The 82,565-nt window shown below is 33.6% G+C and carries 65 protein-coding genes; 30 read left to right on the forward strand and 35 right to left on the reverse strand.

Annotated elements, in window-relative coordinates:
- Positions 1-101 precede the first annotated feature (101 nt).
- The 6 genes from ABJF52_RS06320 to ABJF52_RS06345 all read right to left on the reverse strand — a co-directional run bounded on the left by ABJF52_RS06320 (position 102) and on the right by ABJF52_RS06345 (position 5,703).
- Positions 102-1,022 carry a geranylgeranylglycerol-phosphate geranylgeranyltransferase gene (locus ABJF52_RS06320; protein WP_348147933.1) on the reverse strand — a complete coding sequence of 307 codons (921 nt, stop codon included), beginning with the start codon at positions 1,020-1,022 and terminating at the stop codon, positions 102-104.
- Between the two features lie 9 nt (positions 1,023-1,031).
- Positions 1,032-1,970 (reverse strand): mevalonate kinase, encoded by a 939-nt coding sequence (locus ABJF52_RS06325; protein ID WP_348147936.1) that lies wholly within the window; start codon positions 1,968-1,970, stop codon positions 1,032-1,034.
- 90 nt (positions 1,971-2,060) lie between these two features.
- Positions 2,061-3,143 carry a diphosphomevalonate decarboxylase gene (locus ABJF52_RS06330; protein ID WP_348147938.1) on the reverse strand — a complete coding sequence of 361 codons (1,083 nt, stop codon included), beginning with the start codon at positions 3,141-3,143 and terminating at the stop codon, positions 2,061-2,063.
- A gap of 61 nt (positions 3,144-3,204) precedes the next feature.
- Complete coding sequence (locus ABJF52_RS06335; protein WP_348147941.1) at positions 3,205-3,744, reverse strand: DUF1697 domain-containing protein; 540 nt, start codon at positions 3,742-3,744, stop codon at positions 3,205-3,207.
- A 4-nt stretch (positions 3,745-3,748) separates the two neighbouring features.
- Positions 3,749-5,011 (reverse strand): NAD(P)/FAD-dependent oxidoreductase, encoded by a 1,263-nt coding sequence (locus tag ABJF52_RS06340; RefSeq protein WP_348147944.1) that lies wholly within the window; start codon positions 5,009-5,011, stop codon positions 3,749-3,751.
- On the reverse strand, positions 5,011-5,703 hold the full coding sequence (locus ABJF52_RS06345) for a glycerophosphodiester phosphodiesterase family protein (protein ID WP_348147947.1): 693 nt from the start codon (positions 5,701-5,703) through the stop codon (positions 5,011-5,013). Before ABJF52_RS06345 ends, ABJF52_RS06340 begins: the two co-directional genes overlap by 1 nt.
- A gap of 181 nt (positions 5,704-5,884) precedes the next feature.
- Here ABJF52_RS06345 and ABJF52_RS06350 point away from each other — a divergent pair, with 181 nt between their 5' ends.
- Complete coding sequence (locus ABJF52_RS06350) at positions 5,885-7,603, forward strand: IlvD/Edd family dehydratase (protein WP_348147950.1); 1,719 nt, start codon at positions 5,885-5,887, stop codon at positions 7,601-7,603.
- A gap of 80 nt (positions 7,604-7,683) precedes the next feature.
- Here ABJF52_RS06350 and ABJF52_RS06355 read toward each other — a convergent pair whose 3' ends face one another.
- Positions 7,684-8,709, reverse strand: coding sequence for a LacI family DNA-binding transcriptional regulator (locus ABJF52_RS06355; RefSeq protein WP_348147953.1), 1,026 nt, complete (start codon positions 8,707-8,709; stop codon positions 7,684-7,686).
- 327 nt (positions 8,710-9,036) lie between these two features.
- On the opposite strand from ABJF52_RS06355, the gene ABJF52_RS06360 reads away from it, so the two are divergent.
- From ABJF52_RS06360 to xylA, 8 genes are all read left to right on the forward strand, one after another.
- Positions 9,037-12,045, forward strand: a complete 3,009-nt coding sequence (locus tag ABJF52_RS06360; protein WP_348147956.1) for a SusC/RagA family TonB-linked outer membrane protein — start codon at positions 9,037-9,039, stop codon at positions 12,043-12,045.
- Between the two features lie 31 nt (positions 12,046-12,076).
- Positions 12,077-13,702 (forward strand): RagB/SusD family nutrient uptake outer membrane protein, encoded by a 1,626-nt coding sequence (locus ABJF52_RS06365; RefSeq protein ID WP_348147959.1) that lies wholly within the window; start codon positions 12,077-12,079, stop codon positions 13,700-13,702.
- A 74-nt stretch (positions 13,703-13,776) separates the two neighbouring features.
- On the forward strand, positions 13,777-17,046 hold the full coding sequence (locus ABJF52_RS06370) for a VCBS repeat-containing protein (RefSeq protein ID WP_348147962.1): 3,270 nt from the start codon (positions 13,777-13,779) through the stop codon (positions 17,044-17,046).
- Between the two features lie 70 nt (positions 17,047-17,116).
- Positions 17,117-17,620 (forward strand): hypothetical protein, encoded by a 504-nt coding sequence (locus ABJF52_RS06375; RefSeq protein WP_348147965.1) that lies wholly within the window; start codon positions 17,117-17,119, stop codon positions 17,618-17,620.
- Positions 17,607-20,906: a CRTAC1 family protein gene (locus tag ABJF52_RS06380; RefSeq protein ID WP_348147967.1), complete on the forward strand. Its 3,300-nt coding sequence runs from the start codon at positions 17,607-17,609 to the stop codon at positions 20,904-20,906. Before ABJF52_RS06375 ends, ABJF52_RS06380 begins: the two co-directional genes overlap by 14 nt.
- 76 nt (positions 20,907-20,982) lie before the next feature.
- Positions 20,983-24,174, forward strand: coding sequence for a VCBS repeat-containing protein (locus ABJF52_RS06385; protein WP_348147970.1), 3,192 nt, complete (start codon positions 20,983-20,985; stop codon positions 24,172-24,174).
- Positions 24,175-24,525: 351 nt separating this feature from the next.
- Positions 24,526-26,010, forward strand: coding sequence for an FGGY family carbohydrate kinase (locus tag ABJF52_RS06390; RefSeq protein ID WP_348147973.1), 1,485 nt, complete (start codon positions 24,526-24,528; stop codon positions 26,008-26,010).
- Between the two features lies 1 nt (position 26,011).
- A complete protein-coding gene (gene xylA, locus ABJF52_RS06395) occupies positions 26,012-27,337 on the forward strand; it encodes a xylose isomerase (protein WP_348147976.1) in 1,326 nt (441 codons plus the stop codon).
- A gap of 85 nt (positions 27,338-27,422) precedes the next feature.
- Here the strand turns inward: xylA and ABJF52_RS06400 are convergent, their stop codons facing one another.
- Positions 27,423-29,009 carry a solute:sodium symporter family transporter gene (locus ABJF52_RS06400; protein ID WP_348147979.1) on the reverse strand — a complete coding sequence of 529 codons (1,587 nt, stop codon included), beginning with the start codon at positions 29,007-29,009 and terminating at the stop codon, positions 27,423-27,425.
- A gap of 257 nt (positions 29,010-29,266) precedes the next feature.
- On the opposite strand from ABJF52_RS06400, the gene ABJF52_RS06405 reads away from it, so the two are divergent.
- Complete coding sequence (locus ABJF52_RS06405; RefSeq protein WP_348147982.1) at positions 29,267-30,619, forward strand: vanadium-dependent haloperoxidase; 1,353 nt, start codon at positions 29,267-29,269, stop codon at positions 30,617-30,619.
- Positions 30,620-30,621: 2 nt separating this feature from the next.
- Here the strand turns inward: ABJF52_RS06405 and ABJF52_RS06410 are convergent, their stop codons facing one another.
- Entirely contained in the window at positions 30,622-34,329 is a 3,708-nt protein-coding gene (locus tag ABJF52_RS06410) for a metallophosphoesterase (protein WP_348147985.1), read from the reverse strand.
- 213 nt (positions 34,330-34,542) lie between these two features.
- Between ABJF52_RS06410 and ABJF52_RS06415 the strand changes: the two genes are divergently transcribed.
- Positions 34,543-35,727, forward strand: coding sequence for a Pycsar system effector family protein (locus ABJF52_RS06415; RefSeq protein WP_348147988.1), 1,185 nt, complete (start codon positions 34,543-34,545; stop codon positions 35,725-35,727).
- A 24-nt stretch (positions 35,728-35,751) separates the two neighbouring features.
- On the opposite strand, the gene ABJF52_RS06420 is transcribed toward ABJF52_RS06415, so the two are convergent.
- Positions 35,752-38,124 carry a GAF domain-containing protein gene (locus tag ABJF52_RS06420; RefSeq protein WP_348147991.1) on the reverse strand — a complete coding sequence of 791 codons (2,373 nt, stop codon included), beginning with the start codon at positions 38,122-38,124 and terminating at the stop codon, positions 35,752-35,754.
- A gap of 203 nt (positions 38,125-38,327) precedes the next feature.
- On the opposite strand from ABJF52_RS06420, the gene ABJF52_RS06425 reads away from it, so the two are divergent.
- The gene (locus ABJF52_RS06425; RefSeq protein ID WP_348147994.1) at positions 38,328-39,224 is read left to right on the forward strand and encodes a metallophosphoesterase; all 897 of its coding nucleotides are present in this window, start codon (positions 38,328-38,330) and stop codon (positions 39,222-39,224) included.
- 89 nt (positions 39,225-39,313) lie between these two features.
- Here ABJF52_RS06425 and ABJF52_RS06430 read toward each other — a convergent pair whose 3' ends face one another.
- Positions 39,314-40,039, reverse strand: coding sequence for an energy transducer TonB (locus tag ABJF52_RS06430; protein ID WP_348147997.1), 726 nt, complete (start codon positions 40,037-40,039; stop codon positions 39,314-39,316).
- A 238-nt stretch (positions 40,040-40,277) separates the two neighbouring features.
- On the opposite strand from ABJF52_RS06430, the gene ABJF52_RS06435 reads away from it, so the two are divergent.
- Positions 40,278-40,928: a hypothetical protein gene (locus ABJF52_RS06435; protein WP_348148000.1), complete on the forward strand. Its 651-nt coding sequence runs from the start codon at positions 40,278-40,280 to the stop codon at positions 40,926-40,928.
- Between the two features lie 75 nt (positions 40,929-41,003).
- Here the strand turns inward: ABJF52_RS06435 and ABJF52_RS06440 are convergent, their stop codons facing one another.
- Positions 41,004-42,341, reverse strand: coding sequence for a Gfo/Idh/MocA family oxidoreductase (locus ABJF52_RS06440; protein ID WP_348148003.1), 1,338 nt, complete (start codon positions 42,339-42,341; stop codon positions 41,004-41,006).
- A 757-nt stretch (positions 42,342-43,098) separates the two neighbouring features.
- Here ABJF52_RS06440 and ABJF52_RS06445 point away from each other — a divergent pair.
- The 3 genes from ABJF52_RS06445 (at position 43,099) to ABJF52_RS06455 (ending at position 45,138) form a co-directional block, all read left to right on the forward strand.
- Positions 43,099-43,560: a RidA family protein gene (locus ABJF52_RS06445; protein WP_348148005.1), complete on the forward strand. Its 462-nt coding sequence runs from the start codon at positions 43,099-43,101 to the stop codon at positions 43,558-43,560.
- A 103-nt stretch (positions 43,561-43,663) separates the two neighbouring features.
- Positions 43,664-44,404 (forward strand): GDSL-type esterase/lipase family protein, encoded by a 741-nt coding sequence (locus ABJF52_RS06450; RefSeq protein ID WP_348148008.1) that lies wholly within the window; start codon positions 43,664-43,666, stop codon positions 44,402-44,404.
- A 62-nt stretch (positions 44,405-44,466) separates the two neighbouring features.
- A complete protein-coding gene (locus ABJF52_RS06455; RefSeq protein WP_348148011.1) occupies positions 44,467-45,138 on the forward strand; it encodes a hypothetical protein in 672 nt (223 codons plus the stop codon).
- Here ABJF52_RS06455 and ABJF52_RS06460 read toward each other — a convergent pair.
- Entirely contained in the window at positions 45,131-46,804 is a 1,674-nt protein-coding gene (locus tag ABJF52_RS06460) for an AAA family ATPase (RefSeq protein WP_348148014.1), read from the reverse strand. The genes ABJF52_RS06455 and ABJF52_RS06460 overlap by 8 nt on opposite strands.
- A 90-nt stretch (positions 46,805-46,894) precedes the next feature.
- Positions 46,895-48,256: a sulfatase-like hydrolase/transferase gene (locus ABJF52_RS06465; RefSeq protein ID WP_348148017.1), complete on the reverse strand. Its 1,362-nt coding sequence runs from the start codon at positions 48,254-48,256 to the stop codon at positions 46,895-46,897.
- 147 nt (positions 48,257-48,403) lie between these two features.
- Between ABJF52_RS06465 and ABJF52_RS06470 the strand changes: the two genes are divergently transcribed.
- Together ABJF52_RS06470 and ABJF52_RS06475 are read left to right on the forward strand one after the other, a co-directional pair.
- Positions 48,404-50,140, forward strand: coding sequence for an ABC transporter ATP-binding protein (locus tag ABJF52_RS06470; protein ID WP_348148020.1), 1,737 nt, complete (start codon positions 48,404-48,406; stop codon positions 50,138-50,140).
- Between the two features lie 188 nt (positions 50,141-50,328).
- The gene (locus ABJF52_RS06475) at positions 50,329-52,884 is read left to right on the forward strand and encodes a GDSL-type esterase/lipase family protein (RefSeq protein ID WP_348148023.1); all 2,556 of its coding nucleotides are present in this window, start codon (positions 50,329-50,331) and stop codon (positions 52,882-52,884) included.
- Between the two features lie 55 nt (positions 52,885-52,939).
- Here the strand turns inward: ABJF52_RS06475 and ABJF52_RS06480 are convergent, their stop codons facing one another.
- From ABJF52_RS06480 to ABJF52_RS06525, 10 genes are all read right to left on the reverse strand, one after another.
- Positions 52,940-53,269: a 2Fe-2S iron-sulfur cluster-binding protein gene (locus ABJF52_RS06480; RefSeq protein WP_348148026.1), complete on the reverse strand. Its 330-nt coding sequence runs from the start codon at positions 53,267-53,269 to the stop codon at positions 52,940-52,942.
- Between the two features lie 44 nt (positions 53,270-53,313).
- Positions 53,314-54,375 (reverse strand): NAD(P)/FAD-dependent oxidoreductase, encoded by a 1,062-nt coding sequence (locus ABJF52_RS06485; RefSeq protein WP_348148029.1) that lies wholly within the window; start codon positions 54,373-54,375, stop codon positions 53,314-53,316.
- A 71-nt stretch (positions 54,376-54,446) separates the two neighbouring features.
- Entirely contained in the window at positions 54,447-54,686 is a 240-nt protein-coding gene (locus tag ABJF52_RS06490; protein WP_153756959.1) for a NifU family protein, read from the reverse strand.
- A gap of 1 nt (position 54,687) precedes the next feature.
- Positions 54,688-55,830 (reverse strand): Mrp/NBP35 family ATP-binding protein, encoded by a 1,143-nt coding sequence (locus tag ABJF52_RS06495; RefSeq protein WP_348148032.1) that lies wholly within the window; start codon positions 55,828-55,830, stop codon positions 54,688-54,690.
- 125 nt (positions 55,831-55,955) lie between these two features.
- On the reverse strand, positions 55,956-56,342 hold the full coding sequence (locus tag ABJF52_RS06500) for a hypothetical protein (RefSeq protein WP_348148035.1): 387 nt from the start codon (positions 56,340-56,342) through the stop codon (positions 55,956-55,958).
- A gap of 128 nt (positions 56,343-56,470) precedes the next feature.
- Positions 56,471-56,824, reverse strand: coding sequence for an MGMT family protein (locus tag ABJF52_RS06505; RefSeq protein WP_348148038.1), 354 nt, complete (start codon positions 56,822-56,824; stop codon positions 56,471-56,473).
- Between the two features lie 3 nt (positions 56,825-56,827).
- The gene (locus ABJF52_RS06510) at positions 56,828-57,454 is read right to left on the reverse strand and encodes a LysE family transporter (protein ID WP_348148041.1); all 627 of its coding nucleotides are present in this window, start codon (positions 57,452-57,454) and stop codon (positions 56,828-56,830) included.
- Entirely contained in the window at positions 57,454-58,131 is a 678-nt protein-coding gene (trmB, locus tag ABJF52_RS06515; protein ID WP_348148043.1) for a tRNA (guanosine(46)-N7)-methyltransferase TrmB, read from the reverse strand. The genes ABJF52_RS06510 and trmB overlap by 1 nt, the downstream gene beginning before the upstream one ends.
- 82 nt (positions 58,132-58,213) lie before the next feature.
- A complete protein-coding gene (locus tag ABJF52_RS06520) occupies positions 58,214-59,278 on the reverse strand; it encodes an ATP-binding protein (RefSeq protein WP_348148046.1) in 1,065 nt (354 codons plus the stop codon).
- Between the two features lie 203 nt (positions 59,279-59,481).
- Positions 59,482-60,168, reverse strand: coding sequence for a response regulator transcription factor (locus ABJF52_RS06525; RefSeq protein WP_348148049.1), 687 nt, complete (start codon positions 60,166-60,168; stop codon positions 59,482-59,484).
- A 330-nt stretch (positions 60,169-60,498) separates the two neighbouring features.
- On the opposite strand from ABJF52_RS06525, the gene ABJF52_RS06530 reads away from it, so the two are divergent.
- The 3 genes from ABJF52_RS06530 to ABJF52_RS06540 all read left to right on the forward strand — a co-directional run bounded on the left by ABJF52_RS06530 (position 60,499) and on the right by ABJF52_RS06540 (position 62,383).
- Entirely contained in the window at positions 60,499-60,807 is a 309-nt protein-coding gene (locus ABJF52_RS06530; RefSeq protein WP_348148052.1) for a T9SS type A sorting domain-containing protein, read from the forward strand.
- A 172-nt stretch (positions 60,808-60,979) separates the two neighbouring features.
- A complete protein-coding gene (locus ABJF52_RS06535; RefSeq protein WP_348148055.1) occupies positions 60,980-61,303 on the forward strand; it encodes a T9SS type A sorting domain-containing protein in 324 nt (107 codons plus the stop codon).
- Between the two features lie 96 nt (positions 61,304-61,399).
- The gene (locus ABJF52_RS06540) at positions 61,400-62,383 is read left to right on the forward strand and encodes an acyl transferase (protein ID WP_348148058.1); all 984 of its coding nucleotides are present in this window, start codon (positions 61,400-61,402) and stop codon (positions 62,381-62,383) included.
- Between the two features lie 5 nt (positions 62,384-62,388).
- Here ABJF52_RS06540 and ABJF52_RS06545 read toward each other — a convergent pair whose 3' ends face one another.
- Together ABJF52_RS06545 and tyrS are read right to left on the reverse strand one after the other, a co-directional pair.
- Positions 62,389-62,916, reverse strand: coding sequence for a hypothetical protein (locus ABJF52_RS06545; RefSeq protein ID WP_348148061.1), 528 nt, complete (start codon positions 62,914-62,916; stop codon positions 62,389-62,391).
- 124 nt (positions 62,917-63,040) lie between these two features.
- Positions 63,041-64,336, reverse strand: a complete 1,296-nt coding sequence (gene tyrS, locus ABJF52_RS06550) for a tyrosine--tRNA ligase (RefSeq protein ID WP_348148064.1) — start codon at positions 64,334-64,336, stop codon at positions 63,041-63,043.
- Positions 64,337-64,434: 98 nt separating this feature from the next.
- Here tyrS and ABJF52_RS06555 point away from each other — a divergent pair, with 98 nt between their 5' ends.
- Entirely contained in the window at positions 64,435-65,439 is a 1,005-nt protein-coding gene (locus tag ABJF52_RS06555; RefSeq protein ID WP_348148067.1) for an NAD-dependent epimerase/dehydratase family protein, read from the forward strand.
- Between the two features lie 2 nt (positions 65,440-65,441).
- Here ABJF52_RS06555 and ABJF52_RS06560 read toward each other — a convergent pair whose 3' ends face one another.
- From ABJF52_RS06560 to ABJF52_RS06570, 3 genes are read right to left on the reverse strand one after another with little or no spacing between them, the layout of a single operon-like run.
- Positions 65,442-65,846, reverse strand: coding sequence for a DUF4296 domain-containing protein (locus tag ABJF52_RS06560; RefSeq protein ID WP_348148069.1), 405 nt, complete (start codon positions 65,844-65,846; stop codon positions 65,442-65,444).
- 1 nt (position 65,847) lies between these two features.
- The gene (locus ABJF52_RS06565; protein ID WP_348148072.1) at positions 65,848-67,182 is read right to left on the reverse strand and encodes a dihydroorotase; all 1,335 of its coding nucleotides are present in this window, start codon (positions 67,180-67,182) and stop codon (positions 65,848-65,850) included.
- A 9-nt stretch (positions 67,183-67,191) separates the two neighbouring features.
- A complete protein-coding gene (locus ABJF52_RS06570; protein ID WP_348148075.1) occupies positions 67,192-67,920 on the reverse strand; it encodes a polyprenol monophosphomannose synthase in 729 nt (242 codons plus the stop codon).
- A gap of 140 nt (positions 67,921-68,060) precedes the next feature.
- Between ABJF52_RS06570 and ABJF52_RS06575 the strand changes: the two genes are divergently transcribed.
- From ABJF52_RS06575 to ABJF52_RS06585, 3 genes are read left to right on the forward strand one after another with little or no spacing between them, the layout of a single operon-like run.
- A complete protein-coding gene (locus ABJF52_RS06575) occupies positions 68,061-69,725 on the forward strand; it encodes a glycosyltransferase family 39 protein (RefSeq protein WP_348148078.1) in 1,665 nt (554 codons plus the stop codon).
- A complete protein-coding gene (locus ABJF52_RS06580; RefSeq protein ID WP_348148080.1) occupies positions 69,725-70,381 on the forward strand; it encodes a DUF4271 domain-containing protein in 657 nt (218 codons plus the stop codon). Before ABJF52_RS06575 ends, ABJF52_RS06580 begins: the two co-directional genes overlap by 1 nt.
- A gap of 3 nt (positions 70,382-70,384) precedes the next feature.
- On the forward strand, positions 70,385-71,131 hold the full coding sequence (locus tag ABJF52_RS06585) for a uroporphyrinogen-III synthase (RefSeq protein WP_348148081.1): 747 nt from the start codon (positions 70,385-70,387) through the stop codon (positions 71,129-71,131).
- A gap of 98 nt (positions 71,132-71,229) precedes the next feature.
- Here ABJF52_RS06585 and pckA read toward each other — a convergent pair whose 3' ends face one another.
- Positions 71,230-72,834: a phosphoenolpyruvate carboxykinase (ATP) gene (pckA, locus tag ABJF52_RS06590; protein ID WP_348148083.1), complete on the reverse strand. Its 1,605-nt coding sequence runs from the start codon at positions 72,832-72,834 to the stop codon at positions 71,230-71,232.
- A gap of 85 nt (positions 72,835-72,919) precedes the next feature.
- Entirely contained in the window at positions 72,920-73,306 is a 387-nt protein-coding gene (locus ABJF52_RS06595; RefSeq protein ID WP_348148085.1) for a DUF423 domain-containing protein, read from the reverse strand.
- Positions 73,307-73,384: 78 nt separating this feature from the next.
- On the opposite strand from ABJF52_RS06595, the gene ABJF52_RS06600 reads away from it, so the two are divergent.
- Both ABJF52_RS06600 and ABJF52_RS06605 read left to right on the forward strand, forming a co-directional pair.
- The gene (locus ABJF52_RS06600) at positions 73,385-74,758 is read left to right on the forward strand and encodes a saccharopine dehydrogenase family protein (RefSeq protein ID WP_348148109.1); all 1,374 of its coding nucleotides are present in this window, start codon (positions 73,385-73,387) and stop codon (positions 74,756-74,758) included.
- A 146-nt stretch (positions 74,759-74,904) separates the two neighbouring features.
- Positions 74,905-75,375 carry an Lrp/AsnC ligand binding domain-containing protein gene (locus ABJF52_RS06605; RefSeq protein ID WP_348148087.1) on the forward strand — a complete coding sequence of 157 codons (471 nt, stop codon included), beginning with the start codon at positions 74,905-74,907 and terminating at the stop codon, positions 75,373-75,375.
- Positions 75,376-75,453: 78 nt separating this feature from the next.
- Here ABJF52_RS06605 and ABJF52_RS06610 read toward each other — a convergent pair whose 3' ends face one another.
- The 4 genes from ABJF52_RS06610 to ABJF52_RS06625 all read right to left on the reverse strand — a co-directional run bounded on the left by ABJF52_RS06610 (position 75,454) and on the right by ABJF52_RS06625 (position 80,268).
- Positions 75,454-76,158, reverse strand: coding sequence for a zinc metallopeptidase (locus tag ABJF52_RS06610; RefSeq protein WP_348148088.1), 705 nt, complete (start codon positions 76,156-76,158; stop codon positions 75,454-75,456).
- Between the two features lie 87 nt (positions 76,159-76,245).
- Entirely contained in the window at positions 76,246-76,500 is a 255-nt protein-coding gene (locus tag ABJF52_RS06615; RefSeq protein ID WP_348148091.1) for a SemiSWEET transporter, read from the reverse strand.
- 10 nt (positions 76,501-76,510) lie between these two features.
- Positions 76,511-79,333, reverse strand: coding sequence for a leucine--tRNA ligase (leuS, locus tag ABJF52_RS06620; protein WP_348148094.1), 2,823 nt, complete (start codon positions 79,331-79,333; stop codon positions 76,511-76,513).
- Positions 79,334-79,407: 74 nt separating this feature from the next.
- Entirely contained in the window at positions 79,408-80,268 is an 861-nt protein-coding gene (locus ABJF52_RS06625) for a UbiA family prenyltransferase (RefSeq protein ID WP_348148111.1), read from the reverse strand.
- A gap of 120 nt (positions 80,269-80,388) precedes the next feature.
- On the opposite strand from ABJF52_RS06625, the gene ABJF52_RS06630 reads away from it, so the two are divergent.
- From ABJF52_RS06630 to ABJF52_RS06640, 3 genes are all read left to right on the forward strand, one after another.
- A complete protein-coding gene (locus tag ABJF52_RS06630) occupies positions 80,389-81,267 on the forward strand; it encodes a permease-like cell division protein FtsX (protein ID WP_348148097.1) in 879 nt (292 codons plus the stop codon).
- Between the two features lie 108 nt (positions 81,268-81,375).
- Positions 81,376-81,642: a DUF3098 domain-containing protein gene (locus ABJF52_RS06635; protein ID WP_348148100.1), complete on the forward strand. Its 267-nt coding sequence runs from the start codon at positions 81,376-81,378 to the stop codon at positions 81,640-81,642.
- Positions 81,643-81,644: 2 nt separating this feature from the next.
- On the forward strand, positions 81,645-82,439 hold the full coding sequence (locus tag ABJF52_RS06640) for an undecaprenyl-diphosphate phosphatase (protein WP_348148103.1): 795 nt from the start codon (positions 81,645-81,647) through the stop codon (positions 82,437-82,439).
- Positions 82,440-82,565: the final 126 nt, after the last annotated feature.

Genomic DNA, 82,565 nt, shown 5'->3' on the forward strand with positions numbered 1-82,565 from the left:
CACAAGTATAATAAGGTGCTTATTGATTAATAAAAATTTGTAAAATTAAAAGGTACTAAAAATGACAACTATCTGGTCAAAAAAGATCTAACCAACACAAATTATATAATATTCCACTGTTGAAAGCGATTGAGAATCATATTAACATCTATTAGAAGAATACTGAACACACCTACTATGATAATCAGCTTTAGTATATTATGTAGACCTACATAGTGAAGTTTAGTATGAGCCTTCCAAAGCATTATTAGAAAAATAATTAACAATACAACACACCCCAAAAAATAAATATACATATAACCAACATCAAAATATTCGATAAGTAGTAAAGCAGGAATTATTGTCAATGCAACTAATAGGCTAATACAATATTTTGAAAAACGATGACCATAAATAATTGGAATCGTTTTATAATTCTGTGCTAAGTCACCCGCTATATTCTCTAAATCCTTAACCATTTCTCGAATAAGTATCAATAGAAAAAGGAACATTGCATGTACAAATATTACGTTTTCAAAATTCTTATAGTATACAAATACAGCGAAAAACGGTGCAATAGATAATGTAGCGGAAACAAAATTGCCTATAAATGGAATTCGCTTAAGCTTATGCGAATAAAACCAAATTCCGAAAATATAAGCTGAAAAGAAAAGCACAGCTCTAAACGAAACATAACTCGCTGCAAAAACTGCTAAGAAGTTGAGAATAAAATAGGTAGTTAGCTTAAACCTTTGACTTACCAAGCGATCCAACATACTTTTTCTTGGCTTATTTATAAGATCCTTCTCAGCATCGTAGAAGTTATTAATAATATAACCACTAGCTATTACTAAGGCTGAAGCCACAACAATTAGAAATAGATTTAAATCGAAAATTACTTTGCGTACTGGCAAGTGGTGTGCAAGTATATATACCGCAGCCAAATATTGAGCAAGGGCAATCATTAGAATATTGTAGCCTCTAACCACAGAAAACAGACTCAATAACTTTAGCAGTAAGAGTTTGTTTTTTCTCGTAAGCATTTAATGAGTTTAGAAGTTATAAACCACTTCTAGGTTGTAGTCTTTCAATGTTTTTTTGGCCTGATCAAAATCTTGGGTAAATCCTAAAATATAACCTCCACCACCAGAACCACAAAGTTTTAAGTAATATTCATTAGTTTCAATACCACGTTGCCATAGCTCATGAAACTTAGTTGGTATCATTGGTTTAAAATTATTTAAAACAACATGAGAAAGCTGTTTTAAATTTCCAAAAAGTGATTTCACATTACCATTTACAAAATCATCTACACAAGCATCGGTATGTTTAATAAACTGGTCTTTCAACATATTACGAAAACCTTCTTGCTTCATCTTTTCCATAAAAAGTTGCACCATAGGGGCTGTTTCTCCAGTAGAACCACTATCTAATAAAAACACTGCTCCTTTTCCCTCCGTATTCTGTGAAGGCAAGCTAGTTGACTCAATATTATCTTTTGAATTTATTAAAATAGGAAGACTTAAATAACTATTTAATGGATCTAAACCTGAAGATTTTCCATGAAAGAAAGACTCCATTTTACCGAAAATTGTTTTTAAGACTAAAAGTTTTTCTCTAGTAAGGTTTTCAAGTACCGTAATTTTATTCTGAGCATATTTATCATAAATAGCCGCCACCAAAGCTCCGCTACTACCAACTCCGTAACCTTGTGGTATTGAACTATCAAAATACATTCCCGCTTCTACATCTGCTTTTAATGATTTAAAATCAAAAGAAACCAAGTCTGGACTATTCTTTTGTATCATTTCAAGATAACCAACAAATTCCCTTAAACTACTATTAGAATTTTTAGCTATTTCAGAGGTGTTGTCATCCGCTTTTAAGGCACCTTTAAAAAAATTATATGGAATTGATAATCCTTTGGAATCTTTAATAATTCCGTATTCTCCGAAGAGTAATATTTTAGAATAAAAGAGGGGACCTTTCATTTGTGGGATGTTATATTATTAATGGTCAGCATGAAATCTTACAGTTCATTTTATTACCTAACGTAAATTAGACGAGAATCTGACAAAAAGTTACGCTTTTTTTGCTCCTAATCCAATTTGATCACAAATATACTGCCCGTTTTCGCAATATGCAACCAACTCATTTTTAATAAATTGGTCTATTTCTGTCTTTTCAGACTCAGGATATAACACATGAACGTTGGCTCCGGCATCTAATGTAAAACAGACATGAGTTTTAGATTGCTCGCGAAAAGCCCATATTCTATTAATAATTTCAAGTGTATTAGGCTTCATAAGAATGAAATAAGGATGACTAGTCATCATCATCGCATGTAACGTTAATGCCTCACTTTCTACTATTTTAATAAATTCTCTTAGGTCTCCTTCAGCAAAAATTACTTTCAATTTTGACAGATTTTCATGAGCCTGCTCAAAACGTTGCTCTGCAAACGGGTGATTATGCATTAAATCGTGCCCAACAGTACTACTTACTTGTTTTTGCCCTTTATCAACCAATAAAATTGAATCACAGTACGTACGAAACACCTCGTGTACTTGGTATGGATATTTTATTCCTACTAAATCTGAACTCCCTTGGATGGAAGCATGTTCACCCCATTGAACTAGTGGCCCTTCAATACTTCTTGAAGCACTTCCAGAACCTAATCTGGACAAAAACGACGCTTTCCGAGCAAAAAACTCATCACCCATTTCTGGATTCAACTGTTTTTCCACCTCTATTAGGCATAAGGCTAATGCACTCATACCTGACGCAGAAGATGCAATACCACTACTATGTGGAAAAGAGTTGGAAGTTTCAATTGTAAAATGATACTCTGAAAGGAAGGGCAAGTACTTATAAATACGTTCAAAAAAAGTAGCAATTTTTGGCTTAAAATGATCCTTTTTATTCCCTTCAAGGAAAATATCGAATGAGAAATTGGAATTTGGTTCCGTTAATTTAGAAAAAGTTAGACTGGTCGTTGTTTTACAATTATCAAGTGTAAAGCTTATAGAAGGATTGGCAGGAATTTGCCCCTTTCTTTTACCCCAATATTTCACCAATGCAATATTACTAGGGGATTTCCAAGAAGTTTTCCCATTAGAGATAAGTTCTGTATACGCTTTAGGAATAAAATCTTGTTCGGTCATTCTTAATTTATTTTGACAAAGATAAGTTTTTGACAGCTCTATTTTTGAAGTAAGCATCGAGCTACTTAGCCATTTCCAGCAATTTAATCATGGTTCTATAATTACGAGAAGTAGCTGATACTTTTAATTTCCGTTCAATTAAATTATTGGTTAGTTTAGCCTTTCCTGCTCCGTTCAAATAATTTAAATAAACACAATCATTTTTAACTAAAAACTGATCATTTACAAATTTTAAAGCTCTGAATTCATCAATTATTTCAAGCTTAGGTTCCTTTTCTAGTAGCGCAAAATATACTTTCTTATTTTCAATATCAATAGGACTAGTAAACGGATTATTATCAAAAATTAGTTTTAGTTCATCATACTTTTTCACCAAAACATAAACATCAAAACCAAAAGAAGCGAATATTTCATTCCTTACTTTTGATGCGACTTCTTTAGGATCTTTAATAGTACTTTTTAAGATAATATTTCCACTTTGAATATAAGTTTTAACATCTTCGAAGCCGATATTTTCAATTATTTTACGCAGTTCGGCCATTATAATTTTCTTTTGACCGCTAACATTGACACCTCTTAATAGAACAATATAAGTCTGCATTAACCTAATTTTTAATGATACCTTGAGCGGCAATATAACCAGTTGTCCATGCATTTTGAAAATTAAATCCGCCTGTAATAGCATCAACATTTATAACTTCACCAGCAAAGTATAAATTCGGGACCAATTTGCTTTCCATCGTTTTAAAATTAATTTCACTTAGTTCTACTCCACCTGCTGTTACAAATTCTTCTTTAAAAGTACTTTTACCATCAACGTTAAAGCGGCAATCGGTTAGTTGCTCCGACAAATTTTGCAACTTTTCTTTAGTAATGTCTGCCCATTTTTCGTCTTCAGCAATGCCAGACGCACGTACTAAGTTTGTCCATAATCGTCTTGGCACATCAACTGCTTTTGTTCGCAATATCGTTTTTTTACTTTCAACTTCTTTTATCTCATTAAGTAATTGAATCACAGAGTCATTATAATGATCAGGAAGCCAATTAACATGAACTTCAAATTTATATTTTAGGTCACTTAAAATACGTGCTCCCCATGCAGAAAGTTTTAAAACTGCTGGTCCGCTCATGCCCCAATGTGTTATAAGCAAAGGACCTTCATCTGTTAAAAGAGGTTTTCTTTTCTTTTGACTACTTAATTTAATTGTAACCTTAGCATCAACATGGTTTTTATCATATACGGCTACGCGAGCATTAGTGCTTACACCTGAGATTCCTTGAATTCTAGTGTCTTTAATATTAAAAGTAAAAAGTGAAGGTACGGGCTCAACTATTGAGTGTCCAATTTTTTGAAGATTTTTCCAAATTTTAGAACTACTACCAGTTGCTATTACTATTTTTTTAGCCCGATACGTTTTTTTAATGGTAACAACCTCCCAAACTTTTTTCAATTCAAAATTAGTTACACCACTATGTTTCAGAATTTGAATGCCTAATCTATTCGCTTCCGACAAAAAGCAATCTATAATTGTCTGTGAAGAATTACTTGTTGGAAACATTCTGCCATCATCTTCAATTTTTAAGGCTATTCCTTTTTCGTCGAAAAACGACATAACATCACCACTACAATACTTATGAAAAGGGCCTAAAAGTTCTTTTTCACCTCTCGGATAATTTTTAACCAACTCAGTAGGATTGAATTGTGCATGCGTTACATTACATCGACCACCACCCGATACTTTAACTTTTCCTAAAACTTCTTTACCTTTTTCTAGAATAGCTATTTTAAGCTTAGGGTTATTCTCAGCAACTTGTATAGCCGAATAAAAGCCTGCGGCACCACCACCAATAATAATAAGGTCTAACATTAATGCGCCCGTTCTGGAAAATTTGTAATAATCCCATCAACACCAAATTGTTTCATTAGCGCAATATCTTCAGGTTCGTTAATTGTAAAAGGATAAAGTTTAAATCCTGCTTTGTGTACTTCATTTACATTTTCTTGTGTAAGTGCTTTAAAATGTGGATTGATAGCCTCAGCACTCAACTCCTTTGCGGCTTCTGTTGCTTCAGGAATTTCCTTTCCTACAAGCACTGCTATTCTAATTTCATCATTCAAATTACGCATTGAACGTAATTCATCCCATTTAAAACTTGAAATGATAAAACTATCTAAGGTCCAATTGGTATCCTTTATATTAGTTTCTAACATTTTGTTTAATAGATCTGTTGTATTGGAACCTTTTAGTTCAATATTTAGTTCAACTTTATTATCGATTATATCTAGAACTTCTTGCAGGGTAGGTATTCTTAGGTCTCCTTCTAGTTTTAACTGCTGTAATTCATCCAATGTAAAGCTTTCAACAGCTCCTTTTGTATTCGTTAAACGATCCACTGTATCATCATGAAAAACGATTAACTCCCCACTTTTAATTTTAAAAATATCAATCTCAATCATGTCAACACCAATATCCATAGCTTTTTGAATTGATTCTAACGTATTCTCAGTTACATGACCCATTGCCCCTCTATGACCTATTACTTTTGGTTTTTGTGCCATACCACATGATTGAATTAAAAAAATTATTGAGAAAAGGTAAATAATTTTATGCATGATTATTTTTTTTATAAAAGTAATCATACCATCCGAAAAATTATCAATTAAATATTTTATTGAAAAAGGAAAATCCATCTGCAGTTCTTATATTTAAGTCAGATTAAAAACTAAGAGCAATTTTCATATGAGTGACAAAAAAGAACTTCGCAGTCAAGGTTGGTTTGGTAAAACTGGAAAAGACGGATTTATATATCGGGCCTGGATGAAAAATCAAGGTCACCCAGATGATGAGTTCTCCGGCAAACCTGTTATTGGAATTTGCAATACTTGGTCAGAATTAACACCCTGTAATGGGCACCTTAGGGAATTGGCAGATCATGTGAAACGTGGTGTTTGGGAGGCTGGAGGTTTTCCATTAGAATTTCCAGTAATGTCTTTGGGTGAAACTTTAATGAAACCGACAGCCATGCTCTTTAGAAATTTAGCCAGTATGGATGCGGAAGAAAGTATACGAGGCAATCCTTTAGATGGTGTTGTACTTTTGGGAGGGTGTGATAAAACTACACCGTCGATATTGATGGGTGCTTGTAGTGTAGATATACCCAGCATATTTGTTTCTGGCGGATCTATGTTAACAGGGAAATATAGAGGTAAAGATATTGCAACATCTGATATTTGGCGATTTAGTGAAGCCAACCGCAATGGTAAAATGGATAATGATGAATTTCGTCTTGCAGAGGCCATGATGTGCAGAAGTGATGGGCATTGCGCTGTAATGGGCACTGCAAGTACCATGGCATGTATGGTTGAGGCTCTAGGCGTTACTTTGCCACATAATGCTGCAATACCAGCATCAGATTCAAGACGAAAAGTCTTGGCACATTTATCGGGAAGACGTATTGTGGATATGGTGAAAGAAGATTTGACACTTTCCAAAATAATGACGCGTGAAGCTTTTGAAAATGCCATTATGGTAAATGCTGCGGTTGGGGGTTCAACCAACTTTGTGGTGCATTTATTAGCGCTCGCTGGGCGCGTTGGTGTTGATTTAACGCTTGAAGACTTTGATAAATTTTCAGCAAACATTCCATTATTAGCTAATTTACAACCATCAGGTAAATTTATGATGGAAGATTTTTATTACGCCGGGGGTTTACCTGTTGTAATAAAAGAGCTAAGAGAACATTTAAACAACAATGCAATAACAGCGAACGGGAAATCAATTGGTGAAAATACTGAAGATGTAACATGTTACGATCGAGAAACTATTGGCACGACAAAAGACCCTATAAAAGATGACTCAGGCATTGCAGTTTTAAGAGGTAATTTATGTCCCAATGGTGCCATAATAAAACCTTCAGCAGCCACTCCTGAATTAATGCAACATAAAGGAAAGGCCGTTGTATTTACAAATATTGAAGATTATAAAGCCCGTATTGATGACCCAAATTTAGATATTGATGAAACTTCTATAATGGTACTACAAAATGTAGGTCCAAAAGGCTATCCAGGCATGCCTGAAGTCGGCAATATGGGGCTACCAAAAAAACTATTAGCTAAAGGTGTTACGGATATGGTTCGTATTTCGGATGGAAGAATGAGTGGTACAGCGTTTGGTACTGTTGTATTGCATGTGGCACCAGAGGCTGCCGCAGGCGGAGCATTTGGATTAATTGAATCTGGTGATGAAATTGAATTGGATGTCGCCAATCGAAAATTAACTTTACACGTTTCCGATGAGGTTTTAGCACAACGAAAAATTAAATGGAAACCTCAAGATTTAGGCATTCATAGGGGATTTGTAAAAATGTTTATCGATCATACCGAACAAGCTGATAAAGGTGTTGATTTGGACTTTCTTAAAGGAAAGTCTGGCAGCGAAGTTACCCGCGATTCGCATTAAAACAACTATAAACTACTGGCACCTTTATTACGATTGAGGATATAAATTTGTACTTAATTTAGCCCAATAAAAAATCCTAATTAATTAGTAGTAGATCCACGTTGTAAAATAGAAGCTTTTATAACTTCTGTTTTGTAGCTAGCGTCTTCAACTGCAGCTTCTTGTTCTACACGATCAATCAAAAGACGAGCAGCTGTTTCGCCCATTTGATCACCATGTTGCGCCACAGTTGTTAATCTAGGCTTACTATACCTTGAAAGTATACCATCTGTGAATCCGACAAAAGCTATATCATCTGGAATTTTAAACCCATGATCTTGTACGATTCCCATACAAATTGTAGCAAACAATTCATTAACACACAACACAGCATCAATTTTATTTGATCTAAAAAAATTCGTTATTTCTTGCTCGTCTTGATCTTTGTAATGTAATTTCAATATCAAATTTTGATCTAAAGGAATATTGTTTTCAGCCAAAGCCATTTTATATCCTTTAGCTCTTTCTTCACTAACATTAAAATAACTCTCAGTAGTCACTAAAGCAATATTCTTACGCCCATCTTTAATAAAATAAGATACTGCATCATATGAAATCTCACAATCATTTAAGACTACTTTATCACATTCAATATTATCAGTCACACGATCAAAGAGAACAATAGGAAAACCCTGATTTATGATTTCCTTTAAATGCTTAAAATCATCTTTTTCCTGTGTTTCAGCAGATAAAGACATTATAAAACCATCTACACTACCATTTGACAACATCTCCAGATTAAAAACTTCTTTTTCATAAGATTCATTGGAAATACAAATAATAACACTGTAACCATGCTTATTCGCATAACTTTCAATTCCTCTTATAACCGTTGTGAAAAAATGATGAATGATGTCAGGAATAACCACCCCTATATTTTTGGTACGTTTATTCTTTAAACTAATAGCCATGTTATTAGGCTTATAATTATAGAGTTTAGCAAAAGCCTGTACCTTCTCCTTCGTTTCTTTGCCAATTTCAGGACTATCTTTTAATGCTTTGGATACAGTAGATATAGAAACATCTAGCTCACGAGCAATACTTTTTAATGTTACTTTTTGTCTCAAAATATAAGTTTCAACATAAGAAACTAAATATAAGCAAAGAACTTTAAAATTGGTTAACCATTTTAATATTGTTTATTTGTTTAGTGCAACCTTTTATATTTTACGCCAGTTTACAATTCATCTCACATTGTGAAATTACGAAATTTACAAGGTGAAAATTTGAATATTTATTATAACACCCTTAGTTAAATATTAATATGGTATTGAAAAGTTATCAACACGAAACCGTTTGCGTAACTTCTTAGACACGACATTTTACGAATTTAACATAAATTTTACATAATTTTAACCTTATTAATAATTTAACTCAACTTAAAATAGCTCTTTATGAAAATCATTTTATTAAGAAGTTTACTATTACTTGGAGCATTCTTGTGCTTTGGATACGTGCAGGCTCAACAAGAAATAACAGGTACTGTGTCAGACAACAGTGGGCCTTTACCGGGTGCTAGTGTTATTGAAATAGGCACAACCAATGGAACACAAACCGATTTTGACGGTAATTTTACTTTATCTGTGGCAGAAGGTGCACAATTGAAAATTAGTTATATTGGTTATCTAGATACAACTTTAGAAGCTAGTGATAGTCCGATAAGCATAACCTTACAAGAAGATGCGCAAGCTTTAGAAGAAGTTGTTGTAGTGGGCTACGGTTCGCAAAACAAAAAAGAGATTACCTCTGCAGTTGTTCAACTAGATGCTGAAGAATTTAACAAAGGTGTAGTTAACTCCCCGGCTCAATTACTACAAGGTAAGGTAGCAGGCTTAACCATTGCCAATAGAGGCGGTGACCCCAATGGGCAATCTCAAATACGTTTGAGAGGCTTGAGTACCACAGGTGCTAATGCGGAACCTTTAGTAGTAGTAGATGGTATTATTGGTGCTTCTTTAAACAACATTGACCCCAATGATATTGAAAACATCAACGTTTTAAAAGATGGTTCTGCAGCAGCAATTTATGGCTCACGTGCCTCAAGTGGTGTAATTTTAGTTACTACTAAAAAAGGTAGAGGAGATACTACTAGTTTTGAATATAACGGACAAGCATCAGTTTCTACAATCTCAAAATCTGTAGATGTCATGTCTACTCAAGAATTTATAGATGCAGGAGGTGTTAATTTAGGTGCTGATAACGACTGGTTAGATTTAGTAACTCAAACAGGCGCCAACTATGTAAATAATTTTTCAGTTTCAGGTTCTACAGGTAGCACAAATTATCGGGTTTCTGGTAACCTTAGAAGTACCGAAGGAATCTTAAGAAATAGCGGTTTTGATCAGTTTAATACTCGTGCGAATATCAATACAAAAATTTTAGATGATCGTTTATCAATTGGATTTAACGCATCATATACGAATCGAAAAAGTGAATTTGGCTTAACTGACGGTTTACGTTATGGGGTTCTGTATAACCCAACAGCACCTATTTATGGAGTTGATTCGCCCTTCGCTTTTAATTCTGCACAATTTGGAGGCTATTTTGAAGCTTTAGGTTTATTTGATTCTTTTAATCCAGTTTCAATTGTAGAACAAAATAAGAATTACGGAAAACGCATTGAATTTCTTGCTGGATTAAACGTGAAATTTGCAATTACTGATAATCTATCTGTAACAGGGCTGTACTCAAAACAGAACAACACCAAAAGAGAAAATCAATATTACCCAACTACTTCGCATTATCGTGGTAATGCAACCTCGACTACTAAAGGTCGAGCAGATTTTATCAATGAAGATTTTGAAAGTGATTTGTTTGAGATATATGGTACTTACAACCCTAGTATTAGTGATAAATTAACTATGGGCTTGACTGGAGGATATTCTTGGCAAGAACAAAATGAAAAGAGGTCTACTTTTGCCTTTGCTGATTTTCCTGACGCTTCTAGAGATTGGTCGGATAATATTTTTTCATCGGGTGCTTTTCAGCTAGGCGGTGTAGATCGAATTGGCGGTGGTTCTTATACCAGACCAGATGATCGTATTATTGCCTTCTTTAGTCGTGTTAATATGACTTGGGATAATGCTATATTCTTTAACGCTTCTATACGACATGAAGGATCAACACGTTTTGGACCAGATAATAAATGGGGTACATTTCCTGCTATTGGTCTAGGTGCCGATTTAAACAAATATTTAGAACTAAAGAATGTTAATCTATTAAAGGTACGTTTTGGTTATGGAGTAACTGGTGCATTACCATTTGAAAACGGGTATTCGCAAGAGATCTTTAGCTTTGCAAATGTTCCCCCAGGTAGTTCTGAAACAGGTTGGCAAACACTAGGTTCTGGTAATAGAGCCCCTAACCCAGATTTAAAATGGGAAGAAAAACATGAGATTAACTTTGGTATTGAATTTGGTACTGATCGTTTAAGTGCTGTATTAGATATCTACAATAGAGATATTGAAGATTTCATTACTGATATCGCAGTTGAAACATCAGTTCACCCATCAGGCTTAATGATAGGAAATGCTGGAAGGTTAAACACCAAAGGTATTGAGCTAACCTTAAACTATGATCTTATTAAAAATGAAAAACTAACATACAACACAGGCATTGTGTTTTCAACCTATAAATCAGTTTTAGAAGAAAATGCACTTGGTAGTGCCACATTTAGAGGAAACCTAGGTGCACCAGGGCAAAACGACACTAACGTAGTATTAGTTCAGGAAGGTGAGGAGATAGGGCAAATTATTGGCGCTGAATGGACTGGTGAAGTTGATGCTAATGGAAGTCAAACTTTTGTTGATATTGATGGTGACGGCACCATTGAAACAGAGCAAACAGTAGAAGCATATAATGAAGGCGATTTAACTGTTTTAGGGAAAGGTATTCCTGATTTTGAATTGGGCTGGACCAATAGAGTATCAATTGGTAATTGGGATATTAATGCTTTTTTTAGAGGGCAATTTGGTCATAGTTTGGTAAACAACTATCGGGTATTCTTTGAGCCACAAGTAGGGTCTCAAACGGGTTACAATTTTGTAAATACTGAATTGGCTGATTCTAGAATTAAAACAGCTAAGTTTAGTTCGCATTACGTGGAAAAGGCTGATTTCTTTAGATTAGATAACCTTAGTGTTTCATACTCTTTTAATCTAGGTGAGAAAACTGCCAAGTATATAAAAGGACTTAGCATGAATATCGCAGGTCAAAACTTGTTTACGTTAACTAGTTATACTGGTAATGATCCTGAAGCTTCTTTAGCAGATATAGGCAGTACTGATAACGGTGGGAGACCCGCAAGAATAGATAATCCAGACCCTTTAGTTCCGGGTATTGATCGTAGAAGTAATTACTTTGCCTCGAGAACCTTTAGTGTAGGTTTGGTTGCAAAATTTTAAAAAAGCTATGAAAATTAAAAAAATAAAAGACATGAAATTTATACAAAAAAGTAAATTGTTCGTAGGTCTTATTTCTGGCTTCTTAGTCTTAGGCATTTCTTGTACTGACTTAGAAGAAGATTTACAGACAGAGCTAACAGAACAAATTAATACCGAAGGTACATCACCTAGTTCAGAATCTGGTGGTAATGGTGGTAATGGTGCTGGTGGCGCAATTCTTGCTGGCCCGTACTCGCAACTTAGAGAAGGTAGTGCTAACCACGGTGGGTATTGGTCTGTTCAATCTGTTTCAACAGATGAAATGGCGATTACTCAAAAAGGAGGTGACTGGTATGATGGTGGTATTTGGATAGATGTACACAAACATACCCAAGGCCCAACAAACGGTCCTGTAAATGACGCATGGGGTCAACTATATGGTGGAGTAAACGAGTGTAACGATAAATTATCAGGAACTTTATCTGCTAATGAAGAGGCTCAAATACGAACTTTACGTGCATTTTTCTTTATGCGTTTGGTAGATATGTATGGTAGAGTTAAAATTATAACAACACCAGGAGGTAATGCTCCACAGTCTACAAGATTAGAAGTATACCAATTTGTAGAAAGCGAGTTATTAGACGTTTTAGGTATTGCAGCAGTAAGCCCAACTATGGATTTATCTGGAAGCGATTTAACTACCGGTGATGATAAATACCGTATTAATCAGTTTGCTGCCTTAGGGGTTCTTGCTAAATTATATTTAAATGCAGAAGTGTATAGTGGTACGGCTATGTATCAAGAAGCTCATGATGCTGCAGATTACATCATCAATAATGGCGGGTATACATTGGTAGATGCTAGTTATGAAAAGAACAATTTAGGGGCACGACCCGGTGTTGATTCTGACCCTGAAATGCTAACGGGTTATGCAACCATTTTTGCACCTAACAATCAAAACAATCCAGAAATTATTTGGTCTATAGAATTTGATGCGGTTACTGCTGGCAACATGAATTACTCGCAAATGACCTTGCACTATTCAAGCCAATTTTCTTGGAACTTACAAAGTCAACCTTGGAATGGGTATGTAGCGTTAGAAGAATTTTACAATTCTTATGAAGATGGTGATGCACGTAAAGAAATCAATTTTATTGTTGGTGAGCAATTTGATTCAGGCGGCAACACCATTGTTGATTATTCAGATTCAGCTGACCCAGTTTTAAACTACACGCCTGCAGTTAATGAATTAGAGCCAAACGCACAAAGAGATGGTGGTACTCGTTTAGGTAAATTTAGCTTTGAACAATTTGGTAAAGACAACATGAATAATGACTTTCCACTTGTACGTTTAGGTGAAATGTATTTAATAAGAGCTGAAGGTCTTGCACGTGTATCTGGCGATTGGTCAATGGCTATGGCAGATGTAAACATGCTTAGAACTCGTGCTGGTGTAAGCGCTATTACTTCAGTTACCGCGGACACTTTCTTAGCGGAAAGAGGACGCGAAATGTTTATGGAAACCACTCGTAGAAGTGATTTAATCCGTTTTGGAAAATGGGATGATGCATGGTGGGAAAAAGCTGGTGGTGTTGGTGCCCACGCCGAACTAATGCCTATTCCACAAGAACAAATAGATGCATCTAGTGGTTCTTTATCACAGAACCCTGGATACTAATATAAAATAGTTAAATATATTCTAAAGGGTTACTAAATGTGGTAACCCTTTTTTAGTTTTAATTATTTTCTATTATGCATTTTAGAATTATTTTTTCACTATTTTTTTTCATTTCACTTTTGTCCTGTCGAGAGAGCATTGAAACTGAAACTCCATTATTTAATTTAACTTCTGCTAAAGAAACTGGGGTAACTTTTCAAAACACCTTATCCTATACTGAAGATTTTAATCCCTATTTATACAGAAATTTTTACAATGGCGGTGGTGTAGCTTTAGGAGATATAAATAACGACGGTCTACTAGATATTTATTTTTCGGGCAATATTGTAGACAATAAATTATACTTAAATAAAGGTAATTTCCAATTTGAAGACATTACTACTAAAGCTGGGGTTTCTTGCCCAAATGTTTGGTCCTCAGGTGTGACCTTTGTTGATATAAATTCCGATGGCTTTTTAGATATTTATGTATGTAAGTCTGGAAAACCAGAAGGCCAGAACCGAAACAACGAATTATTTATAAATAACGGTGACCTTACTTTTACTGAAAAAAGTAAAGAATACGGATTAAACGTGAAAGGGCTTTCTGTCCATGCCGCCTTTTTAGACTTTGATAAAGATGGAGATTTAGATTGTTATTTACTAAACAATTCCATTAAATCAATTGGCGGGTATGATTTAATTATAGACCAAAGAAAAACACCTTCTACAAATGGTAACAAATTATTACTAAATAATAACGGAGTATTTATTGATGTATCGCAAACTTATGGTATTTACTCTAGTGCAATAGGTTTTGGGTTGGGCGTCACTCTATCAGATTTCAATAATGATAATTGGCCTGATATGTTTATTAGCAACGATTTTTTTGAGAAAGACTACTTATATCTTAATGATAAGGGAACACGATTTATAGAAACTAGCGACTCACTACTTACAAGTCTTTCTATGGGAAGCATGGGAGCAGATGCAGGAGATTTAAATAATGACTTTTTATCAGAAATTATGGTTGCAGAAATGTTACCCGCTACTCTTGAACGAAAAAAAACGAAAGCCATTTTTGAATCTTGGGAGAAATATACTTTAGCCGAAAAAAAAGGGTACGCTAATCAATTACCTAGAAATGTTTTACAAGAAAATAAAGGAGCTGATGGTTTTTTTGAAATTTCTAGAAAGACCGGACTAGATGCGACAGAATGGAGTTGGAGCACACTCTTTTTTGACATGAACAATGATGGCTTTAAAGATATTTTTATAAGTAACGGAATTTACAAAGACCTGTTAGATCGTGATTACCTTAATTACATGTCAGAGCCTGGCACCATGAAACAATTGATGCAGAATAATGCCGAAACCATTACAAAAATGATAGATGTAATGCCATCAAAAGCCATATCAAATGCCGCTTTCATAAATTATGGAGATTTAAATTTTATTAAAAAAACAGATTCTCTAGGCTTGGCAGAACCAAGTTTTAGTAATGGCAGTGCATATGGTGATTTAGACAATGATGGCGATTTAGATTTGGTCATAAATAATGTGAACATGCCTTCTTTTCTCTATGAAAATAAAAGTAACGTAGATAACTCACATTATTTAAAAATAAGATTTGAAGGAAACAATAAAAACACTAATGGTATTGGCGCAAAAATCTATGCTTTTTATGATAACAATAAAAAAAGTTATTTTGAAAATTTTAGCTCTAGAGGCTACCAAAGTACTGTTGCACCAGAAATTATTGTTGGGCTTGGAAATACTATAACTATTGATAGCTTACGCGTTATTTGGCCAACAGATGAAGTTTCGCTTTACACAAACCTAATATCAGATACTACTTTGGTTATTAAACAAAGTACCGCTAAAAATCTACCTATAAGCTATCATACCAAACCAGCACCAATTCTTACTGAAACACCTCCACTTTATTCATATCGTCATACAGAAAACAACACAGTAGATTTTAATAAGGAACAATTATTAGACAGAATGACTAGTAATGAAGGTCCAGCCTTTGCCAATGCAGATATAAATAAAGACGGAATTCCAGATTATTATTTGGGTGGCGCAAAGAATGAAACAAGCCAATTGTTTATTAGTTCAAAAACTGGTTATACAATAATTTCCGACCCATTCATCCTAGACAAAGCAAGCGAAGATATCGATGCACTTTTTTTTGATAGCGATAATGATGGTGATCTAGATTTATATGTCTGTAGTGGGGGAAAATCTTTTTCTAAGTTTGATAAAAATTTAAATGACCGCTTATATATAAATCAGGGTAACGGAGAATATAAAAAAAGTTCAACACCCCTTCCTTTTACACATCCCATTTGCACCGCTACAGTGGCTGTAAATGATTATGACAAAGATGGAGATATTGATATTTTTATTGGTGAACGCTACAATCCTGGTGGATATGGTTCGCCAGCAAATGGTTATTTATTAGAAAATATGGGTTATAATACATTTTCAATAAATAAACAAGATGCCTTATTAAATCTAGGAATGATTACTTCATCAGCCTGGGTAGATTTAAACAATGATTCTTTTCCAGATTTGGTTGTTGCAGGTGAATGGATGCCACTTTCTATCTTTATTAATAAAAACGGCATTCTTTTAAACCGTACGAATGATTATAAATTAAATCAAACAACAGGAATTTGGTCTTCATTAAAAGTAGTTGACATTGACCAAGACGGTGATCAAGATTTTATTGTCGGTAATATAGGAAGCAACTATGCTTATTCTTCTAATACTACTCTGTTTTTTAACGACTTTGATAAAAATGGAAAAACCGAGTCCATATTATGTCAAAAAATAAATAACAAGTATTACCCAATGTTAGATAAAGATGAGTTAATTTCTCAATTACCACATCTTAAAAAGAAATTGCTATACTATAAAGACTATGCCAAATATGACTTAGCAGAATTATTAGGTGAAGACATTTTTAATCAATCTATTAAGTATGAGTTAAAAACCACCCAATCAACATTATTTATTAATGAGAATAATGGTTTCAAACACATTCCTTTATCGCAGGAAGCGCAATACTCAATTGTATATGCTATTGAAACAGATGATGTAAACGATGATGGAAATTTAGATATTATTTTAGGAGGAAATCAAGAACTAATCAAACCTCAATATGGCAAATTAGACGCCTCTAGAGGCTGGATTATATATGGCAATGGCAACGCTTATGATTTTTCAAAAACAAAAGGAATATCTTTGCGAATACAAGGCCAAATCAGACATTTAAGCAGCAAATCACATAACTCCAAAAAAATATTAACGGCTATAATTAACAATTCTGATGTTAAATTTTATGAGTATAAAAAATAATTTAAATTACATAAGCGCCCTTCTCATCGTTGGGTTACTTTTTTCTTGTCAATCAGATTACACCAAATTGGTGAAAACCGAACTATCAAAAGGCATTAGAAAGGACACTCTCCTTTTTGACATCAAACTAGGTGATCACAAAAAAACATTTTTTGATCGCTGTATGGAGCTAAATAAAAAAGGATTAGTTACTCAAGGACCAAGTAATAAGTATGCAAAATACATGTTATATGATAAAAATACAACATCAAAAACAAACGATATAGTTTTACTATTTTACCCAACAAATACGAACAGTTCAATAATTGATGGAATGGATTTGAAATTCTATTATTCTGCTTGGTCGCCTTGGAACAAAAAATTATATAATAACAGATTACTAACAAGTGTGAAAGACACCTTATTAAAGTGGTTTCCTGGAAATGATTTTATTCAAGTAAAATTAAAAAACGACGAAAAATTCAATATTAAAATTGATGGGAATAGACAAATAAAGGTTTCATTAGATAAAAACACCAAAGATGTTAATGTCCTTATTGAAGATTTAAAGAAAAAGTATAATGTTGAAGATTAGTAAAATATTAATTATAGCGACATTCTATGCTATGATATTTTCGTGTAATGAAAAAAACACAGCGATTACAATTCCTGCTACCGCCAACTTCACCTTACTAGATTCTTCCGAAACTAATATTCATTTCAACAATGATTTACCTTTCAATCAAGAATTTAACGTCTACACCTATCGCAATTATTACAATGGTGGCGGTGTTGCCATAGGTGATGTTAATAATGATGGGTTAGCGGATGTTTATTTAACTGCAAATGCAAAAAAAAATAAATTATTTTTAAATAAAGGTGATTTTAAATTTGAAGAAATTTCAACAAAATCAGCAACTATTGGGAACAAGGCTTGGTCTACTGGGGTGACTATGGTTGATATTAATGCCGATGGGTTTTTAGATATTTACGTATGTAATTCTGGAGATGTTCATGGTGATAACAAGCAAAATGAATTGTTTATTAATAATGGTGACTTAACATTTACAGAAAAAGCAGAAGAATATGGATTAGCAGACCAAGGGTTTTCAACGCATGCCTCTTTTTTTGACTTTGATAAAGATGGAGATTTAGATGTATATATTTTAAACAACTCTTACCAAGCCATTGGCAGTTTTAACCTTAAAAAAAATGAACGGCCTAAACGCGATGAAAAAGGAGGTGACAAACTCATGGAGAATATTGATGGAAAGTTTGTTGATGTTAGTAAAAAAGCAGGCATTTATGGAAGCATTATCGGCTTTGGATTAGGAGTAACTGTTGGCGACACCAATAATGATGGCTGGGAAGACATCTACGTTTCTAATGATTTTTTTGAAAGAGACTATCTGTATATCAATCAAAAAAATGGAACATTTTCTGAAGTGCTTACCCAACAAATGAAATCAATAAGTGGGGCATCAATGGGAGCCGACATGGCCGACATTAATAATGACGGCAATAATGACATTTTTGTTACTGAAATGCTGCCAAAAGATTATCAACGCTTAAAAACCGTAACCACTTTTGAGAATTGGGACAAATACCAGTACAGCGTAAAAAATGGTTACTACCATCAGTTCACTAGAAATATGTTACAATTAAATAATGGCAACAATACCTATAGTGAAGTAGGTAGATTTAGTGGCATTGAAGCTTCTGATTGGAGTTGGGGAGCTTTATTTTTTGATATGGACAATGATGGTTTAAAGGATTTATTTATAGCCAACGGAGTATATCAAGATCTTACAGATCAAGACTATTTGCAATACATTTCAAATGAAGAGATTGTAAAAAGCATCGTTAACAAAGATGGAATCGATTACAAAAAACTCATTAAAGTAATTCCATCTAACAAAGTAGTAAACCAAGCGTACAAAAACTTAGGTCATCTAGATTTTCAATTATACAAAGAATCCGGCTTATTAACTCCTAGTTTTTCAAATGGTTCTGCCTATGGAGATTTAGATAATGATGGGGATTTAGACCTAATTATTAATAATGTTAATTCAGCATTATTTGTTTACAAAAACAACACAAGTGAAAGTACCCAAAATAACTATATTAAATTAAAACTTAATGGTGATAAAAAAAACACCCATGCTATAGGTGCAAAGGTACAAGTGTATTTAGACAATGACACCTTGTATTACGAAATGCAACCTACTCGAGGTTTTCAGTCTAGTATGGATTATAATTTAACCATAGGAATTGGAGCATCAAAGAAAGCATCTTTGCGTATTATTTGGCCAAATAATAAAACTTCTTTCTTGCCAAATATTACCCTAAATTCAGCATTAACACTTAATCAAACTAAAGCTAATGAAACGTTTAAGTATCCAAGAACAAATGGTCAAAACATCTTTAGTAAAGAAGATTTAAACCTGACATATAGGCATAAAGAAAACAACTATGTAGATTTTAACAGAGACCGTCTTCTGAATACAATGCTCAGCAGTGAAGGTCCAAAAATGACTATTGGTGACGTTGATAATGATGGCCGGTCTGATATTTTTATTGGTAGTTCTAAAGGGTTTTCTCCAACATTATTATTTAATAAAAAAAATGGGTGGAAAGAGAGTAAGCAAAAAGTTTTTGACATAAACGCCATTTCAGAAGATTCTGAAAGTTTATTTTTTGACGCTGATAATGACAATGACTTAGATCTTTATGTTTGTAGTGGAAGTGTAGAATTTTCCAATTTCTCTAGCAATTATCATGACCGTTTGTATATAAATGATGGCAAAGGAAATTTTTCAGTTTCTTCGCAAAAACTACCGCTAGCAACTTCAACCAATAGTACGAGTACAGTTACCGCAGCAGATATTGATGATGATGGCGATTTGGATTTATTTGTAGGTGAACGTGTTATACCTAGTAAATATGGTGTAAAAGGTTCAGGATTTCTATTACTTAATAATGGTAATGGCAACTTTATTGCTGCAACCGAAAAACAATCTCAAGTATTTAAAAACTTAGGTATGGTTACGGATGCCCAATTTATAGATTTAGACAAAGATAAAGACCCTGATTTAGTGGTTGTGGGAGAGTTTATGAATATAACTTTTTTCAAAAATGAAAATGGTGTATTCTCAAAAGTGAAAGAAACACCAAAGGTGAACGGTTGGTGGAATACTCTACATAGTGTAGATATTGATGGTGATGGAGATTTAGATTTGGTAGTTGGCAATCACGGTTTAAATAGTCGATTTAGAGCCACAGATGAACAACCTATAAAACTGTTTCTTAATGATTTTGACACAAATGGAAGAGTAGACCCAATAATGACTTTCACAGCTAAAAATGGTAAAGACTATCCTTTTGCACTACGGCACGATTTAATTGATCAAATTAAAGAACTAAAAAAGAAGTTTCCAGATTACAAATCCTTTGAAAATGCATCAATCACCGAAATTTTTGATGATAATCAATTACAAAATACCACTATATCTATTGCAAATACTTTAGAAACAACTTTATTGATAAATGAAGGTAATTTCAAATTCGTAAAAAGCGAACTTCCTTCGACAGTCCAATATTCCCCAATTTACGCAATTGAATCCGGGGATTTCGACAACGATGGTGATGTAGACCTAATACTTGGAGGTAACTTATATAAAGCAAAACCAGAAGTTGGCAGGTATGATGCTTCTTACGGTTTGTTTATTGAAAATAAGGGTAACTTAAATTTCGTATCAACATCAAACAACAAAGGTTTTAAGGTGGATGGCGAAATTAGAAGCATTAAAAAAATACCAAATACAAATACCTTAATAGTAACACGAAATAATGACTCACTGGTTCAATTTTCTTTTAAATAAAGCAATTAATTTAGTTGTTTTAGTATTAATTTTTCTTGTAGTTGCATGTTCTGAAAATGAACAAAACAAAGCAATCATGTCAATGTTTTCTGAAGTTAATCCTGAAAAAAGTGGGCTGCAATTTTCAAACGATTTAAGTTACAAGGAGAATCTAAACATTATAGATTATTTATATTATTACAATGGTGGTGGTGTGGCAGTTGGCGATTTAAATAACGATGGCTTAGATGATATATACTTTACCGCTAATCAATTACCTGATAAATTATACCTAAATAAGGGTAACTTAACTTTTGAAGATATTACAAAAACTTCGGGTATTGAAATTGATTCCACTTGGTCTACAGGCGTTAGTTTTGAAGATTTAAACAATGATGGTTTTTTAGATATTTATGTATCTAAAGTGGGCGTTTTTCGCGAAGACGCACACAATAAAGTCTATATCAATCAAGGAAAGTTAGACGACAACAAAAACGTATCTTTTATAGAAGTGAGTCAAGAAATTGGACTTAATTTCAATGGATTTAGTACGCAAACTGCTTTCTTAGATTATGATAATGACGGCGATATGGATATTTACCTCTTAAACCATGCCGTACATACTACAAGAAGTTATGGAGGAATTGAAAAACGTTATGAAAAAGACAGTTTATCTGGTGATGTCTTTTATGAAAACAAATTAAATGAAGGTCAATTTTATTTTGAGGATGTTACCGAAAAAGTAGGCATTTATTCAAGTTCTTTAGGGTATGGCTTAGGAATTAATGCGTCTGATATAAACGGCGATGGGCTAACTGACATCTATATTAGTAACGATTTTCATGAAAATGACTATCTCTATATTAACAATGGTCCTAAAGGTGAAAACAAACAAGTAACTTTTACCGAAAGTTCAGAAAAATACTTTACACATACCAGTCGTTTTTCTATGGGAATGGATATTGGCGACTTAAACGACGACAACCTCCCCGATATTTTCACCTTAGATATGATGCCTTATGATAATGAAATATTCTTAAAATCGGGTGGTGAAGACACCGACAAGGTTACTCAAATTAAAAATGATTTTGGATACCAAACACAGTATGCTCGTAATGCGATGCAAATAAATACTGGTAATGGAGAATTTTCGGATAGAGCTTTAATGGCTAAGGCTCATGCTACTGATTGGAGTTGGAGTGCACTTATTCAAGATTTTGATAATGACGGATTAAACGATGTTTATATTACAAATGGAATATACAAGCGCCCTAATGATTTGGATTATATAAACTATTTAAGCTCTACAGACTTTGCTAAATATACTAATGAAAATCAAAAAAAGTTAGAGCAAAAATTAATTGCACAAATGCCCACTATAAAACTCCCCAACGTGCTGCTAAAAAACAATGGAGATCATAGTTTTGAGAACATATCAAAAGAAATTGGATTAACTACTTCGTATTCTAACGGAGCTGCTTATTCTGATTTTGATAACGATGGCGATATTGACATAATCATTAACAACATCAACTCCAACGCTACTCTTTTAGAAAATAAAACACAACAGAATCAAACTGAAAACTACATTCAATTTTCATTGGATAAAAACAATACAGAATCTGTTACAACCGGAAGTAAAGTTAGAGTATTTTCAAATGGAACTTATCGCGAAAAACAACTATCACCTTCAAGAGGTTTTCAATCAGCATCTACAAGAACATTGCATTTTGGATTGGGTTCACAAAAAATTATTGATTCAGCACAAATAATATGGCCTAATGGGAAAATTCAAACTGAGAAGAAAGTAGTCCTAAACACCAAAAATAGTGTATCTCAAAAGACTGACTTGTCTACTTTTAAAACAAGCATAATCAGCACTGATATTAGTGTTACAGAATTCCCGTATATTCATTTTGAAAACGATTACCTTGATTATGGTCGTGAACCCTTAATGCCTGAAAAACTATCTACTGAAGGCCCAGCTTTAGTTTATGAAGACCTTACAGGCGACGGAATTAAAGATTTATTCATAGGAGGTTCCCGTTACCATAAGTCATCATTTTATAAAGGTTTAGCTTCAAATGATTTTGAAAAAATTGCGGTTTCAACTTTTGAAATGGACGAAAAATATGAAGATGTTAATGCAGTTGCTTTTGATCTTGAAAATGATGGAGATTTAGATTTATATGTACAAAGTGGTGGAAATGATAAGCAAGAAGGCGATCCATTATTAGAAGACAGAATGTACATAAATCAGGGAAATGGGAAATTTGAACGAGTTACAGCACAACTACCTGCCACTAACGGCGGTAGTTTAGCTGCCGGCGACTACAATAATGATGGTTTTAAAGATTTGTTTGTAGGGAGCCGTTCTGTGCCAGGAGCTTATGGTATGTCTCCAGTAAGTTTAATTTTGAAAAACAACACAAAAGGTGGTTTTACTGCTGTTGCCCAAGATAAAATGGGTATGGTAACTGACAGTAAATGGGCCGATTTAAATAATGATGGTTTTAAAGATTTAATAGTGATTGGAGATTGGATGCCAATTACGATACTAATGAATCAAAAAAATGGAAAATTTAAATATGCCACACCAGCCTTAGGCCTATCTAAAACTTCAGGTCTATGGAATACTATTGAAGTTACGGACATTGATGGTAATGGCAGCTTAGATATTTTGGCAGGCAATGTAGGCGAGAACTTTAAGTGGCAGGCGACAACAGAAAAACCTGTAAAATTATATATTGATGATTTTGATGAGAATGGGCAATTAGATCCAATCATATTTTACCCTCTTTTTGGCAATGACGTTCCTTTCGCAAATAGAACAACTTTAAATGCCCAACTCCCCTATTTAGCCAAAAAATATAAAAATTACAACGAATTTTCAAAGATTAAAGGTATAGAAGATATCACTGATAAAGCGGTTAAAGATATTAATGTAAAAAAAGAACTACATGAACTTCGTTCCATGGTATACTTAAATTCAGGAGATAGTTTAGTTGGTCATCCACTACCAAAATCTGCTCAGGCGAGTACTATTCAAGATTTTGTTGTTTCGGGCAAAAGCGTTGCCTACGTAGGTAATTATAAAGGGTTTGTAACCGAATTAGGTAATAACGATGGTAATGCTGGCGGAATACTGGCCAACTTTGATAAAAACACTTATAAAAAGAGCACAAACTTGCCTTTACCTATTGGGCTAGAAGCTAAGCATATTATAAACCTTTCATCCGCTACCTACTTGGTAATTTCAAACAATAATCGAGCTTATGTACTAAAGTAAGATTCAAGCACCTAATCCTACTTTCGAAAAGTAGTAAATGGGTTTAGACATTTAACCTATTTAAGGCTAGGTAATAAATAAAGCAAAAAGACTAATAGAAACATCATCTTTTAACATTAAAGCGTAATAGGCAAATAAGCAACATATACCTTTCTTATAGATCATTAATAATCTACTATCCCACTAACAAAATATTTCCTAGCTGTATATTCCACTATCGCCTATTAGCAAGTATCTAATTACCCTGACACTATGTTCTAAATAAATGTTATGCTTCTATCAAAACCTAAATTCATTTGCTACAATGCATCTAAAACAATATCTTGAACCTTCTAATAATAATTAATTTTTATGTACTCAATTGGTTATGACATTGGCAGTTCTTCAATAAAAGCAGCACTTGTAGAAACTGCTACCGGAAAGTCTATTTCCGTAGTAAGTGAACCTAGTATTGAGATGGAAATGATTGCAATAAAAAATGGTTGGGCTGAGCAAGATCCTAATGATTGGTGGCTACATATTTGTAATGCAACAAAAAGACTAATTTCTGAAAACAAAATCGATGTTTCAACAATTAAAGGCGTTGGTATTTCTTATCAAATGCATGGTTTAGTTGTAGTCGACAAAAAGGGTAATCCATTACGAAATTCAATTATCTGGTGTGATAGCAGGGCCGTTGAAATCGGTCAGAAAGCATTTGATGCCTTAGGCAATAAAAAGTGTTCGGAAGAACTATTAAATTCTCCTTCTAATTTTACCGCCTCAAAGCTAAAATGGGTAAAAGACAATGAACCAGATATTTATGACCAGATTTATAAATTTATGCTTCCTGGTGACTATATAGCATATAAATTAAGTGATTCCATTTGCACAACAATTTCAGGGCTTTCTGAAGGTGTATTTTGGGATTTCAAAAAAAATAATATTGCCGATTGGCTTTTAGAGCATTACGGTATAGATAAAGCGCTAGTACCTGAGATAAAAGATACCTTTTCAATTCAAGGCAAAGTATCAAAACAAGGTGCTTTAGAATCTGGTTTAGCAGAAGGAACATCAATTTTATATAGAGCTGGTGACCAACCCAACAATGCACTCTCTTTAAATGTATTTAATCCAGGAGAGGTTGCTGCTACCGGTGGCACCTCGGGGGTAGTTTATGCAATAACGGAAAGTCTATCTAGTAAAGAAAGTACGCGTGTTAATAATTTTGCACATGTTAATTACAGCAAACAAACAACACGTATAGGTAAATTGCTTTGTATTAACGGTTCTGGAATTCAATACAGATGGTTACTAAATAATTTAGACGTTAGCTCTTATGAAGAAATGAATGATTTAGCTGCTACTGTTGCTATTGGTTCAGATGGAGTAACCATTCATCCTTTTGGCAATGGTGCAGAGCGAATGCTAAATAATAAAACCCTAGGCACAAAGATGTCTAATATCAATTTAAACAATCATAACAAAGCACATTTATGTAGAGCGGCATTAGAAGGTATTGCCTTTTCTTTTGTCTATGGCATGGAAATTATGTCATCAGACGGAATTAGCCCCAACGTAATAAGAGCGGGTAATGACAATCTTTTTAGATCAGAAATATTCTCCAATACTATAGCTACTCTTATTGGACAAGAAATTGAAATTTACAAAACCACTGGTGCAATTGGTGCAGCAAGAGCTTGCACACTTCACAAAGGAGATTTTGACACCTTTGGTAAACAAATAATGAATAATGATTATGTGATGGGTTTTAAACCATCCGAAACTAAAAGTGCGTATGAAAATGCGTATGAAAAATGGAAAAACGAACTACAACAACTACTTAAAAACAACTAATATGGCACTCATTGGAGACAAAGAATATTTTAAAGGAATAGGTGAAATTAAATATGAAGGTAAAGATTCTGATAATCCTTTCGCATATAAGTATTACAACCCAGACCAAGTTGTAGCGGGCAAAACAATGCGCGAGCATTTCAAATTTGCAGTTGCTTATTGGCATACCTTCTGCGGACAAGGTGCTGACCCTTTTGGACCGGGTACCCAAAGCTTCCCATGGGATCAACCTTCTGATGCTATAGATGCTGCCAAAGCAAAAGCCGATGCAGCATTTGAATTTATTACAAAATTAGGAGTAGACTATTACTGTTTTCACGATTTTGATCTAATTCAAGAAGGTGCAACCTTTGCGGAATCGGAAAAAAGAATTTCAACAATTGTTGATATTTTAAAAGGTAAACAAGCTGAATCGGGAGTAAAATTATTATGGGGTACAGCAAACTGCTTCTCAAATCCAAGATATATGAATGGGGCATCTACAAATCCCGATTTTAATGTTTTGGCTCGTGCTGGCGGGCAGATAAAATTAGCATTAGATGCAACAATTGCACTGAATGGTGAAAATTATGTGTTCTGGGGTGGTCGTGAAGGATATATGTCTCTTTTAAATACAGATTTAAAAAGAGAATTAGATCATATGGGTCGCTTTTTAGGTATGGCCCGTGATTATGCCAGAAGCCAAGGTTTTAAAGGTAATTTCTTTATTGAACCTAAACCTATGGAACCAATGAAACATCAATATGATTTTGATTCAGCCACGGTTGTCGGCTTCCTAAACGAACATGGTTTACAAGATGATTTTAAATTAAACTTAGAGTTTAACCATGCTACTTTAGCTAGCCACACCATGCAACATGAAATGGAAGTTGCTGCTGCTCACGGAATGTTAGGAAGTTTAGATGCTAACCGTGGAGATTATCAAAATGGATGGGATACAGACCAATTTCCAAATAACATTACTGAAATCACCGAGGCAATGATTACCTTTTTACAAGCCGGTGGACTACAAGGTGGTGGTGTTAATTTTGATGCTAAAATTAGAAGAAATTCTACCGACATGGATGATGTATTCCATGCACATATTGGTGGTATTGATATTTTTGCTCGCGGTTTACTTACAGCTGATAAAATCCTAAGATCTTCTTCTTATGAGTCGCTTCGCAAAAAAAGATACAGTTCTTTTGATACTGGCAAAGGAAACGATTTTGAAAATGGAAAATTAGATTTCAATGATCTTTACGAAATAGCTAAGGAAAATGGGGAGTTAGATTTACAAAGTGGTAAACAAGAGCTTTTCGAAAACATCATCAACCAGTATATATAAGCAGCACATTTTTATTTTATATAAAAAACCCAACATAAAATATGTTGGGTTTTTCATTGCTACTACTATTTTAGATATAACTTTCTTATCTAAAAATAATATAAGTACTTATCACTACTAGAGTTATTAATAAACCAGCCGGTTTAACATATTTCCAATTCGTAATATTAACTTCATTGGTATACTCTTGTATATAATCTGTATCTCTAGGTTTCATTTTGCCGATAACTAACATCAAAATTATTGTCAACACAAAAGTGATAGCCTGCATATGCAACATATGAGGTAACCATGCAACACCAAATCCTCTTGACAATATAATGTATGCTACATACACGACAAAGGCAAAAATAATTCCAACTTTAGCTGCAGACGCTGGAACCCTTTTGGTTAGAAAACCAATAACAATAGCGGAGAGTATCGGTATACTATAAGCACCATTTACTTGCTGCAAATAACCAAACAATCCGCTTGATGCGTAATATAGAAACGGTGCCAACACCATTGCAAATATGGCCAGTCCTATTCCAAATTGTTTTCCTTTAGATACAACTAAAGATTCATTGGCATCTTTATTTATATACTGTTTATAAATATCAATACCATATAAAGTAACACAACTGTTTAATGCACTATTAAATGAACTTAAAATAGCACCAAAGAGTACTGCAGCAAAAAAACCAACAAAAGCCGGTGGTAATACTTGCGCTACTAATTTCGGATATGCTTGATCGGCTCTTTCTAATTGTCCATCAAACATATGGAAGGCTATAATACCTGGCAAAACAACTATTATCGGACCCAAAATTTTAAAAAAGGCAGCTAACAGTAACCCTTTTTGTCCTTCTGCCAAATTTTTCGCACCCAATGCACGTTGAATAATTTGTTGATTACTGCCCCAGTAAAATAATTGCACCAGTACCATTCCGGTGAATATTGTAGCAAACGGAATACTTGACGATTCCGAACCTATTGCATTAAATTTCTCAGGGTGTTCCGCTGTCAATTTTGATAATCCACCAAGAATGCTATTGTCATCACTAATGGCCAGAAGACCAAATACAGGAATTAACAACCCACCTATTAATAAACCAATAGCATTTATACTGTCTGATACGGCAACAGCTTTCAACCCACCAAAAATGGCATAAATACTACCAATTAAACCAATACTCCATACGCACACCCAAATAGAAGCCCATTCCGATATTCCTAATTTTCCAGGTAAATCAAACATTCCGCTAATCGCAAGTGATCCAGAATAAAGGACTATAGGCAAAAGTACAATGGCGTAACCACTAAGAAACAATCCTGAAGTCATTGCTTTTGTGGTAGTATCAAATCTACGTTCTAAATATGTTGGAATTGTACTAATTCCTCCTTTTAAATAGCGTGGCAAAAGATAAATTGCACAGATTACCATTGCTATAGCAGCCAGAGTCTCCCAAGCCATAACCAAAATGCCATCACGGTATGCATCACCATTAAGACCAACAATTTGTTCGGTAGATAAGTTTGTTAAAAGCAAAGATCCTGCTATAACTCCTGCTGTTAAACTTCTACCCCCAAGGAAATACCCATCGGAAGATTTTTCGTTTGTTGATCGTGTTGCTAAATAAGCTACTACAGCTACTAATACTGTGAAGCCCACAAAAGAGAGTATTCCGAACATAAAAATTTTGGTTTGATTGCAAGGCTAAATATATCGGATTATTTATTAAAATCGAGGAATTCAAGGGTATTTCTAACCACATTTTTAGTTTTTCAACTTATTTTTAATCGAATTAATAGATTATCAATATAATACAACATTTCTTTTAACTATAAGGCGCCTTGACAACCGCTAATTTTAACGTAATATTGCAAAATTAACTTAAGACGATAAGTAGAAGAACATATCGTTTTAGACTAATAACTTTTTAAAGAATCATGAGAAATATCTTTTTATTAGCTGCCATTGTTTTGTTTTTGTCTTGCAATGAAGAAAAAAAAGAAGAAGCAATTATTATTTCACCTGAAGATCTTCATGCCTCTGTAGATAAGGTAATTGAAATAATGATTCATGATATTTTTTCTCCACCAGTTGCAAGCAGAATTTTTGCATATCCGAATATTGCGGCTTATGAAATTATAGCTCTTGAGAATCCAGATTATTTATCATTAGCAGGCCAAGTAACAGACTTAACTGCCATTCCAAAACCAAAAGAAAATACAACTATCAATTACCAAATGGCAGCATTGGTAGCACATATGGAATTAAGTAAAAGACTCATTTTTTCAGAAGATAGAATGGAAGCTTTACGTGATAGTCTTTATACTAATTGGAATTCTAAGAATTCAACCTTATTTAATTCATCAAAAACGTATGGTTTAGAAGTGGCAGAACATATTGGCAATTGGATGGGGAAGGATAATTATGCGCAAACACGTACCATGCCTAAGTTTACCGTCGATATTGAAGACCAAACAAGATGGCAACCCACACCGCCAGCTTACCATGAAGGCATAGAGCCGCATTGGAATAAAATAAGGCCTTTTGTAATAGATTCGGCTTCACAATTTAAACCAATTCCACCACCAAAATTTTCAATGGAAAAGGATTCCGATTTTTATAAAGAGCTTATAGAAGTATATAATATAAGCAATGAAATTACTAAAGAAGGTGATACTTCAGATGGTGTAGCTATTGCGCAATTCTGGGATTGTAATCCTTATGTTTCTGTAACAAGAGGGCATTTAATGTTTGCTACCAAAAAAATAACGCCTGGTGCTCATTGGATTGGAATAACTAAAATTGCCAGTAGAAAAATGAAAAGTGATTTCGACCAAACTTTATATGCCTATACAAAAACGTCAATGGCAATAGCGGATGCTTTTATTAGTTGTTGGGATGAAAAATACCGAAGCAATTTAATACGACCTGAGACTTTAATTAATCAACATATAGATGAGAGTTGGCAGCCTATTTTACAAACTCCTCCTTTTCCTGAATACACAAGTGGACATAGTGTAGTTTCTGGTGCAGCAGGTACAGCATTGACCGAAATTTATGGTGACAATTTTGCATTTGATGACGACACAGAACTACCTTATGGTCTGCCTGTACGTAGTTTCAAATCATTTAACGCTGCGGCAAACGAAGCGGCAATTAGTAGAATGTATGGTGGTATACATTATAGAGCTGCCGTAGAAGTTGGAGTTAAACAAGGTCGTGATTTAGGTCAGTTTGTTTTAAACAATCTTAAAATGACGACGGATTCAAATTTAGCTTCAGTTAAATAAAATTAAAAACCGAAACCTAGTCCAAACGAAAATCTTAGACCATCTTCGCTATTAAACAGGGCGAAATTTAACGAGAGTATATCGACTGCATTCAAGAAAAAACCTCCTCCATATGAGGTATGCCATTGATTAGAATCTTGATTAGTAATCCACACTCTACCATAATCAAAACCACCATATAGCCCAATTGACATAGGTAAAATTCCAGTTCGTATTTTACGCAAACTATATCTGAGGTCGGTGTTCTGATAATACGAAGTTTTACCGGTAAAACGTTGGTTTCTAAATCCACGAAGACCATCAACTCCGCCAATACTCGCCCCTTGATAAAACTCAAACCCCTCTCCCAAATTAAAATGTGCTTTCCATTTTGTCGCCAATACTAGCCTTCCATTAGGAATTAATTTATGATCAATCGAAAGACTAGGAACTATATAACCAAAACTTTCTCCTTCAGAAGAAACAGACGTCTTATACCCGAGCAGTAGTGATGTTGACATACCTATAGTTGGAAACGCAGCATTATCTGTATTCGAATAATCATATTCACTTTCTATGCCTACAAAATCTTTTTGATTGTCTTCACCGTTAGCCACATAAAAGGTATTTACAAAGCGATCCTCTGTTTCTTCAACTTCAATACTTTCATAAGAAATACCTGTACGAAATTTAGAACCCATATCTCCACGCCATACCAATGATGGGGAAAATCTAATTTTTTCGATTTTTACACGGTTATAATCAAGTTCTAAATCATCATCAAAATTTTCGGTTTCATTTCCAAGACCAAAAAAGTTAATACTAAAATTAGGACTGGTAAACTTTGCATCCAACTCAAAATTTGCCTTCCCAAAAACATTCGCAAACTCCCCTTTATAACCAATATTAAAACCTTGAGTTGCAAAGTAAAAAGCTCCATTAATAATATGTTGACTAGTAAATGGGTTCTGTTTAAATCCGTTTTTAGTATAAATATTGGAAAAACCAATTCTAAAACCGTCGTCCGGGTTTGCACCTATTGTTGGAACAAATTGGTTCGAACTACTTTTAAGTTTTATAGGTTGATAGGTGTTTGTTTCGTAGTCATTACTTAACCGAATTCTAGCACCTTCTTTATTCTCAAAGGTATTCTTCTTCAATTTTTGATCATAAATATTAACACCTTTACTATCTACAACATTATAAATATCATTATTATGACCGCCGACAATTCTAAGTTTAATATGGTTCGATTTAACATCATTAACATCAAAACGATCATCATCATCTAGTCCATATATCCATATTTCTTTCGTGATTTTAGGATCGAATGTTTTTTTAAAAAACTGTTTTCCTTTATCACCTTTCTTTATTCGATTACCTACAACAGTGGTTTCTCCATTTGGCAATCCTGTAATTGTAAATAAATCATCCTTATCAGTACCAACAACTATAGCGTACTTATTAAGAATGTTATAGTATTCTCTAGCCGTTTGTAATAAATCATTCTTACGACTCAAAAGTTTTTTCTTAATGACTGCTAAACGTTCATTTTGTATTTCCTTAGGAAATTGCTCAAAGGCCGAATCAACAATTTGAGAAGTAATTTTATTTTGAATTAAGGCTGTTTGTTCCTCCCACTGACTTAATTCGGTTTCGGGTAATAAAACCATGTCTAATGCAAAAGTTTTAGGTGAACCATTAAAACCCTTAACGCTTCGTATTTCTTCATTAAAACCTTCCATTAAAGTCAAACCAGGAATTGCTCTTGTTGCTAAATTCATAAAGAAACCATCTCCCATTTCTGAATACACCTGATCTCGATCGCGTGGTACAGGTTTATAGACAACTTCATCATTCTTCTTATCTTCAAACTCTGCCCATCGCCATTGATCCGTATGACGGTCCCAATCACCAATCATCATATCAAACAGACGTGCACGAATATATGCGGTTTTATCCACAGTGTATTTTTCATCCTTACGTAATTTTTTAAGCAAATCGTCAGTACTAATCATCTTATTTGCATGACCAAAACTAGCTTGATCTCCATGGCCATCATCAGTCCGCTCTTCTATCATATATAATTCATCTCCAAATTCATCATTATAAGCACCTATTGCATCCTGTTTCGGAATGTAATACAATATGGGGTTTGTGTGATATATACCAACAGCATCAGATAATGTACCTACAGTAAAAGGCGCGTACGGATGAGATCCTGTGTAAAAATCCAATAACAACTGCTCCGTGTACGTTCCATCAAATTCTCCTACAACATATTGATCTTTAAAGACCATAGCTTGTAAATAAACCTCCGCACTTTTTTTAAGTGCACGCATTACATATTCCTTCCCTTCGGGATTAACCAACCGTAATGATTTTGATTGATGCCCTCCACCTTTTCGCATTACTTTTAAACCACCAAACAAGGTATCTAAATCAATGGTTGGTGCTGTAACTTCAGTAGAATAGACATCGCGATAACGTTCACCCCAAAACCATTTAAACAAACCACTTTTATCGGTTTCTTCTTTAGTATAAATTGATGCTTTAACTGTTGGAGGGAAGTTTTTAGCATATTGTTGACCAATTCCTTTTTTGTCGGCCTTTAGAACATTTGTAGCAAATAAATTTTCTTCCTTATCATTATTATCTACTCCATAGAAATAAACATTAGAAGAACCATCTTCATAAACCTCTAATTTTGCGTAACCCATTTCACCTGTTGAGAACTGACTCCCATTCAACAACATAGTAGCCTCTTGTTTAGAGCCAGAACCACTAACAATTTGCGGAGTATTATTTTCTAAAATATATTGAAGTGAGTGTTCATGACCCGAAACAAATATTACTTTTTCTGAATACTGTGCCAACGTAATTAAGCGTCTTCGCATTTCGTTATATCGCTTGTTGGACATATCTTGATGTGAAGTCCCAGTCGTTCTCCTTAATACATTTATTACGGAACCAATAATAGGTAACGGTAAATTGGAGTTTGTTGGAAACATGTGCTGTTTAAATGAATATTGACCACCATGGTTTCCATAGGTAGACATCGGATGATGCGCCGCAATTAAGGTTGTTTTATTAGCATTTTTTTTAATTAAACCTTCTATTTCTTCAAAGAATTTTTCGCGATCCTTAATTTCACAATGATCATTCATGTCTGGGTGATTATCCCAGTTTGTTAAATACCACTCTGTATCAATCGCAATTACAACAATATCATCACTAATATCAATTTTCTCTATTGGACAACCATCTTCAGGAAAAAACACATCTTTACTATCCAGTTTCTCCTGAATATAATTCTGTTGTCGTTCGAGGCCTTCGAGACCATTTGAATACCAATCATGGTTTCCAGGTATAAAAAGTGGTTTACCCTTAAAATCTTCCAAAGATTTTAATTGAGCATCTAAACTATTTTTAGCCTTAAGGTAGTTTTTGTGATTTTCAGAAGGTAATCCAGCAGGGTAAATATTATCACCGAGAAAAATAGCAGTACTATTTTCATCAGCATTTTTCAAACGCTCCTTAAATAGCTTCAGGTTACTATTAAATCCGCCCATAGGAGATTTACCAGCATCACCTATAAGATAAAAAGTATGAACAGGCTTGGTTGTGACACTATCCAAAATACCCGATTTTTCAAGAGCATATTTTGCCTTTTGAGTAGCACAGCCACTTAAAAAAAGCATGCAAAAAATAATAAAATAGAAATTCTTCATATAAAATAATTAGTTGCCTTTTTTAATTTTTAGCAAACTACAAAATAACCGTATAGAACTGATTATTCAAAAATAATAGCAGTAATAAATTGTTATCGTTATAATTGATAGTCCATTATCACCAAACTAGCTAAAACGAAATACAATTAAATATGCAGTGTAACTGTTTATCAAATTTAAATTTTTGTAATTTGGATGTTTCAACTGCATATTATGTCTGAAATTATTGATAAAGCTGAACAATACGCTAGCAATTTATTATCAAAAGAGCTCGATTCAAAATACTTATATCACAATTTAAAACATACACAACGTATAGTAAAAAGTACTAAAAAATTAATAGCTGCTAATAATCTTAATGATATTGCAAACGAACATCTATTAATTGCTGCATGGTTTCATGACACAGGTTACACCTTGGGACCAAACGAACATGAAGAAAGTAGTTGTAAAATAGCGCATAAATTTCTTGTGGATAATGAATATAATCCCGACGGAATAAAAGAGGTTGAGCAAATTATTCGCGCTACAAAACGAAATTACAAACCTCAAACCCTTTCGGAACAAATTATCCGTGATGCCGATTGTTCTCATTTCGGACAAAGAAGTTATTTTGAAACAGCAGAATATTTAAGAGAAGAATTATCGCTATTAGGCTTGGCCGAATTTTCGAGTAAAAAATGGCGCGATGTTAATATAGAAATGTTAGAAAACGAACATTCATTTTACACCGATTATGCCAAAGAGAATTGGGAAGAGACAAAGAAGCAAAACTTAAAAACACTTTTAAAAGAAAGAAAGGACGAAAAAGCTATTGCCAAAAAAGAACAATTAAAGGCAAAATATAAAAATGAAAGTCCAGACCGTGGAATTCAAACGTTGTTTAGAGTTACACTAAAAAATCATATTACACTAAGTGATATTGCCGATACAAAAGCCAATATTTTACTCTCGGTAAATGCGATTATAATATCTGTATCATTAGCCAATTTAATTCCGAAGTTAGATAATCCTTCTAATGCGTATTTAATATATCCTGCGGCAATATTTGTAATATTTAGTGTTGTATCTATGGTAATGGCAGTTTTAGCAACAAGGCCAAATATTACAAGTGGAAAATTCACAAAAAAAGATGTTGAAGACAAAAAAGTAAATCTACTATTTTTTGGTAATTTTCATAAAATGAGCTTAGCGGAATATGAGTGGGCGATTCAAGAATTGGTCAAAGACAAAGAATATATCTACAGCTCTCTTACGAAAGACCTATATTTTCTAGGTTTAGTTTTAAACAGAAAGTACAAAATTCTACGTTGGACTTATACTGTTTTTATGTTGGGTATAATTATATCGGTACTTGCGTTTGGACTATCATTCTATTATAATGGGGTTCCCAGATAAAAATTTCCAATAAAGAGAATTTGCTTAAGCTTTCAACTCTTCCATTAAATCGTCGTAGGTATATGTTGTTTCTGATTTTTTGTCCTTTTTGTACAAAATTTCAGCTCGAATTGCTTTTAATCCAGACACTCCTTGTAAACCTTGTAATTCTACAATCTCAATTTTACCTGTAAAATAACCCTTAGATTTTAAAAACTTAATATATCTCAAATACTCAAGTTCATCACTTTTTTGAGAATAAACAATAACCATTTTACCTGTTTGTGTAAGTCTTTCATTAGTACCTTTTATGAAAGATTTATCGATACGTTTTTTTATTATTTCATATCTAGCATTATAGGTGCCATCAACATCAAATTGCTTTTCATCCATTCTAAATCGAATAGATAAAGAAGTATTATAAACTAAAATTAATGAAGCAACATCTAATGGCACAGGTAGGTCTGGCTTTAAACGATAATGCGTGTTTTCCATATCACACATTACTTGTAATTGCCAAAGTCGTAAATTGTTTAAGTACAAAGGTTCATAACTACGTTCACCTGTAATACTATCACCAATATACATATTATGCTCTACGCCATCAGTTTTATATCTCTCAAAAAAATGCGGATACATTTCTTGCGCATTACTTTGCTTCTTGTCAATTACAGAAGCTAACTTCTTATTAATAATCATCACACTTTCATCATAGTTTTTTCTATGATCATAATATGAATTAGTATCAGCATCAATTTTTTCCTCATAACTCTCTATAAGTTTGGCAATGCTCTTATTCTGAGTTTTAAGGTGATTGAAAACAGGAATAACTTCCTTGTTTACAAAATCAAATATTGACTGTTCACTATTCGTGTGCAGCGATACTTTAATTTCTTCGAGATGATTACCTACCCTAAAAATTAATTCTTCGTAAATAGGTAGTTTGGATTTTTGCCAGCCTTGAGTTAATACGTTACTTATGGTTGATAATTGAATCATCAAATCGCGTTGAATTGCTTCATTCCGAGCCTTTGAAGAGTCTTTAATATCTATTTGTCCATAAAGTGGGCTAACATCTTTAAAAACTATTTCATTAAATGAAGGTTGTAAACCTAAGTTACTGTCTTTAATAAACTTTTTAGCCTCTTCTTGAAATTTCCAATAAACAGAAGAATGAACAGAAGTACATTCATTTTGTATTATTGCATCTATCAAGTTTTCTTCTTCAGCTTTGGCACGAAGAACAGCTGAAATAATATAAGGCATTATTTGATCTAACCGTTGCGCATTTATACTATTAAGTTCTCCTTTATTTGGCGACGTTATTTCTAAAACTCCTAGAAGATTATTATCACTAGCAATAGGAGCAAAAATGGCACTCTTAAGTCCTTCCTCCTTCAAATTTTTATATAACGAGGGCCCATTAGATTCATCATATATTTTATCAACATCTGAAATTGCAAAATACTTATTATCATCTAATAAAGCTTCATAAGATCCATCACATAAAACAGAACGGCACGAAACAAAATCATGATTTTGTAATAAAACACTTTTAGTATTTTTACCAATTACTTGTTCAAATTGGTTTTCTGATGGGTTATATACCACAAAACTTGCGTTAACCCCTTTTAAATTAAAAAATGATCGAAATGTTTCTGTAAATTTTTCTAGAATGACATTATCATTCTCAGAACCTTTTGAAATAAGATTAGATTTAATTTCAGAAATCGAATGTTCGGTAGTAACATCGAACATATTCATAACAATAAATCCCCTTGAAATAAAGCTATTTGGAGGGATTTTCTCTTTCCATAATTCTATATCATTATAACTATCTAATAGTTGTTCAATATCGCTCTGAGATAATTTCTTAGCATTTTCAGTGGGTAATATTTCAATAAAATCTGCATTATAAAGAATTCTATAATGCTTCATTATACCATTCACATCAGGAATGTCGTAAAAAAAAGGTCTTTTAAAATCAACATTAACCCCATAGTAAAAATTAAGAATTACAGAACATGCCAAAACATACATTTCGTCATCAGGTAATTCTCGCATTTTTGGAATAAAGTCTAAACCAGCATCTTTAATTATTTGCTGAAAACGTTCAGAGGAATTAAAAACAATATCTTCATAAGGAAGTGATGCTGCTTTAATTTCATTTTTAGTTAATACCTCAGGAAAAGAATCGCGTAACATCAATTGTATTAATTTCTCATGCTTTTGCAATAAAGAAATATCTGTAAAGCCTTCTCGCAATTCAGGATAAGGTTCTTGTGCCTTCAAGATAAATCTAGCTCTCTCAGCTAAAAACTCATCATCACCTTTAGCCACAACTTCGTAATGCTTCAATAATTTATTGAAACTTACATATTGTTGCAATGGCAATTCTTTGGCATCAATATATCCCATGCTTTATTTGACGTTATTATTGCGATAAAATTACAAAAGATTTAACATAAATATGTTAAAGTACGCCTATCTGTAACTTATAACAGGTAATAAGCAATTAAAACACTGTTTATTATCCTTATATCAGTTACTTTAAAACATTTAAAAAGACCACAAACAATGCATTTAACCTGTTTTTTCGGATATTTATATAAAAATAATTGATGTCATCAAATTCGAGGTTAACCCGTGCTTATAATAATGCCAAAACGATACCTTTTGATGATAATTCAAAATTTATACTTTTTAGTGATTGCCACCGTGGTGACAATAGTTTTGCCGATGAATTCGCCAACAATAGAAACATTTACTACCATGCCCTCAAACATTACTATATAGAGGGATTTCAATATTTTGAATTAGGTGACGGCGACGAGTTATGGGAAAATTTAAGCTTTGAATCTATTTTTGAAGCCCATAAGAATGTGTACAAATTGCTAAAACAATTTCATTTAGAAAACAGATTGCATATGATTTGGGGCAACCATGATATGGTGTACAAAGACCCTAATTATGTTAAAAAAAATCTATCGAGCTATTTTGAACCAATAGATGAGAAAGACAAAGAGCTGTTTGAAGGTATAACATACAATGAGGCAATTTTACTAAAGCATTCCGAAAACAATCAGGAGATTTTTCTAACCCATGGTCATCAAGCAGATTGGTGGAATTATACATTTTGGCGATGGGGCAGATTTTTAGTACGTGTCTTATGGAAGCCTTTGCAAGTTTGGGGAATAGCAGATCCTACTAGTCCGGCCAAAAATTATACCGAACTTAGAAAAGTAGAACGTCGCCTAAAAAAATGGATTTTAGCAAATAATTTATTACTTACAGTTGTAGGTCACACCCATAGACCTAGATTTCCAGAACCGGGACAAATACCACTTTTTAACGATGGTAGTTGTGTACATCCTAGAAGCATTACTGGCATTGAAATTGAAAACGGACAAATCTCATTAATAAAATGGCAAATAGCCTCAACCGAAGATGGCACTCTTAAAATTATACGAATTTTACTAGAAGGTCCTCAGAAATTAAAAGATTATATAAACAGTTAAAATCATATCGCTACTTAGGAAATAAATTCCTAAGCTAATAACTAGTAGTCGCGTTGTAAACAAAAAATAATCTTCATCCCAAAACGGATTTATAACTCCAATTTAAAAGTGATTGGAATACTATAAGGTACATTCACCGCTTTACCACGTTGACCTCCAGGTGTCATCTTTGGTAAGGCAACTATAATTCTTCTTGCCTCGTTTTCCAAATTTTGATCTGGACCTCTTGTTTGTATTCTTGTTATATTTCCTTTGGAATCAATAACAAAATGCACATAAACACGACCCTGAATATTCAAATCCATTGCAACACTAGGATACTTAAACTCCTTTCTAACATGTTCTTGTATTTTTTCTTGAAAACATTTTCTACGTTCCGCATTACTCGTTAAATGATTGCATCCTGGATAAATTGGCACATTTTCAATAACTGAAAAGGGCACGGAAATTTCTTCCTCTACCTCCTCTACTGCTACCTCATCCACTTCTATAACCGCATGCACTTCAGTATCTTGATTTATTTCGGTACTTTCAATGATGGTTTCTTCAATTTCATCAGAATCCTCTACAATCTCAATTATCTCGGGTGCTGCCGGAGGAGCTGGGGGAGGAGGCATTTTTAAGGTTTCAGTTATTGGCACTTCTTCTTTTAATTCATCAACAACATTTAAATGTTCTTCAAATGTGTCAATTTTGTCATAAGTCTTGTACTCTAAAGCTTGCCATGTTGTAAAAAGTACAAGCGCTAGCCCAATTACAAAAAAAAGGTTACTATCTCGGTTTAAGTCTGCATTAGGATTCTTTTTTAGTTCCATGATAATTAAATTTAATCACCTGAAATTAAAATAGTTACACCAGAATAAATATGATAATTATCAGTTTAGAGCTAAATCTTCTCATGCTATCCATTTTTTATAGTAAAACTGATTTTTTGCAGTATTAGCTCCACTAATAACATCGATTGTATAACCTATTATAATACAATGTCTACAGTTTCATGAACTCAGAAATCATTATTTTTGAAGCACACTAACACATATAACTATTCACAAAATGCTAAAAAAGACGTTTGCCATTACACTAATTTCCTTGCTATTTGTTTCCTGTTGGAAGAATAAAAGTCCTGAAGATTTAATACGTTTAAAGGATAAATTTAAATCATCAGTATCATCTTTTGAAAAAAAGAAAGAAACTGCTAATAAAAATGTAAACAAAGGTTTAGAGACTCTTAATGCACTTAAAACTGCACTAGAAGACACCAAAAATGAAGATAAAGAATTTGCAAAAGTTTATGGCGATTGGGAAAAGGTTAATAAACGCGTAGAAAACCTTAATAAGGAATACGAGGACCTTAAGGAGCATGCATCAAACTTATTTTCAGCAATGGATACACAAACCAACAGCCTTAGTGATGAAAAAAGTAAAAAAACTTTATTAGCGGCAATTGAAAAAGCACGAACTAAATACAATGGTACACTTACAAATACATCTAAAGCAATTGACAAATTACGCTTATTACATGGTGATGCAGTCGAAGTAGTTAAAGCTCTTGAGGTTGCAGCTGCCTTAAATTCTTTTGATAATATAAATGATCAGATGAAAAGTATTGAAGGCCGTGTAGATGGCATCATGCAAGAATTAAATTTTGCAGTTGTAGAAAGTAAAAAATTATACGAAAAGAAAATTACCGAATTAGGAGAGTAAAATTTACATTCTACGTTATAAAAAAAGGGAAGAGATGTAAGTTTCTTCCCCTTTTAACTATAAAACACCAATTATTTATACATTTTCTGGCACCTCAAAACCTGGACGGTAATTACGTCTCAACATTTTGTCCGCTTCCGAATCACCAACAAAAGATTCTGATTTAGGGTTGAAAGTAAGTACACGATCTAAGCGATAAGCAATGTTACCTAAATGTGCTAAACCAGATGAGAGATGTGCTGTTTCAACAGGACCGTTCAAAATAGAAGAATCCCGTTTTCTAACGGCCTCAATAAAATTAGCAAAATGCCCATCTGTACCGCCATCTCCACGATCCATTCCTGTTCCTGAAGGACCTCCATCTTCACCAGATTTACCGGGAGTACGATCTTTACCTAAGTAAGTTTTATACTTATCGTAACCATCTACTACAAGAATACCCTTATCCCCGTAGAAAATGTTACCAACAGTAGCACCGTCTTCAGTATTAGTACACCAAGGACGGACTTCAAACTGTATAATTTTTCTTTCTTCTGGATAGTTATATACAGAAGTTAACACCTCAGGAACCTCTTTACAATCATCCCATAAGAATTTACCTCCCATAGAAGTAATTTTTGTTGGGAGTCCGACATCCAAGCCCCACATGCACAAATCTGTTTCATGTATACCCTGATTTCCAACATCACCATTTCCATAATCCCAATGCCAATGCCAATTATAGTGAACTAAATTTTTTGTAAAAGGACGTTTTTGAGCTGGACCAGTCCATAAGTCATAATCAACACCTTTAGGTACAGGGGAAAATCCTTGATCACCGATATCGCCTCTCCAACGAAAAACGAGACCACGAGCCATATAAACTCTTCCGATATATCCATCACGCATCAATTCTATTGCCTCATTAACAGCAGGTGAACTTCTAAGTTGCACCCCATGCTGAACAATACGATTGTATTTATGTGCGGCCTCGACCATTTTGCGACCTTCCCATATATTATGAGAACCTGGTTTTTCTACGTAAACATCTTTTCCTGCCTGACATGCCCATATTACAGATAGTGCATGCCAATGATTTGGCGTTGCCACACTAATAACATCAATGTCTTTGTTATCCATGATTTTACGAAGATCCTGTTCTAAAGACACGTCTTTATTGTAGGTTTCTTTGAATGATTTTTGACGTTCTCTTAGCAAATTCATATCTGGGTCACACAAATGTGTAATCCGAACATTATCTTGAGCCATAAAACTTTTAATATGACTTTTACCACGACCATTAACACCCAAAACTGCGGCATTAATCCTGTCATTTGCACCAAAAACACTTGCTGAAATAATCGTCGGCGCAGTAATTACTGCAGAACTAGCAACAGCGGTTTTTTTTATAAAAGACCTCCTAGTTGATTTCATTTTTATTGGTTTTAAATTATACAAAATAGCTACAATCGAAATAAATATTTCAATAAAAAAAGACTCCTCATTTAGATTATAACAGTAGAAAGTTACTACAAAAATTTATTTCGTTAACGTTAACGGTACTTTTTTTTTGTTAAAAATTAATATACCATACAAGGCATTCTATCTTTCTCCTCAAAATATTACATGACTGACGCTTATATTTTTTTAAAAGAATCCTAAAATTATCTCACATAAATCAATAACAAAGCGATTGTAAAAGTACAATACTAGCAGCAGGATTTCCAGAATTAGAAATTGGAATTGTTGGAGTAACATTAGCTTTTCGACTTACCATGGTTATCATCGTCTATGCTATTCGTCACATAACTGGATGCTATATCTAAAGTACTGTGGATGAGTGAAAGATTCAATGCAAAAGATTTAATACCCTCTATTTTTCATAAGTATTGAGTGGCATAGTCAGAGCTGTGATGCTATATCAAATAGCTACAAACCTTGCGAACTTTGAAGTAGGTGGTTGAGCAATGGCTCAATTATGGTTATTTTGGGTATCACCTATTGTAGGGGCTATACTGGCTGGCAATAACTACAAATATCTATCACCCGAAATCCAAAATTAATAAACCAAACTTTTTATCAATAAAAAGACCTCATTCGAGGTCTTTTTTTATGTTTAAAAAATCTTTATAGTAATAATAATAAACTACAAAATAGTATATTTAAAAACACATTAATTTAAATTGTAAATATGAAGAGTCCTTCAGAAAGAATAAAAGATTTAGGTCTAATATTGCCCCCAGCACCACCCCCAGCAGGACTGTACAAACCAGTTCTTGTGGTTGATAAATTTTTATACATATCAGGTCAAGGGCCTATGAAATCAGATGGCACATTAATGGTTGGAAGAGCTGGTGATGATATGGATATTGAACAAGCTAAATTAGGTGCGAGACAAGTTGGACTTACCATGTTAGCTACAATTGAAGCGCATTTTGGGAGTGTTGATAAAATAAAACGTATCGTAAAAACTTTAGGCATGGTAAATTCTACTCCAGATTTTGGAGATCAACCTTTAGTAATTAATGGTTTTAGTGAATTAATGTCAGATGTATTTGGTGCTGATAATGGTGTTGGAGTACGCAGCGCAGTAGGAATGATTCTTCCCGGAGGTATTCCAGTTGAAGTTGAGGCTATGTTTGAATTGAATTAACACCCTAACTAAAACATAACTTCTAAAGATTTCCATTTAAATTAACATACAACACACAAATAAAAATAACCCTTAATCGTTATTTTAATAAACATCTTGATTTATGAATAGGCGCCAATTTATAGAGCACTCATTTTTAGCAATGGCTGGAACTACGTTAATTGGCTGTACAGAAGACAAAAAAGCACCATTTAGTAAAAACCAAATTATTGGTTGTTTTGGAGACAGCATTACTGCTAGTAAAGATGGTTATGTAAAAATGTTACAAGATTCATTTAACAACTCAAATCCTGAATTAAACCTAGAGTTTATAAATTATGGACGCTCGAGTGAAACTGTTACAGGACTTACTGAAAAAGTTCATCCAGGACCGAGACCGTTTCTTTTTGATAGATTAGAAAGTGAACTTAAAAAAGCACCGCTGGATATTGCTTTCTTTTGTTATGGAATTAATTGTGGTATTTATGGTCCACCATCCGATGAATTATTTAGCACCTATAAAAAGGGTGTAATACGTTTTTTAGACCGAATGAAAAAAGTAGATATCAGTGTTATTTTACTAACTCCACCACCAATTGCTTTAGATGTAGTTTCAAAAATACAAACCAATGCAATTGAAGATTATGGCTATTTAAATCCATATCCAGAATATGAAACCGAAGTGCTTAAGGAGTTTGAGAACATTGTTTTATCTACTAATCATACTTCAATAATCAACAAAATAGATATTCATACACCCCTTTTTAATAATCGATTTGAGTGTTACGATTCTGATCCAATACACCCAAATACAAATGGCCATCAACTTATTACCAGTACAATCATCGAAAAAATAGGCTTTTAACAACGCTTTAAGTTCCCGTGGCAAGGTATTTGTTATCTTTATCGCTGTATAAATCGCTAAAAATGTCGGTGAAGTATTTATTCTTATTTTCTTTTATACTACTGTCATACAATAGTTTTGCTCAAGGTGGAGACCTACCGATTGACAATCCCATAAAAATAGAAGCTGCGAACAAGTTAGATGAAAAAGGTACACAGCAAAAAGGAACTTCTTTAAATATTCCTTCTGTAATAGATAAAGAACCCTCTATTAATGAAGATTTATCGAAAAAGAAAAATCCTGTTAGTATGCTACCTAAAAGAGAGTTGGTACAAGCTGGTGAAGGAATGAAGATTGACCCTAAAATTGGAAATAATTATGATAAAGAAGGAGATAACCAATTTTTTGGCAATCAATATTTAGGAGATATCAAAAACAATGGCAAATTTATAGGTATTGTATGCAGAGATCACGAGTACGTTGATGGGGACCGTGTTAAAATTTCAGTAAATGACAGGGTAGTTGACGCAAACATACTATTAACAGGAGGTTTTAAAGGTGTTAATGTAGACCTTGTAAAAGGCTTTAATAGAATTGAGTTTGAAGCACTTAATGAAGGTACTTCCAGCCCTAACACTGCGCAAGTAGATGTCTATGATGACGAAGGAAAATTAATTTATTCGAACAAATGGTTGTTATCAGAAGGCTCAGTGGCGACTTTTATAGTAACCAAAGAGGAGAATTTACTTATATAAACGCCAAGGCCAACTTAATATCATCATAACTAACTTTTCTATTTAAGGTCTCGAATACATACTTCTGACTTGGTGGTCCATCCTTTTGTTTTGCTACTACACTTGCAACTTTTTTCAACAATTTCTCATCTGGGCGATAAAAATCTAAATCTTCATCAGGGTGATCTTCACGTAATCGAATTAAATGACCTGCAATAGTTCCTGTAGAAAGTCCACGTTCAATTGCAATATCTTCTAAAGACATATTCTTTTTTAAATAATCTAGAGTTATTAAATATGTTGACTTTTTCTTTTGTTTCTTTTCTTTTACTTTATTAGAATGTTTTTTAATCTCGTCTGCATCTGTTAAGCCCCCACAATTTTTTATAAATAACTGCGCTTGAGCTTCAAGCGTTTTTATATCGTTTTCCTCATCAACTATTTCAGAAAGCTCCTGAAATCGTTTATCCGCTTTTAAAGCTAAACCATCGACTTGTAATGCAATTTCATTAAAACCTGAAAGCTGAAGATTATCAATATCTTTTAATCGCGATAGTGCAACATAACCTTGTCCGTTCTCAAAGGTTTTCGACAAGTCGATCATGGCTGAGTCTAGTGTCATTCCTTGACATTTATGAACAGTAATAGCCCAGGCTAACCGCAGAGGAATTTGATCTAAACTTGCCAATACTTTGCCGTGATCGTCATGTACCCCCCAAGTTTCTTGTCGCACTGTAATTCGTTTACCATGTATCGTTTTAACTACTGGATATCCATCAGCACTAAACTCAATAATCTTTCCTAAAGTTCCATTTACATACCCTTGTTCTGGGTTGTTGCGAACAAACATTACTTTGGCATCAACTTTTAATTCTAAATGTTCTTGAGCTAAAACTGATTTCTTTAAAGTTTCAACAAGCTTTTGATTGCCTTTAGTTTTAGCTTTAAACTTTTTAGCGTTGCTTTTTAATTTATTTAATTCTATTAAATTTAATTGATCTACATCGGCATTATGTGTAAAAAGTTTTGTGGGAACTTCATCTTGATTTAACAGATTAGATTCTGCATTTTTAAGTAATTCTATGCTTCGATGGGTAATTTCTGCAGAACGAATTTCATTCAAAATTTCATTTAAAACATTATCACCATCTTGACGATATTGTTCTGTTAAGTAGCATACATTTAATCTAGCGTCTAGCCAAGCCTTAGACATAAATGCAAACTTGTCTTTACTTCTTTCGTCATTTCTTCCAATTGGTGGTAACTGAAAAAAGTCACCACAAACAATAATTTGAATACCACCAAAAGCTCGATCATCCTCTTTAAAAAAACAAAGTACTTGATCTACCATATCTAGTTGCTTCTTATGCAACATGGAAATTTCATCTATTATCAGAATCATAGATTCCTCCAGATGTTTTTTAAGATATTTCTTAGTACGCATAGTTACCAAGTTAGCACGAGACAAACGATCTTTAATACCAAAACCTGCCCATGAATGTATTGTCATGCCATTCATATGCGTCGCTGCTATACCTGTAGATGCCGTAATTGCCACAGGCACTTTACGTTCTTTTAAATAAGAAATATATTGATTTAGCACATAAGTTTTACCTGTACCGGCAGAACCTGTTAAAAATACATTTTTACCAGATTTTAATAATGCTAAGGCCTTTTCTTGTTGCACTTGTAGAATTTATTGTAAGAAATACAATATAGTTTTTTTATATGAAAACAAAGTTCTTAGTTACCACTTAAGAGATTTTATATATAAAGGTCATTTACTTTTTTGCCAAGGTACACTACCGCCAACTTGAATATGTTTCATTAAAATTGAATTCAACTCTCTGTACTTTTCTGGCTCCTGTTCTATTAAATTATTTTCCTCAAGGGGGTCGGTAGATAAATTGTATAATTCGTAAGGTTTGTAAGGACTATTTTGCAACAATTTCCATTCCCCTTTTCGAATAGCATAAATAGGCTGTCCTCCATACCAAGTTCCTCCTTCACGACGCACAAAATAAAAAGATCGCTCTGAGTCACTATTTAACTTTACACCATTTAATTCATGTAGTAAACTTCTTCCTTCAATATTATCTTTTGGTTCAGTTCCAGCTATTTCTAACAATGTTGGATAAATATCCATAGTCATCCAATTATTTTTAGAAATGCTTCCTTTTTCAATTTTCTCATGCCAACTAATACATGTGGGCACCTTTAATCCTCCTTCATACATACTCTGTTTACCATCACGTAGAGGTCCATTATTTGCTTTACTTGGTAAGTGACCACCATTATCACTTGTAAAAACAATTATGGTATTTTCATATTGCCCACTATCTTTCAATGCTTTAATCACTTTTCCTATTCCATGATCCATATGCTCAATAAATGCAACAAGCTTAGCTCTTATAGGATCTATATTTTTTTCCCTTTTCAACACTTTATTTAGCCATTCTTGGGGAGGTTGAACAGGAAAATGAGGAGCATTATATGCTAGATACAAAAAAAACGGTTGCTCAGATTTCGCTTGATTAGTAATATAATCTACAGACCAATTTGTAAAGAGATCCGTAGCATGCCCTTCGGGGTCAATAGTTTCTTCATTCAATCGCATATAATTAATATCATGGCGTCGATGTTTCCAATAATCATCCATCATATCACCTAGCCAACCGTGGAAATAATCAAATCCTCTATCGGTAGGAATATTTGGTGATTCCAGCCCCAAATGCCATTTGCCAATTATTGCTGTGGTATACCCTACCCTATTTAATTCTGTAGGTAAGAGTGTTGCCTTTGGGTCAAGATACCCCCAATTATCTTCTTTATATGTTCTAATTACACCAGGCACACCTACTCGATCTTGATACCGGCCCGTGAGAATTGCAGCTCGTGTCGGGGAACAAACTGTAGAATTAGCATAAAAGTTATCGAATCTCATTCCCGAAGCCGCAATCTTATCAATATTAGGAGTTCGAATATCTTTCGTTCCGTAATAAGATACGTCATGATAACCTTGATCATCTGTTAAAATGTAAAGGATATTGGGTTTACTCAAATTTTTAGATTGTTTTTGAGCGTAAGTTTCAACACACCAAACAATGCTAAAAAAGAATAAGAAATATAGATATTTCATAAGTGAGAATAAATAGTTAGTGAATGAAATTCCAGAATGGTGAAAATAATAGAGATTAAAACTAAATACTAATTTTTAACTGTTAAACGCGCGCATTTTTCCATCATCAATTTTAGGTTAACTTTGTCGATTATTGAATTGATGATTATGGCAGATAAAAAAGTAAGCATATTAAAGGCCTTCAAAACCATTATTTGGCCCAGAAAAAATCTTGTCTTTGTTGGCTTGTTATTAATTATTATCAGTAAAGCCGCCAGTTTCGTTACTCCGATAGCATCAAAACATTTAGTAGATGATGTAATTGCAAATAAAGATATAGAAATGCTAAAACTACTGGTAACAGGAGTAATACTAGCCATTTTAGTGCAAGCTGTAACCTCATTCTTATTAACTCGTATTTTAAGTGTTCAAGCTCAGTTTTTAATTTCAGAATTACGAGCCCAAGTACAAAAGAAAGTACTTTCGTTACCTATCCGATTTTTTGACAATACAAAATCTGGAGCATTGGTCTCGCGAATTATGTCGGATGTTGAAGGGGTTCGAAATTTAATTGGCACTGGGTTAGTTCAATTAGTTGGTGGTACCATTACAGCGATAGTTTCCTTAATTTTATTGTTAGGCATAAGCCCAACGATGACGCTGTTCACTTTTATTCCATTAGCAATTTTTGCAGTTATCGCTTTAAAAGCCTTTAAAATTATTAGACCTATTTTTAGAAACAGAGGAAAAATAAATGCCGAAGTAAAAGGAAGGCTTACTGAAACTTTAGGTGGTATTCGAGTTATAAAAGGATTTAATTCTGAAACTCAAGAGCATAAAATATTTGAAGAAGGCGTTGATGAACTTTTTCAAAATGTAAAAAAGAGTTTAACAACAACGGCTTTTATGACCAGCTCCTCCACGTTTCTCATCGGTATTGCGACTACGGGCGTAATGGGTTATGGTGGTTATAAAATAATACAGGGCGAATTAACCATAGGTGATCTATTGATGTTCACAGTACTTTTAGGTATTATGGTAGCACCTATCGTTCAGATGAGTAATATTGGCAGCCAACTAACTGAGGCATTAGCCGGTTTAGACCGAACTGAGGAATTAATGAATGAAATTTCTGAGGATGAAGAAACAGATCGCTCCATAGAATTAAAGGGGCTCCAGGGAAATATGGCCTTTGATAATGTTTCTTTCTCCTATGAAGAAGATAAAGAAGTACTGCACGACATTAGTTTTACTGCTAAATCGGGAGAAGTTGTTGCTCTAGTGGGTAGTTCAGGATCAGGAAAAACGACGATTGCTGGATTGGCTGCAAGTTTTTTAAATCCGCAATCTGGCAAAATAACCATTGATGGTAACGATTTATCAAAAGTTAACCTCAGCAGTTTTCGTCAAAATTTAGGAGTTGTTTTGCAGGATGATTTCCTTTTTGAAGGCACTATTCGAGAGAATATTCTATTCCCAAGGCCAAACGCATATGAAGAAGAATTACAAAATGCAGTTACCTCGGCATATGTTAATGAATTTACTGATCGTTTTGATGATGGCTTAGACACCTTAATTGGTGAGCGGGGCGTTAAGTTATCGGGAGGGCAACGACAACGAATTGCTATTGCGAGGGCTGTTCTTGCTGATCCTAAAATATTAATTTTAGATGAAGCCACTTCAAATTTAGATACTGAAAGTGAAGCATTAATTCAGAAAAGTTTAGCTGAACTCACAAAAGGCAGGACTACTTTCGTTATTGCTCACCGCCTAAGTACAATACGTAAAGCTGATAAAATATTAGTTATTGAAGATGGTAAAATTGCAGAAAGAGGAACGCATGATGAGCTAATTACAAAAGAAGGCAGATATCATAATTTATTTACCTATCAAGCAAGAATTTAACATTAATTCTTTATTAAAACCTAAAACTTACAACTGACAATCAATATAATTTCACCCCTTAATATATGCTTTTAGCAAAATTGTTAACACCAATTTTCAAAATCATATTTCTTTCTAAGTAAATAGCCAAATACTTCCGAGTCTAAGCAAAATTTAGCAAGTTCGTTAGAATTAAAATTTATTTAAGCTTGGACCAAGATTCTAATATTGCACAGTTAAAGGCTATTTTTCCTCAAGGTAAAACCAAAGTATATCCAAAAAATCATGTCATATTTAAGATTCATAAAAAGGTTAAAACCTTTCGATGGATTTTAGCTGGTTTAGTAAATTATTACATAGAATTAGATGAGCCAGAAAACGACATTTTAGTTTGTCAAATCTCAGAACCTCTTAGTACCTTAGGTGTAGACGGTTTAAACAATCCAAAAAGATATAATTACAAAGCAGTCACTTCAACTAATGGCGCAACTTTTTTCGAAGTCCCAATCGGGACATTGGAATCATATCTAGCGAAGGATAATGAAAATAAATTACTTAAAAACACTGCATCCACATTATATCATCAATTAAAATCTGCTCTTCTAAAACAAACTGAACTTTCACAACCCGCCCTTTCTAAACCCATTGAAGATGATAGGGAATTTTATATGTCTCCCGAGACCAATACTGCAGAGATAGTAAAATTAATGCGATGCTCTCCTTTTTTAGATCAATTTTCAGAAAAAAACCTATCTAAAATTGCCAGTAGCGCTGAACGCCGTGAATACGAACCATACGAGCTGCTCTATGTTCAAGATCGATTCACCAATGGTCTATCTATTTTAATAAACGGAGAAGTAAGCATCAAAAGGATTGAAGGTAATATTGAAATTAAACAACGCTCAATAAAAGATCCTGGATTTATTTTTGGTTGGTCGAGCTTTTTAGGGGATAAGGACATATGTTCGGCGATTACTGTTAAAAAGAGCGCACTATATTTTGTTCCGCACTCCGAACTGAAATCTATGTTTGTTTCTGACAATGCCTTTGAAAAACAATTTTATAAACAATTACTTTGGTTAATTGGAAATCAAATTAACGCCGCTTTTTTAAGGTATTTAGGTCTTTTAGGAAAACACAATTTACAAGCAGTTTTTCATTTAATAGAAAACAACAAATCTAGATTACCATTAACCTCCAAACTACACCAAAGTATACATTTACTAAAGGATGTAAACACCAAAGAAATAGCTTATGCTGGCTTAAAAAACATTCTGAATACAGGCACTTCATTAGAACGACATATAGCTTCCTTAAGTTTAGAACTTTTAAAAGATGACAATGAAGAGTTACAATTTATAAAAGGCTTAGAAAATATTTATACCAGTGTAGTTGATAGTACATCTGAATCTACATTAGAAATTAGAAAGGAATGTGCAAATGCGACAAAAAATCTATTTCAAAAACAAAATTACCGAATTGATGGATGGGAAAATTTACCTGAAGGCAATGGTCATATTTTTATTTATAACCATTTAGTAAATGACACTCATTATACACTGAATAATGATTTTCAAATAACCTTAGATTCTCATTTTATCAGCGCTATGGTGTTACAAGATAAATATGACGATTCTGGGATACGCACCATTAGGATAGGTCGTGGCCAAGAATATGGTCATCAAAATTATTATAATAAATTAGGGCATATTAATGTGTATACTAAAGAATCTGAACAATCTTCTAAGGAGCGAAAAAAAAGATCACGTAGTATATTTTATAACCAAGCTGAAGAATATTTAAAAAAAGGATACAATCTCATAATAAGTCCGGAAGGAACTTCATATCGAACTGAAAATTCACCGGGTCCATTTAAATTAGGGAGTTTTAAATTGGCTATGAATATGAATCCACAACCCAAAATTGTACCTATAGTTATAGTCAACTTCGATAATAGAATAAAAGACAACCTTTTTTATTGTAAAATACTTCCCTGTTTTAAATTAAAAGAACGCCTGAAACAGCCTGGTAAAGAAGGTCTAATTTCTTTTGTAAACGATTATCAAAAAGAATATATAGAATACGTAAAAGAAGCTAGAGAAACTGCTGAAAATTTAATGAATAAGGCAACGGATATTACAGATTTAAGTGACCCGCCTGAAATGTGGTTTAATGAAATTAAAAGATTAAACAAAAGAGTTTCCAAACTAGAAAATCAAAAACAACTTTTCGCTTTTTATGGCAGCTCTTCCATTCGTTTATGGATTAGTATGAAAAAAGATTTAGCACCATTAAATGTTGTTAATTTAGGCTTTGGGGGTTCTACTTTTCCCTGGTGTATACATTATTTTGATAAAATTTTTACTGATGTTCATCCAAATAAAATTGTTCTTTATGCTGGAGAAAATGATTTAAACGAAGGAAGAACACCACAACAAGTGTTAGCTGATTGCCAAGAACTAGTGAGCTTAATAATTGAAAAATACCCTGATGCCAATTTGGCACTAATAAGCTTAAAACCGAGTATGGAGCGAGAAGCCATGATACCTCAAATTATCGAAACCAATTTATTATTGTCTAAATATATTATAGGTGAATTAAAAGCTCAATTTATTAATGTTTTTGCTCCTATGATTACTTCAGAAAATAGGCCAAGACCAGAATTATATATGAGTGATGGACTACACTTAAATAAAGAAGGTTATCGTATTTGGAGTGGCACTATTAAAGAGGCACTTTTAATTCCTGAAACAGATCTTGGTTAAATTAAACAGGTTGGTAAAAAATAGTGAAAAAACCTCCTATTATTCTTAGCCTTAATTACGATTCTGGGGCTAACTCAACTTCTAATCCTTCCAAATCTTCAGTCATATGAATTTGGCAACCTAATCTTGAATTATCTTCAACATTAAAAGCCTCTGCTAACATAGCATCCTCATCATCAGATTTTTCTGGCAACTCGTGATTTGATGTCACATAACACTGGCAAGATGCACACATGGCCATGCCTCCACAAATACCGATAGTGCCTTCTGGTGCTAATTCATAAGAACGAACAATTTCCATGAGGTTCATATTCATATCTGTTGGTGCGTCAACCTCATGAGTAACACCATCTCTGTCGGTTATTTTAATTTTAATATCTGACATTATATTCGGTCGGTTATCTAATTTATAAACTTTTCAATTATGTATTATTCAATCGCTTTCACTACGGCTTTTGGTGCTTCTTTTTTAGACCCATCAAAACCAGTAACACCGCCAACGGTTGTATACTTCATCACATATTTCTTATCCGGAAATATACGTTGATATGCACTTTGACACATTAATGTTGCTTCATGAAAGCCACATAAAATCAGTTTCAATTTACCAGGATACGTATTTACATCTCCAATTGCATAAATACCAGGAATATTAGTTTGATAATCCAAGGTGTTATCAACTTTGATTGCATTCTTTTCAATATCGAGCCCCCAGTCAGCAATAGGACCAAGTTTTGGTGAAAGACCAAATAAAGGAATAAAGTTATCTACTTCTAATTCAATTTCTTCACCTGCATCGCCAGATTTTCGAATGGTAACTGCTTCCAAGGCATCTCCACCTTTTAATCCAATGATTTCAGCAGGAGTAATTAGATTAATTTTACCTTCATTTTTAAGATGTTGAACTTTTTCTACAGAATCTAAGGCACCACGAAATTCGTTTCTTCTATGCACTAAAGTTACTTCAGAAGCAACATCAGCTAAAAAGATACTCCAATCTAATGCTGAATCACCACCGCCGGCAATAACAACTTTCTTATCACGATAAACTTCTGGATCCTTAATAATGTAAGCTATTCCATTATCCTCAAATTTCTCAATATCTTCAAGTAATGGTTTTCTAGGTTCAAAACTTCCAAGTCCACCAGCAATGGCTACTATTGGAGCTTGATGTTTAGTACCTCTATTGGTTGTAACAACAAAAGTACCATCCTCTAGTTTCTCAATGGTTTCTGCTCTTTCACCCAATGTAAACCCGGGTTGAAAAGCTTTTATCTGCTCCATTAAATTATCAACCAATTCGCCAGCAAGAACTTCAGGGAAGCCCGGTATGTCGTAGATTGGTTTCTTAGGATAGATTTCGGAACATTGTCCTCCTGCTTGTGGCAAAGCGTCAATAAGATGACATTTTAATTTTAATAGTCCTGCTTCAAAAACGGCAAAAAGTCCAGTCGGACCAGCGCCGATTATCAAAATATCTGTTTTAATCATTTAGAAATACATTAAATAAGGGTAAAAAATAGTTTGGTATATTGGAAAGACACATGATAAAAATAAGAAGTTTATTCGATATTAATAACCTCTTCAATTTGTGGTGCATATTTTTTAATTGTCATTTCAACACCACTTTTTAAAGTCATTTGATTGACCGAACAACCAACACAAGCACCCTCAAGTTTAACCTTTACAGAATTCTCATTATCAATTGAAATCAATGAAATATCACCGCCATCACTTTGCAAGAAAGGCCTAATTTCTTCTAGCGCCTTTTCTACGTTTAATTTTAATTCTTCAGGTGTCATATTATTTTTTCTTAACAGCAGAACAACCCGCCATTGTTGTTATTTTAATTGCTTCTGTTGGAGGTAGACTTTTATTTCTACTTACAACTTCTTGAACTACGCTTTTGGTCAATTCTTCAAATGCGCTTTCAATAGGAGTATTTGTTTGCATAGCTGCTGGTCTACCAACATCTCCTGCTTCACGTATACTTTGTACTAATGGAATTTCTCCTAAAAAAGGCACCTCTAAATCCTCAGCTAAATGCTTAGCACCTTCTTTTCCAAAGATATAATATTTGTTCTCTGGTAATTCAGCAGGGGTAAAATACGCCATATTCTCAACAATACCCAATACTGGAACATTTATAGATTCTTGTTGAAACATTGCTACTCCTTTTTTTGCATCTGCCAATGCCACTTCTTGTGGTGTACTTACTACCAATGCACCAGTTATTGGCATAGCTTGCATAATACTTAAATGAATATCTCCCGTACCGGGTGGTAAATCAATTAGCATAAAATCTATTTCACCCCAATGCGCATCAAAAATCATTTGATTTAATGCTTTAGAAGCCATTGGGCCACGCCAAATTACCGCTTGATTAGGTTCTGTAAAAAATCCTATGGAAAGTAATTTTACTCCATAACTCTCTACTGGTTTCATTTTTGATTTACCATCAATATTTACCGCTAAAGGTTTTTCGTGGGTAACATCGAACATAATAGGCATAGAAGGTCCATAAATATCGGCATCTAATAAACCAACTTTAAATCCCATTTTTGCTAATGTAACTGCAAGGTTAGCAGTCACTGTAGATTTACCAACCCCCCCTTTACCTGAGGCTACTGCAATAATATTTTGAACACCTGGTAATGGCTTCCCTTTTATTTCATTGGTTTTTGGCTTTGCAGGAGGAGCCTCAACTTTAATATTGATTTTAATTTTTGCTTTTTCGTAAACTTCTTTATGGATGATTTTTAAAATCTCAACCTCAGTTTTTTTACGAGCTTGTAGGCTAGGGTTATTTATGGTAATATCCACCTCAACCTCATCACCAAAAATTTGTATATTTTTTACAGCGCCACTTTCAACCATATTACGGCCTTCACCTGGTACTGTAATATGCTCCAATGCCTTTAAAACGGCTTTCTTCTCAATCTTCATTATATAAAATCATTCTAAACAACAAAGATACGTTATAGGGATGAGAAGATAAAGATTTCGAATTTAAAAGTAATGCTTAGAAATAGTTCGCAGATTATTGTAAAAAGGTAATTTAAAGTGTTTTATTAAGCTCTGATTTGATTTTCTACTTCCATCCAATGTTGCGCTTCATACATGGTATCAAAAATCCTTAAAGGAACAAGAGAAAATATTTCCTCGTACTTTATGGTCTTTTTTGTTTCCTCATTTGGTGCTACCATTGCAAAGGAACTTACATCAGAATAAAAAGGACAATGCATATAAGCGATAATATTAATGGTATAATTTGCAGTTCTGTCAAAAATATACCCATATTTTTTTTGACCATAAAATTCTCGATACACCTCATGTAAGGATATCACTTTTGCAGTATCTACTATTGTATGGTCCTTAATTTTACATACAACATAGGTTTCGTAAAAATAAATTTTGGCAAAATTCAGTTCTAATTCACGGATAGGAGCTAGGACCATAATATCTTAAATTATAATTTTATAAGAAAAGTACTACTTTTTTATGAGAAAACATACAATGCCTGAGCAAAAAAATGTACTTACTCGCTCATTTTTAATTAAATAACATTTTTTTAAGCAACGAAGAATTATTCTAATTCTTTACTAGGGTCCCAAAAATAGGTTTCCAAATTTTGAATTTGGTTCTCAATAACTACAACACCTTCACTCTCTAAAAGTTGTTGCATAAGGTTTGTGCCTTCAAAATGATGTTTACCCGTTAAAAGTCCTTTTCTATTTACAACCCTATGTGCTGGCACATCGTTAGTTTCTTTCTTAGCATTAGATGAGTTAACACCATTCATTGCCCAACCCACCATTCGAGCACTTCTAGCGGCACCTAAATACGTAGCTATTGCTCCATAAGATGTTACTCGGCCATAAGGTATCTGCCTTGCCACCTCGTATACTCTTTGAAAAAAGTTTTTATTTTCTAATTTCAAAACTTATCTAAGAATTCTAATTAAAGTAAAAATCAACAATACAACCATCAAAATACTAAGAATGTAATTTGAATTTTTTGAAAATCGCTGATTCTTATTTTCCAATTTGTTAAAATAAATAGTGTACATATATAGCACGGTAAATGTTCCACAACCAGCGGCTAGCACAAATATTAAAATATCCCAAACTTGAAATTTTATCCACCCTGATGCATTCCACATTACATTTAAACCACTATAATACGGTATGGTTAGCAAATTTAATGCAGCAAGACCCATCCCTTTGAAATAACTATTTCGTTTACTCACTTTTACTAATCTCACATCTTCTTGTTTATTTTTTCTTGCTGCGATAAAAAAATAAACTGCAAAAACAGCAAAAACTACAACTGCTATTTTTAGTAACAATTCCGAAACTTCGGGATTATTATGTAAAAAATTCGAAATCCAAACAGCAATTAACGCTTGAATTAAAATTGTAGTAGAAATACCTAAGCTAAAAACAATTCCATTTAATTTACCCTTAGTTACACTAACCTTAGCGGCATTCATATTTAACAATCCTGGTGGAACGGTTGCCATGAAAGCTGCTGAAAAAGTAGCAAAAAAAAGAATCAACAAATGCGTCATTAGTTTGGCGGTATACGAAATTGTATATAGGTTATTGGCTTGTTTTTTTCAAGGTACTGATTTTCATAGAAAGTTTGAATTTCTAAAACTTCTTTCGGGCTACCTTCATTTTTGTACACGTCATGATTGGCATAAACAATTTCAACACCAAGTCCGTGAAGCAACCCTAAAGTGTAACCGTGCATAAACTCACTATCTGTTTTTAGGTGCACTAAGCCATCTTTTTTTAAGATTCTCTGGTAGCGCTCTAAAAACTCACTATTTGTTAAACGATGCTTAGTCCGCTTATACTTTATTTGAGGATCAGGAAAAGTTATCCAAATTTCAGAAACTTCATTTTCAGCGAATATCTCATCTATTAATTCAATCTGAGTTCTTAAAAAAGCAACATTACTCAGGTTATCTTCTAAAGCCGTTTTCGCACCCCGCCATAAGCGAGCTCCTTTTATGTCAACTCCTATATAATTAATATTAGCATTTCGCTTTGCCAATTCAACAGTATACTCACCTTTGCCACAACCCAGTTCCAAAACAATCGGATTATCATTCTTAAAATGTTTCCCCCAATTACCTTTCATTTTAAAACGGCCATTCGAAATTTCTTCCCGATTTGGTTGAAAGACATTATTGAATTGCTCGTTATCCTTAAATCTTCTTAATTTATTTTTACTGCCCACACTAAATTAAACTCGTTAAATATTTTGAGCAAAGCTATGGGAAATCTTTAGTAAATGAAATCTATGTTTTAAAAGAAAAAAATCACACAACAGGCACTTCAACTTCATCAACTTTTTTTAATGTAAATGAAAATTCGGAGCCAGCTCCGACAACACTTTCTACATATATTTTTTCGCCATGAGCTTCAATAATATGTTTCACTATAGCGAGACCCAGACCGGAACCACCTTCTTTTCTGTTTCCACTTTGATCTACACGAAAAAACCTTTCGAATAAACGAGGAACATACTGTTCTGCAATACCTTCTCCATTATCTGTAACTCTAATAATAACTCTATTTTTAATTAGGTTTTCAACGCTAACTTCCGTGGTGCCATTTTTAAATCCGTATTTTATGGAATTAACCAACAGGTTCATTAGCACTTGCTGAATTTTCTCTAAATCTCCTTTTACATAAATAGGTTCCTTATACTCCATATCAAAGGTGAGTGTAATCTTTTTCTTCGCTGCTTTCATTTCAAGTAAATCAAAAACACTCTGTATAAGCTCTACGATATCGAAAGTAACTAAATCAAGATTTAGGTCTCCCACTTCTAATTTAGTTATCATATCTAAATCTTTAACGATATAAATAAGACGATCTAACCCTTTATTTGCTCTTTGTAAATATTTTTTTCGGACATTCTTATCATCCATAGCACCATCCAAAAGAGTTTCAAGGTATCCCTGTACAGTAAACAATGGCGTTTTTAACTCATGCGACACATTACCTAAAAAATCTTTTCTATATTCTTCTCTAATTTTTAGCGTATCTATTTCTATGCGTTTATCAGCAGCAAATCTTTCAATTTCTTCGGTAAGCGTTTCCATATCTGTTGTAACTGGTCCTGTTGCCAAAGATGTGGCATCTAATAAGGATACATCATCATAAATCTGCTTAATACGTCTATAGATATATCTTTCAATACCTATTTGGATAATAATAAAACTCCCTATAAAAATGAGTGGTAAATTGACAAGCAATTTAAATGCATCAAAATCGCCTTCGTTGTACATTCCTACAATAAAAACGAAAGCACAAAAAGTCATTATTAAAAATGAAGCTCGAATTGCAAATTGATATGACCTTTTAAGTATGGTGGCCATTATTATTGAATTTTATATTGATTTGAAGAAAACGCTACCTGACCTATATAGACATTATAAGCAATAGTTTAGAATAATCGAAAAGCATTCTTCAAGAATGGACCTAAATCTAATGACCCCAAAGATAGTTAAGAATTCTATTAAGTTAATCAAGAAAGTAAAAGCTGACTTATTCACATATTAAAAAAGACAACTGTCGTCTGTTAAAGTACGAACTTATATCCCACACCTTTTACAGTTTTAAAGTGGTCTTCTCCTATTTTTTCTCGTAATTTTCTAATATGCACGTCAATAGTACGACCGCCTACTACTACTTCATTACCCCAAACCTTATCAAGTATAACTTCTCTTCTAAAAACTTTACTTGGTTTTGAAGTTAACAAAGCAAGTAGCTCAAACTCCTTTCTTGGTAGAATAATTTCATTTCCGTTTTTAATAACCTTGTACTCTTCTCTATTGATTACTATATCGCCTACCTTAAAAATATCATCGGCATCATTGGCTTCATCTTTTAAACGTCGAAGCAGTGCTTTAACTTTACTTACTAAAACTTTAGGTTTTATTGGCTTGGTAATATAATCATCAGCACCAGCATCAAACCCAGCTACTTGAGAATAATCCTCACCTCTTGCCGTTAAAAAAGTTATTAAGGTATTCTCCAAGTTAGGCATCTTCCTCATTTGCTCACAAGCTTCAATACCATCCATCTCAGGCATCATTACATCTAATATAACAAGATGCGGCTTCTTTTTCTTTGCCTTCACAACACCTTCCTGACCGTTTTTAGCAGTAAATACTTGATAACCTTCAGCTTCAAGATTATAACTAATAATCTCCAAAATATCCGGCTCATCATCCACTAAGAGTATTTTAATATCTTTCTTTTTCACGTTTTTAGGTTTGTTTAGTCAAATGTAAAATCAATATGATGTAAATATAAGGTATCTCGTATCAAAGGTATTAACTACGCTTGATAAGGTAACATTTCGGTAACGTTGAGCAAACACTTCATTAATATATCATATATTAAAAAGGTTTAAAAAATGGATGTTTATAAACAATTTCAATTTAAAGAAAATAAATAATACTGTTCATACGTTAGCTTCTTAAACATTTTATAATGCATTTCGTCGATTTTGAGCCAAAAACAAAGGGTTGAAACAAGGAAAGCTTATAAACATTTTGTACATTCGTGGTATGTTTTTTGTAACTAACCCTATATGAAGCACCTTTACCTTGTATTTGCTTTTTTATGTATCTCATTGGCTTACGGACAAGATTCTGTAGCCAGTAATGATATTGATGGGTTTAAACTTTACCCAAATCCGGTTACTAATGGCAAAGTTTACATTAGTACTACTGATGCTGCTCCAAAGAAAATTTTGATTTTTGATGTTCTTGGAACTCAGGTTCTTCAAACCACTATTTTAGGAAGAGAAATAAACCTTTCTGATTTAGACGCTGGTGTTTATATTCTTCGTGTATATCAAAACAACAACATGGCCACCAGAAAATTAATAGTTAAGTAATTGCCTTTCAATATATTATTACCAATTACCCATTCGACAATCGGCATAAAACTTAGATAAACGGTTAACGTGTTGCTCTTTACCTACGTTTGGTCGAATTTCACAACATTTATTGCTCGTAAGTAAACTCTTGCATTACCTTTATAGTGTTGATCCCAAATCAATGCCTACTATGAAACTAATTTACACTGCACTGCTATTGGCATTTTCATTTACCTTGTCAGCGCAAGAAATAGCGAGCGTTCATCCTAGCGCCTCAAACGAAATAGCTGATTTTAAATTATATCCTAATCCAGCATTCGACAATGTGGTATATATTACTACAAGTCTTAACGCTCCCAAAACTGTTATAATATATGATGTCTTTGGCGAAGCGGTACTTAGAACTAGAATGACAAATAAAGCACTTTCTATTGCGCGTTTAACTCCTGGAGTTTATGTCATGAACATTACAGAGAAAAATAAGACCATTAGAAGAAAATTGGTCGTAAAATAAACCCTGAAACTCAATAAATACTCGTGTCCTGTTCTAATTTTAGAGCAGGACTTTTTATTTATCACACATTCCGAATGGTTATCTTTGCTTATTGGAATGTTAATAAAAGAAAACGACATATTTAATATTAATTCTGATGTTGAGTTTGAAAAGATTGCACTTGAAATTTTCAAATATCAATATCAGAACAACACAGTTTACAATCAGTTTTGCACACATTTAAATCGCACTGCTATTACAGTAAAAAAATTAGCAGATATTCCTTTTTTACCAATTTCATTTTTTAAATCGAAGCAAGTATTAACTAGCAATTTAAAACCGGAGATTACTTTTACAAGTAGTGGTACTACAGGAACAGAAACGAGTAAACATTATGTGCCAGATTTAAACCTATACAAAAAGAGTTACTTAACCGCATTTGAACATTTTTACGGTCCAGTATCGGATTATTGTGTTTTAGCTCTTTTGCCCGCTTACTTAGAGCGCGAAGGTTCTTCCCTTATTTACATGGTAGACGATTTAATTACCAAAAGCAATCACTCTGATAGTGGCTTTTATTTGAATGATTTAGACAGCTTACAAAAAAAACTTGATCAATTAAATTCAACCAAAACAAAGACGTTGCTTATTGGTGTTTCTTTCGCTTTACTTGATTTAGCAGAAAATTTTAGTTTTAATCTTTCGAACACGATTATCATGGAAACCGGAGGCATGAAAGGACGTAGAAAAGAAATTGTACGCGAAGAATTACATTACATTCTCAAGAAAGGTTTTGGAGTTAAGAATATTCATTCTGAATATGGAATGACTGAGCTACTGTCACAAGCCTATTCTACAGGTGAAGGTATTTTTAAAACCCCACCATGGATGAAAGTTCTTATAAGAGATACCGAAGACCCACTTAGTCCTATGCCACTTGAAAAATCGGGAGGTGCCAATATAATAGACCTTGCTAACAGAGATTCTTGTTCATTTATTGCGACACAAGACTTAGGAAAAGTTTATAAGGATGGAAGTTTTGAAATTTTAGGGCGATTTGATAATAGCGACGTTCGAGGCTGCAATTTAATGGTAATATAATCCAATTACAGACCAAGAATTTTAGCATCCACATAAAAAGTGGAGTTTACATCAATTTCATGATCCTGGCCTAGCGTTTCATCCGTTACCGTATTTAACCTTAGACTATAACTATCCTTCTTAATGTATTCTTTCAACTCAATGTCTGTAACATCCAAATCTAATATTGATGCTGTTTCTGAAACATCCTCCTTATAAGCGATTAGAATTTCATCAAGGCCTTCCGCATTAATGTAAACTTCAATGGACTCGATAAAACTAAAATCGGCATCATCCGGCGAAGTAATATCTAATTGTAGCTTGGTAAGTTTAATCGATTCTATTAAATCTTTACGAGTATCATTTGACTCGAATTTAGACTCAGAATTAGTTTCAGTATCTGGGGTAAAAATATCAAATGGCAAACTAATTCCAGTAGAGGCCGGTATTGTAACTTCAGTTTCATAATCAATATTAAACTTCGTCAATTCATCAAGTTTACTACAACTACAAACAATAGATATTAAAATAATAAAAATGCCGAACCTACTCATAAAAGTCTTATTTAACGTTTTCCGTACTCCTTTAACGTTAAGTATTATCTTTTATTTGAGAATCACAATTAAAAAGTAGTTAACTAATTAAGGTAAAGCAAATTACACCTTGAAGCTGATCTAATTAGCTAATTACTAATACAAAATAATTTTTCTTCCCCCGCTGCAGTAAAACAAATTTATCATTAATCAGGTCAGCGGCAGTAATTATATAATCCTCTTTAACTTTCTCCTTATTTACAGCAATAGAATTTTGTTTCAGCTCCCTTCTAGCCTCGCCATTCGATCCTAAAAATCCTGTTTTAGCAGCAAGTGCACCTATCATATCTAAACCAGCATTTAAATCAGCTCTTGCGATTTCCGCTTGTGGGACACCATCAAAAACGTCTAAAAACGTTTTCTCATTCAATTTTTTTAAATCTTCTGAAGTAGATTTTCCAAAAAGAATTGAACTGGCTTGCACAGCATTATCCAAATCTTCTTGCGAATGCACCATAACCGTAATTTCTTGTGCGAGACGTTTTTGCAAAATTCTAAGATGTGGTGCTTCTTGATGCTCCGAAATTAAATTTTTAATATCATCCTCGGTAAGAAATGTAAATATCTTAATAAATCTTTCAGCATCTTCATCGGAAGTATTTAACCAGTATTGGAAGAATTTATATGGTGAAGTTCTTTCCGCATCTAACCAAATATTACCCGATTCGGTTTTACCAAACTTTGTTCCATCAGCTTTAGTGATTAATGGACAAGTTAAGGCATACCCTTTACCTCCTCCTATTCTTCGGATTAGCTCAGTTCCTGTTACAATATTTCCCCATTGATCACTACCCCCCATTTGCAGGGTGCAATTATAGTTTTGATAAAGATGTAGAAAATCATACCCTTGCACCATTTGATAGGTGAATTCAGTAAACGACATACCTTCTTTAGATTCTGTACTCAATCTTTTTTTAACTGAATCTTTAGACATCATATAGTTAACAGTGATGTGCTTACCAACATCTCTGATAAATTCTAGAAATGAGAAGTTTTGCATCCAATCGTAGTTATTAACTAACTCAGCTGCATTTTCAGCATCCGATTCAAAATCTAAAAAACGTGCCAATTGACCTTTTAAAGCTTCTTGATTATGACGTAGAGTAGGTTCATCTAGCAAATTACGTTCTGCAGATTTCCCAGAAGGATCACCAATCATACCTGTTGCACCACCTATCAACGCTATTGGCTTATGACCTGATAATTGTAAATGACGCAACATCATAACACCCACCAAATGTCCGATATGCAAAGAATCTGCCGTTGGATCAATACCAACATAAGCGACTTTCATATCAGTAGATAAATGCTCTGCAGTACCTGGCATTTCATCATGCAACATACCTCTCCATTTTAGCTCTTCCACAAAATTCTTAGTCATAGATATCCTATTTAATTAGAGTGCAAATATAATTTAAATCAAATGTTACTGAATTAGTATTCTGAAATTAATCCAGATCAAATAGCTATTTTAGCAACATGATATTGGTTACAGGCGGTACAGGTTTAGTTGGTTCACATTTATTATTAAAATTAGTTACTAATGGTAAATCTGTACGAGCTATACATCGTAAGCATAGCGACCTTAACCACGTTCTTAAGATATTTTCAAAATATGTAGATAACGCCAAAGAGCTATATCAAAAAATTGATTGGCAAGAAGCCGATATCAATAACATACCTGCTTTAGAGAATGCCTTTAAAGAAATAACACATGTTTATCATTGTGCTGCATTAATTTCTTTTGACCCAAAAGACTACCATAAATTAAAAAAAAGTAATGTATACGGCACCGCAAACATTGTGAACTTATGTTTAGCAAACAATATAAAAAAACTATGCTATGTTAGTACTATTGGTACCATTGGCAAAAGTTTAAATGGTAAAATGAATACAGAAGCTACAGATTGGTCAGAGTCTGATGCCAATGTATACGCCCTTATGAAACAGAAAGCAGAAATGGAAGTCTGGCGTGGCTCACAAGAAGGCTTACATGTAGTAATAGTTAACCCTGGTGTAATTATAGGGCCGACAAAATGGAATCAAGGTTCTGGATCTTTATTTTCTACAGCCTACAAAGAACTTAATTTTTATCCTCCGGGTGGAACTGGATTTGTAACCGTAAATGATGTTGTAAATATCATGTTTCAACTAATGAACAATTCCATAAAAAATGAGCGTTTTATTGTTGTAGCCAAAAATTTAAGTTATCAAGAAATTTTAAATAAAGTCACTTCAGCTTTAGCTAAAAAGTCACCCAAGAAGGAACTAAAGCTTTGGCAATTAAAGGTGTTGCGTTTCGCAGATTTTTGTCGAAGTAAAATAACGGGAAAACAACGAAAAATAACTAAAAATTCTATACAATCGTTTAAAAATAGACAGCACTTTGATGCTGGAAAAGTGCAAAAAGATTTAAAATTTGAATTTGAAGACCTCACTAAAACAATCGATTTTACAGCCGAATGTTTTTTAAGTGAACATTAATTTTACTTCTTTAATTTGTTTAGGTTTTTAATGGAATCTTTTTCTATTTTCTTTAGACTGTCTGTCACTTTTTTTAGCTCTTTAATTCTTTTCTCCTCCGATTCAAGCATTAACGCTACTTTTGAATAAATAGATTCATATTCTACCGGTCTTGAAGCATAATAGCGATCACTCAACACAAATTGAGTACTATCAATTCCATGTTTTTCAAATACAAATTTCATTGCTTGTACGCCATTTGATTCCAGAATACTTGAATTGGAAGTTTTTGCTGCGTTTAAAATAGCAAGGTCATTCAACACTTCAACCATTTGATTAGTAGACAGCAAATTTTCAGGAGGCTCAATTAACTTTTCGGAACATGAAGTCAATAGAACAAAAACCAATAAAAAAAATAATCGTTTCATATTATCGATTAAAAGTCAAACGCATGGCATGTCGCTCGTTAGAAAAATTTCCATTTTCATAAGCTAAATGACCATTTACAAAAGTATGAGTTACCCGCGATTTAAAAGTAGTACCCTCAAAAGGAGACCACCCACATTTATAAGCAATAGTATCTTTTGAAATTACCTGAGAGTTATCCAAATCTACAATAGCCAAATCTGCAAAATATCCTTCTTTTATATACCCTCTTTTTTTTATGTCAAATAATATAGCTGGGTTGTGACACATTTTTTCAATAATTCTTTCTAATGAAATTACCCCCTGATGATATTTTTCCAACATCGCAATTAAAGCATGCTGTACCAAAGGTCCACCAGAAGGAGCTTTAGTATATACATTATCTTTTTCTGCTAACAAATGTGGTGCATGATCCGTGGCAATAACATCCAATCGATCATCCAACAAGGCTTTCCATAATTGGTCTCGATCTTCAGCAGATTTTACTGCAGGGTTCCATTTAATTAAAGTGCCTTTAGTTTTATAATCTTCATCACAAAACCATAGATGATGAATACAAACTTCGGCAGTTATCTTTTTATCCTTTAGGGGAATATCATTTCTAAAAAGGTTAGTTTCTTTACCAGAAGACAAATGAAAAACATGTAAACGGGCACCTGTTTTTTTTGCTAATTCAATAGCCTTTGAGGATGATAGATAACAGGCTTCCACATTTCTAATTTCAGGGTGCATTTCAACTGGTATATCATCTCCATACTTATTCTTATACTTTTCTAAATTCCTACGAATAGTCCCTTCATCTTCACAATGTGCCGAAATAACCATCTCGGTATTACTAAAAATCTTTTCAATAACCTCTTCATTATCTACCAACATATTGCCTGTAGATGACCCTAAGAAAAGTTTTACACCGGAACAAGCATTTCGATCTAACTTCTTTATTTCCTCAAGGTTATCGTTAGTACCACCAAATAAAAATGAATAATTAGCGAAGGCACTAGTAGCTGCCATTACAAATTTCTCTTCTAATTTTTCTATAGTTGTAGTCTGCGGATTAGTATTGGGTTGCTCCATAAAAGTAGTTATACCACCTGCTACTGCCGCTCTACTTTCTGTTGCTATATTTCCTTTATGGGTAAGTCCGGGTTCTCTAAAATGTACTTGATCATCAATTATTCCAGGAACTATATATTTACCAGCAACATCAATTATTGTGGCATTCGGTTCAGAAATATCTCTAGCTATTCTTTTTATTATTTGGTCTTCAAGAAGGATATCGCTTTCAAATATTTTTCCTTCATTAACAAGTTTGCCGTTTTTAATTAGAATTTTACTCATAAAACTGATTTAAAATCTACTTTTTTGAAACATACTTCGCATCTTCATCATAAACACACCCCAAATGGCTTCGCTTATAATTGATGAGCTCATTTTCGATTTTCCTTTTACTCGATCTCTAAAAATAATAGAAACTTCTTCTATTTTGTAATTTTTTAGGTAGGCTCTAAATTTCATTTCAATTTGAAAGGCATATCCTATAAAACGAATCGAATTTAAATCTATATTCTCTAACACTTCTCTTTTATAACATACAAATCCAGCTGTTGGATCATGAACACGCATACCAGTAATCATTTTTACATAAAATGAAGCTCCATAAGATAGAAGCACACGATATAGCGGCCAATCAACCACATTTACCCCCTTCTTATAACGTGATCCAACTGAAACGTCAGCACCATTCAAACAGGCTCTATATAATCTGGGAAGATCCCTTGGATCATGCGAAAAGTCGGCATCCATTTCGAAAATATATTCATACTTTCTTGCTATAGCCCACTTAAAACCATGAATATAGGCCGTACCTAATCCAGCTTTTTCCTTACGTACTTCCAAAAATAAAGTATCGGGAGTATCGCCCATTTTTTCGCTGACCTTTTGGGCCGTACCGTCGGGAGAATTATCATCCACTATAAGAACATGGAAATTTTTCTTTAACAGCTGAACTGCATCGATTATAGCCTCAATGTTCTCAATTTCATTGTAGGTTGGTATAATAACCAGGCTATCTGACATTGGTTTAGTTTGAATTGAACAAAAATAGTGTTTTACAGAACCTTAAAGATGATGAAATATTTTTTTATCATCTTTTTAAGATACTCTTACAGTTAGTCAAAGGGTCATTCTTCGTAATTTTGCATCATTAACTTTGGTAAATGAACCCTAGATTTCCTAAACTATTGCTTTATCTACTTGGTGGCTTATTGCTGCTAAACTTGATTCAAGCAAGCTTTACAGAACTTATTTACGATGAAGCCTATTATTGGCAGTTTGCTAAAGAAATAGCCTGGGGTTATTTTGACCACCCTCCAATGGTCGCTTGGATTGCGGCTATAAGTAGCCTATTTTTTGACGGTGAATTGGGTGTGCGATTTGTGAGCACTTTACTTTCAGTTGGTACCATGTTATTACTATGGATGATGATAAATCACCCTAGAAAAAATGAATATGCACTTCATTTTTTTGTTTTAGTTTTCTCCATGACCTTAATGAATGCCTATGGTTTTTTAACCTTACCCGACACACCATTAATTTTTTTTACTACCCTTTTTCTATGGGTTTATAAAAAATTTTTAGAAAAAAACTCTTTAGCAAGAGCTCTTGTGCTAGGTATTTTAATGGCATGCTTAATGTACAGTAAATATCATGCGGTACTTGTCATTTTTGCGATTCTTGCTTCTAATCCAAAATTATTAATCAACAAATACGCTTGGGCAGCAGTAGCATGTGCTCTATTTTTTTATATTCCTCATTTTTTCTGGCTGTTCGAGAGCGATTTCGTTGGGGTAAAATATCACCTATTTGAACGACCCAGCTATGCCTATGATTTTAATGATAATACACTAGCTTTTCTCTTAAACCTACTTGCTTTATTTGGGTTCACTTTTCCTTTTATTTATTACGCTTTGTATAAAACTAAAATAAAAGACCTATTCACAAAAGCTTTAGTCTATTTATCATACGGGGTTATACTTTTCTTTTTCGTTTCAAGTTTTACACGTTTGGTACAGACCCAATGGCTCGTAGTAATTTCCATACCATTAGTAATCTTAGTTTTCAACTTTATGTTAGAAAACGAAAAAGAGCGAAACTGGATTTTTAAATTGGGCCTTTTAAATATTGTAATTTTATTATTTCTACGACTAGGTTTGGTTTTTGAACCTCTCTTTCCGATTCATTATGAAAGTCATGGCAATAAAAAATGGACTAGCGAATTGCACGAACAAATAGGTGATACACGAGTTGTTTTTGAAAATTCTTATAGAAGAGCACCTATGTATTCTTTCTATACTGGTGTTGAAACTTATTCCTTAAACAATCTATTTTATAGAAAAAATCAATATAGTTTGGATCAGTCTGAGGCCATGGTACGTCACGAACATGTTCTTTATGTATCAGAATATATAGAAAAAGGTGATATAGAATATACTCAAAGTGATGGCAAGGTACTACAGGGCAATTATTACGAAGATTTTGAAACTTTTAGAAAATTAAAGTGTAAAATTGAGGATACAGCCCTTATTCCGGGGTCTGATAAAGAGATTAAATTTGAAGTTTTCAATCCATATGGCTTTGATGTAGATCTAAAAAAAATCAGATTTGGAATAGTGTATCTAGATAAATACAAGAAGATTATTGAGATTTACGACCTAAAAGATGTGCGTTCGGATAAAGAAATATCTGTGCTAAAATCAAATGAAAACACAGAATTCACGTTTAAATTACCCAAAAAGGTTTTTAATCCTACTTATTTAAGATTAGGGATTTCGGAACACGGACTACCTTATGGACTAAATGGAGAAACACAAAAACTCGATTAATGGAGCCAATAACAAGAGCTACATACAACCTTGATTGGATAACGATACTAATCTTTTCTAGTATCGTATTTCTTGTTATTGCTAAATCGCTTTTTTACAGTCGATTTTTGAATTTTATCATTTTACCATTTAATAACAAGTACATTTTCATGTACAATAAGAAAGACAAATTACTGAATTGGTTTCATGTATTCTTTTCTGTTTTTCAAGTAGTTAACTTTTCTATATTCGCCTACTTTACTTGGTCTATATTAGGTAATCAACAAGTATCTACCTCCCCTTTCTTTTACCCAATAATCCTTGCTGCTGTTTTCTTATTTTTAATAATAAAGGTATTTATTCAAATGAGTAGTGGGTTTATTTTTGGATCAGCAAAAACAATTAGTGAACTTATTTTTAAAAAATTATCCTACTTAAACTATAGTGGATTAATTATGCTTGTTGCCAATGTAATTCTGGCCTATATATTTAAAAATTCTGAAATAGTTGTATATATAACGATAGCTTTAGTTTTCTTAATAAACGCGATAGGATGGGCAACAGCCTTGCAAAATCATCAAAAATTCTTAGCTAATAATTTTTTCTATTTTATTTTGTACCTTTGCGCTCTTGAAATTGCGCCCCTGATAATTATTGGAAGTTATCTTAAATACTGATACATGAAAGTAAAAACGATTTTGGTATCGCAACCAGAACCGAAGATGGAAAACTCTCCATATTCGCGACTTATCGACAAAGAAAGGGTTAAAGTAGACTTTAGACCTTTTATTCATGTTGAGGGTGTTGATGCGAAAGAAGTACGTTTGCAGAAAATCGATTTAAAAAACTACACAGCCATTATCTTAACATCGAGAAATGCAGTAGACCATTATTTCAGAATTGCCGAAGAGATGCGCTTCAAAGTACCAGATACTATGAAGTATTTCTGTCAATCTGAAGCAGTAGCGTATTATCTTCAGAAATATGTAGTTTATCGCAAGCGTAAGATTTACGTTGGTAAAATGAATTTTGCAGATTTGGCTGCACTTTTCAAAAAATATAAAGATGAAAAGTTTTTACTTCCTTCATCTGATGTTTTGAAGTCTATCGTTCCTGAAACTTTAAATAAGATTGGCATTGACTGGACACGTGGTATTTTCTACAGAACAGTTATAAGTGATTTATCTGATTTAAGAAATGTATATTACGATGTTCTTGTTTTCTTTAGTCCATCAGGAATAGAATCTTTATTGAAAAATTTCCCTGATTTTGACCAAAAAGATACGCGAATTGCTGTTTTTGGAAATTCAACAGTAAAAGCTGCTACCAGTGCAGGTCTTAGAATAGATATTCAAGCACCAACTCCTGAAACACCTTCTATGACGATGGCGTTACAGAAGTACATCAATGCTGCTAATAAAAAATAAGAGCTTATCCAGCAATTTAATGCTCGATTATTCACAAATAAAAAAATCCCTGAAACTAACATTTCAGGGATTTTTGTTTGGCTTTATGTGACTACTACTTAAAAAGCATAGCGTTGTGGTCCGCCCCTACGTATCTCTTCACTAGCATAAGCCTCGAACTGTTTAAAGTTTTCTCGAAATGCATTTGTAAGCTTAAATGCTGTAGTATAATAGGCCTCATCGTCATTCCATGTAGCACGAGGACTTAATACCGATGTAGGCACGCCAGGGCACGATCTAGGTTGCGCAACTCCAAATACCGAATGTATATGATAGTCATCATAGTTATAAAGTCCTAAATCACCATTAAGCACAGCATTAATCATAGCTCTAGTGTATTTTAATTTCATTCGAGTACCTACGCCATAAGGTCCGCCAGTCCAGCCCGTATTAACTAACCATACATTTACACCAGCTTCTTTCATTTTTTTACTTAACATTTCTGCATATTCCGCAGGGTGTAATGGCATAAAAGGAGCACCAAAACAAGCAGAAAAAGATGGAATTGGTTCAACAACACCTGCTTCGGTCCCTGCAACTTTAGCTGTATAACCCGAAATAAAATGATAGGCTGCTTGACTAGGAGTTAATTTTGAAATTGGAGGTAAAACACCGAATGCATCTGCTGTAAGAAAGAAAATATTTTTAGGATTTTTACCAATAGAAGGTCTTTGTACATTGGGTATATGATAGATTGGATAACTAACTCTCGTATTTTGGGTTATAGAAGTATCTGTGAAATCAACATTTCCATCATTATCTAAAATTACATTTTCAAGAATAGCTCCTTTTTTAATAGCACCAAATATTTCTGGCTCATTTTCACTGGAAAGGTTTATTACCTTAGCATAACACCCCCCCTCAAAGTTAAATATCGCATTCTCATTATTCCAACCATGCTCATCATCACCTATCAACTTTCTGTTCGCATCTGTTGACAAAGTAGTTTTACCGGTACCAGACAATCCAAAAAATACTGCAGTATCTCCATTTTTACCAACATTGGCAGAACAATGCATTGGCAAGGTATTTTTTTGAACAGGCAATATAAAATTCAATGCTGAAAATATGCCCTTCTTAATCTCACCTGTATAACCAGTACCACCAATAAGGGCTATTTTTTTAGTAAAGTTCAAAATAGCAAAATTATGCTGTCTTGTTCCATCAACAGAGGCATCAGCCATAAAACCAGGTGCATTAATTACCGTCCATTCAGGTTCAAAATGTTTCAATTCCTCTTCTGTAGGTCTAATAAACATATTGTATGCAAACTGATTAGACCATGGATATTCATTTATTACACGAATATCCATTCGGTAATTATGATCTGCGCAAGCATAACAATCCCGAACGAACAATTCTTTATCATTATCATTCAAATAGGAAATTACTTTATCGTAAAGTGCATCAAATTTAGCGGGGTCAAAAGGAATATTTATATCACCCCACCATATTTTTTCCTCGGTAATCGCATCTTTTACAATAAAGCGATCTTTAGGTGACCGTCCAGTAAATTCACCTGTATTTACCGCCAAGGCACCTGAAGAAGCTTCTTCACCCATTCCATTCTCTAAAGTGATGCCATGAAGTTCCGTAGGGCTTAATTGATAATGAATAGTTTCGGAATTAATTCCGTACTCCGAAAGTGAAATTGATTTTTTCATTTTTATTATATTTTCAATAATGGTATTGAATTTTGATGTAAAATTATCATAAATATAATTTTACACCATCAAAATTGAGAATATTTTAGTTGAAATGCTTAATAGATTCGAAGCCAAGCAAACACCAAGCGATAATTAAAAGCAAACCTCCAATAGGTGTAACAAAACCTATTGTTTTAAAATCAAAGGATGTTAAAACATTCGTAGCTAAGAAATAAATAGAAAAAGAGAATAGTAAAATCCCAAAAACAACGAGATAGAATATCCATTTTTTATTCTTTTCAGGTAGTTGTTTAATACTTCCTAAAATAAGTAAGAACAAAGCATGATACATTTGGTACTTTACTCCAGTTTCAAAGGTTTGAATAGCATCTGGAGTTATTTTATTTTCTAATCCATGAGCCCCGAAAGCCCCAAAGATAATTGCTAATACACCGAATAGAATTCCAGTTAAAAATATTGTTTTGTTCATAACCTAAATCAAGAAATAGTGAATAAATATAACAATTTGATACCTTAGAGCTTTGTTAAACAAAGGTAAACAATTCGAATTATGCGTAATATACTTGTTGTTGGTGCAGGGAAATCAACTTCCTATTTATTAGATTATTTGCTAGAGCAATCAGTTTCAGAAAATTTGCATTTAACTATTGGAGATTTGCATCCTGAGCATATTTCAAAAGCTGTTTCAAACCATAAAGCGTGCACGGTAATTTCTTTAGATGTTTTTGATAATAATGCCCGAAGAAAAGCAATTGCCAATTCTGATATTGTTATATCGATGCTTCCTGCACGGTTTCATATAAAAGTTGCTGAAGATTGTTTAAGTCTAGAGAAACATTTAGTTACAGCAAGCTATATAAGTGATGAAATAAAGAATCTAGATTCCAAAGCAAAAGAAAAAGGGCTCGTTTTTATGAATGAAATTGGACTAGACCCTGGTATTGATCACATGAGTGCTATGAAAGTTTTAGATGGTATTCGAGAAAAAGGTGGAAAAGTAATATTATTTGAATCTTTTACTGGGGGATTGGTTGCCCCAGAAAGCGACAACAACTTATGGAACTACAAATTTACGTGGAATCCTAGAAACGTCGTAACTGCAGGTCAAGGTGGAACCGCAAAATTTATTCAAGAAGGTACAGATAAATACATTCCGTATCATAAACTATTTAGAAGAACTGAATTCTTAACAATTGAAGGGTATGGTAAATTCGAAGGATACGCAAATCGAGATTCATTAAAATATAGAGAGGCCTATGGTTTAAAAGACGTACTTACACTATATAGGGGCACTATGCGCAGAGTTGGTTTTTCACGCGCATGGAATATGTTTGTACAATTAGGTATGACTGACGATAGCTTTACCATTGAGCATTCAAAAGGTATGTCGTATCGAGAATTTGTAAATCTTTTTTTACCCTATTCTCCAACGGATACAGTTGAATTAAAACTTCGTCTTTACTTGAAAATTGATCAAGATGATATTATGTGGGAAAAATTGCTTGAGTTAAATTTATTTGATTCCAGCAAAAAAGTAACCACAGCGAATGCTACGCCCGCACAAGTACTTCAAGAGATATTAGAGCAACACTGGACACTGAATCAAGATGACAAAGACATGATTGTGATGTATCACAAATTTGGATTTGAGTTAAACGGAAAGAAACATCAAATAGACTCTAATATGGTGGTTCTTGGCGAAAATCAGAATTACACTGCTATGGCAAAAACTGTTGGTCTCCCCGTTGCAATAGCCACTTTGCTTATTCTAAACAAAAAAATTACCACACCTGGCGTACAAATTCCTTTGGCTAAAGAAGTTTATGAACCCATTTTAAAAGAGCTCGAAAAATATGGGATATCATTTAATGAATACCAAGTTCCTTATTTGGGATATAATCCAGATTCAGTAGCGAGCTAAATTCAATTCTTTAAAAATCAGGATTCACTTTCGTTAGAAAAATTACTAAATACAAGCTTTTATTTAGTTCGTTTAGAAAGTTGATAAATTTCTGTTCTTATTTATAATCAAATTGTTAATTTTACCATCAATTTGAAACCCAAACCATGAAATCAAATAACAAAAACATCAAAATTGATGGTATTGATAAAAAAATACTAAAATTTTTGATGAACGATGCTCGTACCCCAATTTTAGAAATAGCAAGAAATATTGGAATTTCGGGTGCAGCAATTCACCAACGACTAAGAAAACTAGAGAGTTCAGGTTTAATGACAGGTTCTAAATTTATAGTCAATCCGAAAATATTGGGTTATACGACTATGGCTTATATTGGAATATTTTTAGATAAAGCTATGAGTAATCCAAGTACTGTAAAAGAACTTGAGAAAATTCCAGAAGTTTTGGAATGTCACTACACCACAGGTAACTGGTCAATTTTAATAAAAGTACTTTGCAAAGACAATGAGCATTTAATGCAAGTACTAAACAAGAAAATTCAACAAATAGAAGGAGTGTCAAGAACTGAAACTTTTATTTCATTGAATCAGCAAATAGACCGCCAGATTTCAATTTAGTGACTACGATACTTTTAAAAATAAAAAAAGCCTGCTTAGAAAGTAATCCAAGCAGGTTTTTATAGTGTTCAATAGTTTTTAATCTCTACTATTACCAGCAACTTTTAAGGCAAAATATAACAGTGTTGCAATAGCACCTATTGCTGCTGCCAAATATGTACGGGCTGCCCATTTTAATGCATCCTCTGCGCCTGCATACTCATCAGTTGCAAGCATATTCTTATTCTTTAACCAAGCTAAAGCTCTATTACTCGCATCATATTCAACAGGCAAAGTAACCACACTAAATAATGTACCAATGCCATATAATGCAATACCAACCCAAGCAATAGTTCCGCCAATAGCAGTAGTTCCCATCAACATTAATCCTCCAAAAATAACCCACATAGAAAACTTGTTAGTTACATTTAAAATAGGAACCATCTTAGATCGCATCTGCAACCAACTATAAGCAGTTGCATGCTGTACTGCATGCCCACATTCATGAGCAGCTACTGCAGCTGCTGCAGCATTTCGCTGGTTATAAACACCTTCACTTAAATTTACTGTTTTGTTAGCTGGGTTGTAATGATCTGTTAACATACCAGGAGTAGAAATAACTTTTACATCTCTAATTCCGTTATCAGCTAACATTTTTTCAGCAATCTCTGCACCACTCATTCCATTACGTAATTGAACCTTAGAATACTTTGCAAATTTGCTTTTTAGTTTGCTACCTACCCACATGCTTATGAGTGAAAACACTCCAGCTATAATCATGTAGCCCATATCAAATCCAAACATATATTTATTTTTTTAGTTAGTGAACTTTAAAATTACAATATAAAGAGCAAATATCTAGCCAAAATTAAAAGACGCCAAAATGTCGTTTTACTTATATTTTAATTTGAGTATTAATATCCATGAAACCAGCAGTAGTGTTACTCCATTAGCTAGCGTAACTGGTAAACTTTCAATTGCAATACCATAAATTAACCAAAGTGTTAACCCTAAAGCCATAATTAAATACATTACCAATGAAATATCTTTGGTAGATTTTTCTTTAGAAATCTTAAATACTTGAGGAATAAAACAGGATGTAGTGACCACCGCCGCAACAAGTCCTAAGATTTCAATAGCATTCATTGCACTTTAATTAACCAACAATATTTACAATTTTACCTGGAACTACAATTACTTTTTTAGGCTCACGACCCTGTAATTGTTGTTTTGTTTTTTCATGCGCCATTACCGCTGCTTCAATTTCGTCTTTGGATAAATCTAATGAAAGTTCCATGGTAAATTTCATTTTTCCATTAAATGAAATTGGATATTTCTTACTGCTTTCCACTAAATAAGACGGTTCAAATTTTGGAAATACTGCAGTTGAAATAGACTCGTTATGTCCTAATTTTGACCATAGTTCTTCAGCAATATGCGGAGCATATGGCGAAACCAAAATAACTAAAGGTTCTAATATTTCGCGACTCGTACATTTCTGAGCAGTTAACTCATTTACACAAATCATAAAAGTAGATACTGAAGTGTTGAACGAAAAGTTCTCAATATCTTCTTCTACTTTTTTAATCGTTTTATGCAATGTCTTTAAGTTTTCAGGTGTTGGTTTTGCATCAACAGCATCCTTCAACCCTTCTAACACTGGCGAATATAATTTCCAAAGTTTCTTTAAAAAGGAATGTACACCGGTAATACCAGCAGTATTCCACGGTTTCGATTGCTCTAATGGGCCTAAAAACATTTCATACAAGCGTAAACTATCAGCACCATATTCTTCACAAATAGCATCTGGGTTTACCACATTGTATTTGGACTTCGACATTTTTTCAACTTCGCGACCCACAATGTATTTACCATCTTCAAGGATAAATTCAGCATTCTTATAATCTTTTTGCCAATTTTTAAATCCTTCAATATCTAATTCATCGGAAGCATTTACTAAAGAAACATCTGCATGAATAGGAACTACAGATTTTCCTCCAATTAAATTTTTAGAGATAACATTACCTGTACCTTCCTCTCTATAAACAAAAGCACTCGTCCCCGTAATCATTCCTTGGTTGATCAACTTTTTTGCAAACTCATCTTTAGGCACCAAATCTCTATCGAACATGAATTTTTGCCAAAAACGGCTATACAATAAGTGCCCTGTAGCATGCTCACTACCACCAATATATAAATCAACATCTTGCCAATAATTAATAGCTTCTTCCGAGAAAATAGCATTATCATTTTCAGGGTCCATATACCTATTAAAGTATTGAGAACTACCTGCCCAACCCGGCATGGTGTTTAGTTCTAAAGGAAAAACCGTAGTATTATTTATCTCACTATTCGCTACAACTTTATTCGCAACTTTATCCCATGCCCATTCTGTGGCATTCCCTAATGGCGGTTCACCAGTTTCAGTCGGCAAATACTTTTCAACTTCCGGTAAAGTAATTGGTAAATTTTCAGCAGCAATCATTTGTGGCATTCCATCCACATAATACACAGGGAAAGGTTCGCCCCAATACCGCTGTCTACTAAAAACAGCATCACGCAAACGATAATTAATTTTTCCTTTACCTTGTCCTAATTTCTCCAGCTCGTAGATAGCAGTTTTTACTGCTTTTTTATACGGAAGTCTATTTAGAAAATCGGAATTGGCGATTATGGTTTTCTCTTTATCCGCAAAAGCTTCTTCAGAAATATCAATACCCTCAAAAATATTAGGAATAGGAATATTAAAATGCTTTGCAAAATCATAATCACGCTGATCACCACATGGCACTGACATTACTGCACCAGTTCCATAGCCAGCTAAAACATAATCACCAATCCAAATAGGAATTGGTTCTTTGGTAAAAGGGTGTTCCGCATAACCACCAGTAAAAGCACCTGAAATTGTTTTTACATCAGCCATACGATCTCTTTCAGATCGTTTCGCTGTGGCTTCGATATAAGCATCAACTGCCTCTTTTTGTTCAGCCGTTGTAATTTTTGAAACTAAATCGTGTTCTGGTGCCAAAGTCATAAAGGAAACTCCGAAAATAGTATCAGGACGCGTTGTAAAAACCTCTATCCCATGTTTATTTTCGTCAGCGGTATAGAATGTAACAGCAGCACCTTGCGATCTTCCAATCCAATTGGTTTGTGAATCTTTTAGTGGTTGAGGCCAATCTATAGTATTTAATCCATCGAGTAAGCGTTGTGCATATGCACTAATTCGCATACTCCATTGCGTCATCTTTTTTCGAATAACAGGATGACCACCACGCTCAGAAACACCGTTAACTATTTCATCATTAGCAAGCACCGTTCCCAATTCTGGACACCAATTTACTTCGGTTTCCGCCAAATAAGTTAATCGATATTGTAAAAGTATTTCTTGTTGTTTTTTAGTTGAAAATCCTTTCCATTCAGCTGCGGAAAATTCTATAATATCCTCATCGCAAACAGCATTTACATTTTCATTTCCATCCGATGAAAAAGTGGATATCAAAGTAGCAATATCTTCTGCTTTATCAGTATCAATATTATACCACGAATTAAAAAGCTGAATAAAAATCCACTGTGTCCATTTGTAATATTTTGGATCCGAGGTACGCACCTCGCGACTCCAATCAAACGAAAAACCTAATTGATCTAATTGTCTTCTGTATGTTTTAATATTAGCTTCCGTAGTAATAGCAGGGTGCTGTCCTGTTTGTATTGCATACTGCTCTGCTGGAAGTCCAAAAGAATCGTATCCCTGAGGGTGTAACACATTAAAACCTTTGTGCCTTTTATAGCGCGCATAGATATCACTAGCAATGTAACCCAAAGGGTGTCCTACATGCAAACCTGCACCCGAAGGATAAGGAAACATGTCTAAGACATAAAATTTAGGCTTTTCGGCATTATTTTCAGCTTTAAAAGTTTCGTTGTCTGCCCAAAACTTTTGCCATTTTTTTTCTATACTATTAAAATCGTAATTCATGGTCTATTTTCTTCCTCGGCAAAAATAAGTTTAATAAGGGAAAGGCGAAAGGAAAGCACTGTACTATAGCCGTTTTAAACTGCTAATAATTTACCGCTATAAAGTACCCATAACATGGACAGTACTGCTGATATATTAATAGCGTAACCGAACAACTTCATTTGTGAAAGCGAATATGGTCTGTCTTTAAACAAAAAGAAAACATCTAAAACTAACCATACAGAAAATGTTAATAAAAAGAGACTCAAAACAAAATCTTTAAACCAATACCAGACTAGAAGTGATTCTAGCACCAAAATAAATAGCATTAAAATCTTAGTGATTTTACGGCCCAAAACTGTGGCTGTTGTACGCTTATGAGATACTAAATCTGGCTCAATATCCATAATCTCTCCTGCAATATGCGCTTGAAAAGCAAAAAGAGAAAGGTATACTAAGGTTTGCCAGGGCAACATTTCTAGGTTGTTAAGTTCTGTAGCAAAGAAAGCGGTAGTAACATATCCAATTTGAATAAAAATTTCAAATGGCGGGCGTTCTTTTATACGGAATGGCTTAAAATTATAGGCAATATTTACAATCACCATAAACGCCAAAAGTAAAAACATCTTAAACCCTGATAGGTATGTGAAAATTGCGACAAATGGCAAAATTACAATAGTAATTTTCTTCAATAAGCCATCTAAATGGGCTCTTGACGCCTGTGCACCAAATAAAAAATTACCTTTTCTTTGATTAACAGCATCAGCTTTTTCATCATTATAATCATTTAAGCCATAGACCAAATAATTTAAGGGGAAGGTGACGAAAATAAATCCCAACCAAAACAGCCAGGAGTTCCAAAAACCATCTTGATTACTAAAAGGCACGAGGTAAATCCAAATTGTTGGAAACCAAAGTCCAGGTCTTGATATTTTTAAATCTAATAGAATAACTATTTTTTAATGTTTTGGAGCATTTAACACCTATGCACTCCTTCATCTAATGAACGTAATGTTAGATGTTTTAATATATTTCAAATTTACTTTGTTAACTTTACTCTTTCAACATTTTCATAAATGGCACAATCTTTTGAAAGCTATCAAAAACGCAAATTAATATCCTCTTATTTTTCAGTGGTATTAAGCATTGCTTTAGTCCTATTCTTATTGGGAGTGTTGGGGTTAATGGTGTTAAATGCCAAAAAAATGGCCGATCACTTTAAAGAGCAGATTTCAGTTTCTATTTTTTTTAAAGATACAGCCAAGGAAGTAGAAATTAACCAATTAGAAAAGAGTTTAACTGCTGCAGATTATACGAATTCAGCCACTTATGTTTCAAAAGAAGAAGCTGCAAAGAAACATGCAGAAGAAATAGGTGAAGATTTTGAAGAGTTTTTAGGATACAATCCGCTTAAAAATTCCATTGACATAACTTTAAAATCCGAATTTGTAACTCCTGAACAAATGGAGGAGATTGTAGAAGAACTATCCGCTAAAAAATATATCGATAGTATAACTTACGACAAACCGTTAGTAGGCTTACTAAGCGATAATATTAAAAAAATAAGCATTTGGGTATTGGTAGCCAGTGCAATATTCACTTTCATAGCTGTATTATTAATAAACAGCTCTATTCGACTTTCTATCTACTCGAAACGATTTATAATAAAAACCATGCAAATGGTTGGTGCTACTAAAACATTTATTCGCAGGCCATTTATTTGGACCAACGTAAAATTAGGAATGATTGGCGCTTTAGTCGCTAGTATTGCATTAATTGGCACCTTATTTTATGCCGAAAAATCTTTTCCCGAATTAACTGTTTTGGGCGATTACACGTTGTTAGGCATTCTATTTATTGGCGTTTTTGCTCTTGGCATTTTAATTGCATTTCTAAGCACATATTTTGCAGCACAACGTTTCTTAAACCTTAGAACAGACGATTTGTATTATTAATCTTCGTTTATGGATTTGTCTTTATTGAACAAAACCGAACTGTGTTAAGGAGTTTGCAAACAAGAAAAATCATTTTTAACCGTTGAAGGAAAAGACTAAATTTGCAGCATGGGCAAAAAAGAAAATAACAGCGCAGATCAACAAGTAAAAAAAGAATTCATCTTTCAAAAGAAGAATTACTTATTTATGTTTATAGGCCTAGCTTGCATTACATTAGGCTTTATATTAATGAGTGGCGGGGGCAGTGATGACCCAAATGTTTTCAATCCTGAAATTTATAATTTTCGAAGAATACGTCTTGCACCTACCTTAGTGTTAATTGGATTAGGAATTGAAATTTATGCCATATTGTTGAATCCACATAAGACCAAATAATTTTGGATATAATTGACGCGATTATTTTAGGCATAATTCAAGGCTTAACAGAATTTTTACCCGTATCATCCAGTGGACATTTAGAATTAGGAAAAGCCATTTTAGGAGACAATTCTGTACCGGAAGAAAGCCTTTTATTTACTGTTATACTTCATTTTGCAACTGCATTAAGTACCATTGTTATTTTCAGAAAAGATGTTTGGGAGATTCTTCGAGGTCTTTTAAGCTTTAAATGGAACGAGGAAACCCAGTTCTCTATTAAAATTATAATTTCAATGATACCTGCTGTACTGGTAGGCCTATTTTTTGAAGAAGAATTAGAAGCTTTTTTTGGCGGTAATATTCGTTTTGTAGGATTCATGCTTTTGATTACTGCAGTTTTATTGTACTTCGCTGATAAAGCCAAGGATACAGATAAAAAAGTGAGTTATAAAAACGCTTTTATAGTTGGCGTTTCACAAGCAATAGCAATGCTACCTGGTATTTCACGAAGTGGTGCTACCATTTCAACATCCGTATTGCTAGGTGTAGATAAAACTAAGGCAGCGCGTTTTTCTTTCTTAATGGTTGTTCCCTTAATTTTCGGTAAGATTGCCAAAGACTTAATGAGTGGTGAACTTACTTTTGAAGGTGATAATAATGTAGCTATGGGTGCTGGTTTTATTGCTGCTTTTGTTGCTGGTCTTGCCGCCTGTACTTGGATGATACAATTGGTAAAAAAGAGTAAACTCTCTTATTTTGCAATCTATTGTCTTGTTGTTGGTGCTATCGCAATTGTATATAGTTTCATGGGATAATTTCAAATCATTTAAAAAGTCCGTAATTTCCTTTTTTACACAAAGACCAAATAAGTGTACTTCTGATATACATAAATCGAAAATTCAGTTTTGAAAACTAAAGAAGAATTTTTAGCGGGCCAATTG

Source organism: Aurantibacter sp. (assembly GCF_039941195.1).
Taxonomy (GTDB): domain Bacteria; phylum Bacteroidota; class Bacteroidia; order Flavobacteriales; family Flavobacteriaceae; genus Aurantibacter_A.

What these genes read in the sequence shown, in the direction of transcription:
- ABJF52_RS06500 (WP_348148035.1), bottom strand. Translation starts at nt 56,342, where the DNA reads ATGGTCCTAGCTCCTATCCGTGAATTAGAACTGAATTTTGCCAAAATT.
- tyrS (WP_348148064.1), bottom strand. Translation starts at nt 64,336, where the DNA reads ATGACTAAGAATTTTGTGGAAGAGCTAAAATGGAGAGGTATGTTGCAT.
- ABJF52_RS06350 (WP_348147950.1), top strand. Translation starts at nt 5,885, where the DNA reads ATGAGTGACAAAAAAGAACTTCGCAGTCAAGGTTGGTTTGGTAAAACT.
- ABJF52_RS06605 (WP_348148087.1), top strand. Translation starts at nt 74,905, where the DNA reads ATGAAATCAAATAACAAAAACATCAAAATTGATGGTATTGATAAAAAA.
- ABJF52_RS06385 (WP_348147970.1), top strand. Translation starts at nt 20,983, where the DNA reads ATGTCAATGTTTTCTGAAGTTAATCCTGAAAAAAGTGGGCTGCAATTT.
- ABJF52_RS06580 (WP_348148080.1), top strand. Translation starts at nt 69,725, where the DNA reads ATGGAGCCAATAACAAGAGCTACATACAACCTTGATTGGATAACGATA.
- ABJF52_RS06420 (WP_348147991.1), bottom strand. Translation starts at nt 38,124, where the DNA reads ATGGGATATATTGATGCCAAAGAATTGCCATTGCAACAATATGTAAGT.
- ABJF52_RS06440 (WP_348148003.1), bottom strand. Translation starts at nt 42,341, where the DNA reads ATGAAATCAACTAGGAGGTCTTTTATAAAAAAAACCGCTGTTGCTAGT.
- ABJF52_RS06410 (WP_348147985.1), bottom strand. Translation starts at nt 34,329, where the DNA reads ATGAAGAATTTCTATTTTATTATTTTTTGCATGCTTTTTTTAAGTGGC.
- ABJF52_RS06520 (WP_348148046.1), bottom strand. Translation starts at nt 59,278, where the DNA reads ATGGCCACCATACTTAAAAGGTCATATCAATTTGCAATTCGAGCTTCA.
- ABJF52_RS06585 (WP_348148081.1), top strand. Translation starts at nt 70,385, where the DNA reads ATGAAAGTAAAAACGATTTTGGTATCGCAACCAGAACCGAAGATGGAA.
- ABJF52_RS06430 (WP_348147997.1), bottom strand. Translation starts at nt 40,039, where the DNA reads ATGGAACTAAAAAAGAATCCTAATGCAGACTTAAACCGAGATAGTAAC.
- ABJF52_RS06470 (WP_348148020.1), top strand. Translation starts at nt 48,404, where the DNA reads ATGGCAGATAAAAAAGTAAGCATATTAAAGGCCTTCAAAACCATTATT.
- ABJF52_RS06335 (WP_348147941.1), bottom strand. Translation starts at nt 3,744, where the DNA reads ATGCAGACTTATATTGTTCTATTAAGAGGTGTCAATGTTAGCGGTCAA.
- ABJF52_RS06455 (WP_348148011.1), top strand. Translation starts at nt 44,467, where the DNA reads ATGTCGGTGAAGTATTTATTCTTATTTTCTTTTATACTACTGTCATAC.
- ABJF52_RS06595 (WP_348148085.1), bottom strand. Translation starts at nt 73,306, where the DNA reads ATGAACAAAACAATATTTTTAACTGGAATTCTATTCGGTGTATTAGCA.
- ABJF52_RS06630 (WP_348148097.1), top strand. Translation starts at nt 80,389, where the DNA reads ATGGCACAATCTTTTGAAAGCTATCAAAAACGCAAATTAATATCCTCT.
- ABJF52_RS06635 (WP_348148100.1), top strand. Translation starts at nt 81,376, where the DNA reads ATGGGCAAAAAAGAAAATAACAGCGCAGATCAACAAGTAAAAAAAGAA.
- ABJF52_RS06535 (WP_348148055.1), top strand. Translation starts at nt 60,980, where the DNA reads ATGAAACTAATTTACACTGCACTGCTATTGGCATTTTCATTTACCTTG.
- ABJF52_RS06495 (WP_348148032.1), bottom strand. Translation starts at nt 55,830, where the DNA reads ATGAAGATTGAGAAGAAAGCCGTTTTAAAGGCATTGGAGCATATTACA.
- ABJF52_RS06330 (WP_348147938.1), bottom strand. Translation starts at nt 3,143, where the DNA reads ATGACCGAACAAGATTTTATTCCTAAAGCGTATACAGAACTTATCTCT.
- ABJF52_RS06380 (WP_348147967.1), top strand. Translation starts at nt 17,607, where the DNA reads ATGTTGAAGATTAGTAAAATATTAATTATAGCGACATTCTATGCTATG.
- ABJF52_RS06360 (WP_348147956.1), top strand. Translation starts at nt 9,037, where the DNA reads ATGAAAATCATTTTATTAAGAAGTTTACTATTACTTGGAGCATTCTTG.
- ABJF52_RS06560 (WP_348148069.1), bottom strand. Translation starts at nt 65,846, where the DNA reads ATGAAACGATTATTTTTTTTATTGGTTTTTGTTCTATTGACTTCATGT.
- ABJF52_RS06530 (WP_348148052.1), top strand. Translation starts at nt 60,499, where the DNA reads ATGAAGCACCTTTACCTTGTATTTGCTTTTTTATGTATCTCATTGGCT.
- ABJF52_RS06615 (WP_348148091.1), bottom strand. Translation starts at nt 76,500, where the DNA reads ATGAATGCTATTGAAATCTTAGGACTTGTTGCGGCGGTGGTCACTACA.
- ABJF52_RS06565 (WP_348148072.1), bottom strand. Translation starts at nt 67,182, where the DNA reads ATGAGTAAAATTCTAATTAAAAACGGCAAACTTGTTAATGAAGGAAAA.
- ABJF52_RS06575 (WP_348148078.1), top strand. Translation starts at nt 68,061, where the DNA reads ATGAACCCTAGATTTCCTAAACTATTGCTTTATCTACTTGGTGGCTTA.
- xylA (WP_348147976.1), top strand. Translation starts at nt 26,012, where the DNA reads ATGGCACTCATTGGAGACAAAGAATATTTTAAAGGAATAGGTGAAATT.
- ABJF52_RS06365 (WP_348147959.1), top strand. Translation starts at nt 12,077, where the DNA reads ATGAAATTTATACAAAAAAGTAAATTGTTCGTAGGTCTTATTTCTGGC.
- ABJF52_RS06405 (WP_348147982.1), top strand. Translation starts at nt 29,267, where the DNA reads ATGAGAAATATCTTTTTATTAGCTGCCATTGTTTTGTTTTTGTCTTGC.
- ABJF52_RS06435 (WP_348148000.1), top strand. Translation starts at nt 40,278, where the DNA reads ATGCTAAAAAAGACGTTTGCCATTACACTAATTTCCTTGCTATTTGTT.
- ABJF52_RS06400 (WP_348147979.1), bottom strand. Translation starts at nt 29,009, where the DNA reads ATGTTCGGAATACTCTCTTTTGTGGGCTTCACAGTATTAGTAGCTGTA.
- pckA (WP_348148083.1), bottom strand. Translation starts at nt 72,834, where the DNA reads ATGAAAAAATCAATTTCACTTTCGGAGTACGGAATTAATTCCGAAACT.
- ABJF52_RS06415 (WP_348147988.1), top strand. Translation starts at nt 34,543, where the DNA reads ATGTCTGAAATTATTGATAAAGCTGAACAATACGCTAGCAATTTATTA.
- ABJF52_RS06345 (WP_348147947.1), bottom strand. Translation starts at nt 5,703, where the DNA reads ATGGCACAAAAACCAAAAGTAATAGGTCATAGAGGGGCAATGGGTCAT.
- ABJF52_RS06555 (WP_348148067.1), top strand. Translation starts at nt 64,435, where the DNA reads ATGATATTGGTTACAGGCGGTACAGGTTTAGTTGGTTCACATTTATTA.
- ABJF52_RS06480 (WP_348148026.1), bottom strand. Translation starts at nt 53,269, where the DNA reads ATGTCAGATATTAAAATTAAAATAACCGACAGAGATGGTGTTACTCAT.
- ABJF52_RS06570 (WP_348148075.1), bottom strand. Translation starts at nt 67,920, where the DNA reads ATGTCAGATAGCCTGGTTATTATACCAACCTACAATGAAATTGAGAAC.
- ABJF52_RS06610 (WP_348148088.1), bottom strand. Translation starts at nt 76,158, where the DNA reads ATGTTTGGATTTGATATGGGCTACATGATTATAGCTGGAGTGTTTTCA.
- ABJF52_RS06445 (WP_348148005.1), top strand. Translation starts at nt 43,099, where the DNA reads ATGAAGAGTCCTTCAGAAAGAATAAAAGATTTAGGTCTAATATTGCCC.
- ABJF52_RS06540 (WP_348148058.1), top strand. Translation starts at nt 61,400, where the DNA reads ATGTTAATAAAAGAAAACGACATATTTAATATTAATTCTGATGTTGAG.
- ABJF52_RS06465 (WP_348148017.1), bottom strand. Translation starts at nt 48,256, where the DNA reads ATGAAATATCTATATTTCTTATTCTTTTTTAGCATTGTTTGGTGTGTT.
- ABJF52_RS06490 (WP_153756959.1), bottom strand. Translation starts at nt 54,686, where the DNA reads ATGACACCTGAAGAATTAAAATTAAACGTAGAAAAGGCGCTAGAAGAA.
- ABJF52_RS06450 (WP_348148008.1), top strand. Translation starts at nt 43,664, where the DNA reads ATGAATAGGCGCCAATTTATAGAGCACTCATTTTTAGCAATGGCTGGA.
- ABJF52_RS06320 (WP_348147933.1), bottom strand. Translation starts at nt 1,022, where the DNA reads ATGCTTACGAGAAAAAACAAACTCTTACTGCTAAAGTTATTGAGTCTG.
- ABJF52_RS06510 (WP_348148041.1), bottom strand. Translation starts at nt 57,454, where the DNA reads ATGACGCATTTGTTGATTCTTTTTTTTGCTACTTTTTCAGCAGCTTTC.
- ABJF52_RS06340 (WP_348147944.1), bottom strand. Translation starts at nt 5,011, where the DNA reads ATGTTAGACCTTATTATTATTGGTGGTGGTGCCGCAGGCTTTTATTCG.
- ABJF52_RS06370 (WP_348147962.1), top strand. Translation starts at nt 13,777, where the DNA reads ATGCATTTTAGAATTATTTTTTCACTATTTTTTTTCATTTCACTTTTG.
- leuS (WP_348148094.1), bottom strand. Translation starts at nt 79,333, where the DNA reads ATGAATTACGATTTTAATAGTATAGAAAAAAAATGGCAAAAGTTTTGG.
- ABJF52_RS06425 (WP_348147994.1), top strand. Translation starts at nt 38,328, where the DNA reads ATGTCATCAAATTCGAGGTTAACCCGTGCTTATAATAATGCCAAAACG.
- ABJF52_RS06325 (WP_348147936.1), bottom strand. Translation starts at nt 1,970, where the DNA reads ATGAAAGGTCCCCTCTTTTATTCTAAAATATTACTCTTCGGAGAATAC.
- ABJF52_RS06545 (WP_348148061.1), bottom strand. Translation starts at nt 62,916, where the DNA reads ATGAGTAGGTTCGGCATTTTTATTATTTTAATATCTATTGTTTGTAGT.
- ABJF52_RS06485 (WP_348148029.1), bottom strand. Translation starts at nt 54,375, where the DNA reads ATGATTAAAACAGATATTTTGATAATCGGCGCTGGTCCGACTGGACTT.
- ABJF52_RS06390 (WP_348147973.1), top strand. Translation starts at nt 24,526, where the DNA reads ATGTACTCAATTGGTTATGACATTGGCAGTTCTTCAATAAAAGCAGCA.